Here is a 99,280-nt window from a genome sequence, read left to right on the forward strand (position 1 = left end):
TTCCGGATGCAAGAATATAATTTCCGGATGTAAGAATATAAGCTCCAGATGGAAGAATATGAAAGATTTGTATTAAAATAGGATTTTCTTTATTAAGAATCCTTCGAGAGCCTCAGGATGACAATGCGAGCCGTACATAATAACAAAAACATCCTGTCCAAATATCTTGACAGGATGTGGCATTATAAAAATAAGCTTGCCGAATAGACGATTGAAATGGCTGTCTATTATTTGGGTTCTGTGAACTTGATTGATGATACGTTGGCGTATTCCGGGGAGGTGCCGCCATAAATGCTTTTGACGTATTTTTTGACGTTTTGGGCGATGTCGTAGAGTCCGGTGCCTTCTGTGTAGAGAATCTGGTTTCTTTCTATGAGTTTGACTTTGAGTTCGGCTTCGGTTTGGTCTACGGGTTGGGTGGTGCTGACCAATGATCTGTGGTAGGTGGTGAGATTTTCTAGCATCAAATCTTCTTCGTTGGGTGTGTAGGCTGGAATGGTGGCGAGCAACTGCAAGAGTATGCCGAAATTTTCTGCCTGCTGGGTGTAGGATTGGCGGGAAGTGGAAATTGGGTTATTGGATGAAGACTGTCCGCTTTCGGGATTTTCTGTGGGTGGTTTTGGTTTGTTTTTGGTGCCTTGGATCGTGCGGTTTAAAGTTTTTGCCTGATTGAGCGTTCCCTCTGGCAGACCTAAAATGTCTAAGAGATTGATAATTCTTGTGGAGGTTGGTTTTAGGTTTTCGAAAGCTACCTGGCGCAGGGCGATGGCGTTTTTGTTGGCATTTCTTGCTTCTTCGACTTCGGAAAGTTTGGCTGCTGCTGTGGTGTAAAGAGCTTGAAGATTGGGGACTGATAGACTGGCTACCGGAGGGTTGTAAAGTGTGTAAACGGAAACTTGCTCTGTGAGTTTTTGTAGGTTGGCTACGTTTTTGGCGTGCCCTACTTCTGAGGTACTAGACATAATATTTGCGTTTTTAAAATTATTATTTCAAATTTAAAAATTATTTTGAATATGGCAATAGATTGGGGGGATTTTTGGGGATTGTTGAATGTTGTGTTAAATTGGAAGGAGAAAAGCTGGTGTATAAAAGGAAGTAGGAAAAAAAAATCCATCAACTTGTGATGGACTTTGTAACAAAAGTTCCTGCAACGTTATATTAGAGGCAATCCTAATTCCTTCAAAAACTCATTATGTCTATCTGTAGCAGCTTTTATATTTTTATTAATTTCTACAAGTTTCAAATTCACTTCTCTTAAATCAATTTTTTCTTCTTCAACAGAAGTATTGACATAGCGAGAAATGTTTAAGTTATATCCTTGCTTCTCGATTTCTTCCATTGATACTCTTTTGGAGTACCTTGGAACTTCATTTCTATATTTATAAGTTTCTATAATTTTATCGAAATGTTCTTCGCTGAGCGTGTTTTGGCGTTTGCCTTTTTCAAAATGGTCACTGGCATTGATGAAAAGGACATCTTCATACCTTTTGCATCTTTTTAAAATTAAAATAGAAACAGGAATTCCTGTGGAATAAAACAGATTGGAAGGCAAACCAATTACGGTATCAATATGATTATCTTTTAATAGTTTGGTTCTTATTTTTTCTTCTGCACCGCCACGGAATAATACACCGTGAGGTAAAATAATTGCCATCGTTCCGTTTTGGCTCAGGAAATGAAAGCCGTGTAATAGAAAAGCAAAGTCAGCCGCTGACTTTGGTGCTAAACCATAACTTTTGAAACGGAAATCTTCCGCCATCGCTTCATTGGGTTCCCAACGCAAACTAAATGGGGGATTGGCAACAATGGCGTCAAATTCTAACTTTTTAGAAGGATTCATTTCGTTTAACTCATCCCATTGGTTCAGTAGTGTATCGCCGTGAAATATTTCAAACTCGGTATCTTTCATACCGTGCAGAAGCATATTCATTCTGGCTAGGTTATAGGTGGTGATATTTTTCTCCTGACCGTATATCTTCCCTACATTTCCACCATTTTCCTTAATTCGCTTTCTCACATTTAAAAGTAAAGAACCCGAACCACTTGCGAAGTCCAGAACTTTCTCCAGTCTGATTTTCGGACCTTGTGTAGGGTCTTGACTGTCTAAGGTTACAATTTCTGAAAGAATGGAAGATATTTGCTGTGGCGTATAAAATTCTCCGGCTTTTTTACCGGAACCGGCTGCAAACTGACCAATTAAATATTCATAAGCATCGCCTAATGTATCTGAGTCAGTAGAGAAATCTTTGATACCCTCTGCAATTTTCTGAATAATCACACAGAGTTTAGCATTTCGGTCGGTGTGTGTTTTTCCTAATTTTTCGGAGTTTAAATTGATTTCTGAAAACAATCCCTGGAAAGCGTTTTCAAATGATTGATTTTCAATATAATCAAATCCTCTTACTAATGTTTCTAATAAATCATCATTCTGCGTACGGGCCATCTCTGCTATACTACTCCAAAGATGTTGTGGCTGTACAACATAATGCACTTTTCTACGCATTTGTTTTTCAAATTCAACAACATCACTTTCATTATTTGCATACCATACACTTAGAGGATTTCGCTTATCATCATCTTCTAATTGAGGGTAATCTTTTCCTAATTCCTTTTTTGCCGATTCTTCGTAGTTGGAAGATAAATATCTAAGAAAAAGAAACGAAAGCATATAATCCCGAAAATCATCGGCGTTCATTGCCCCACGTAAATTATCTGCTATATCCCAAAGGGTTTTACCTAATTGTTGTTGTTCTTTTTGTGTCATTTTCAATTATTCTTTCTTTCGTAGCTTGTAATTCTTGCGCTATTTCAGTTAATGTACTCTTATATTAATTATTCACCTTAGGAAACAACCCTTGCATTAATCCTTTTTTGTGTGATTTTAATTGCTCTATTTTGGTAGATTGTTCTTTGATTAAATTATCCAAAGAGGAAAGGGTGTTGGCTATTTTTTGTTGTTCTTTTGAATTTTCTGGATATGAAATTACCATTCCCTTTAAATTTGCATTATATAATCTCTGAATAATTCCTCCATCAGAAGTTTGCCAATTTAGTAGTGAGTATACATAATAAAGAAATTTGTTTTTTACTTTGCTTTCATCATTACTTATCCAAACAATATTTGAATCTTGGAAAAAAGCAGGTTCTCCATCATACACAACTAATCTTCCTATTGTACCAGATGCGGAAATAAGTATTTCTCCGTTCTTAGGGAATGAGTATTTACTTTTATATTCTTCATAAATTTCTTTGGATATGTATGAATCGGCTTGTTTTCCGAATGTACCTATTTTATAAAATGGTATTCCATTAATTGAATCAGAAGTTGTTTCTTCTTTAAATATGCGTTTACACATTGATGGATTTCCAATATTTCCTAATTTATCTTCCGACCACTCTCCATCTTTCTCAAACTCTTTAAACCTCAATTTCGGTACTTTTTCTCCTTCTTGTGGAAAAAGATTTTGCATCAATCCTTTTTTGTAGGTTTTTAAAGTTTCTAATTTATTGGTGTGAGCGGTTATTAATTCATCTAAAGAGGAAAGGCAAGAGGCTATTTTTTGTTGTTCATCTTGGTTGGGAACAAATACATTTTCATTCTTATAATCCGAATAGTAGATATGAGGTATTCCACTACCTTTAATATATGAGGAAAAATCAATCGAACTTAGAAGATAATATATCCAATTTAGATTGTACTTTTTATTGTCTTTTGCTTTTATAGCGACAAGCGTTCCTAAAATACTTGATTTACTCTTGCAAAGATTTAACCTACCAACTCCAGAACCATCTTTGACAATCGAAATATAATTATGCTCGTGCTGATAGCTTTCTATAAAGCCTACAATACTGTCTGCTCCATATACAGGATAACCTTCTTTCTTCAGCTCAAGTTTATTTAAAGCAATACTTGAACTTTCTGCTTTAGCTATATTTTCTATAATTTCTTCCTCCCAATTACCATCATTCGCAAACTCAGGAAAGCGTAATTCAGGAATTAATTTATTTGTTTCATTATTCATAAGCTGTCAATCCAGATATTTCTCGCCCTTGGGCTTGTTTTTTTAATAAAGGTATTAGGTCAGTCATTAAGGCTTGTTCTTTCACGCTACGTTCTTTCCAATTCAATTCTAAAGGTTCCAATAAATCGGTTAGTTTTTCACCATCAAAAATCAATCGGCTCATAATGCTGGCTACAAATACTTTTACGTCGGCAGTTTGTAAACCGTGAGCAGTGGCAATGTCGGCTAATACTTTATCGTTTTTTTCTTCTTTAAATTTTTGGTAACCGTTGCGTAATTTATCTACATCTTGCCCTTTGTTCCAATCAAGGCTATTGATATAATCGGCTAAATCTTCCTGCTCTTCCATCAAATTGGCAGTAGCACTCAATAAGCGGAGGATTTCGTCTTTGCTCATTTTTTGTTTAGACGGTTTCATCTGCAGGTTGTCTGCCACTAGATTCATTATATAATCATAATCTATCACCGCAGAGGCAAACAATACAAATTCAAAATCCAGTTGCTGGATATCTTCAGGAGCATTATTGCCTTCTTTGTCCTGTATGGCTTTAAACTGTTTGGCTGTCTCTAAATAGGAACTTCTAAACGAAAGCAAACGATCGGTCGGCAAAATACTTTCAATCACTTCTTTTTGAGATTCGTCTAAATCGGTATATTGGTCTAATTCTGTTTTCAAACGTTGTACTTCCTTGAAATTTTTAACGAAAGCAATTTTAGAAGCGTCTCCTCTCAGATTGTATACTTCTGAAGGTTCATTTACCAAATTGTTTTCCTGCATAAATACACCCAAAGCTTCTACCGCTTTTTTGTATTCTTCAATAACTATTGGCGCAGGATCAACCATCCAGATTTTAATGGCTTTGTCTTCAGATTTTTCACCTGAAAATAAAGATATAGCCTGATTCACCTGTTCCTGTTGCGAGCGGAAATCTAAAATATTTCCGTAAGGTTTTGTGTCATTCAGTACACGGTTTGTACGGGAAAAAGCCTGAATTAATCCGTGGTATTTCAGGTTTTTATCTACATACAAAGTGTTCAGGAATTTTGAATCAAAACCTGTTAATAGCATGTCTACTACAATGGTAATGTCTATTTTGTTTTTATGTGGATAGTCTTTGTTGCTGTACTTCTGTTCTTTTATACGTGCCTGTACATTTTGGTAATATCCATCAAACTCGTTGATGTTGTGATTTTGTCCAAATTGCTTGTTGTAATCATCAATAATTTCAATCAATGCATTTTTCTTTTCTTCAGGATTTGATTGGTTGTCAAATTTTTCCTGTTGTAGATCTTCCTGAAGTTGCTTGATGTCATCAGCATTTTTCTGTTCGCCGTCCTTTGCCATTAACTGTGCGGGTGGGGAGAAAACGCAAGCAATATTTAAAGGAATATAATCTTCGTCAGCTTCTACTTTTTTCTGTTGGGCGAGTTTAAACAGACGGTAATATTCAATAGCATTATTGATAGATGCCGTTGCAAAAACCGCATTGAATTTTCTGTGATTGGTTGCAGCATCGTGTTTTTCTAAAATAGCATCTACTACAGCCTGCTGAGAAATAGCTTCGCCAGGTTTAGGATTTGCGTCACCTTGTCCTTTATAATAATCAATATGAAAACGCAGTACATTTCTATCTTCAATCGCGTGCGTTATAGTGTAAGCGTGCAGTTCTTTTTCGAAAATTGATTCGGTTGTTTTGTAAGTAGCTTCTTCACCTTCACGAATCGTATAGCTGGAATTATCATCGAAGATTGGAGTTCCTGTGAAACCGAATAATTGCGATTTAGGAAAAAATTCTTTAATCGCTTTGTGATTTTCTCCAAACTGAGAACGATGGCATTCATCAAAAATAATAGCCATTCTGCTATCACTTAAATGCCTTAATCTTTCCTTGTAATTTTTCTTATCATCAAGAGCCAAACCTAATTTCTGAATTGTAGTAACAATCACTTTATCTGAATAATCAGAGGAAAGTAATCTTCTTACCAAGCTTTCTGTGTTTGTATTTTCTTCAACACTTCCTTCTTGAAATTTATTGAATTCTTCGCGCGTTTGTCGGTCTAAATCTTTTCTATCAACGACAAATAAACATTTATCAATTTCCGGATTTTCTTTTAACAATGTTGACGCTTTAAAAGAAGTCAATGTTTTTCCACTTCCGGTCGTATGCCAAATGTAACCGTTGCCACGATTTTGATTAATACAATCTACAATAGCTTTTACAGCATAGATTTGATATGGTCGCATTACCAAAAGCTTCTGCTCACTTTCAACTAAGACCATATATTTGGAAATCATTTCGCCTAAAGTACATTTGGCTAAAAACTTATCAGCAAACAAATCGAGATTCGTGATTTTCTTGTTGCTTTCATCTGCTAATTGATAGACAGGTAAAAACTGTTCATCTGCATTGAATTGAAAATGCTGGTTCCTATTATTGGCAAAATAGTAAGTATTTGATTGGTTGCTTACAATAAACAATTGCATAAAACACATTAATGAATTGGTATAACCATTTCCTGCGTCGTTTTTGTAATCAACAATTTGTTGCATTGCCTGTCTTGGCGATATACTGATGCCTTTCAATTCAATCTGAACAACAGGTAAACCATTAATCAGAATAATGACATCATAACGGTGATTGCTATTTTCAGTATTTATCCTAACCTGATTGATAACTTCAAAATCATTTTTACACCAATCTTTAATGTTTACCAAAGTATAATGCAAGGGAGTTCCATCTTCACGCTGAAAGTAATTCTTTGCACGAAGTATTTTTGAAGCTGCAAAAACATCTTGTGTAATAATTTCATCACGCAGTCTTGCAAACTCTGCATTACTTAAGCGTACCTTATTTAGGCTCTCAAACTTTTCACGAAAGTTTTGTTCAAGAGAAAACCGATCCCTAATATCGGGACGGTTGATATATTTTAAATCTGAAAGTTTATTTAATAAACTTAGTTCAATTTGATTTTCTTTAGTCATTTATTTTTATTCATCAAAGGTTAGAAACAATAAAAGGAAGTAAAATCTACACTAAAAAACGTAAAATCTGCTTTTTATTTTTGAGTTTCAAATATACCTAAATTTAAGTTTTCTTATTATTAGGTATATTAAAATGTTTGTATTAGATAAAGTGCTTAAAAAGTCTATAAGCAACAATTCCCTCTGAAAAAAAGGGAATTATTTAATTGTATTTAAGAAATAAAAAAGACTAAGCTTTCCTGAACTTCTTCTTCCTCTTCCAAGGCGCATTCTTCCCCACATCGCCTGCCATAATACAACCATAGGGCATCACTTCATCCAGAACCTCGCAAAGTCCGTATTCCTCAATTTGGGCTCTTACGTTTTTGGCACTTTTGTAGGCGCTTGGGAGTTCGGAGATGTCGATGTCGTTGGAGAAGAAACGGATGTCGAGACCTTGCGTTTCTTCGGCGAACACTTCGTCGATGGTTTTGTGGGCCAGGGATTTTTTGTGTTGCGTTCTGCTGAAATTTCTCCCCGCACCGTGTGGTGCAAAACCGAGATTTCTGCCGTTGGTAGTTCCGGAGACGATTAACACAGGTTCCGCCATATTCAGAGGAATCAACCTCGGGCCTGTGATGTCGGGCAAAAATTTGTCGTCCAGCGGTGTTGCGCCCTTCGCGTGGTAAAACAGATCACCATCTCTGAATACAAAATTATGTTCGTTCCAATATCGGTCTTGTTTTTCGATATTTAGTTTTTCTAACACCATGTTGTGGATGGCTTCGTGGTTTTCCTTCGTCCAATCTCTGATGAGTTGCAAGGCTTCCCAATATTGTTTTCCTTCCTCGGTCTCGTAGGGAATCCACGCATTTTCCCTCAAGGTTTCCGGCGAAAGTTCCATTCGGAAACGGTTGGCGACTGTCATCCCTTTGTCGTACAACATTGCGCCGGGCGCTCTGGAACCGTGGTGCGTGACCAACATTGTGTTTCCTGTATTTTTAGAAATCCCGACGAACAAAAAGTGGTTACCGTCGCCCTGCGTTCCCATATGCGAACGGGCGATGCTGATGAGTCTCTCGTCATTCAAAAAGAAATTCTCCCGGAAGGCGTCCATCAATTCCTGCGACATCGGCATTTGCGACCCTCGATCTCTACCGCCGTAACCGAAATGCGTGATGGAATGCGCGGTGTCCAAAACCGTCTTTGGGTCTGCCTTTCCAAAATCGGTCAACATCACGGAACAGCAGATGTCTGCAGAATGAAATCCCGGATGGATGGCATTTTTCGCTACCACCACACCGCCTACCGGGATGTGGCCTTCGGGACCTGTAGGGCAAGCGTCCGGCATAATGGCACCGCTGACCAAGGTTGGGGTTTTCATCAAGACCTTCATTGTGTTGATGACTTTTTCAACATTGTCATTTTCGCTATCGTTTTCCGCTTTGATGTTGATGATGAACTCCTGAGGCTCGGAATGGAGTGGGATCGGGTCTGGTGCGCGGAATGGTTCGAGATAGTCCAACATTTCGGTTTCGCTTAATTGATTTTCATTGATGTGTTCCAAGGCTTCTGCAAACCATTTCTTTGGTGTGAATCCTAAAGCGATCAATTCGTTTCCTGTGATTGTAGTCATTGTTTTATTTTTTATTTTGGGCAACTATTCCGCCTTCCGTTCCCAATCTTTTTGCCTTAGCTTTTCCAGCCACAAAAAAGGATTTCCACTCAAGTCGGGTTGCGGGTTTTTCAGCTTTTAAGTTGTTTTGTCGTTATTTGATGATGCAAAGTAAAAGTGTAAGTGCGCAATGTTTTTGCGTATCTGAAATTTTTTATACATTTAATGAAAATTTTTTAAAAAGCACAATGGAGAATTTGAATTCGGAGATCTTTCAGGCCTTTCAAAACAAGCTCAAAACCGGAAACAGGCGAGGCGTTCACCTGAATGCGATTCCCGGAAACTCGAGGTATAAATTTGACCTTGCGCGGTTGTCGGAGATCAGTAAAAGTTTGCCAGAGCATTTTATCATCGATCTGTTGACGCAGAAAAATGTGAATTTCAAATTTTCTGTCCATCAAAAAACGACCGAAACCCCTAAGAATGACAGTTATCTCCTGGAGGACGAGGGGAAAATCGATGAAGAGTTGTTTCCCAATTCTGCAATTGCGGAAGTTCCCCAAGAGAAAGATAAACTGAGCACGCTGGATAAGCTGACGACCAGCCTGGAAAATCTGATCTTCCAAAATGAGGTGATCCAGTCTGAGAAAGGCGTGAATTCTTTGGGTTTTGGTTTTCCGATCCTGATCCGGAAAGATATGGACGGACATATCTCTGCATCGCCCATCCTGATATGGTCTGTGACGATAAAAGCTGTCAAAGAGATGAATACCTGGGAGATCAGCAGGACGGAAGATGACCCGATCTATGTGAATGAGGTGCTCATCAACCATCTGCAAAGTGATTCTGGCATTACCATCAAACAAATATCGGAAGAAATGCTGGCCGATGGAAAGATCGATAAACCCGAATTACAGGAAATCTGTCAAAGCTTACTGGATCAACTGAAGATCACGCAGAATCTGGATTTTATTCTTAATAATTATGAAGAGATCCTATTTATAAAAGCCAAAGCTTCTTATGAAAATCGTGTTCCTAATAAAGGTGATTCGGTGATCATGAAATCTGGTGTTTTCTCCATCTTCGAAGTTCAGAAGCAGAATATCATCAATGATTATGAGACTTTGAAGAAGGACTTCAAACCGTCGGAGAATTTCACGAAAGGCAGTTTCCAATCTATTACTTCTGTAGAAACGGATCCTTCGCAACAGGGGATTTTGGAGTCGTTGAAATCTCAATCTAAAATATTGATCCAGGGTCCACCGGGAACGGGAAAAAGTCAAACATTGACCGCTGTTTTGCTGAATGCCCTGGAAAACAAACAAAAAACCATCGTGGTCTGCGAAAAGCAAACGGCGCTGGAAGTGCTTTACAATGCGTTGCAAAAGTTGGGTCTGGGGCGCTATAGCATTATGATCAAAGATGCATCAACTGATAGAAAGTTGGTGGTAGATTCGGTTCGGAATACGATCGACTCGGTAGATTTTAAAAAGCTAATCCAACCTTATTCTGAGCAATCACTGCAAAATCAACTGACGGAAATCTCTCAGCATAAAAATACGATCAACGCTGTCCACGAGCAGTTGAATTCTGAGTTGCTTCCAGGGAAAAACTGGACGGAGATTGTCGGGAATCTGTTGACCTTTCAGGATTCTAAAGACAATATCAATCTGCAAGATTTGAAGTTTTATTTTTCTGATGATGAGTTCAAAGTGATTGAGAATGTTCTGGAAAATGGGGAAGAACTCTATCAGGATTTTAAAGCATTTGAATCTTCGACGTTCATTGATCCTGAAAAATTGATCAAAGATAATTTCCATAGCAGTCAGCAGAATTTGGATTCGGCTTTTCAGAATTATGAGAATTCTTGGAAGGAAATTGAAGTTTTGATTGCTAATTTCAAACCAATCTATGAAGAAAAGCGGAAACAGGATTTTGGGAAGAATCTGCAGGAAGTTTCTAACTACATCAATGAAACCGAAGTTTTGACCTCGACTTTAAATCAAAATTCAGAAGAATTGAATCCTGAAATTACGAATGGCTTTTTCTACAAATTGACGGCGCTGTTTTCATCAAGCAAGAAAAATAAGATCAAGACTCAGAAACAATTGCTAGACTTGAGTTCATTGGTGAAACAAATTAGTTTGAAGGAATTTTTTCCGGTCATCAATTTGTCTGATGATCTTTGGAATAATAGAAATGAGATCATCCATTATCGGCAGAAAGTGCAGGAAATACAGTCAGAGTTTTTGTCGAAATTAGAAACAAGTTTTACAGAGATTGATTTTCTTAATGCCTTTGATCCCGTGATTTCAGGTCGTGAAACTGAAACGATCTCGCAAAAGATCCAGCAATTGAGGAAGACGATTTCCAATGATCATTGGGTGAACAATCTGGATTTTGGGAATACTTATCAAGGCTTCAAAACTTATATTGATCACACTTTAAATCTTTATAAAACTTACAGAAATAATCCAGAGAATCCTTTGTTTAAAGAGTTTAGTTGGTTTACTTTTTATTATTCGCTTTCCGATTTTCAAAAGTCGATTTTGGAAAAATTGTATCCGATCAAAAATTGGAAGCCGACATTTTATTCGGCTTATTATCCGTTGTTGCTCAATTATTATTCGGACCCGAAACTGAATTTCAGTGAGAAAAATTATGAGGAAATTGCTAAGAAGATCAAGCAATTAGGGATTTCTCAGAAGAGTTTTGTGCAGTATTTTTGGAACGTTTCTCAGCAGAATTCGGTGAAGCAATTTGAGCAAAATAACAAAGATGTGACCGTTGCCAATCTGTATAATAAACGAAGTAGTATCAATCACAAAAGACTGACTTTGAGACAAATTGTTCAGAAAGATATAGACCTTTTTACGCATTTCTTTCCCATTATTTTGACAACACCAGATGCGTGTAGTAATCTTTTTCAGGGTAAGAATTTCTATTTTGACAATGTCGTTTTCGATGAAGCCAGTCAGTTGAAACTCGAAGACAATCTGCCAGCGATCTTAAAAGGAAAAAACGTGATCATTGCGGGCGACGAACATCAAATGCCACCTTCCAATTATTTCAGTAAAGTGTTTGATGGAACCATTGAAGACGAGGATGATATCGAATCTGAAACCGAGGTCATCACGTACAAAAATGCCATGTTGAACATCGAATCGCTGTTGGATTATGCGATGGAAAATAATTATGAAAAGAACCATCTGGATTTCCATTACCGTTCCAAACATCCTTATTTGATCGATTTTTCCAACCACGCATTTTATAATTCGAGGCTAAAACCACTTCCTACAAAATCTGAAAATAAACCCATCGAGTTTTTCCAGATCGACGGCATTTTTGATGACCATACAAATAAAGAAGAAGCGGATAAAGTTTTGGAGATTTTGGAGAGCATTCAGCCTTTGAAAGATGGGAATTATCCATCGGTGGGAATTGCGACGTTCAATATCTCACAACGGAATTATATTAAAAGAAAGATCGTGCAAAAAGCAAGTCTGCCCGAAAATGAACATTTCAAAGAGAGAATTCAGGGATTGGAATCGGCGGGATTATTCATTAAAAATCTTGAAAATATCCAAGGTGACGAAAGAGATATCATTATTATTTCTACGACTTACGGGCGGAAAGCTAGTGGGAAATTCATTCAGAGTTTTGGGCCGGTGAATCACACGAAAGGTTACAAGTTGTTGAATGTGATCATCACCAGGGCCAAAGAAAAGATCTACATCTGCAACTCGATCCCGGAAGAGATTTTTTCTAATTATAAAGATGCTTTGCAGCAGGAAGGCTCCAACAATCGGAAAGCGGTTTTCTACGCTTATTTGGCTTATTGTAAAGCAGTGAGTGAGGAAAATGAGAATGGAAGAATTGAAATTCTGAATGTTTTGGATCAGTTTGGATATTCGAAACAATCTAATGATAGTAGCGAATCCAATCTATTTATTGACCATATCTTTGACCGATTGCAAAACGACTTTTCAAATCACAAATTGTCAAAAAATATTGAATTTGGTGGTTACCAATTTGATATTCTCATTGAAAAAGAAGGGAATATATCTGTGGTCGTGGAATGTATGAGCAAAGAGAAATACGCAGACCAATTAGGTTATCTGGAAGATCTTCACAAAGAAAAAGTGTTGAAGAATTCGGGTTTTGAGTATGTCAGAATTTGGAGTCAGAATGCTTGGCAGAATCTGGATAACGAAATTCAAAAAATAAATAAAAAATTACTATGATATTTGAACAATTAGAAAAATCAGCGGGCGAGATTCAGTTTAAAGATGCTATTGCATTCATCGATGAGCATTACGACTTTACGCCAACAAAATTTACGAATGGAAATACAGTCAATGAAGCTGACCAAAATAATGGTTCGTGTAAGGTTTTCAGTTTTGCAAAGTTGAATGCACTTTCGAAAGATGAGACTTTGGCTTTGTTCGGCGACTTTTACAGAACAGATGTTTTACAGAATCCTGAGGGAAATGACCATCAAAATATCAGAAACTTTATGGAGTTTGGTTGGGACGGGATTTCGTTCGAAGGTGAGGCTTTGAAGAGAAGAAGTTAGATTTTAGAACTTAGAACTTAGAATTTAAATGGTTGAAAAATATTAATCTAAAATCATTTATAATTCATCATTTATAATTGCTTTATGTCATCCAACAAAAATGCTCTTATCCGCTACAAAACCTTGGACAAATGTCTGAAAAGCAAGTACAAAAAATATACTTTGGAAGACCTTATGGAAGAATGTTCCGAGGCGTTGTTTGAATTTGAAGGCAAAGAATCTTTTGTAAGCAAACGAACCGTTCAACTCGATCTGCAGAATATGCGAAGTGAGAAGTTTGGTTATGAAGCGCCAATCGAGGTTTACGAAAGAAGATATTACAGATACAGTGATCCGGAGTACAGCATCCATCAGATCTCAGTCAATGAAAATGATCTGAAAGCGATGAACAATGCAGTTCAAATTTTGAAGCAATTCAAAGATTTTTCGATGTTCAAAGATATGAATGGTGTGATTCAAAAGCTGGAAGATTCAATACAATCGACGAATCAAAAATCCATCATCCATCTTGATAAAAATGAGCAGTTGAAAGGGTTGGAGTACATTGACATCTTGTACGAAAGTATTTTGAACAAAAAGGTTTTGAAAATCTGCTACAAGAGTTTCAAGGCGAGGGAAATGAATGTTCTGACCGTTCATCCGCAATTGTTGAAAGAGTATAACAACCGCTGGTTTCTCATCTGTTTTCATAAGAACAGCATTATGAATCTCGCTTTGGACAGGATAGAGGAAATTGAGATTGATGAGAAAGCGGAATATATTGACAAAGATTTCAATGCAGACCGTTATTTCGGAGAAGTAATTGGTGCGACCGTTTCGGAAACGCAAAGGCCTCAGAATGTCATTTTTTTTATCACCAAAAAACATGCACCTTATGTGAAAACAAAGCCTTTTCATCACAGTCAGGTGATTATGGAAGAAGATGAAAATGGAACCACTTTCAAGATCTGTGTCCAGCTGAATTTCGAATTGGAAAGAATGATTTTGGGCATGGGCGAATTCATAAAAGTTTTGGCGCCGAGAAAGTTGAAACAGAGGATCCATAAAAGTCTGAAGGAAGCATTTAATAATTATGAAAATGAAGATTGATCTTGGCGCACTATTTGCAATTTTGTTGAAAATTTAAAATTATGAACCCAAGATTGATCAAAACAGTATTGACGTGGGCAGCGCCCTTTATCATTGGTTATGTAGTGAAGAAATTCGAAGAGAGACAAGCCAGGAAATCACAGGAAAAAGCAGTTGTCAAAGCATAAGAAAGCCACCGGGTCAGGTGGCTTTTTTGTTGGTCGATTGCTCATTGTTGATTTGATAAAAATAAGCATTTATCGTTGTTTTTTAAGCTTTGGCTTGGTGTTTGAATTTAACTCACAAATTTTATTACTATGAAAAAATATATGAATTTCATTCCATTGTTTTTATTAGTAGGAATGTTGACGAGCTGCGAAGCAGTAGAGACCATTTTCAAAGCCGGTATGTGGTGGGGAATCATTGTCGTAGTCGGTATAGTCGCTTTGGTATTATGGTTATTATCAAGGGGTAAAAACTAAAAAAAGCGTCCTGAAAATTAGATTTCAGGACGCTTTACTTTTATAAAGATTCAGTTTTAGAGGTTATCTAGAACTTCTTTCAAATCTACATAACCGCCACCGTTGTAAACATCGGTCAATCCCTCTGATTTGAAATACTCTGTCGCTTTTCCCGATCTGTTTCCTGATCTGCAGAAGAAAATCTTGGTGCCGCTAAGGTTTGTAATTTCCTGTTTTCTGTCTTCCAATTCACCCAAAGGGATATTTTGAGCTTCCTCGATATGTCCGTCCATCTCCAGTTCCAATGGTTCACGCACATCGATCAAGTGGTAATTGCCTGCTCTTAATACATCTTCTAAAGCCATAATTTTTTATTTTTTACATTTTAATGCTAACAAAATTACAATATAAATTTTTAAAACATTACATAGATCTCTATAAAAAATATCAAATTTTAAAACATTAATTTTGCGCTGTAAAATGAACAGCAGAGAGAAATACAGCGACCTTATCAAATCCAAAGCTTTGGCTTTCGGGTTTCAGTCGTGCGGTATTTCCAAAGCGGACTTTTTGGAGGAGGAAGCGCCACGTTTGGAGCAATGGCTCAAGAACAATTTCCATGGTGAGATGCGTTATATGGAAAATCATTTTGATAAACGCCTTGACCCACGATTACTGCTTGAAGGTTCCAAGTCTGTGATCTCTCTCAGTTATAATTACTTTCCGGAAGAACTTCAAAATAATCCTGATTTCAAGCTTGCAAAATATGCTTATGGGGAAGATTATCATGACGTGATCAAAGACAAATTGAGAACTTTGGTTGCCGAACTTCAGGAAGAAATAGGGGAGTTTGCCTTCCGTGTTTTTGTAGATTCTGCGCCTGTTTTGGAAAAGGCTTGGGCCAAGAGATCGGGAATTGGTTGGGTCGGTAAAAATTCTAATCTGATCACTAAAAAGAATGGGTCGTTTTATTTCTTGGCAGAGATCATTTGCGATTTGGATCTAATTGAAGATTTTGAAGTCACCGATCATTGCGGAAGTTGCACAAAATGCATCGACGCTTGTCCAACTCAAGCCATCGTTTCCGATAAGATCATTGATGGTAGCAAATGTATTTCCTACGCTACCATAGAGTTGAAGGACCAGATCCCGGATTTCTTCAAAGATAAGATGGAAGACTGGATGTTTGGCTGCGACATTTGTCAGGACGTCTGTCCGTGGAACAGGTTTTCTGCGCCAACTTTGGAAGAGAAATTCCGACCAAATTCTGAGATCAAAAATTTCACAAAACAAGAGTGGAAAGACATTACCCAAGAAATATTTTCCTCGGTTTTCAAAAAGTCAGCGGTCAAGAGAACGAAATTTAATGGCTTGAAAAGGAATCTTGATTTCTTGTCAGAATAAAATTCCCTTCAACATCATTTTCTTTTCTGCACTCTTTTTGGGGCAACTTTTACTCTGATCTTTTGTCTTTTGTTGGATTGGCGATTTTTCGGCATAGGTTGATGTTTTTTCGCTATTAAATTTCATGATAAAATTCTACAAAACCAAGATTTATTAAAAAAAATTAACATTTTGATTTTGTTGAAATAATTTTATTATCTTTATGGTTCGCACGATTCGGGAAACCCAATAAGATGAAAAATACGTTAATTCTAACCTTGAAAATAATCGGCTTCATACTCGGAGCCGTTTTTTTATATATTATTTTGGGAGTTGTACTTCCTTTAATTCCTGTATCAGCAGAGAAAACCGATGATCCAAAAGTCATTGAAGCCTACATTTTGACCAATGGTGTTCATACGGATATTGTGGTGCCTGTGAAAACAGAATTCATAGATTGGAGCACAAAACTACCTTACAGCAATACGAAATCTAAGCAGGGAAATTATAAATTCATCTCGTTTGGTTGGGGCGATAAGGGATTTTATCTCAATACACCGACTTGGGCAGATCTCAAATTCTCAACAGCCTTCAAAGCTGCGTTTTGGTTGAGTGATTCTGCGATGCATTGCACATATTACAACGAAATGAAACTTGGCGACGACTGTAAAAGAATAATGCTGACCGAAAAGCAATATCAAAATTTAATAAAATTTATTGACGATAAGTTCTACAAAGATTCGGCCGGTAGTTATCAATTCATAAAAACCGATGCGGTCTACGGCAACAATGACGCATTTTACGATGCAAAAGGAAGCTATAACTTTACTTACACATGCAACACTTGGGCAAATGACGGTTTGAAAGTCGCTGGGCAAAAAGCCGCATTTTGGACGCCGACAGACTTTGGGATTTTCAGACATTACAAATAAAATCATATCAGTAAAGATTTGGGCAGCTTTTCCGCCTTCCGTTCCCAATCTTTTTACCTTGGCTTTTCCAGCCACAAAAAAGGATTTCCACTCAAGTCGGGCTGCGCTTCGCATAGTTCACATTTTTTCCATTTTATGAAATATATCCATTGTATTTTATTTTCCACAATAATGTTTGGCTGTCAAAAAGAAAATTTGAACAAGCCAATTTTGTTGATCCAAGATTCAATTGTAGTTATAAAACATAAAATCGATATTCCGAAAACAAATCAAAAAGCCGAAGAAGCGTTAGAATTCTGCAAAGCCCAAAATTTCAATACAGATTTTTGTCTCCTGATCGATATGAGTTTGCATTCTGGATTGAAACGTTTTTTTATTTATGATTTAAAAAAGAAAGAAATTTCTCAGCAATATTTAGTTGGTCACGGTTGCGGAGCTTCATCCTGGAGTAAAGATGACACAAAAGAAAATCCAAGTTTCAGCAATGAAGACAATAGCCACCTTTCTTCCTTGGGAAAATATAAAATCGGAGCCAGAGGTTACAGCAATTGGGGCGTTCATGTCAAATATCTAATGCACGGCTTAGAAGACACCAACAGCAATGCACTCAAAAGAATCATCGTTTTTCATTCTTGGAACATGATGAGCGATGATGAAGTTTACCCAAAAGGCTCACCAGAAGGTTGGGGTTGTCCCACAGTTTCCAATAATGCTTTCAAAGAAATTGATCCTTTACTGAAGAATTCTAAGAAACCGGTTTTGATGTGGATTTATAATTAAAAATAAATGAAACCATTAAAGAAAATATACTATGTTCCAGGTTTGATAAGCGCCATTATCATTCCGGTATTATTTTGGTTCTATGGAAATCGAGAAATGCAAAAGCCAATTCCAAATGTTATGGATATTGGTTTGCCTTCGAAAGTTCATTTAAAAAATTCTGCCGAAGAAAAAGATCGTATTTATCAAAACTCTTTTGAACCTTTAAGAAATTGGAATTACAAAGAGATTATTGTAAAACCGAATACTGCAAGACAAAATTCTGATTTGTATGTTTCCGAAATCAAAAAACTAAAACAAAGAAATGAGAAAGAAACAGAAATTGAATTCATTATAAATGATGACAATTCTTATGATGACCTTATTTCTTTACTCAATGATATGGCAATCTCTAAACATGAAATGTATGGATTAGATTTGGATAAAAGTGGGCATTTTTTCGCTCTTGTTGATTACAAAGATCCAAACTCAAAAGAAACTGAATGTTTGTGCAATGATGATGTTGTTTATATTAATTATCCTGAAGATTATTATTTAAAAGGTTTTGAAAAATTTTCCTATCAGATTTCTCAACTTCCAAGGCAAGCATTTTATGTAATTTTCGGATTTTTAATACTCTTAAATATTTCAATGTTAAGTATCAAAAAATCTCTCCAAAATCATTAAATTCGCAACCTATAAAAAGCAATTAGCAAAACGCTAAATGCCAAAAGCCCAAACTATGACTTCACAAGAAATAAGACAGCAATTTTTAGATTTTTTCAAAAGCAAAGAACATTTGATTGTTCCTTCTGCACCAATTGTTCTGAAAGATGACCCGACGCTGATGTTTTCCAACTCTGGAATGACACAGTTCAAGGATTATTTTTTAGGTTACAAAGAACCGAAATCTTCTAGAATTGCCGATACCCAAAAATGTCTGAGAGTCTCCGGAAAACACAATGATTTGGATGATGTTGGACGTGATACGTATCACCACACGATGTTCGAGATGTTGGGGAATTGGAGTTTTGGCGATTATTTCAAAAAAGAAGCGATTACTTGGGCTTGGGAACTGTTGACAGAAGTCTATGGAATTCCAAAGGAAAATCTTTACGTAACCATCTTTGAAGGTGATGAGAAAGAAAACCTTGAACGTGATACAGAAGCTTACGATCTGTGGAAACAATTCATTTCCGAAGATAGAATCATTAATGGAAATAAGAAGGACAATTTCTGGGAAATGGGAGCGAGCGGGCCTTGCGGACCTTGTTCCGAAATTCACGTGGATCTAAGAACGCCGGAAGAAAAAGCGAAAGTTTCAGGCCTTGATTTGGTGAATAATGACCATCCTCAAGTTGTGGAGATCTGGAATCTCGTTTTTATGCAATTCAACAGAAAAGCGGATGGAAGTTTGGAAAATCTGCCTGCAAAACACATTGATACAGGAATGGGCTTCGAGCGTCTTTGTATGGCCTTACAACAAAAGGAATCCAATTATGACACCGATGTTTTCACACCTTTGATCGCTAAGGTGGAAGAACTTTCGGGTAAAAAATATACAGGAATTTTAACCGACGAAAAAGATATTGCAATCCGTGTGGTTGTAGATCATATCCGTGCGGTTTCGTTTGCGATTGCTGATGGACAATTGCCTTCCAACGGTGGCGCAGGTTATGTGATCAGAAGAATTTTGAGAAGAGGGATTTCTTACGCTTATAGATTTTTGGACAGAAAAGAACCTTTCCTTTTCGAATTGGTGGCTGTCCTTCAAAATCAAATGGGAAAATTCTTCCCAGAATTGGAGAAGCAAGGAAATCTGGTTACAGAAGTGATCAAAAGTGAAGAGGAATCTTTCCTTAAAACAATTGAAAATGGTTTGATCCGAGTTGAGAAATTAATTCAACAAACGATTTCTGAAGGTAAAAAAGTTTTACCAAGCGAAGAGGTTTTCGAATTATACGACACTTACGGTTTCCCTGATGATCTAACGAGAATTATTGCGGAAGAAAAAGGATTGACCATTGATGAAGCTGGTTTCGAAGCAGAAATGGCGAAACAGAAACAACGTTCCAAAAAAGATTCAGCGGCGAAAGTTTATGACTGGGTCGTTTTGGAAGAGAAGCCTGAAACATTCGTTGGTTACGATGTTTTGGAATCCGAAACTTACATCACAAGATATAGAAAAATAGAAAATAAGGATGGCGAGTTTTATCAGATTGTTTTGAGTAATTCTCCTTTCTATCCAGAAGGTGGCGGACAAGTTGGTGACAAAGGTGTCATCGAAAATGCAACCGAAAGCTTAGAAGTTGTTGAAACCAAGAAAGAGAACGGATTGATTATTTCATTAATTAATGGACTTCCAAAAGATGCCGGCGCAATTTTCTACGCAAAAGTGAACGTTGCTGATAGAAAAAATTCTCAGGCCAATCACTCTGCGACGCACTTGTTGCACGAAGCTTTGAGAGAGGTTCTTGGAACACACGTGGAGCAGAAAGGTTCTTACGTTGGTCCGGATTATTTGCGTTTTGATTTTTCACATTTCAGTAAAATGACCGAGGAAGAATTGGCCTTGGTTGAGGAAAAGGTGAATGCGAAAATCAAAGAGAATTTGGCATTGCAAGAGTTCAGGAATATTCCGATCCAGGAAGCTTTGGACAAAGGCGCAATGGCACTTTTTGGAGAGAAATATGGCGACAATGTGAGAATGATCCAATTCGGAAGTTCGAAAGAATTATGTGGTGGAACGCACGTGAAAACTACGAGCGAAATTGGACATTTCAAATTATCTTCAGAAAGTTCAACAGCGGCTGGGATCAGAAGGATTGAAGCAATTTCTGGAGCGAAATCTGAGGAATATTTCAAGAATTTGGAAACTCAAGTTTCTGAGATCTCGCAATTATTAAAATCAAAGGATCTCATCAAATCAATTGAAAAATTGTTGGAAGAAAATTCAGCATTAAAATCTGAGATCGATTCATTCAAAAAAGAAAAAGCAAAAGGCGAAATTCAAAACTGGAAAAACGACTTCGAAGATAAAAACGGCAAAAAATTATTAGTTAAGAAAACATCTCTGGATGCAGGTTCTGTGAAAGACATTGTTTTCCAACTGAAAAAAGAAACGCCAAATTCTGTCATCATCATTATCTCCGATGCTGGTGAAAAACCAATGGTAACTGTTGGGGTTTCAACAGATTTGGAAGCTACTTATCACGCTGGAAATATCGTCAAAGAATTAGCGAAAGAGATCCAAGGCGGCGGAGGAGGAAATCCTGGCTTTGCTACAGCTGGCGGAAAGAATCTTGCAGGAATTGATAATGCTTATCAAAAAGCTTTGGAAATTTAATTTATCTCAAATAATAAAAAACAAAAACGTCCTGAAATTTCAGGACGTTTTTTATTGCTTTAAACTCTGTGATGATTATTTCATCAGATCTTTATTCAGATTTTTTCTCTGCATTTTCTTGTAGATGACGTTGGACATGATCACACTGATCTCATAAAGCAAAACCAGTGGCAATGCAGCTGCCATCATACTCAGAACATCTGCAGGAGTAATGATTGCTGCAACGACCATGATCAGAACAATCGCGTGACGTCTGTAAGTTCTTAGGAATTTCGGCGTTAAAATCCCAATCGATGTCAAGATGTACACTGCAATTGGAAAGAGGAAAACTACACCCATTCCCATCGTAACCTGTAGGAAAAGGGTTGTGTAATCCGAAAGGTCAAACAGCTGAACAATATTATCTGAAACTTTGAAGAGCAATCCGAAATTGATAGCGAATGGCAGGATCAAAAAATAACCTGTCATCACACCCAGCATAAAAAGGATCCAAACAGAATTGATGTAAAAAATAGAATTCTTTCGCTCCGCTGGCATTAGAGCAGGACTGATGAAACGCCAAATTTCCCAAACGATGTAAGGAAATGCCAATACAACTCCTGAAAAAATGGAAACTGCCATCATCACATTGAACTGCTGAAACAACTGCTTCTGCTGAACACTGAATTTTGCTGGCATAATGAAACTATCTACACCTGTAAGCTCTCTGGAAAAATGATTCACCACTTTGAAGGTAAAGAAATCGCTCCTTGTAGGCCCGAAAAAAATATGGTCCATGACCCAGTTGATATTAAAACCGACAACGATCGCAAGGATGACAATGGCTAAAATAGCTCTTACCAAATGTGATCGCAGTTCTCCAATATGTCCTAGAAAGGACATTTCTTTTTCTTCACTCATTATTTATTAATGATAATTGATTATTGATAAAAGATTTTCTTAGAACGAAATTAATCTTTTATGTTCATTATTCTGTAGTTTCTTAATTAATTCCTTCATCCAGCAATTTGTGAATATCAATGATGCCGTAATATTGCTCATCATTGGTAACCACCAATTGTCCGATATTGAATTCTTTCAAGATTTGCATTGCTTCCTTTGCAAGTTGGTTTTTATCTATGGTCTTAGGGTTTTTGCTAATGATGTCAGACGCTTTCACTTTGGAAATGTCATCTTGATCCAGGAGCATTCTTCGGATGTCGCCATCGGTGATCACGCCTATTATTTTTCCATTTTCGACAACTACTGTGATACCGTGCTTGGAGCCGCTGACAGAAATGATGACATCTCTGATAGAACTTTCTAGGCTGACTTCCGGCTTGTTGGTTGAGACAAATTGCTCGACCTTCGCAGTAAGGTTTTTCCCGAGACTTCCACCTGGGTGAAACTTCGCAAAATCGATTTCTCTAAAATCTTTAAGTTCCATAAGACAAACCGCAAGTGCATCACCCAAAGCCATTTGAACCGTTGTAGAACTTGTTGGCGCCAGTTTGTTTGGGCAAGCTTCTTTATCAACGTGTGTATTTAGGATGATGTCTGCAGCTTTTGCAAGTTTACTCTCGTTATTCCCTGTCATCGCGATGAGTGCAGAAGAATATTCTTTCAGGAAAGGCAAAAGATTGACGATTTCCGGCGAGTTTCCGGAATAAGAAATGCACAGGACAACATCTTGTTTTTGGATCACACCCAGGTCGCCGTGAATGGCTTCTGCAGCATGAAGGAATTGAGAAGGCGTTCCTGTAGAATTGAGTGTTGCAACGATCTTGTTGGCAACGTGAGCGGATTTTCCTATGCCTACCACAATTAATTTTCCTTTAACTTCATTGATGGTCAATACGCTTTTTATAAAGCTGTCATTCAGGCGGTTTCGAAGGTTGGTAAGTTCGCTTATTTCGATATCGAGCGCCTGGTGCGCATTGGAAAGAATTTCTTTTGGATCCAAAATTTTAAAATGTTTTATTATTTTTTTTAATAATATTAATTTTGTATCTTCACTTCAATAATTTGAAATTACGAAATGAAGTTTTTAGGCTTCATTTTTTTATCTAAAAAAACAAAAATTACTATCTATAATTTGCGTGACCTATAACTATGCAAATTTAGCAAACTATATCAAAGGATGGACACAAAAGACATCAACTTATCTACCGAACTGAAAAAATATTTTGGATTTTCTAAATTTAAAGGCCAACAGGAACAGATCATCACTGAACTCCTGGATGGTAAGGATATTTTCGTGCTGATGCCAACCGGTGGTGGAAAATCACTTTGTTACCAATTGCCAGCACTTATTTCGGAAGGAACTGCTATCGTCGTTTCACCACTTATCGCATTGATGAAAAATCAAGTGGATGCGGTGAACGGTCTGTCTTCTGACGAAGGTGTGGCGCATGTTCTTAATTCTTCATTGAATAAAACCCAGACAAAACAAGTGATGGACGACATCACGGCTGGAAAAACAAAATTGCTTTACGTAGCTCCGGAATCTCTGATAAAAGAAGAATATGTTGATTTTCTCAAAAATGTCAAGATCTCTTTTGTCGCAATCGACGAAGCGCACTGTATCTCGGAATGGGGACATGATTTCCGCCCAGAATACAGAAATTTGAAAGGCATCATTGATAAGATTGCCGATGTTCCTGTAATTGCATTGACAGCAACCGCAACACCGAAAGTTCAGGACGATATCCAGAAAACTTTGGGAATGAACAACGCTTTGGTCTACAAAGAAAGTTTCAACAGGGCCAATTTGTTTTATGAGATTCGTCCAAAAGTGAATGTTGATAAGGAAATTGTAAGATTCATCAACCAACATAAAGGAAAATCCGGAATTGTCTATTGCCTTAGCCGAAGAAAAGTGGAGGAGTTTGCTCAGCTTTTGCAGGTGAATGGCGTGAATGCCTTGCCTTACCACGCTGGTTTGGACCAAAAAACAAGAGTTCTGCATCAGGACAAATTCTTGATGGAAGAGGCAGACGTGATTGTTGCGACGATTGCTTTCGGGATGGGAATTGATAAGCCGGATGTACGATTCGTGATCCATTACGACATTCCGAAATCGCTAGAGAGTTATTACCAGGAAACTGGTCGCGCAGGTAGAGATGGAGGCGAAGGTTACTGTCTTGCCTTTTATGACCCAAAAGACATCGAAAAACTTGAGAAATTCCTTGCTCAAAAACCGGTTTCCGAAAGAGAGATTGGACTTCAGCTTTTGAATGAAGTTGTGGGTTACGCAGAAACATCCATGAGTAGAAGGCAGTATTTGCTTTACTACTTCGGAGAGATATTTGACCCGGTAAAAGGTGAAGGTGCTTTGATGTGTGATAATTCTCAAAATCCACCAACTTTAAAAGATGCGACCAAAGACCTTAAGAAAGTCCTTGAAATGATAAAGGTTCTGGGTGAAAAATTTAAAACTAAAGATCTGATCTCATTGATTACTGGAAAAGAATCTGCGGTTACCAAATCTTATAAACTGGAGCAGACAGAATATTTCGGTTTCGGAAAATCGGAAAGTGATAACTATTGGAAATCCATCATCAGACAAGCGACTGTTCAGGATTATCTCAAAAAAGATATTGAGACCTATGGCGTGTTGAAGGTATCTGAAAAAGGACAGGAAGTGATCAACGGAAAATCGAAAAATATTTTCCACATTGCGGAAGATAGAGAATATAATCTCGCTCAATCCAAAACAAAAGCGGATAATGAACAAGTTCAGATCCAAGCTGGCGGCGGACTAGATCAGGTATTATTTGGCCAACTCAAAGAACTTAGAAAAAATGTAGCTAAGAAGCACGGTATTCCTCCTTACACGGTTTTCATGGATCCAAGTCTGGAAGATATGACTGTTCAGTATCCGATATCTGTGGAAGAAGTAGCCAAGATATACGGTGTTGGTGAAGGGAAAGCAAAGAAATACGGTAAAGATTTCGCAGATTTTATCAAAAAATATGTGGAGGAAAATGATATCGAGAGAACTCAGGATACTGTTATAAAACAAGTGGCCAACAAATCCAGTCATAAGGTATTTATCATTCAAAATACAGATAAAAAAATCGACCTGGAGGATATTGCAAAAGCTAAGAATCTAAGTATGACCGAGCTTCTTTCCGAAATGGAAAGTATCATCTATCAAGGTACAAAACTGAACATCGATTATTACGTCAATGAGAATTTTGATGAGGATATTGTAGAAGAATTCATGGACTTTATGAAAAATTCGGAAAGTGATAGTATGAAAACGCTCTTGGCGGAATATGGCGATGATCTGACGGATGAAGAAGTTAGAATTCTTAGAATCAAGTTCATTAGTGATATTGCCAATTAAATTAATTAAAAGAATATTTTAATTTAAAATCCACTCCTATAATGGAGTGGATTTCTATATTATAGAATCATTAGAATATTTGCCAAGTTTTTTTCTTCACAAAGAAAAATAATTATTTCTTAATTAATTTCAAAGATTCAAATCCTTTATTCGTTTTAATTCTTGCTGTATATACGCCTGCTGGCAATGATGTAGCGCTCATCTGTACGCTTGATGAACTTTGTTTTTCTGAACTCAAAACTTTTTTCCCTGTCATGTCGTAAATCGAAACCTCAAGGATGGTATTCTTTGACTTGAAATTAACATTATCAATTATTGGATTGGGAAATACTTGTATTTGATTAGCTCCCGATAAATCTTCTGTCGACATTGCATTGGGATCATAAATTAAAAAATCTAGCACAGTACCAGTCGGTATGTCGCTTAAATCTTCCATTCCTATTCGCCAAAATGGATTAGAAAAGTAAGCCAGCATTGAGGATTTTAATTCAGTAGCGGAATTTTCACCTTGACGTCCTGTATTATGTGCCCAAACAAAACGGGCATTTGCATTAGCCATTAGTGGATGATAAACAGATGTCGAGTAACCTTCATTTTGATTAGTAACAATATGCCTGTGTTTCACAATACCTTGTTCGCCTTCAACAGCTACGAAAAATTTTGTACCTCCGGGAATTGCTCCATCACCGTCTTCATCATAAATATTCCATTTCCCATCAGTTGTAATATCATCATACCAGAATGCTACAGGTTGGTTGTTATATACACCACCTACCACATGGGTCATAACAGCAAAAGTATCTGGCTTTCCGTTTAGTAACGGGTGGTTTATCTCAGTCGTGTAGTAGTCATCTGCGGCTACTTGGGTTAATGAAAATTCAGGCGACGGGACATAGACGGTAAACTCGTGATCTACAGTCATCGGTAATAGATTTTCGTTATAAATTCCCCATTTTTTATTTGTTTCATTGTAAAAAACGCCTACTATCTGAGTTGAAAAAACGCCTGTATTCCCACCAAATTTAGAAACGATTGGCCGTGCATCGGGTTTGTTGTTGAGCAAAGGATGGTCGAGCATTGTATAAGTCTGTCCATTGCTTTTGACCTTATGTCGAAACATTTTGTCTTGTGCGTAACAGATTGTCGATAATACACATAAAATTAAAGTTGTAAAAATTGTTTTCATAATTGCTTGATTTAGAAGACAAAGGTCAGTTTTGACAATCTTATAAAAAACAGCAAATCGACGAACGACACTTTTAATAGACGAATAGATAATTATTAAGCTTTCAGATATTTATTAAAATTTCCATAATTTTGAATAATGAAAAGATCCATTATTTTCATATTGCCAGATCTGGAAACGGGTGGTGCAGAACGCATCATCACTACGATTGCGAATCATCTTCCAAGGGACAGATTCTCTCCATCAATTCTTTTATTGAGGAAAGAAGGTGCTTATCTTGATTTCTTAAATCCTGATGTTGAGGTCATCGATATCCAAACACCACGCATCCGACATTCTTTGAAACCGATCCTTTTGGAAATTAAAAGAAGAAAACCTGATATTGTCTTTTCTGGATTTGGAGAAGTGAATGCGTATTTGTCATTATTCATCAAACTTTTTCCTAAGACAAAATTCATTGCAAGAGAAACCAACGTGGTTTCGCAACATGTGACGAGGAAAGAGATTCGTTTTTTTTATAAATTCTATAACAATTACGACCGCATTATCGCACAAAGCAATGATATGGAGGTGGATCTGGTCAATAATTTCGGAATCAGAAAAAATAAATTGGTCAAGATCAATAATCCGGTGGATATAGATTTCATCGAAGAAAAACTGAAACAATCAGAAAGACCAATTGAATTTTCGCAACAATACAAACATGTCGTTGCGATCGGGAATCTCTCGGCCAGAAAAGGCTTTGATAATCTTCTGAAAGTTTTTTCACGACTCAAAAATCAGAATATTCTACTTCACATTCTTGGCGATGGAAGAGATAAAGAAATGCTTTTAAAGATGAAAGAGATGTTGGGCTTAGACCATGTTATTTTTCACGGAAGACAAAGCAATCCGTATCAATATTTGAAGTTTGCGGATCTTTTCGTTCTGTCTTCAAGGTATGAAGGTTTTCCGAATGTACTTTTGGAAGCCGGAACTTGCGGCGTATATTCTTTAGCTAATAATTGTCCTGGTGGAATTGATGAAATTATCATTGATCAGATCAACGGCGAAATTGCCAATATCGAGAGCTATGACGATTTTGCTGAAAAGATAAAACATGCAGTTCACAGGAATGATAATAAAGAAGATATTAAAACCTCTATCAAATCTCGTTTTTCGAAAGATATTATTATGAAGAAATACGAAGAGCTGCTTTGGAATATTTAATACTAAAGTTAATATTCAAACAATAAAAAATTCCTGAAATTTATTTCAGGAATTTTTCTTTTGCCATATCAAAAACGCGTTTGTCAATCGGTAATGGGAAGGGATTTTCGCCATCCAGAGGAAACCATTCTGTTTTTTCGATACAAGGATCTAATATCAATTGGTCTTGTTCATTAAGGATCTCTGCGAGGTAGTAAATCGTAATTAGCTGTTCATTATCTCTAAATCTGGAAACCAAGAAATCGTCCTGTGTGTAGAAATGTTCTGTGATATCAATGTCAAGATTCAACTCTTCCTGAAACTCTCGTTTCAAGCATTCAATCGTACTTTCTCCGAATTCTAATCCGCCACCAGGTAGTTTGATCAGAAAATCTCCTGCATATTCCTCGTGGAGGGCAAGGATCTTATTGTCTTTAATACAAAGGGCGTAAACCCGAATGTTAATCTTATCTATCATAACTATAATTTGGATTGCCTAAATTAAGTAAAATTATTTTTTCCAGGCTATCATCATTTCTCTTTTTCCCGGCGGCCCTTGCTTTTTTTCTACTTCGAAGCCTAATTCTATCAAGTTTCTTCTAACGCTTCCTTTCGAGGCGTATGTTGTTAGCAGGCCACCGGCTCTTATTTTCGATGCTACGATTTCCAGAAGTTCCATTTCCCAAAGATCAGGCTGCACTCTCGCTCCGAAACAATCAAAGTAGACCAGGTCTATAGGTGGGAGTTCTGTGTTTTTGAGGTCAAAAAAATCCTTTTTAATTTTTGTGAGGTGAAAATCCTTTGTCAGTTCATTGGAGGCTTCCCAATCTAACTCATGGATTTTCAATGACAAATCTTTCACAAAATCGTTAGAAAATAATTTAGAATAAGAGAGTTCTGATGCTTCTTCAAAAAAAATCGGATATTTTTCTATACTAAAATATTTGATCTTATGATTTTTGTCATTTTTCAAATATTCATCAATTGTTACCAAAACATTAAGACCTGTTCCAAAACCTAGTTCTAAAATATTAATTTCGTAACTATTTATTAAATTAAGTCCATTTTTGATAAATACGTGTATTGCTTCCTGTAGTGCACCGTGTTTGGAATGATAGGTTTCTTCTAATCCGTTGATTAGTAGTGTTTTGCTTCCGTCGCTGGTCGTTATTAGTTCTCTTTTCACAGTATTTTTTTTACAAAATTAACATTAATTTTTATTATTAAATATTTATTATATATTTGTAATACCTCAACAAAAAATTAAAAAATGATAATTCAAAAATCTACCAACCCAAGAATTTCTACATTTGATCCTAATAATTTCTCATTCGGGAATACTTTTATCGATCATATGATAATCTGTGAATATGAGAACGGAAAATGGGGGGATCTCCAACTAATTCCTTACGGTCCCATCGGTTTTACCCCGGCAATGATGGGGGTAAACTACGGACAAGCATGTTTTGAGGGAATGAAGGCATACAAGGATAATGACGGCCAAGTGTTCCTTTTCCGCCCGGAAAAGAACTTTCAACGTATTAACAAATCCGCAAAAAGATTGGCAATTCCTGAGATTTCCGAAGATATCTTCTTGGATGGGTTAAAGGCTTTGGTAGATATCGACAGGGATTGGATTCCGCAAGGTGAAGGCATGTCATTATACATTAGACCTCTTTTATTTGCAACAGAAGAAGCTTTGAAAGCAAGGATCTCTGAAAAATATATGTTTGCCATCGTAGCAACACCAGCGAAGAGTTATTATACAGCTCCAGTATCTGTGAAGATCTCCGATCACTATTCAAGAGCGGCAAGTGGTGGTGTGGGTGCAGCAAAAGCGGCAGGAAATTACGCTGCTTCTTTTTATCCAACACAATTGGCGATAGAAGAAGGTTATGACCAGATCATCTGGACAGATGATTGTAATCACGAATATTTTGAAGAAAGCGGAACCATGAATGTCTTTGTAAGGATCAATGATACGATCTACACACCAAAGACTTCTGATAAGATCTTGGACGGAATTACCAGAGACAGTTTCTTAAAACTTGCTGAAAGAAGAGGAATTGACGTTGTCGTTGGAAATGTGAAGGTGAAAGATGTTATCGATGCTCAGAAAAATGGAACTTTGAAAGAGGTTTGGGGTGTTGGAACTGCTGTGGTCACAAGTATCTTCGAAGCTTTAGGTTATCAGGGAGAACACCTTGAGTTGCCGAAACTTTCTGATGAGGAGAGCTTTGCAGCACAACTTAAAAATGATCTTGTGAATATCCAGACCAACAATGCAGAAGATCCTTTTGGATGGAGAGTATTGGTGGAAGAAAATGTATACAGTGTATAGTTTTAAATAAAAAGTAAATTGAAAAGCAAGAACCGGAAATTATCTTCCGGTTTTTGTTTTAATAACAATTAAGTCTTCAAAAATTCTTAATTTTGCGAAAGTTTTTTGACAACGATAGTGTTGGATTTCAGAAGGCGTTTCTCGATATGAAGAAAATAGTTTACATAGCATCTTTGATTTTTTTGGCCAGCTGTGCTAAGAAAAATCCTGCGCAGAATCCCGGAGAGCAGTATATGTCACAAAATGAAATGGAGGATTCTAAAAACAGGACCAAAGATCTGAACACGCTTGAAAGAACACAGATCCAAGACTGGATCAAGTCTCAGGAGGTCAAATATTATCCAATGGGAATGAACTATTGGGTAAACATCGAAGGTCTTGAGAAGCAACCCCGAAAAAATAACGGCGAAAAAGTTTCATACAAATATGACATCTACGACTTCGATAGGGTCAAATTGTATGATTCTTCCATTGGAAATACTAATGTAGAATTTGGACATTTTGGAGAGATGGATGCTGTGGAAGATGTCATCCGATATTTGAAAAAAGGTGAGGAGGCAGAGATCCTTGTGCCTTCTGTTTTGGCTTACGGCACTTATGGCGACGGCAAAAAAATCAGTAATGACATGCCGCTCATCATCAAAGTAAAAGTATTATAACTAACGACTAGATAAACAATGAAAAAAATTATAGCACTTTCTATAACATTATTAACATTATTAAATTGTAAAACATTGGAAATAGACAAAGAAATTTATAAAGGTCTGCCAGACGGACTTTATGGAAATTTTGTAACAAGCAAAGGAGAGATTTTGGTGAAATTCGAAGATGAAAAATCTCCGGTGACCGTTGCCAATTTCGTTGGACTTGCTGAAGGTAAGATCGAGAACAAAGCTAAGAAGAAAGGGGAGCCTTTCTATGATGGAACCATCTTCCACAGAGTGATCAAAGATTTTATGATCCAAGGTGGTGATCCACAAGGAACCGGAATGGGAGATCCTGGATACAAATTTGCTGACGAAAAAAATGACCTTCAACACACAGGAAAAGGAATCCTTTCTATGGCAAACTCAGGACCCAACACCAACGGTTCTCAGTTCTTCATTACGGAAATTGCAACGCCTTGGTTGGACGGGAAACATACGATCTTCGGGAAAGTTGTTGGCGGAGAAGCGACTATCGATTCTATCGCGAACGTAGAAAAAGGACCTCAGGACAAACCTAAAACTGATATTGTATTGACAAAGGTTGCTGTTTTCGGTAAAGGCGATGCTTACAAGCATTACGATGCTGCGAAGATCTTCTCTGAAGGTAAAGCTAAGATCGAAGAAAAGAACAAAGCATATTTGGCAAAAGCTGAGGAAGAAAAAGCTAAGAAATTGGCTGAGTTTGCTGCGAACCAAGAGAAATTGGTCAACGAAATGAAAGCTGGAATGCAGTCTACGCCTTCTGGTCTATATTATAAAATCACTAAAACTACCACTGGGGCAACGCCAACTCCTGGTCAAACCGTTGCTGTACATTACGCAGGTAAGTTGATCAACGGTGAGGAGTTTGATAATTCTTTCAAAAGAAATGCTCCAATTGATATTCCAATCGGTGTTGGTCAAGTGATCAAAGGTTGGGACGAAGGTATTCTTTTGTTGAAAGAAGGAGAAACGGCGACATTGTTGATCCCACCAGCTTTAGGTTACGGAGAAAGAGGAGCAGGCGGTGTGATCCCACCAAACTCTTGGTTGATTTTCGATGTAGAATTGGTTAAGATCGGAGGATAATTCCAAGTCTGATCAAACAAAATAAAAAAGGAGTGAAATTAATTTTTCACTCCTTTTTGTTTATACTTTAAAGCCTTTTATGAAAGTAATTGGTAAGCTTTCTTCGCGCCAGTTACACAAGCATCGTAATGTTCTTCAGTGATCTTCTCGTCGATGATCGATTTGAATTCCTGCCAATACGGTCCAGTATTCTCACCATAAACGCCGAAGTAATTGAACTCTACATTCTCAAATTCCGGATTCTTCTTCAATTGTTTTGCGATTACATTTCCGCCAAGTGTAGAGCCTTCCATCACATAAAGTGCGCCAAAAGCCTCAGCTTCGTTTTCCAAATTTTGAGTTGGAACTTCGCTTTTGGTTTTTATATTTAAGTTATTGAGGTCAGTTTTAACGGCGTCGATCTTGCTTCTTAATTCCAATTTAAGTTCTGGATAGTTTTTTAGATTTTCTTGGATCTGAGGTTCGTACCTGCTGATCAGTTTATAATTGTAGATCAAAAGTGTTTTGTAATCATCCAGTGTGTAGGATTTGTCAAAGATCTTTTGAGATTGTAATTTTGCCTCTGTATCGTCGTGTTGTTGTTTGGTCTGTTCTTTAAGAAATACTGAAATCATAGTCAGGTTTTTGAAATTTTAATATAAAGGTCGTCCCGATGCCGCTTTCGCTTTCGTAGCTGATCTCACCGCCCATTTTTTCCATCAAATGATGTACGATACTGAGACCAACACCATTGCCATGGAAAGCTTTTGCATTGCTCATCCTGCTGAATATCTTGAACATTTTGCCTGCATCTTCTTTATCGATCCCGATTCCGTTATCTGATATCTTGTAAGTTACACCATTTTCGTAGACTTCGCCTATGATCTTTACCTTTGGTTTTGAGGATCTGGAAGAGTACTTGATGGCATTTCCGATCACGTTCCCAAAGACTTGGTAGACCATTGTTGGATCGCCCATCACTTCCGGTGTGTTTTCTATAATGATCTCTGTATGAGGTGAGTCGAAGCTTATTTTGGAATCCTCTGCTAATTTATTGATCAAAGAATCTACCTCGATCTTTTTAAGTTCTATTTCTGATTTTTTTATTTTACTAAGTTCCAGAACATTCTTGATCATATCGCTCATAGAATCTACCTGTCCAATGATCGTGTCCAGAAACTTCTGAGACTTTTCGTCGGGCTGCTGCATCCTTTTCATCAATTGTGCATTGAGCTTGATGACGGTCAATGGCGTATTGAGGTCATGGGAAATCGTGTAGGAAAATGAATCCAACTCTTCGTTCAATTCTTTCAGCTGCTCATTGAGGTCAGAGATTTGAGAAGACTTTGTATGAGAAGCTTTTAGGATGACAGATGTGATCCATTTTGCTGATTCTATTTCTCTTGTTTTCCAAGGCAGAGCCGTATCCTTCACATATTCTTTCCAAACTTCGAAGGATTTTCTGGGCGAAAATTTGATGATCTCCACACCATCTTTTATCTCAGATATGGTTTCCTTTTCAGGATTTCCTGCCCATTTTATTTTTTGGCCTTGCTCTTTTCTCATCCAGATCAGCATATCAGACGTATTATTTCCCAAAACGCTGATGATGATACCGCAGCTTACTTCAGAATTATCTAATTCTAAACCGCTGGTTTTGCAAAAAGTATTGGAAATAAAGATGTTCTCTTCAAAATCTTGATTGTTGTCCTTGCTCCATTGGATGATCTTTTCGATGTCGGAGTTGTTTGGGACATTACCGTGGGTCAATATCTCATTGTTGATCTTGATGATCATTCCCTCGGCATCACAGGTATTCATGATATCCTCGATGTTGTTTTCCAGACTTTTTCCGAAATCCTCTTCATTCAAAAGATTTTTTCTAAGCGAAATATTATTGAGATTGATCCTTTGGTAATCTTCCAGAGTCTGCAGCGATAGGTAGGAGGCAAAAGCATTAGCTGAAGTTCTCGTAAGGGTCTCTACCAATAATCTGGATTGTAGGTCAAGATGTTTGGGTTCTGCGTTTTGACAGGCAACCAAACCCCATAGTTTTCCATTGACAATGATCGAAGCACTGAAACTGGATTCTACGCCGGCATTCTTAAGGTATTGTCTGTGAACTGGTGAAGATGATCTGGTCACGCTATAGGTCAGGTCAATATTTTCTTTCTGGACACCGTAGATAGGATAGGTCTCGCCTGAAACGTGGGACGTGATCCTAACGGTATTTTTTAGATAAAGCGCTCTTGCCTGTGCCGGAATATCAGATTCTGGATAGTGGAGGTGCAGATAGCTTTCCAAGCCAGGTTTTACAGATTCTTCTATCACCTCGCCGCTGCCATCATAAAGAAATTGATAGATCATGGCTCTGTCAAAATCAATGATCTTTTGAACTTCATCCAGCAATAGTTTCCAAACATTATCACCGTCTGACATTCTGAGGATATTTTGAATGGCTTTGTATTCCTTATTGATCTTGTGGTTTGGAATTACTTTTTCGATCTCGTAAAATGTGAAACCCTTATTCGTATGGATAGAGAGTGTGTATTCTTCTTCTTTGAATGTGATGTGCTGAATGGCGAGCTCGTGGTCATTAGAAAAATTATCCCAATTGATATCAAGCTGAAGCTCATCAAACAGAACCTTGATATCTTTTCCTAATACCAACCTGGAATCCTGCGAGAAGAGATCCAATATATTTTCACTGTAAAAAGTGATCTTAGAGTCTTTGGTGCCTAGTAGATAACCGTATTTCTGAACTTCTCCGCAAATGTGGATCGGTTCCTGGTCGCAATTAATATATTCCTTTGGATACATTTGTTTCTTACTTATTTGATGATATTCTTTGTGATTCCAAAGTAAAATATACAGATGTTAATGATGTAAAGATATAAAATAAAAATCTTTTTTTTACTTGAATTTTATGTTGTGCTGTAATTTTGTATTCCAAGGTATAACTATTTTAAAACAAATAAGTTATGATTTGTAGTCGATCAGTAAAATGAAAAAAAGACATCAATTTTCATCAATGTCTTTTATAAAGTATGGAAGATGTATCTACTTCATGTCGTACATCATCAATGCAGTGATCAGTTTTGGCTCGATCAAAGTACATTTTGGTGGCATTTTGATTTCCTTGTCAGAGATTTTCAGAAGATCGTTGAAGCTGATCGGATAGATCCCAAAACCAACTTTGAACTCTCCAGAATCTACTTTTTCTTTCATTTCAGAAATTCCTTGTGTGTCAGAAGTTCCTTTTAGATAGGTGATCTTGTCTGTATGTTTTGCATTGGTGATCCCGAAGATCTTCTCAAAAATATACTTGTCAACCAAGTGATGATCCAGGTCATTTTCATTTTTGAGCTCCTCACGGATGTTGTGTTTCACGTGCAGACTGTAAAATCTACCGCCAAGATACATACTGATGTGGAATTTTTGAGAAGGAAAGTAAGGTGCTTCCCCTTTGTCGTGGATCTGGAAATCTTCTTTTAATTTTTCAAGGATCTCGTCATGAGACAAGCCATTTAGGTCATTCAGAAGACGGTTGTAATCGTTAATTTTAATAGATTGATTGGAGACGATAAAGCTGTAAACAAAGTTGTAATGCTCTGTTCCGTGCGACCTTTTGTATTTGTCTCTCTGTTTTTTCGCATACTCTGCAACAGATCCAATCCTGTGGTGTCCATCCGCAATGTAAAAAGAATCGATTGGATCTAGAACTTCCTTGAACTGCTGAAGTTTCAATCGGTTATCGATTTTCCAGATCTTGTGTTTTACGCCTTTTTCGTCTTTGTAATTAATGATGGGAACATTTTTTTGCTCGTGTGTCATCAATAGTTCAACCTTGGAATTGGAATGATAGGTCAACAGAACTGGCTCAGCCTGGATATTGACCTTCTCAAGATAGTGCGCCATTTTCATTCTGCGTTCTGTGATCGTAGATTCGTGCTTTTTGATCTTTCCTTCCCAGAAATCGTCTACACTTACAAGTCCAAGAAGCCCTCGAAAAGTACTTTTGTCTGGCAATGTCTGTTCATACAAATAATAAGAAGAATCGTCCTGGGTCAGTTTTTTCTCTTCCAAAAGTTCCTCATAATTGGACCTGATCTTTCTGAAGTTTCTGTCAATATCTTTAGATTTGCTTACTACAGCAGGTTTGATCATTTGAATATAGGAATTCTCCTGCTGAGATTTTTTGTTGATCTCTTCCTGAGTGAAATTATCCAAAGAATAAGTCGGGAAAATATCTACAAAATCGTGGTTAGGTCTGATTCCTTTAAATGGTTTAAATACTGGCATTTATATTTGATCTTTCAGTTTAATAATTTGAATTGCTAGTTCTTCTCCAATTCTATTTTGTGCATCTATCGTATTTCCGCCCACATGTGGAGAAAGTGACATTGCTGGATTCATCAATATTTCAACTTCCGGTGTTGGCTCTTTTTCGAAAACGTCCAAAGCTGCTCCGGCTAATTTTCCTTCCTCTATCGCATCGATCATTGAGACTTCATTGATGACGCCTCCTCTTGCTGTATTGACTATGAATACGCCGTCTTTCATCATGGCGAACTCATTGGTGTCAATTAAATATTGATTAGTCGATCCTGTATTCAGGCTAATAAAATCGGAGTTTTTTAGAACTTCATCTAAAGTTACTGATTTTATTTCGAAATTCACCGTTTGTCCGTCGAAGAAACTGATTTCTGCATTTTTGGTTGTGGGTGTTCTGTTGTAAGCTAAGATTTTCATTCCCAAAGAAATACCGATCTTGATGACTTCCATCCCAATATTTCCCATCCCGACAACACCTAGTGTTTTTCCGGAAAGTTCTGAAGCATTGTTGAAGGATTTTTTAAGCGCATTGAAATGGGTTTCTCCTTCCAAAGGCATCAATCTATTGCTCTCATGAAGAAATCTCGCTAAGGAAAAAAAGTGTGCAAACACCAATTCTGCAACAGATCTGCAGGAAGCTTTTGGGGTGTTGATAATATAGAGGCCTTTATCAATGGCATATTCCACATCAATATTATCCATGCCAATGCCGCCGCGTCCAACTATTTTGAGATTTGGACATTCATCGATAAGGTTTTGTCTTACCTGTGTAGCACTTCGTACGAGAAGAACATCCACATTATTTTCATTAATGAACTTGCTGAGATGTTCCGGTGAAACGCGACTTTCCAAAACCGTAATGTCGGCTTCTTTCAAAAGTCGAATCCCCGATTCTGAGATCCCATCATTGGCTAATACAATCATGTTTAATTCAAAAATGCTTTTATTATTGATTTTCCCTGAATTGTATAACTTAGATTTCAAGGTGTGCTAAGATACGATATTTTCCCAAATTAACATTCATTTAACAAAAAACGTCTTCAAACAAATTGAAGACGTTCTATATATTTTTGCTTCAGATCTGCTATCTAAAGTTTATGGTCATATTTTAAATGCTTTTCATCACATCTACTAAAACCTGCACGCTTTCTATCGGCATTGCGTTGTAGATGCTTGCTCTGTAACCGCCAACACTTCTGTGTCCGTTCAAACCACTGATTCCTGCTGCTTTCCAAGCTGCATCAAAAGCTTCCTGCTTGGATTCGTCTGTCAAAGTGAAAGTCACATTCATAAAAGAGCGGTCTTCGATTGCAGCAACACCCTGGAAGTTTGGATTGTTGTCGATCTCGTCATAAAGCAATTTGGCTTTAGCATTGTTTCTTGCTTCAGCTGCTGCAATTCCACCGTTTTCTTCCAAATGTTTTAATGTCAGATAAGACGCATAAACTGCAAAAACTGGAGGCGTATTGGACATTGATTCTTTATCGATATGAACTGAATAATCAAGGTAAGTTGGAATCATTCTTCCTGTTTTTCCTAGAATTGATTTTTTCACCACAACCAAAGTTGCACCGGCTGGACCCATATTTTTCTGAGCACCTGCATAGATCAGGTCAAACTGAGAAAAATCCAATTCTCTGCTGAAAATATCAGACGACATGTCACAAACCAAAAGCGTGTCAACTTTCGGGAATTCTTTCATCTGCGTTCCAAAGATCGTATTGTTGGATGTGCAATGGAAATAATCATATTCTGAACCTACTTTAAATTCTTTCGGAATGTAAGAGTAGTTAGCTTCTTTGGAGGTGGCTACCACATCTACATTGCCAATCATCTTCGCTTCTTTGATTGCGCCTGCTGCCCAAGTTCCTGTATTAGTATATGCTGCTTTTCCGTCAACAGAAAGAAGGTTGAAAGGGACCATCAAAAACTGAAGACTTGCGCCACCCTGAAGATATAATACTTCATAATCATCGCCCAGATTCATCAATCTTTTTACGATAGCACGGGCTTCATCCATTACTGCTACAAAATCCTTGCTTCTGTGAGAGATCTCCAAAAGTGATAATCCTGAATCATTAAAATTAAGAATCGCTTCTGAAGCTTTCTGAAAAACTTCTTGTGGTAAAATACTTGGACCTGCGCTGAAATTATGTTTTTTCATTCTAAAGTTTATTTTGTTTTGGTAATAATTTGGTGTTGTGATTTAAAATTATTCGTTGTGAAGGAATGCTTTTTTCGCCAAAAGTTGTTCTTCTGTTTCCACGTTGTCTTCGTCTGGAACACAACAGTCAACTGGACATACAGCCGCACACTGAGGCTCCTCGTGAAAGCCTTTGCACTCAGTACATTTATCGGTCACGATGAAATAATAGTCATCTGCAACCGGTTGTTGCGCGGCATCTGCATTCACAGAAAGTCCAGATGATAGGACTACCATTCCTTTCAGATCGGTTCCTTCGGATGCTTTCCAATCTACAGCTCCTTCATAGATGGCGGTGTTCGGACATTCCGGTTCACAGGCGCCACAATTGATACATTCATCAGTTATCTTGATAGCCATTGCTATTTTATTTTTAATTTTGTGCAAAATTACAAAAAAAAAGCCAGCTATGCTGAACGAAAACAAAATTTTGGGACTCGAAAAATTAGGAAATTTCATTAATGAATTCATTCAAAAAGATGAAGATTCTTATCACGATAAAGAAGAACGATTGGCGTATCTGATGAAGCGTTCCGAGATAGAAAATCCTTGGTTTACAATAGAAAATCAAAAGTATAATTTGAAACAATGGGCAGGACTTTTCACCAAAGAAAATATTGAAAGTTGGCTGTCAAAATATGAACTTTCTACAACGCCAAAAAGGGTAGGGCTTATCTTGGCAGGAAACATTCCGATTGTTGGCTTTCACGATATTATTTCGGTGGTTTTGAGTAATCATGTTCCGATTATCAAGTTGTCTTCAAAAGACAAATTGATGTTGCCATTTCTATTAGAACTTTGGAAAGAATTTTCTAATAATGAAATTGAATATGAAATCGTAGAAAGATTGGAAAACTTCGATGCTGTGATTGCTACTGGAAGTAATAACACGGCGAGATATCTGGAATATTATTTTAAAAACCATTTGAGTATCATTAGAAAAAACAGAACATCTATCGCTGTTTTGAAAGGTGATGAAACGGTAGGAGAACTTCAGCTTTTGGCAGATGATATTTTCCGTTATTTTGGTTTAGGTTGCAGAAACGTGACCAAACTTTTACTTCCAAAAGATATGAAAGTGGATGGCTTGTTTGAGAACTTTGTTAAATACCAAGACGTCATCAATCATAACAAATACGCTAATAATTACGACTATAACCGCGCCGTTTATCTTTTAAATCAAGACTTGTTTTGGGATAATAATTTTGTGATGCTGAGAGAAGACGAGAAGTTGTTCAGTCCATTATCAGTCGTCAATTTTTCACGATATGAAACGTTGGATGAAGCAAAACAGTTTGTAGAAAATAACAGAGATGAGATCCAGGCTATTGTTGCGAAACCAGAACTGGGATTGGATTCTATCGGTTTTGGAGAAACACAAAATCCTTCATTAGATACTTATGCAGATGATGTGGATACGATGGCTTTTTTGAGCGTGATTTGATCCTTTAAACCAAATTAAATACCACTAATAGAAAAACGGATTCGAAAGTTTCCGTTTTTTCATTATATGTGACAGCTAAAATGAGAAATCAACCAAAAAAGAAATCAAAAAGACAAGTATTCATCTTGTCACCCTGCTTGATTGTGATTGATGTGATTTTTTATTAATTTAATGCTAAATTAGTTCCGATAAAAATTTGATGTTAATTTGAATCTTAATCTGAATTATGAAATTAAGAATACAGTTTTTATTGATTCTATTATTAGCTGCCTGCACAAGTAAAAGCGGATCCGGAAATTCTGATTCCTTGGAAGGTCAGCAATGGACCTGGGGAAGACGGGATTCAAACACAGGAATTGGTGGTGGGAACTCGTGGCGATTCCTGGCTGGTCAGCGTTTTACAGGAACCAGCTGGTACTCGGGAGGCGCTTACTGGACGCGCGATTTTAGCGGGTCTTATTTTTATGATCCAAAAAAACAATGTGTTTATCTAAAATACGATAAAAACAATGCGCCTACCGAAACCACCAGGCAGAAACTGCAAATGGTCATCACAGAAAATGATACCATTTTGATGGTCAAAAATGGTTGGGAGAAATCAGAAGGCGCATCGCGAGATCTTAATTTGGGCAAACTTCCTAACATTATAGAAGAAAACGCAAAATTCAAGATTGAATATCTACACAAGTAAGATGTCTCACTTCTGTACGGTTTCTTTTCTAAATTTTGTGATCACATTATACAATTCGGCAGCATCGATGTCAAGTTCCGCCGGGGAAGATGACCGTTTGGGTCTACCAATCCGTTTGTTATCATGGAAGATAATTTCTTTTTGATCAGCGGAAGATATTGCTCCGGATGATCAACGGTAAGTCTGACCAAGGTATCTGCACCTACCTTTTCTAGATTGACATCAATAATATCTGTCCAGCGGATAGATCCGGCTGCTTTGCTTACAGCGGTGGTTTTGGAGGTGATGCCCTCGTTGTTTAGGACTACCAAAGGCGATTTGTCCTGAAGCGTCATCAATTTTTTAACGATGATAATTGCTAAAATAACACTGAAAATTCCTGTCACGGCTGCTAATTTGGTACCGATTTGTCCATCGAACAAGCCGATGCTGTAAAGAAATGTGCCGATGAAAACGACTAACAATCCTGTACAGATCAGGATAAGATTCATTGATTTTTTTCGGTCTCTATAAAATTCCATTTTGATGAATGATTTGATAATATTAATGATCTAGTTCCAGTCTACATTTAGTTTGTTCTCGTCTGCAAAGGCTTTACCTGTATTCATAAGATCTGTGTACATCTTTTCAAACTGTGCCGCATATTTTTGCTCGATTGATTTTGCCAGTTCTTCTTTCTTTGTCTGATCTGCCTTGCTGTCGCAAAGTTTGGCGTAGTTGGTGTACTCGTTTTTGTAGACTGGGATGACGAATTCATACAGTGCGATGGACTTTTCCTTGATAGCTTTTCTGTCATCAGAATTGGCGTTCAGTGCTTTTATATCGTTGAGGGACTTTTCCATATACAGTATATTATTGCTGATGAGTTTTCCGGCTTCATCGCCATTTTTCTTGCTGGATGGGATATCCGGAAATTCTACCGTCTCATCATTGATGTGCTTTACCAATATCGGCGTGCCAAAATCACTGATCGTATTGGTGTTCAAAATAGCAGTGGCAAAAAACTTATCGGCCGGTTCTGCACAGGATTGGGCGAACAGTGATAAAACTAGAAGTAATGCGATGCTGTAATAATGGTTAAACGTTTTGCTGATGTTGTTCATTTTTTTTATTGATTTTAAAGTTTCTTATTGATATTTAATAGTGCTCTAATTAGGTTTGCTCGGTCTCAAAATACCGATGACCAAAGGTAAAAACCTGTAAGTGTTGAGGTCATCGTGGTAGCAAATTTTAGAGCTTTGGACCAATCTGGAAACATGATTTTTGTAAGCGCTTCATTCTCCGATGCTTTATTTATCGACTTTTTGGGATGTTTATACTATTGTCAATATCCATTGGTCAATAAAATGATGCAATAACTATATTTCTACCATCAACTTCATCTAAAAAATTTCAACAGGAATCCATTGCTGTATTGATATTTTAAATATATTTGTGAGACACATAAATGATTTTCTAATGATTGCAAAAGTCCAATTTTGCCTTTCTTTGGCAGTATTTTCACATCCGCAAAAGCGCCTTTCAAAAACGATTCGACTCACATGTCATCACTTGCTGATGTAATTGTGGTATGTATGTGAATCCCGATTGGACGATGGTTATTCTTATGATATTTCATTGGTGTGTACTCAAGATCATTTATTAATAACTTAAAAATCCTAGAACATGGCTTTAGAAAATTTAATCAGCGTCGAGTTCACCAATGCAGAACTTGCACAATTAGACACAGCGTTTGGTACCATAGAGACGGTGCTGCAAGGTAAAACCATCAATCTGACTCCCGAGCAGAGACAACAGTACGGCAGCATCGCCGAGCAGAACAAGCTCTTTGTCAACAAGGCCAAAAGCTACATGGAGCAATACCCGCAGTATGTGCCTCCATTTTTGGACAAACCCGAATATGACAAAGATTTCGCAGCAAGGCAGCAGCTGGAAAGCAGAATGCAAAAAATGAACTCGCTAACAGAGCAACTATCAGACACCAAGATTTTGCTGGATTTTGACAACTATCACAACTCGCTGACCTTTTACCGAAATGTAAAATACCTCTCCAGCGAAAACGTGCCAGGCACCAACGTCATCTACAATGATATGAAACAGTTTTTTATTGCGCCAACATCCACCATTCCTGGAGATTCTGAAAAATAGAGTTAATCCGAAGGGGGTGGTTCGGGAGGGGGGGTATCCCCGGTTCAGAACCACCCTCAACCCGGTTCTGAAATGGTTGCACCCGGTTCCGAAAGACCCTAGACTCCTTGCCTAAGTGGTCTCCACCACTTACCCAACCACCCGCAGCCGGTCAATAACCACCCGAGACCACCTGGCTAACCGCCTGCAACCGGTTAGGTAAATGGTTACAGGTGCTTCTGAACCACCCGCAACCACTTGATCAACCACCTTTGGCCACTTGCGAAGTGGGTGGAGGTGGTTTTTAAAAAAATAGAGAAGGCCTTTATGACATTTCTTTGGTTGCTTTGTGAAGATCATCTTGTCCTATTGATGCCTCGTAGAGGTAAATTGTTAATAGATTAAATATCATTTGTGGGCTAGCTCCGTAGGAGCGACCTGTTAATAAACAAAAGATGGCAAATACTTATACACAAATTTATATTCAAATTGTTTTCGCCGTAAGAGGAAAGCAAAACCTGATTCCAAGGGAACGTCGCGAGGAATTGCACAAATTGATCACGGGTATCATTTCCAATAGAGGACAAAAATTATTCGCCATTTTTGCAATGCCAGACCACATACATTTATTGGTCAGCATGAGTCCCAATATTTTAATTTCCGACCTGGTAAGAGATGTTAAAGCAGGTTCATCAAAATTTATAAATGAGAGCAATTGGGTAATAGGCAAATTTAATTGGCAGGAAGGTTATGGTGCATTTTCGTATTCCAAAAGCCATTTGGACAAAGTAGTGAATTATATTTTGAACCAAGAGGCACATCATCAAAAGAAAACCTTTAAAGAAGAATATTTGGATCTTCTGAGGAAATTTGATATCGATTATGATGAAAAATATGTTTTTGAATGGATTGAACAGGGCGGTGATTGACAGGTCGCTCCTACGGAGCTTTGGTTGATTGTATGATTCCATTCTATTAACAGGCCGCTCCTAACGGAACTCTGCATAGACTTTAGACTAATTGGTTATTAACAGGTCGCTCCTGACGGAGCTCTGTATAAGCTATAGACTAATTTGCAAATAGCTCCGTAGGAGCGACCTGTTAATAGGAAAAATTACATGATTACAAACAGCTCCGTAGGAGCGACCTGTTAATCACAAAAAATTAGAACATATGGAAAATCTCATTTTTTTTCTATTTCATCGAACCCATTGATTTTAATCATTTTTTTATACACATGATTAAACTACAAATTAGACCTTCGTGCTATGGGAAATAACAACCGCACAGATTCCCATCTGTGCTTTTTCATGTTTGAAAATCAACTCACTACAAACCGTGATTTTTGAAAATTACACTTTTATAATGGTTTTTCGTATGGAACGGCGTGATACCTTTGTTCCATTATTAACCAATAAAAATTTAGTATTATGAAAAAAATTATTTTTGGTGCTTTTGCACTAATGACCATGAGCTTCTCATTTGCACAATCCAACATCGACCTAAGTGCACAAATTGGAAATCTGAACACTGCTACAGTCGATCAGACAGGATACTCGAATTTCAACGCTTTACTACAGGATGGTAATCGCAACGATGCAGATATCGACCAAGTAGGTTGGGTGAATACCAATGTGGCTCTAAGTATGGGAAATCGTAACTCCATAGATGTGGAACAATGGGGAATTGGAAACGCCAATACGACCAGCCAATATGGAAACAGAAACTCTGCATCGACTTTGCAAGTAGGCTGGTACAACGAGGTAGATCAGCTTCAGATCGGTAACAGAAATGATGCGTCTGCAACACAATGGGGTTCTGATAACTACATCAGCCAATACCAAAATGGTAGAAGAAACACTGCAACAGCACTCCAAATTGGTTCTGACAATGACATCTATCAAGACCAAATGGGTAGAAGAAATGATGCCTATGCTCTACAGGTAGGATCTGACAACTACATCCACCAATTGCAAGATGGTGATGATAACAGCGCAACTCATCTACAGGCAGGTAATAACAATACCGCGGATTCTCATCAATATGGAGATGATAACACGACTATGGGATTACAGGTTGGTAACGGTAATCAATTGTACCAATATCAATATGGGGATGACAACATCGCTATGGATGCTCAGCTTGGTAACAACAACTATACTGATGTGACTCAAACTGGGGATTCTCATTTCCATGCAGGATTGCAAGTAGGTAATAGCAACTCATTAATCGTGAATCAATCCAACTGATCATTACAAAGCTTTTAACCTTGTAAGTAGATAGGAGAAACTTAGGTTTCTCCTATTTTTTTAGCTAAAAAAGTACTCACGGAAAACCGTGATTTTCTGCCAGTAACTATTAACGGTGTTTTTTCCATACCTGCATTCAATTACTTTTATAAAATAAATGATGAGAAAATTAGTTTACATATTGCCTTTTACAATCCTGATTTTTTTTTCTTCAAACATCAGGTCGCAACAGATCGAGTGGGGACAGATCAACAGTGCTAATGTCATAGATATCATAGCTGGTCAAAATCCCGACATCGGTACGTATACTTCCACGGTCCAGATTGGAGATCATAACAGTGCGGAACTTTTCATAAATGGAAGAACAAGTCTCTCGCTAAGCCAGATCGGAGATTATAACAAAGTTTTCTACATCAATTCTTTTACAGATGCAGAGGTGAAGAATACCATCACAACGCAGGGTCACAACAACATCATAGATATCACTGGGAGCAACAGTATCTCTGAGAATATGAAAATGAATATCAAAGGTGACAACACGACCATCTTTATGAGGAACTATTAAAATGTAAAAAAATGAAACAACTATATATTCTATTGATTTCAATGTTGGTTGGCTTCCCAGTTCTGAAGGTCAAAGGACAGGACGAGAAAAAGATCGTTGCGAAAATAGAAAGCAAAGACATAGAAGGTCAACTGAAGCTAAGTGCAATGGCGACCAACAATACTGCAACCTATCAGGAACTCAATTACCTTTTGGTCTCCATCAAAAAGGGAAATGGCGGTAACCTTTCCAACAACAAACAGAGCGGCAAGTTTTCCTTGAATCCAAATGAGACCAAAAAACTGTCGGAGATCAGCGTCAATATCGCTGATAAAGATGCGCTCAAGACCTTTCTGTATATCCGGGACGAGCAGACGCAAAAATTAGTTTCGAAAGACAGTCTGGAGATCAATCATAACTCTTTCCAAAAAAAACTAAGTAAAGTGGAAGAAGAGGAGTCATTCGAACTGAAAGGCCTGACGATAGATGAAACAAAAAGTAAGGTGGGGAAAGATTTTTATGACGCATTTTATCTTCAGTACAGCCAGTTGCCCGAGAAAAGCAACTTTACAATTACCATTTCTGAATTGCCTTCTAGAGGAACGAATGGACAGATCAACATCATGATAGATGACAAGCCGATCTATAGTTTTATGACCAATCCCAATGAGGATTATCAGAAAGAACAATTGACCATGACCTTTCGGTATATCAAAGATTACAACAACAAAAAGAATCTTATAAAAAACGAATTCTTGTACTAAAAAAGCACTGCTATGAAAACTCTATTTTTATTCATATTAATGACGTTGGGAACGTTTTCCGTAAAATCCCAACAATTGGTTTACAAACCGATCAATCCGGCATTTGGCGGCGACACATTCAATTACCAATGGCTTTTGAGCTCGGCTAATGCTCAAAATCAATTCGATGATGACAAGAACGGTTTCAATAACTTATTGGATGGACTCAATTCCATGGATAGCTTTACGGATAGTCTCAATAGGCAGATATTGAGTCAATTATCACAAAAGTTATTCGAAGATCAATTTGGTGACGGCAAACTGCAACCAGGAAATTATATGTTTGGATCACTCTATCTAGAAATTACACAGTCGTCACAAGGATTGCTGATCAGCATTTTGGATACAGGTACCGGGCAGCAATCGGAAATTGTGATCCCGAGATAAACAAAACTAAAAACCAACCTCATGAAAACTAAAATCGATCATAGAATTCTCTGTGTGCTCTTATTTTCATTCATTCAAAGCTGTAGTTCCTTATTTAATTTACCATCGAATAAAGAAAAGTCTACAATGGGCGAAATCACTTCCTCCACCAAAGAACTGGAAAATCTACCGCCGCCAAAAGAAAAGATCGTGATTGGCGTGTACAAATTTCGGGATCAGACCGGGCAGTACAAGCCATCAGAAAATGGCAGCAATTGGAGTACGGCTGTTCCGCAAGGGACGACAACGATTCTTATCAAAGCTTTGGAGGATAGCAAATGGTTTATTCCGATAGAAAGGGAAAACATTGCCAATCTCCTCAATGAAAGACAGATCATTCGCTCTACCAGACAAGAATATCTGAAAGACAATGATAAATCTTCGCCAGCTTTACCACCATTATTATATGCAGGAATTCTTCTGGAAGGTGGCGTTATCTCTTATGATAGTAATGTGATGACAGGTGGGATGGGTGCTAGATATTTTGGGATTGGAGCTTCAACTCAGTACAGACAAGATAGAATTACAATCTATCTAAGGGCTGTTTCAACTTTGAACGGAGAGATCCTGAAAACCGTTTACACATCAAAAACAATACTTTCTACCAGTGTCAATGGGAATTTCTTCAGATACGTTGATACAGAAAGACTGATGGAGGCGGAGATAGGATTTACCCAAAACGAACCTGTTCAACTGGCGGTTACCGAAGCCATCGAAAAAGCAGTAAAGTCTTTGATCGTAGAAGGGGTTCGAGATAATATTTGGGGGAAAACGTCTGCTGATCCTGCTGGTTATAAAAATCTGATAGACAATTATAACATCGAGGAAAAAGATAATGACAAAAGGATTCTCGGAAACAAATATCCAAATAATGACCGACAAAAATTCGCACTTTTCACAAATATCGAAGGTCAGCAGGTCAAAGGTGACTATGTGAATCCAAAAGCGAATTTCGGTATGAAGGCTGGCTTCAAATATTTTTTGAATGACCACGTCAATCTGGAGGTCAACGCTGGCGTCCTGACTATAGAAAATGAAAATATCATCAAAAGGACGTTTGTGGTCTCGGAGCTCAACCTGGAATATCTCATCCTTCCGAATTTTAAATTTTCACCTTTCATCTACGCTGGCGGTGGGACGATGTTCTTCAGCAGAGCCAATTACTACAAAGCCCAATTGGGTGGCGGTCTGGAGTATCTGATCGATAAGAATATCGCCGTCAGATTATCATCTCAATATGACATTGGTTTCAAGGACAGCTGGGATGGCTTCGTTCATGGTAATAATGATGACCAGGCGATCCGCGTAGGTTTAGGTGTCAATATTTACATTGGAAATTAAGAAAAACTACAATCATGAAAACAATTATAAAAATCGCAGTACTGTTTATCCTTTCCACCTTTCTGATTTCTTGTAATGAGGAATTGGTAGAACAGACCCAAACCGGAATATTGAAAGGAAAAGTTGTGAAACGCGGGACCAATGAGCCTCTGGCAAATGTAAAGATCTTTACCACGCCAACCACTCAAACGGTTTTCAGTGCGGCAGACGGCACATTCGAGATCTCGGAAATGCCTGTTGGTAATTACTCGGTGAAAGCTGAACTTTCGGGTTATCTTACCAATTTTCTGAGTGTCAATATGCAAGATCAAAGTCAGCTGGTGACCATTGTTTTTGAAATGGAAGATGATGAATCCCTCAATTCTCCACCAACGGTTCCAAATCTCATTAGTCCAATCGATAATTCAGAAAACCAACCGCTTTCGGTAGAGTTGACGTGGAGTGCTACCGATCCAGACAGCCTGGATGTGTTGAAATATCGCCTAATTGTAAAGAATAATCTTAACACTGACATTTTGGAGGTGAAAGACCTTTTGGTAAATCATTACACTTTAAAGGATCTTAAATTCGGTGTGAGCTATTTCTGGCAAGTGGCCGTTGCGGATGAGATCCATCCAGAGGTTTTCAGTGCGGTAAGTAAATTCACGACCAATAAAACTCCTGCAAACCGTTTTCATTACGTGAGAAAAGAATCTGGTAATCTATATATTGTTTCGAGTGATGATGTGGGCGCCAATTTCAAATTCACTGCGACTTCGCACAATAGTTGGCGACCACGGAAAAATAACAATGCCGGCGTGATCGCTTTTCTAAGGACAGAAGGTGGGAATACCCATATTTTCACCGCCAAGCCAGATGGTTCTGAAGTTTTAAAAGTGACTACAGTCCCGCTTTCGGGATTCAACAACTATGAACTGGACTTTGCTTGGAAAACCAACGGGAAAGAACTGATCTATGCCAATTTTGATAAACTTTATAGGATCAACAAAGACGGCAGTGGATTGGAGCTCATCTATACAACGCCCGACGGAAGCCTGATCTCTGAATGTGACTGGAGTTATGATAGCAGCAAGATTGCCTTCAAGACCAATGATTTCAATGGTTATAATACCAAGATCTATATTATCGATATGCTGGGTGCGACTTTGAAAACAATATTGACTGGAGCTGCAGGAGGAACAGGAGGTTTGGATTTTTCTGTCGATGGTAATTATCTGGTCTATGCCCATGATGTTTCCGGTTATCAGGATGGCAATTACAGACAGTTGGATTCCCATATCTTCATTTATAATTTACTGGATGATTCTGTAAGGGATATTTCTACCGAAAGCGAAAAAACAAATGGGACCAATGATCTGGATCCAAGATTCTCACCCAACAATGCTCAGGTAATCTTTATGAATACTTCCAATGATGGTATTTCGGAAAAGAATGTGATGGCAGTTGACCTTAGCAGCAATGGCTCCGATCTGGAAAGAACAACGATGTTCGTGAATGCAGAAATGCCGGATTACGAGTAAAAAATATATTGCAATTTTTTGTGATAGGAAAGAATTTCATGGCCGGCTCAAAGGTTTTTGAAATTCTTTTTTTTTTTTTTGTGGATAGATTTTATTCTATCATGTGGTTTTCCATAGCATATTTTACAACGCCAGCAGAATTTTTCACATTCAGCTTCATGAGGATCTTTTTGCGATGGGTTTCTACGGTATTGATGCTGATGAAGAGCTTTTCACAGATCTTCTTGCTACTCAGTCCGTCGCAGATCAGCTTCAGTACTTCCATTTCTCTTTTGGTAAGACATTCTATCTGATGTCTTTGGTGAACTTGCTTGTGGCTTAGAAAATCCATCATTCTTTCTTTGGCGGAATCACAGATGTAAACAAGGTTGGAACTAAGGGCTGCTATAGATTTTACAAACTCATTGCAGCCGCAATTGGTGTCCAAATAACTTTTGATTCCTTTTTCGAATAATTTCCGGATATCTGTAACGTCAAAAAAATTTCCGATCACAATGATCTTGATATTTTGATGCTGGTTTACCAGATCTTGAACCAATTTGTATATTTCTGTAAGAACCAAGGCTCGTGAACCTAACATTAGGAATTCCGGAGGCTGATAGCTAAGTTGTTCTGATAGGGTAGCTGTGGAATTACAGATACGTACATTGTCAAATATTTCTCCTTCTGTAAGGAGTTTCGAAAGACCCTCGGTATAAAATAGGGGCTCATCGAAAATAATTAAATTAGGTTTCATAGGCATTTGTTTTTATAAAATGGTTACACTCAAATATAATTAAAAAATCAATTAAAAAATAAAATAATTTGTAAAAATATTCGTTTTATGTTGATTTAATGATGATTATATATGATTAATGTAATAAATAGTGAAATTTATGTAATTATTAATCATTTTTATAATGTATTTTTTTTATATAGATTTCAAGTATTGTTAAATATGATTGTGTTATTTGTAATTATTGTTTGTTATTTTTTAATAATTTGTTTTTTAATCAAACGATTATTTACCATTTATTTTGAGGGTAAAATTATTTTTTTAAATTATAAATTATTGATTTTTAAAATATTGTCATAGAGGCGAGAGTGAGTTTAAGTCTTGAAAGTGTCTTGTGTATGGAATTCAATATTCTGTAAAAATAAAGTTAACATAAGATAATTTCTGAAATGATATGGATGGTGCATTTTGCAAAAGTAAAGTCTAAAAATATGTCAACTCATAGTGTTTTTTGCGTAACATTAGCCGGGAATTTGTGACTAATAAAATGTTGCGTAAATTACGCTCCAGAAAAAAATAAAAGTATAGTATGAAGAAACTATTTATTTCAATTTCACTCTTATTTATGATGAATGCAATGGCACAGAAATTTGAAACTCAAACCAAAACCGACGCTGCGGGTTATACCTACCAAACCGTAAAAAATGACCAATCTGGCGTACGAGTTTACACTTTAAAAAACGGACTCAAAGTCTATCTCGCAAAAAATGATGACGCTCCAAGGATCCAAACATATATTCCAGTACGGACTGGTTCCAACAACGATCCAAGTGACAATACAGGATTAGCGCACTATCTGGAACATATGGTTTTCAAAGGGACTTCTCACTTGGGAACTCAGGATTGGGGAAAGGAAAAAGCATTGTTGACACAGATCTCCGACCTTTACGAGCAGCACAAAGCGGAAAAAGATCCGGAAAAGAAAAAAGCACTTTATAAAAAGATCGATGAGGTTTCTCAGGAAGCTTCCAAATATGCGATTGCCAACGAGTATGACAAAGCGATCTCTTCTCTTGGCGCAACAGGAACCAACGCTCACACTTGGCTGGACGAGACGGTTTATAAAAACAACATCCCTTCCAACGAATTGGAGAAATGGCTGAAAGTAGAAAAAGAACGTTTCTCTGAATTGGTTTTAAGATTATTCCACACAGAATTGGAAGCCGTATATGAGGAATTCAACAGAGCGCAGGACAACGATGGAAGACTGGTAAATTACGCGATGATGGAAGCCCTTTTCCCGAAACATCCAAATGGACAGCAGACGACCATTGGAACTTCGGAGCATCTGAAAAGCCCCTCTATGGTAGCGATCCACAAATATTTCGATACTTATTACGTGCCTAATAATATGGCGGTCGTATTGGTTGGTGATCTGGATTTTGATAAAACCATCAAGATGGTGGATCAGTATTTTGGAACTTTCAAGTACAAAGAACTTCCGATGAAGAAAATGGTTTCGGAAGAACCAATGACAAGCGTGGTTTCCAGAACGGTAAAAAGTCCATCCACACCTAGAATGACTTTAGCTTGGAGAACAGATTCTTACGGAACTCAGGATGCAAGATTGGCAGATGTTGTTGCTGAGATTTTGAGTAATAATGGTGATGCAGGTCTTATCGATCTCAACATCAATCAAAAACAAAAGACATTGGGAGCCGGCGCTTACGAATCGGCTTTCAAAACTTATGGCGCATTTGTTTTAAGCGTGGTTCCAAAAGACGGACAAGGTTTTGATGATGCTAAAAAATTGTTATTAGACCAGATCGAATTGGTGAAAAAAGGACAGTTCCCAGATTGGATGCTGCACGCGATCGTGAATGATATGAAGGTTCAAAGGATGAAAGGTTGGGAAACGGCTGATGGACTTGCGACGACTCTATATTCCACTTACATCAACAACAGAACTTGGGAACAGGAACTAGATGAGATCAACCAATACGAAGGTATTTCAAAAGCCGATGTGGTGAAATTTGCCAACGATTTCTTCAAAGATAATTACGTGGTAGTTTACAAGGAAAAAGGTGTGAACGACAAATTGGTACGCGTTCAGAATCCTGGTATTACGCCGATCAAACTGAACAGAGAAGCACAATCACCATTCCTGAAAGAGATCATCAATGCGAAATCTTCTGATATCAAACCTCAGTTCATCGATTTCAATACTGCCATTGCAACTTCGACCATTAAAGATAAAAAAGTAAGCTTCGTTAAAAATAAATACAATGAAGTAGCTCAGGTCAATTATGTATTTCCTTTCGGAACAGATAACGACAAAGAGTTGGCTTTGGGTGTAACGGCTCTTCAATATCTTGGAACGGACAAATATACGCCGGAACAACTGAAGGAAGAGTTCTACAAATTGGGAATTACCAATCAGTTCAGAACAAGCAATGACCAGATGATCATCGCACTCAGCGGACTGGAAAGCAACATGAAAAAAGGGGTGGAGCTGATGAACCACTGGATCAACAATGTGAAAGCAGACCAAGCGATCTACGACCAAACTGTGAAAACCATCCTCGAGTCCAGAGAAGTGGCGAAGAAGGACAAGAACAGAATAATGGCCGCTCTCACCAATTATGCAAAATATGGTAAAGAATCCAGATTGACGGATATTATCTCCAAGGAACGGCTTCAAAGCATCAATGTGAATGAATTGATGTCCAAGATTAAAACTCTGAACGATTATCCTTATGAGGTTTTCCTTTATGGAGAAGATCAAAAAGGTTTGGAAAAGGCTGTGAAGCCATTTGTGGAAAATATCAAATTGCAACCTGCGAAAGCCAAAGAATACAAAGAATTGGCAACAGAAGGTAAGGTGTATTTCACAAGTTACGATATGGTGCAAATGGAAATGTCCAAAGTGGCAAAAGCTGGAAATGTGAATCTTGCCAACTTTGGAAAAGCAAGTGTTTTCAATGAGTATTTTGGGCGTGGATTATCTTCTATCGTTTTCCAGGAGATCAGAGAGAGCAAGTCTTTGGCTTATTCGGCGTACGTTTCTTATGCGAATGCAACGGAGATTAACAAACCAAATTACGTGACCAACTACATCGGAACTCAAGCCAACAAATTACCTTTGGCAGTTGCCGCAATGAACGAATTGATGGTAGAACTTCCGCAAATTCCAGCTCAGTTTGAGAATGCGAAAGGATCAGCACTTAAGCAAATTGCTTCCAACAGGATCAATAGAACAGTGATCTTCTACAACCAACTTTCGCTTAAGAAATTGGGTGTTGACCATGATATTAGAAAAGATGTTTACGCTGAGATCCAGAAATTGACATTGCCAGAACTGACCCGTTTCTACAATACCGAAGTGAAGCCATTGTCTTACAACACAGCGATCATCGGAAAAAAAGAAAACCTGAATATGGAATCCATCAACAAAATGGGAACTTTCACAGAAGTGAGTCTGGAAGAGATCTTCGGATATTAATTTTGATCGATTTCATCAATAAAAAAAGTGGAGCAGAAGTGCTTCACTTTTTTTGTTTTTAAAACCTAGATAGTTATGGATTGGTAGCACCTTTCACTGTATAATAATTATCGAAACTCGTGTAAACTCTTGTCTTATCCAAAATGCCATGATCATAGATCTCGATTTTGGTAGTGCTTTCTGATTTTTTATCGATGTATCTTATTTTGCTAAGTCTTTTCTTGCGGTCGTAATGTTCAGTTTTCAGATTTCTCCCATCTTCCATAAAATGAATGGTTTCCAGATCACCGTTCTTTTTGTAGCTGTAAGTTTTGGAATTATAAAAATTTCCTTGTTTGTTAATATGGCCTTCATAAGTGAATTCCGAATCGTATCGACCTTCCATTACCAACTGTCCAATGTTATTATGAATGAAATAATAAACGCCATTTTTTGGGTCTTTCAATTCATATCTTGTTTCAAATTTTGGTGTTTGATGGTAATTGCGGGTCAGAACTTCCTCACGTTTAAAAACTGTAGAATCATTCTGAGAAATCCAAAGCGTGTCTATGGTTTTTGAATTCGGCTTGTAATGGATTTTTGAAATAATGATATTCTGTGGCTCTTTAGAATGACAACTCATTGCAAACATCGAAAAAAAGAAAAGAATAAGAATTTTCATATCGAATTGTATTTAATTAAATAGATTCTCAACCCGGACATTATCATTGATCAAGTGGATGTTATCGTGGAAAAACTCTGCGGCTCTCGGATATGTTGTATAGTAAGTTATTCTGGATTTTGAACCATCGTTTTGATAAATATCAATAAGAGATCTTCTAAAACGTCCCATATTGATATTCTTGATTTTAACATATTTAATAGAGTTTGGCGGGAGAAATTCTGTTTTGAAGTTCCTGAAAATAAATAAGCCTTTCTGCGAAATCAAATACAATGGAACAGTAGAAAAAACTTTGTGAATAAAATCTGTATAGTGCTGATAATGAAAAGTGAAATCATCATTTAATTCTTCAATCTCTCTCAGTACGCTGGCAAATCTTCTAAAAATTATTAGAATTACTGGACCAAATGCAAGCGCTAAGACCAATTGAATGGAAGCTACAGTTGGAAAAACATAAGTGATAAAATTTTCTTTTAAATTCCGGAATTTATAAACCTCATAAAAACCATATAAGAAAAAGCCGATTATAATAAAATTGACCACCATAAGAAACCCGATTGATATGGCTCTCAGTTTTTTCAGGTTCTTTAATTCTTTTGTTTTGAAGTCTTTCATTCTTGGTTTTGATCAATTTTTATAAATGATTTGATTTGATGGTTTTCAGAGATCTCCATTCGTGTTCTATATTTTCCATTAGGATCGCATTATCGAAATTGATAGAACCTTCGGGAAATACAGTTTTATTTTCGAAGAAACTGGATCTCACATTGGTAACATTCAATGGTTTGACCTCCCATTTGTATGCGTCCAATTTCAATCCATCAAAATTATTTCCGTTTGGCGAATATCCAACCGAGCCTTTCTCAAAAAAATCCGAAACCTTGTCTAGGGATTTGAAGATAGAGTTGAAATCAAATGTTGTAGAAAGCTTCGCATCAATTTCAATCGTTGTATCATCAGAACTTTTAAAGTCCAAATGGTACTCGTTATTTTTTTCTTTCACATTGAATTTTGCATAATAATGTTTGCCTGGAAAAATTCTGCCACCCACAAGTGCATTCAGTTTCAAATCGGTATCTCTCCTCGGAATATAGACGCCTTCCTTCAGTTCTCCATTTTCTTCCCATTCTACGGCAATTCTGTGAGCGCCATTTTCTGAACCAACGCCCATAAAATCGGGAAAACCTTTTGGTTTTATTTTTTTCAGTCTAATTAGGCAAATTCCCACTATCGCTTTTCCGTCATAAAGTTTTGGACGGAATGGTTTTGGCAATATTTTTCCCACAAACTCTGGTTCTGCAACATAGTTAATCAGCATTCTTCTGTCTATAATGCCATGAATGGTTAGGATTTTCATTTTATAGTGGTCAATTAGTTTATTATCAAATTTAAGCATTAGATGACAATCAAGCATTAAATCAAATAAAAACAACTGCTCCCAATTATGAGAACAGTTGTTTTTTTGAATATATTTCGTAAGACTTACAATCTATTTTGCTAAGAAATCGATGAGGATCTTGTTCAGTTCGTCAGCGTGAGTCACATTCAAGCCGTGTGGTGCGCCTGGAATCACGTGATATTCATTATTTACAATTCCTTTTGCGGCTTGCTCGCCAGCAGTTTTAATTGGTACAATTTGGTCATCATCACCGTGAACAATTAAAGTAGGAACGGGCACATTTTGAAGTTCTAAACGGAAATCTGTGTTCGCCCAACTTTCAGCAGATTTTATGGTCGCGATAGGAGAGGCGTGCGAGGAGATGCTCCAGTCATAATTTAGTTGTGCCTGACTTACAGATTGTGATAAAAGCCCGTAGTTATAGAAATTTTTATGAAAACCTTCCAAGAATGTGACACGGTCTTTTTTCAAATTCTCAAGAATATCATTGAGGTCTTTCTCTGGAACGCCGTCAGGATTATCATCTTTCTGTTTTACCAATGGAATAATGGAAGCTATCAAAGCTACTTTGTCAACATTCTCCGAACCATGATTGGTCAAATAGCGAACGACCTCGCCGCCACCCATCGAGAATCCTACCAAAACCACATTCTGAAGGTCCAATTGTGTGATGAGCTCCAAAAGATCGTCTGACAGACTGTTGTAATTATAGCCATCCAACGTAGGTTGTGATTTCCCGAATCCTCTTCTGTCGTAAGTTATCACCCGGTAGCCAGCTTGCAATAAAGCGGGCACTTGTAATTCCCAGGATTTTCCGCTCAATGGCCAACCGTGTATCAGAATGACGGGCTGTCCTGTTCCGAGATCTTCGTAATAAACACTGTAATTTTTGTCGATGTCTTTTGTGATGTAAGGCATAATCTTGAATTTTTTATATTAATATTTGATTATTTTTAACCAAACATCACACCACAAAAAAAAGACTTCCCAGCTGGAAAGTCTTTTTTATATTTAATTAACATTACTTCACTATTTCACTATAATAAAGGAGCTTGTCATTTTTATCAAAACTGATGATGATGATCTGTCTGTTTTTTGCATTATCATTATTGAAGAATTTTGCTCTTGGAGCCAGACCTCCATCTTCGGACAACGAAGGATTCCAATAGAGTGTTTCTCTCGTATCATTGGTGATCTTCTTGTAAGCTTCGCCAGTAATATCAGGTAGTTCGAATTCTGTAGATCTGTCATAACCTTTCAGGACAAGCTTATTGACTTTCTCCTTATTCTTATCTTCTTCCGCGACCATATTCCCACGGCGTGTGTAGATCGCAACCGCATTTCCTACTAAGCCATCATTTTTCAGAACTTTCACCATTGCAATTGTACTGATGGGAAGCGAACTGATCATGCTTGCATCCACAGGCATTTCGTCTAAAAACAAACTTGCCTGTGAACCTCGGATGCTTGGAATATAATTGCCCGAATTATCCATGGTGAAGGTCAAACCAGCTGCTCTACCTTGTAGCCACTGCAAAATGTTTTGAGAAGATTGTGCGTCTTTATTTTCATTCACCATGTCAAAGATCGTCGCATTCATACTGCTGAATCTTCCAGATGATAATTCCTTGTCCAACTCCGCTTTTTTATCGACTTTCTTAGCGGTTACTTTTACTTCTTCGATTAGAGTTTCTTTGTTGAAATCATCTATTCCCTTGTTGTTCTTTCTGTTTTGAAGTCCTTTTGCGATGCCAGGGTCTTGTGAAACATTTTTGTCATTTACCAAACGATAATTGGTTGCTGGTAAAGCCGATTTGTAAGGAATGCTTGTCACCAAAGCTTGAAAACTGATATTCAAATTATCTGAATCTGTTGTCTGTTTTTTGTCTTTGTTAAAGTAATAGGAAACCGTCAGAGGCTCATCAAAATAGATGTTGTCCAAATAAATGAAACCATTGTCATCTGTAACTACCGGAACAAAGTTGTTTTCTGATTTCTCAGTTTTCAATAGAAGATTGATGCTTTTATTTGGAATAAATCGTCCATTGTTGGTTACTTTTCCTTTGAAAGAAAGATTTTTCTGAGGTTTATAATTGAATTCTGGCGTTTTTCCAGCTAACAGAAATTCCCAATCATAACGCTTCCATTTTTCTGATATCAATAAGGCATCAAGTGCATCCGGATTTGAAGTTTTTTCAAAATATTGAGAAGGATCAAAGATAGATGATGTAAAATCACCTGTCAACCATTTGGCGCTGAGCAACGTATTTTCATTTTTAATTTCAGAAGGGTTGTTTTCCTTTACCAAAACCGTATAGCTCGAATGTTCTCCGTCTGGCTCGATATCAAAACTGTTGAAAGCTCTCGCTTCATTGTTCATTGATAAAGCCAAAGTTGGCTCATCAAGATTGAGCTTTTTGGGATTGACGAAAAACAATCTTTGCGCCGCAACATTTTGTTTCTCATCAAAGATTGTGATGTTCAGAACTGCTGTCTCATCATTACTGACTTTATTTGGAATATTGCTGGAAGCTTCGTTTGATGTTGTTTTGATGTTGGCTCTGTAAACCAATTGGTTGTTGATCGTCCCAATGATGCTGTAACCTTGTAAGCCCTGAGCAAGTCCGGTTCCTGCCAGTTTATAATTAATGCCTTTCGCATCGCTTGTCAGCTGAAGATTGATTCCTGAACTTGAAACTGCTGGTAAATTGATAGTTTGTTTTACACCTTTATTATCTTCGATGATGGCTTTGTATGTTTTCCCAGCTTTTGGAGTGATGTTAAAAGTGGCAACATTTTCATCAAGATTTTTGAAGGCTGCCAATTTCTCATTTGGTTTTTCTGCATCGATGACATAGCCGCTCCAGGCTGTTGGTGGAATACCTTGGGAATAAAGTCTCACAGCAAATTTGGTCGGAATATTATCTATGAAAGTTCCGCTTTCGGGAAAAGCATTGGCAGTCCATTTTATGTTTTTGTCAAGAACTAATCTAGACTCAGAATTTGGATTGTAGATCGGAACCTGCTTCATAAAATTGAATTCCTCAGGGAAATTAGCCATCCAAGTCGTGTAGGCTCTTATGAAGTAGATATCTTCATTAAGGAAATCGTTGAGGACAAAAGTGCCGTCGCCTTCGCCATCTTTCAGAAAAACAGTTTTCTTATCGACCATATTTTTGTTGTGGTCGTACAGTTCCACAAGAAGTGTATTTGAAATGGTCGAACGGTTATAACCATTGAACACAAACGATTTGAAATAGATATGGTCACCAACAACATATTTGTCTTTGTCGAGGAGAAGATAGACCTTTTCCTGTGGATAATTCTGTTCCAGATTTTGGATGGCTTTATCTATTTTGTCCTGCGCATTCAGCTGTGACATCCCAACAACATATAGAAAAAATAGGAAGATTTTTTTCATATCAAAAAGCTTATAATTAATTATGAGTTTTAAATGATCAATGAATAATAATTTACAATATTTTATACCATTGAATGATAGCAGCCCGGCTTGAGCGGAAATCCTTTTTTTTGCACTGGCATTGGCGAGGGAAAAAAGATTGGGAGCGGAAGACGGATTAAGCTGCCCAAAAATAGGTTTTAAACACAAAACCCTCAACATTTGTCGAGGGTTTTATGTAATATTTAACACGGTTTAGATGCCGTTCACTATTGTATTGAGTGTTTCTGATGGTCTCATTGCCACATCTGTCTTTTGGAAATCTGGTTTGTAATAACCATCGATTTCCTGAGCTTTGCCTTGAGAACCGATCAATTCTTCATTGATCTTGATTTCGTTTTCTGTCAAAGCCTTTGCAACAGGTGCAAATTTGGCAGCGATATCAGCATCTTTGGTTTGGTTGGCCAAAGCTTCTGCCCAATAGGTTGCCAAGTAGAAATGCGAACCTCTGTTGTCAATAGTTCCTAATTTTCTTCCTGGAGATTTGTCTTCTGCCAAGAATTTTGCGTTAGCTTCATCCAAAGCATCAGCCAAGATCTGCGCTTTTGTATTGTTTTGAGTTTGTGCCAAATGTTCCAAAGAAGCCTGCAAAGCCAAGAACTCTCCAAGAGAATCCCAACGCAAATAACCTTCTTCGATGAATTGCTCGATGTGTTTAGGCGCAGAACCTCCAGCTCCGGTTTCGAACAATCCGCCACCGTTCATCAATGGAACGATAGACAACATTTTTGCAGAAGTTCCAAGCTCAAGGATAGGGAAAAGATCGGTCAGATAATCTCTCAAAACGTTTCCAGAAACGGAGATCGTGTCTTTGCCTTCTCTTGCTCTTTCCAGAGTTTCGGTCATCGCATCTTTCACATCTAGGATCTTGATGTCAAGTCCAGTGGTGTCGTGGTCAGCCAAATATTTCTCAACTTTTTTGATCATTTCTCTGTCGTGCGCTCTTGCTTTGTCTAGCCAGAAAATTGCAGGCGTATCAGATAATCTTGCTCTGTTAACAGCCAATTTTACCCAATCTTGGATCGGGGCATCTTTGGTTTGACACATTCTGAAGATGTCAAATTTCTCAACTTTTTGCTCAAGCAAAGTATTTGCATTTTCGTCAAGAACTTTGATAGTTCCGTCAGCCTCAGCTTGGAAAGTTTTGTCGTGAGATCCGTATTCTTCAGCTTTTTGAGCCATCAATCCTACGTTTGGAACAGAACCCATTGTTTTAGGGTCAAGCGCTCCATTTTTCTTCATATCATCAATCGCTGCTTGGTAGAATCCTGCGTAAGAACGGTCTGGAATAATTGCTACAGTATCTTCTTCAGCACCAGCTTTGTCCCACATTTTTCCGCCGTTTCTGATGAGTGCTGCCATAGAAGCATCAACGATGATGTCAGAAGGAACGTGGAAGTTGGTGATTCCTTTATCAGAATTTACCATCGCTACTTTTGGACCTTCTGCCAAAGTTTTGTCGATGTCTGCTTTGATCTCTGCTTCTTGTGGAATTCCGGCAATTTTATCGTATAGATTTTGCAATCCGTTGTTTGGATTGATGTCCAATTCTTTGAACGTCTCTTTATATTTATCAAAAACATTTTTGAAGAAAGTCTCAACGATCGCTCCGAAGATAATTGGGTCAGAAACCTTCATCATGGTCGCTTTCAAGTGAGCAGAAAGGATCACGCCTCTTTGTTTAGCTTCTTCAATCGCTTCCTGAACGAAAGCTTTCAATGAATTGATGTTCAAAACGGAAGAGTCAATTACTTCACCTGCTTTAAGGGGCGCAAGGTCTTTCAATACTTTTTCAGAACCGTCATTTCCGAAGAAAACGATTTTGAATTTGGAATCATTCTCCAAAGTTGTAGAAGTTTCTGTTCCGTAAAAATCACCTTGTTCCATATTGGCAACATCGGTTTTGCTGTCAGATGCCCAAGCGCCCATTTTGTGTGGATTTGCTTTAGCATAATTTTTAACCGCTTTTGGAGCACGTCTGTCAGAATTTCCTTCTCTAAGAACAGGATTTACTGCGGATCCAAGAACTTTAGCATATTTAGCCTTGATTGCTTTTTCCTCGTCATTTTTAGGTTCAGCAGGATAGTTTGGTAACGCAAAACCTTTAGCTTGTAGTTCTGCAATTGCTTCTTCCAATTGAGGAGCAGATGCAGAGATATTTGGTAATTTAATAATGTTTGCTTCCGGCGTTGTAGCCAATTGTCCTAATTCTGCCAATGCATCGCCAATCTTTTGATCGTCTGATAGATACTCTGGAAAATTGGCAAGAATTCTACCTGCAAGAGAAATGTCCTTGGCAACAATGTCAACATTTGCAACTGCTGTGAAAGCCTTTACGATAGGCAAAAAAGAATGTGTTGCAAGCATCGGTGCTTCGTCCGTAAGCGTGTAAATAATTTTTGATTTTTCTGACATTATTTAGTTGATTTTATTTCGTTTTGAATCACAAAAATACATATTTTATAATGATTTTCTAACAGTCACAATATGATTTTTGTTCAAATAATGATTAAATTTTTTGTAATTAATAGTAAAAGTTAAATTTTATTAAAGTAGAATGAATTGTTTGAGAATTCAGAAATCAACCATTAACTTTGAAGAAATAAATTATACGAACAATGTCACAAATTACATTCAAAGGAAATCCGATCAATACCGTTGGCGATCTGCCAGAAGTTGGAACTATCGCTCAGGAGTTTACATTAGTTGGAGCAGATTTATCAGAAAAACATTTGGCTGATTATACTGGTAAAAAAGTCTTGCTAAATATCTTCCCAAGTATCGACACTGGCGTTTGCGCGGCGTCTGCAAGAGAATTCAACAAAGAAGCTAGCTCATTGGAAAATAACGTTGTCATCAATGTTTCCAGAGATCTTCCTTTTGCATTGAACAGATTTTGTGCAGCAGAAGGTCTTGATAATGTAGAGATCCTTTCAGATTTCAGAGGAAACTTTGGTGAAGATTACGGTGTGACACTTAGCGATTCTCCATTGAGAGGTTTGTTGAGTAGAGCTGTAGTGGCTTTGGATGAAACTGGAAAAGTGCTTTACACTGAGCAAGTTCCAGAAATTGGACAAGAACCAAATTATGCAGAAGCGGTAAGTGCTTTGAAATAAGACAATCACTTTATAAAATAATATTAAGCTGTCTCGAAAGAGATGGCTTTTTTTATTGGTAAACTGAATATTGTTTGATTAATGATTCAAAATATCAAAACAAAAAAATGGCCGGAACTTTTCCGACCATTTCTGCTACCCGAAAGTAACTTTTAACAAAAAATAACTTAAACCTTATTTATTTCCATCCGCCTCCAAGCGCGCGATAAAGATCAACAATACTGCTGAGTCTTTGTCTCTTGATAGAGGCCAGATTCAATTCTGCTTGTAGTGAGTTTGCCTGAGCGGTGATCACTTCAAGGTAATTGGCCATTCCGCCTTTGTAAAGGAGTTCGGCACTTTTGATTCCGTCTTTCAACGTTGTCACTTGTTCAGAAGCTTTTACTTCCTGAGCTTTTAAACTTTCATTGGAAACCAAAGCATCAGACACTTCTCCCACAGCATTTAGAACAGATTGTCTGAAAGCTAAAACATTCTTTTCTCTCTGGATCTTAGCTACATTTAAATCGGTTTTCAATTGTCTTTTTTGGAAAATCGGCTGTGTGATGCCGCCCAAAACCGACCCGAACAATGAAGCCGGAATCTGAAACCAGTTATCAATTTTAAATGAATTGACACCGCCGTTTGCTGTGATCTTCAATGCTGGATACATATTGGCCTGCGCGATTCCCACAATCGAGTTGGACTCCAACAAAACCAATTCCTGCTGACGAACATCCGGACGACGACTCACCATCGCCGCTGGGATTCCTGCTGAGATATTTTGAGGTAAAGATGAATCGGACATTTCTATTGTTCTGCTGATCTTATCTGGATTTTCGCCGACCAAAATACTCAATGCATTTTCCTGAATCGCAATATTCTGTTCCAGTTGCGTGATCAGAAGTTCTGTAGATTCTGTTCTCGCTTTAGCTTGCTGAACACCCAAAGAAGTCGTTTCGCCACCTTTCCAAATTTTCTCCGTAACATCCAATGTATTTCTGCTGAGTTCCAGATTGGATTTTGCAACACTCATTTGTTTATCAAGCATTAGTAAATTGTAATAGCCTTGAGCAATTGCTGCGACAACTTGCGTTTGGATCGCTTTCGAAGCTTCGTAAGTTTGCAGATATTGAACTCTGGAAACTTCCTGCTGATTTTTAATTTTTCCCCAAATGTCAGCTTCCCAACCTAGATTAAAAGCAGCATTGTAATCTTCAACATGACTTTGTCCTAAAAATAAATTAAGACTTTGTCCATTCATACTATTTTTGGAAGGCTTCGAGATCTGTCCCGAAACGCCAAAACTAATGTCCGGATATTGCAGATATTTAGCCTGAAGTAATCGTTCCTGCGAGGAAGCCACTTGTTTCAAAGCAATCTGCAGATCGTAATTGTTTTTGATGCCTTTCTCGATCAAGTTTTGCAAAATTGGATCATTGAAAAATTGTCTCCATTCCAGATCGGCGACGCTTGCTGTATCGGCTGTTGCCGTGTACTTGAAAGTTTCCGGCAACTCTGGACTTACTTTATCTAAAGCTAATTTTGGCATACAGGAAACCGCACTAGCGACGACTGCTGTTGATACCAAAATCTCTTTTATTTTTGTGATGATGTTCATTTATTTTCTTTTATATAAATTATTTTAAAGCATTGTTTTGGAACATAGAATATTGTGCAGCCCGACTTGAGCGGAAATCCTTTTTTGCATGTTTGCTCGTACTATTTGAACTAAAAACGTGAGCAAAAAAGATTGGGAGCGGAAGGCGGAAATAGCTGCCCAAAACAATGCATCAAATATTGATTGACGTTTTAAATATAATTCAAAGCCGCTTTTTCTTTTTTGAGTTTGCGTTTCTTTCTGCTTGGCATTTTCTCATGCAAATATTGGAAGATCACATACATCACCGGAATGATGAAAATCCCGAATACAACACCTGTGAACATTCCACCAACCGTGCTGATTCCAATCGAATGGTTTCCTTTTGCCGCCGCACCTTGTGACCAGACCAATGGCAACATTCCAATGATAAAAGCAAATGACGTCATCAAAATTGGTCTCAAACGCAATCTTGAAGCTTGAAGAGCAGATTCAATCAAAGTCTTGCCTGCTTTTCTTCTCTGAACAGCAAATTCCACAATCAGAATCGCATTTTTGGCAAGCAATCCAACAAGCATGATCAATCCAACCTGAACATAAATATTGTTGTCAATCCCAGCCAAACCTGTAAAAGCATACACTCCGAAAATACCTGTAGGAATCGTCAAAATAATAGCAAATGGCAAAATGTAACTTTCATACTGCGCCGCCAATAAGAAGTACACAAACAAAATACTTAGAAGGAAAATGAATCCGGTTTGTCCACCAGTTTTGATCTCTTCACGCGTGATTCCTGTCCATTCGTAGCCGTAACCTCTTGGTAATGATTGTTTCGCAGTTTCTTCCACCGCTTTGATCGCATCTCCAGTACTGTAACCAGGTTTTGGCGTTCCATTAATTGTCACGGCGTTGAAAAGGTTATTTCTAGTCACCGTTTCTGGTCCGAAAGTTCTTTTCAAGGTTACCAAGGTTTTCACCGGAACCATTTCGCTTTGGTTGTTTTTCACATAGATCCCTTCCAATGAATTAGCATCAGTTCTGTAAGGAATATCTGCTTGAGCCATCACTCGGTAGTATTTTCCAAATCTGTTGAAATCCGAAACGAAACTACTTCCGTAATAGATCTGCATTGTCTGCATCAAGTCGGTTACTGAAACGCCCAATTGATTGGCTTTATCCGCATCCACCTGAATGGTGTATTGAGGATTTCCTGCTGCGTAAGTCGTAAACGCAAACGCAATCTCTGGACGTTTCATCAATTCTCCAATGAAGGCCTGAGTCGTAGTTCCCAATTGTTCAAAAGAACCGTTGGTCTTGTCCTGCAACATAAACTCAAATCCGGAAACGTTACCAAAACCTTGAACAGTAGGGAAGTTGAAGAAGAATGTGCTGGCATCTTTCACTTGCGAAACTTTCCCTGTCAATGCAGCTGCGATCTGATCTGGGTCACTCACAGCACCTCTTTTGTCGAGGTCTTTCAGCTTGATGAAACCTGCAGCGTAAGGCGATGCGTTGGCATTACTGATGAAATTTAGACCATCTGCGACCCAAAGGTGTTTAGTAGATTCTTCCTTATTGATAATGTTGTCAATTTGAGAAGTCGCTTTGTGTGTTCTTTCCAATGAACTTCCTGGAGGCGTGTTCACAGCGAACAATACAAAACCTTGATCTTCCGTTGGGATAAATCCTGTAGGTGCTTTATTAATTAAGAAAATTGTAAAAGCCGTTATTAGGACAAGTCCGCCAACGCCGACCCATTTGTTTTTAATTAAGAATTTGAGACTGTAAATATATTTTTTGGTCAGATTATTAAAACTTGTATTAAAAGCGTTGAAAAATCTCGCTCCAAATCCAGTTTTGTGACTGTGTTCACCATGTTCACCTTGAGGGTCACTTAGTAAAAGCGCACACAATGCCGGACTTAGTGTCAATGCATTAACCGCTGAAATTAAAATCGCAATTGCCAAAGTGAAAGCAAACTGTCTGTAGAAAACACCTGCTGGACCTTGCATAAATCCTACCGGAACGAAAACCGCTGACATCACCAATGTGATGGAAATAATGGCTCCCGAAATTTCACTCATCGATTCTCTTGTCGCTTGGTCAACTGGCAGACCTGTGTGTTCCATCTTGGAATGGACAGCTTCCACAACCACAATCGCATCATCGACGACAATTCCAATCGCCAGAACCAATGCAAACAATGTCAACATATTGATACTGAATCCGAACAAATTCAGGAAGAAAAATGTACCGATAATCGCTACTGGAACCGCAATCGCCGGAATCAATGTCGATCTGAAATCCTGAAGGAAAATATAAACCACAATAAAAACCAAGATAAATGCAATCACCAAAGTCTCAACAACCTGATGGATAGAGGCGTCCAAAAAGTCTTTGGAATTGTACATGATGATCGGTTCCACACCTTTAGGAAGTGTAGTCTTCATTTGCTCAACTTGCTTCTCAATTTCTGTGATGATCTCATTGGAGTTGGAGCCAGCCGTTTGTAAAATTGCGAAACCAGCAACTGGTTTTCCGTCAACTCTGTTAGATGCAGTGTAACTGTAAGAACCAAATTCGACTCTTGCCACATCTTTCAATCTCAAAAATGAACCATCATTGTTGGATTTGATTACGATATTTTCGTAATCTGTGTTTTGATTAAGTTTCCCTTTGTATTTTAAAATGTATTCATAAGTTTCCTTGCTTCCTTGTCCCAATCGTCCAGGCGCAGCTTCAAGATTGCTATTTTTGATCGCAGCCAGAACTTCTTGAGGAGACAAGCCATTATCAGCCAATCGGTCTGGCTTCAGCCAAACTCTCATCGAGTAATCTCTGGCGCCGAAAACCTGAGCCTGCGCAACGCCGGGAATACGCTGTATCTCTGGAATGACATTGATCTTCAAATAATTCTGCAAGAAAAGTTCGTCGTATTGTTTTGGGTCGTTACTGGAAAGTCCCATAAACATGATCATACTGTTCTGAACCTTCTGAGTCGAGATTCCTGCCTGAACAACCTCTTGCGGAAGTTGGCTCATCGCTTTGGATACTCTGTTTTGAACGTTTACCGCTGCATTGTCAGGATCTGAACCTTGTTTGAAAAAGATACTCAGTGTCATCGATCCATCGTTACTGGAATTCGAGGTCATATAAGTCATATTTTCTACACCATTCACTGCTTCCTCGATTGGATTGGCAACCGAACGGGCTACAACTTCGGCATTTGCGCCGGGATAAGATGCGGTGACCTGCACGCTTGGTGGCGCAATATCAGGGAATAACGTAATCGGCAATTGAAATACCGAAAGTAATCCCAATAGTAATAAGATGATCGAAATAACCGTTGAGAGTACCGGTCTTTCTATAAATTGTTTTAGCATAAGAAGTTTAGTTTTTTGTTGAGATGTTAAACTGTGAATTCGTAAAATCGCTTTGCAATTCAGCGATTCAACAGTTTTACAAATCGACGATTTAACGTACTATAAAGGCGTTGCTGTCAATAAGCTGTCAGAAGAGATCATTTTTGGTTTGATAGATGCGCCGTCTTTCAAGCTGCCCAAACCTGTGAATACGATCTGATCACCTTTTTTAAGTCCTTCGGAAATGAAATAGTAATTGTCAGTTTTTCCCGAGATTGTAATCGGTTTGCTGGTCACTTTTTTGTCTTTCCCAAGAATGTAAACGTAAGTTTTATCCTGAATTTCGAAAGTCGATTCTTGCGGAATAACGACTGCATCTGATAATAATTGAGGCATTCTTACTTTTCCAGTGTTACCGCTTCTCAAGGTTCCGTTCGGATTTGGGAAAGTAGCACGAACCGTGATTGCGCCAGTACTTTTATCAAATTGTCCATCGATCATTTTCATTTTTCCTTTTTCGGAATAGGTCGTGTTATCAGCAATCACCAGATCCACCAACGGCATGTTTCTCATTTTTTCTTCGAGTGTTGCTCCGACATATTTCTTTTGGAAAGCAATAAAATCGATCTCACTGATGGAGAAGTATGCATAGATCTCGCTGATGTCTGACACGAAAGCCAGGGGCGTAGCATCTGTTCTGGAGATCAGGCTTCCTTTTTTGTAAGGAATTCTTCCAAGATAACCGCTGACAGGTGCTGTGATTGTTGTAAAACCATTCGTTATTCTTGAACCGCTCAAAGATGCTTTTGCCTGAGCTGCTGTTGCAACTGCGACGGCGTAATTGGCCTTTGCTGTTTTCAACTGAACGTCGGAAACCACTTTCTCTGCAACCAAAGTGGTGAGTCGGTCAACTTCCACTTTCATTTTCTGAATGTTGGCATTGGCCGCTTGCAGATTGGCGCTTGCCATATTCACTTGCTCGCCATAAGACCTGGAATCTATTTTGAATAAAGGTTGTCCCGCTCTTACAAAAGCACCTTCTTCCACATAGATCTTGTCCAGATAACCATCAACCTGAGATCTAATCTCGACGTTGTTTTTTCCTTCTAAGGCGGTCGGGAATTCCTGGAAAGTTGAAGTGTTGGAAGTGATTACGGTATAAACTGGCAATTCGGGAGCTGGCGGTAATGCGCCTGCGCCTTCTGCCGCCTTTGTACAATTTTGTAAAAGTATGATACTCGATAGAAGTACGATAAATTTTAGTTGTGTAATAGTTTTCATTTGAAGTTTGAATTATAGATTAAGTTAGATATGTTCTGATTAATTTTAGGGTTATATTTCCTAACAGTGTTAATGATTTGTTCAAAAAAATATAACATTTGATTACATTAAGATCTTAGTTTTCATAATAGTTTATTTTGATATTGTTTTTTTAATTTAGTTTTAAGCGCTAATAAATCTAACAGTGTTAATGTTTTAAAGCAAATTTTGACTCTTCTAAGATCACTATCAAAATAGCCGCAAATTAATTAATTGTTAATTTTCCTAACAGTGTTAATTTCTTAGCACAAAAAAAATTATAATGATTTTATAAAAGCAGAAACCGTTTCGTCCAATGTCGTCTTGTTCATTGTAGACGGAATATCCGCATTTCTCATCATCATAATAGAGATCAATCCGTGAACGGCTGAAAACAAAGCGTGAGAAGAGTGGCAGGCATTATCGGGATTAGACCCTTTCTTATTAATGATTTCCAAAGTGGATTCGTACAACATATCTTGGAATGAGGAGAATTCTTCCTTCATCAAACCTTTTCCGCTGCATTGCATTCCCAAGCCAAACATCAATTGGTAATATTCTTTATTCTTGAAAGCAAATTTCCAATAAGCATCCACAATTGCAGTCAGCTGATCTTCTGGCGTTTCGTGTTTTTTCTGCGCTTTCAATAGTTCAATGTGAAGCTGATGAAAACCATTTAATGAAATCTCATACAAGATCGCTTCCTTTTTCTCAAAATGATCATAAACCACCGGTGCGCTATATTCAATAGCATCTGCGATCTTGCGGATAGAAAGGGAAGCCCAACCTTCTGTCTTGGCCAAGTTGAAAGCCTCCTGCAAGATATTTGCACGGATAGATTCCTTTTCTCGTTGACGACGTTCGTGTAAACCCATTATTATTATAATTATTCTAACAGCGTTAGCAAAACTACAACTAAAACTTCTTAAGTACCAAACAAATTTCTTTTTTTAACATTAATTAAAATAAGATCTTACTCAGAAAGGTGATTCGTGGTCAGCCATTTAGGGAATTCTTTGTCAATCAATTTATCTGCAAAGTCAATGTACCAGCTGTATCCGTTGCGTCGCTCTTCCGAAATATCCAAATAATTATATTTGACACTGCCATCTCTATCGCCAAAGATCGGTCTGTGGGTTTTGAGGTCATAAAATCTTGCCCACACCACAGAACCTTTTTCTTCCGATAATATGCGGACGGTTTTGTCATTTTGCTTCACCACTTTGTAGCTGTAGCCCTCGATCTTATTGTCTTTGAACCATTTTATGGCACTTTTTACCGATTTTTCAATGTCAGGAGTTACTGCTTGAAGCATCAGAAATCTAACAATTCCTACAGATTCGCCAGTGGCTAAAGAAATTGGTTCAAAGGCTCTGGCTTTCGCGGGTTGCAAAGTGATCTCATCATATTGGTCTGCCCAGATGGTGGGAACGCCATTTTGTAAAACCTGATTTTTAATGATCGATCCGATTCCTTTTTGAAGCGCGATCTTCGATTTTGATTTTAATTCCGCGTTGACAACATCAAAGTCATTTTTTCCTTCTGACACATTATAAAGAACCGTCAAAGCATTGATCATCGCATTGTCATTGTAGGTGATCTTCTTTCTGTAAATGGACTTGTTGGGATAATATTGCGGAAAACCACCATTTCCATATTGCATCATTAGTAGATATTGGATCCCTTTTTCCGCAGCAGAAAGATAGGCCGCATTTTTTGTGGCTTTATAGGCTTTTACCAATGTCGTGATCTCCCTGGTCGTCGCATTGTTATCAATTGTGGCATGCTCGTCACCTGTAGCCTTTATTTTTTCTGAGAGCGTTTTGTCCAGTGGCAAATTATAATTAACAGCTTTACCATCGTTTAGCTGTTTGCCCCAACCACCGATTGGTAATTGATAAATCAATAATTTTTCTGCTAGCGTGTCTTTTACCTGAGAATAGTAAGATCCAGAAATTAATAAAGTAAGTGCAAAAATGCCTGCTTTCATGTTGATGTGATATTCCTGTAAAATTATACAAAATAACCGATACATATATTATTTGTAAATTGTGATTCGATTAAAAATTGATTTATTTTTAATTATAACCTTTTATAGTACGGTATTTGATATAGCTAATTTTGTTAATATTTTAAGATTTGAAAAAACTCAATAAAGGGAAGCTGTTCAGACGTTTTATTAGAACCATCATTGCGATTTTGGTTTTTTTTGTGTTGCTGATTTTTAGCTTAAGGCTTCCATTCGTTCAGAATTTTATTAAGGATAAATTAATTGTCTACCTAGAAGGGAAGATCAAAACCAAAGTAAGTCTGGAAAAGGTTTACATCGGTTTTCCAAACAGTTTGGTCATCGAGAATCTTTATTTGAAAGGTCAGAAAGTCGATACACTTTTGGCCGTGAGAAAATTCGATGTCGGATTGGATATGTGGCAATTGATCAAGTCAAAAGCAGATCTGACGTCGATTGATCTGGAAGGTGTTCGTGCCAATGTGGTCCGTGACCCGCAAGGGAAATTCAATTTTGATTATATTATGGATGCGTTCGCAACTTCGGAAAAAGAAGAAAGTCCGTCCAAACCTTTTATTATTTCTCTGGATAAGATCAATCTGAAAGATATCGGTGTTACATTCAACGACCAACAGTCGAAAAATGACATCAAGGTTTACTTCAATTCATTCGATACAAGAGTAAAAACTTTTGACCTTCAAAATAACAAATACGCGGTCAACGACATCAATCTTGACGGTTTGAAGTTGAAATTGAAACAGGATCTGATCGAAGAAGTTTCCAAAAATGTGGAGGAAAAAGTAGATTCTCTCAATCAGAAAAAACCAATGCAATTAGGCTTGAGCGGAATCAAACTGACGAATTTCAACATCGATTACGGTGACGATAATTCAAAGACTTTTGCTAAAGTTTTATTTAAAGAATTAAGCACGAAAGTCAATAATCTCGATCTTCAAAATAACTCATATGATGTTGGAAACGTTTATTTGACAGGCGCAAAGATCAACGCCAACTTGTATCTTCCTGCTTCAAACGCAAATCCGAAAGAGGAAAAAACACCAGAAGTTTCGAAAAATACAACGCAGGAAAAAGCGATGAAAGTCCTTCTCGGAAAATTGATCTTCGAAGATGTAAAGGTCGCTTACAACAATACAGCAGTGGCGCCAACCAAGTCCGGAATGGATTTTAACCATCTTAATTTCGGAAAACTGAATGTCGATGTTCGTGATTTCAAAATGGAAAACAATGGTTTTGCAGGAAGTGTGAAATCGGCGGAGATCCAGGAAGCGCGAGGTTTGGATATTCAGAAATTCAATACGGATTTTGTTTATTCGGACAAAGAAGCGTATTTGAAAGACCTCTATCTCCAAACGCCGAAAACAATCTTGCGAGACGAGGTTGTCCTTAATTATAATTCCATCGAGCAATTATCTGCAAATCCTGGCGCAGTCAAGATCTCTGCAAATATCAAAGATTCCAAAATTGGTTTTTCTGATATTTTGAACTTGGTTCCTACGCTTAGAAATACCGCGCCATTCAACAAATATCCAAACGCGATTCTTTCCGTCAACGCCAATGTAAAAGGTTTGGTGAATGACCTTATGATTAATGAACTTAAAGTCTCTGGACTTGACCAACTTCGCGTGAATGCCTCAGGAAGAATCAGAAATGCGATGAATCCTGACAATTTGTATTACGATCTGAAGATTGGCGAGTTGGCTTCATCTGGAAGAACGATTTTTAATTTGGTTCCAAAAGGGACGATTCCGTCCAACATTTCCCTGCCTTCTCACTTCAGTATCAAAGGTTTTGCGAAAGGAACGACGAAAGTTGTAAACACCAATCTTAGTTTGTATTCTACGCTTGGAAATGCCGGAATAAAAGCGCAAGTTGACATGCGGAGAAAAAACCGTGAGTTGTATGATGTGAAAGCGAATCTTCAGAATCTACAGATCGGGAAGATCATTCAAAATAAAGATCTAGGCGCGATTACCGCTCAGATCTCTGCGAAAGGTGAAAGTTTTGATTTCAAAAATGCAAATGCGAACCTTGTAGGAAACGTTCAATCGGCGACTTACAAAGGTTATCGTTATCAAAATATGAATTTGGTAGGCAAGATCAACCGTGGTGCTTACAACATTGTTCTCAATTCAAAAGATCCGAATGCGAATCTTCAATTGACCGCTTCCGGTGTTTATGATGACAAGAATCCAACGGTGAAAGTCAATGGAAATATCAACAAATTAGATTTAAACAAACTTGGTTTTTATAGTTCGCCAATGATCTTGGCTGGCGCAATCGATGGTGATTTCAAAAGCCTTGATCCTGATAATCTGAATGGCTATTTGAATCTTAAGAATTTTGCCATCTCTGATACCAAAGAAGTGTATCCCATCCAGGAAGTGAATTTGTTGGCCGTTTCTACAGCGGATTCCACGCAAATTAAATTCAATTCTCAGATTGCAGATGTGGAACTGAATGGGAAATACAAACTAACTCAGATCTTCGGTGCTTTGTCGCAAACGATGAATCAATATTATCAATTCCAAAAGCCTGGAAAAGCGAATAAAATCGATGCCGGACAATTTTTCACAGTCAATGCAACGATTAAAAACGATGATCTAATCAGAAAGTTTGTTCCGGAATTGAAAAGCTTTGAAACCATCAATATCACTGGAAATTACAACGCAGATTCTCAGAAAATAGAACTTGATGCAAAGATTCCGCAAGTGTTGTATGGCACCAATTCACTTGAAAATACAAATTTGAAGATCACCAACGAAAATCAGGCTTTAAAATATAATCTGGATGTTGCAGCTTTGAAGAGCGAAAGTTTTGCTTTGAACAAAGTCAATATCAATGGTGATGTCGCGGATAATATCATTAATTATAACATCACAACGAAAGACGAAAAAGATGCTACACAATTCCTGATCGCAGGTAACGCCAAGTCGATGAATGACATTACAGAAATTTCCTTAAACCCAAATGGTTTGAAGTTAAATTATATGGATTGGGCGGTTGCTGACGGTAACAAGATCCAGATCGGAAGTCAGGGAATTTTTGCGGATAATTTCAGATTGTCTAATTCTGGAAGCGAGATCGTGGTTCAGTCAGAGAACACGTCGCCAAACAGTCCTTTGAATGTCACTTTGAAAGATTTCAAGATCGAAACCATTACGGAGATCATCAAGAAAGATTCGTTGTTGGCAAAAGGAACGATCAATGGAACAGCGCAGTTGAGAGACCTTAACAAGAAAATGAACTTCAATGCAGATATCAATGTTTCTGACCTTTTTGTTTACGGAAGTCCGGTTGGGAATCTTGCTTTGAAGGCCAATAATACTTCGGCCGATATCATCAATGCAGATATTGCGCTTTCCGGAAATGAAAATGATGTGAAGATCACAGGAAATTACAACACTTCAGCAAGTAGTTTTGATCTGAATCTGGCGATGGATCAACTTCAAATGAAAACGCTTCAAGGCCTTTCTATGAATGCGATCACCAACACAGAAGGTTATCTCTCAGGTGATTTGAAGATCACAGGAACGACCACGGAACCAAAAATTATCGGTGACGTGAAAATGAATAATGTAGGATTGATGATCGCGCAAACGGGAAGTGATTTCAGAAAGATCAATGATAAAATTGCTTTCACCAACCGAGGCATTGAGTTTGATGATTTTAAAATTAATGACAAGGACGGAAATTCACTTAAGATCGACGGTCAGGTTTTGACTCAGACTTACAGAGATTTTGCCTTTAATTTGGACATTAATGCAAAAGATTTCAAGGTCGTGAATTCAGAAAAATCGAATGATGCTTTGATGTACGGGATCTTGTCTATCGACGCTGCTTTGAAAGTGAGAGGAAACCTCGACCTTCCGAAGGTCGACGGCAGATTGGCGGTTTCGGATGATACAGATTTCACATTTGTTTTGCCTCAATCAAGTCCATCGTTGCAGGAAAGAGACGGCATTGTAGAATTCATTGACCAAGACCAAATTGCATTAAACAAAACGATTGTAGCAGATTCTTTGGCTGCCAAAAACAAGATCAAAGGAATGGATGTCAGCGTGAATATAGAAGTTAGCAAAGAAGCGAAGATGTCTGTGGTCATTGACAAGGCCAACGGTGATTTTGTAAAACTTCAAGGCGAGGCCGAATTGACCGGTGGAATCGATCCATCCGGAAAAACCACTTTGGTCGGCGTTTACGAAGTAGAAAAAGGAAGTTACGATATGACCGTCAGTTTACTGAAACGTAAATTCGAGATCCAAAAAGGAAGCACGATCACCTGGACGGGCGAACCAACTGCAGCAACACTGGATATTACAGCTGTATATAAAACCCAAACCGCGCCGCTAGATCTTGTAGAACAGCAGATCAGTGGAGACGGCGCAGCGACGCTAAATCAATACAAACAGAGGATGGAATTCAATACCTTGCTAAAAATGAAAGGCGAATTGCTGAAACCGATCATCTCGTTTGATATCACGACGGATGAAAAAAACAACTCTATTTCTTCTAACGTAAAAGATGTTGTGGATCAAAAATTAGCACAACTCAGAACGGAAGAGAACGAAATGAACAAGCAGGTTTTTGCATTGCTTTTATTAAATAGATTCATCGGTGAAAATCCTTTCGAAAATAGTGCGGGACTTTCCACAGAAACTTTGGCGAGACAAAGTGTGAGCAAGATCCTTTCTCAACAATTGAACAATTTGGCTTCAGATCTTATCAAAGGTGTTGACCTTAATTTCGATCTGGAATCCTCCGAAGATTATTCAACAGGAGCTCAAAACACAAGAACAGACCTGAATGTCGGATTAAGTAAAAAATTACTGAATGACCGATTGAAAGTGTCTGTTGGAAGTAATTTCGGATTGGAAGGCGATGCCCGACAAAATGAGAACACGACCAATATCGCCGGTGATGTCACGATAGATTACAGCCTTTCCAGAGATGGCAGATATATGCTGAGAGCTTACCGTAAGAACGAATATCAGGTCGCGTTGCAAGGTCAGATCGTGGAAACTGGAGTAGGATTCATCATCACTTTGGATTATGATAAATTCCGTGAGATCTTCCAAAGTTCGAAACGAGAGAAAAGAAAAAGAGAACGAGAAAAAAACAATAACCAAGTAGTAGATTTTAAATAATGAAGAGCCGATTTCCAATCCATTTTAGACCAGTGATTGCCTTGTCATCCATTGCGATCATCTCATCTTGCAGCAATACCAAATTTCTGAAAGACGGACAAATGCTTTACACAGGCGCCGAAGTTAAAATCGAAAACGACAGCCTTCCGAAAAAGCAAAAAAAAGCTTTGAAGGCTGAACTAGAAGAAAATCTGACGCCGAAACCCAACTCGAGTTTTCTTGGATTGAGGCCAAAATTGTACGCTTACAATATTGCCAAAGAACCAAAGAAAGAGAAAGGATTCAATTATTGGTTGAAGTATAAATTTGGAGAAAAACCAGTTTTGCTAGGTGATGTTGATAAAGAATTTAACAAAGATATTTTGGTCAATTATTCTGAGAACAAAGGTTATTTCAATGCGCAAGCGAAGTACGACACGGTTTCGAAGAATAAAAAAGCACAAGTCATTTATACAGTAAGACCTGGAAATCAATATTTGATCAGTCAGGTCAAGTTTCAGGAAGATTCGACTTTGGTCAATCAGGAAATTCAGAATTTGAAAGACAAATCTCTTTTGAAAGTCGGAAATCCATTTGATCTCGGCGTCATCAAAGCTGAAAGAGAAAGAATTGATAATGGATTGAAGGAGAAAGGTTTCTACTACTTCCATCCGGACAATATCATCGTGCAGGCAGACAGCACGGTAGCCAAAAATCACAAAGTCGAACTGAATGTCAAATTGAAAGAACAAACGCCAGATCTGGCAACGAAACAATTCTCCATTGATAAAGTCGTGGTTTTCCCAAATTACAATATTCGTGATGTGAAAGACGGAAAATACAGTGTTCCAATGAGCGAAGATTCCCTTTCCAAATATGCCTACGACGATATCTATGTGATCGATCCGGATCATAAATTCAAACCAAGGATCTTTGACCGCGCTTTGTACTTTAAAAAAGGCGATGTTTACAATCGTAAAGATCACAATTTGACTTTGAGCAGACTGATCAGTTTGGGCGTTTTCAAATTTGTGAAGAATGAATTTGTGGTTTCAGATTCTTTGAATCATAAATTCGATGCCTATTATTTACTGACACCAAGACAGATCCAATCATTGCGTTTGGAAACTTTGGGACGAACCAACTCGGCCAATTATGGTGGAGGCGAGGTGAACCTGAATTGGACGCACCGAAACTTCTTCCGAGGCGCTGAACAATTCAAAGCGGCTGTCTATGGCGCTTTCGATGTTCAATTGGGCGGCGCAAAAGATGCGAATAACATCATTAGAGTTGGTGCTAACACACAACTTTCTATTCCGAGAATTGTAGCGCCTTTCCGTTTTAATTCATCAAGTGCATTTGTTCCCAGGACGAATATCAGCCTTGGTTACGAATATCAAAGCCGTACAGAATTGTACACACTTAGTAATTTAAATGCTTCATTTGGTTATGTCTGGAAAGAGAACGTCAGAAAAGAACACGATTTGAAGGTCATTGATATTACAATGGTTTCCCCTCTGACTGTAACCGATAAATATCAGGAACAGATTGATGGAAATATTGAAAAAGGAATACCACCAAATCCAACTTTGGGACGAGTGGTGGAGAAACAGCTGATCTTCGGACCAACTTACACTTACACTTACACCGACACTACAACGCCAAAAACCAATAACATCTACTATCGTGGAATGTTGGACCTTGCAGGAAACATCACAGGTCTGGTGACGGGAGCTAACGCGAAAAACGGTGATCAGAAAAATATTTTCGGCGTTCCATTCAGTCAATATGCGAAGATGGAACACGATTTCAGATTCTACCACAAATTCAATGAGAAGACGAATTTTGCTTCCAGAATTATTGCCGGAATTGCCTATCCTTATGGAAACTCAGAATTTGTACCTTATTCCAAACAGTTTTTTGTCGGCGGAAGTAACAGTATCCGAGCTTTCCGAGCAAGAACATTAGGTCCCGGAAGTTATGATCCGAGAACTCAGAATGCCAGTTTCTATTTTGACCAGTCAGGCGACATCAAACTGGAAATGAATGCAGAATACAGAGCCAATATCTACAAATTCCTGAATGTTGCCGCTTTCGTAGATGCAGGCAATATCTGGTTGGTGAATGATGATATCAACGAACAAGGCGTCAATACAAGACCTGGTGGCAAATTTTCCAAAGATTTCTTGAGTGAAGTAGCGGTTGGCGCAGGGGTTGGACTTAGATTGGATTTCTCGATATTGGTTTTAAGATTAGATCTTGCGATGCCATTGAGAGTTCCTTATTATGAAAAAGGCGACCGTTGGGTTTTGGATAGGGTCAAATTTGGAGATAGCTCTTGGAGAAAAGATAATTTGATATTGAATATTGCTATCGGATATCCTTTCTAATATCGATCTAAGTCTTTAAGATGAATTTGATTAAAAAAAATCATAAGCTGAGTTCAATAAATTTTCGTTGTTTTGCAAATTGTTAATTTAAATAAAAGTATGTCTAAGTTTGATGATATAAGGCCTTATTATGATGATGAAGTGAATGAAGCGTTGCAAAGTGTTGCAAGGCATCCAATGATGAAGGCTTTGATGAGTTTTACATTTCCAGATCGGGATGAGGAATTTTGGACCAACAAATTCAAAAATGTTCATTCGATCAAAGATTTTCAAAGTCAGTTTATTTCTCAGACCGTTCTTCAGATCTTGGAAAGAAGTTCGGAAGGTTTGACGACTTCGGGATTTGATCAGTTGGACAAAGACCAATCTTATCTTTTCATTTCCAACCACAGGGATATTGTCTTGGATACTTCATTGTTGAATTTAGCATTGTTAAACGGCGGTTTTGTGATGACGTCTTCGGCTATCGGAGATAATCTGGTTCAGAAACCTTTTCTTCATGTGCTTGCAAAACTGAACCGGAATTTTCTGGTTCAAAGAAGTGTTTCGATCCGCGAGCAGCTCGATAGTTCCAAAACTTTATCCCAATATATCTATAATCTTTTGACAAAGGAAAACCGTTCGGTCTGGATGGCACAACGCGAAGGAAGGGCAAAAGACGGAAATGACATCACCCAACAAGGTGTTTTGAAAATGTTGGCCATGTCCGCAGAAGAGGTGTCACTAATTGATTTTTTCAAAAGCCTTAAAATAGTTCCGCTTTCCATTTCTTACGAATATGACCCAACAGATTCTTTGAAGATGCCACAACTGATGGCCAAATCAAGAAATGAGGTCTATGTGAAAGATGATAATGAGGATTTTAATACTATGTTGAGTGGCGTTTTGGGACAGAAAAAACGGATCCATCTCCACGCCGGAAAAGTCTTGGACAAAGAATTAGACAACATTGCCAACGCGTTTGATAACAAAAATAAACAACTTCAGGCAATCGCCCAGATCATAGATGATTCCATTATCCAGAACTATAAACTTTGGCCTACCAAATATATCGCTTACGATCTGCTCCATAAAACAGACAAATATGCAGAACAATACACAGAAGAAGAGAAGCAATTGTTCATCAGAAGACTGGAAATGCGAATCGACAGTTCCGATCCGGTTCTGAAAGAAAGTTTTCTGGCGATGTATGCAAACCCTGTGGTCAATAGGATGAAGCAAGATGAGAACTCATTAGTACGATAAACAAAAAAGGATGAACCAACAGATTCATCCTTTTTTTATCTCAATTTATTTTGAAATTAAGCCTCAATAAACTCCAAAAGGTCTTTGTTGATTGTTGCTGCTTCCGTAGTCGGCATTCCGTGAGGGAAACCAGGATACGTTTTTATCGTTCCGTTTTTCAATAATTTGATTGATTTCAAAGCCGCATTTTGGTAAGGCACAATTTGGTCATCTTCACCGTGAAGTACCAAAACCGGAATATCAACATTTTTCAAATCATCTGTGAAATCAGTTTCAGAAAACGCTTTGATTCCGTCATAATGAGCTACGATTCCGCCCATCATTCCTTGTCTCCACCAGTTTCTCTGTACGCCTTCTTTCACGTCTGCGCCTTCTCTGTTGTAACCGTAGAAAGGGAAAGTCAAATCGATATAAACTGTTGTCTGTTGTTCAAAGTCTGGTCTCTGATACCGTCAAAAACCGACATTGGAACACCATCAGGATTGCTGTCACTCGCTACCATAATTGGAGGAACTGCACTGATTAATCACCTGTGCATCCCAATCATCTGATGATAACGGCCATCCGTGGTGAAACATCAAAACTGGTCCTTCACCTTGGTCTTTGTAAAAAATCTCTGTTCCGTCTTTTAATTTTAGTGTGCTCATAATTTAATTTTTTAAATGTTGTGATTAATTTATTTTAATATTTTGTTGTCTTAATTCTTTAGCAAATGTAGGATGGTTCAATTCGTTTCTCGTTAATCTAGTTTAATATCGTACATTTTTGATGATTTGTTTTTATTTGGGCAGCTATTTCCGCCTTCCACTCCCGCTATTTTTTCCCAAGCTAAAATCCCTTGCAAAAAATGAGCTCCGTTCAAGTCGGGCTGCAGATTCGGTGTAAATAAATTTCAATATGAAAAAGAAAACTTTAGTGTTCTTATACGCGTCATAATAGAAACTTTTACTTACTTAAGGGTTTAAAATCTTTTGTCACTTTGTGGTTTAATTCTCAGTATTCTCCCTCAAAAGCTCAAACAAATCTTCCGCGCCACCATCGAATTTCTTTCCATTCATAAAGAAAGAAGGTGTACCGTTCACGCCACTCATAATTCCGCTTTCAAAATCTGAATCAACCTTTTCTGCCAACTCAGTACTTTCCAAATCCTTTTCAAATTGAGGAATGTTTAGTTTTAATTGTTCTGCCAATTTCATCAGTAAATTTTCATTCAAATCTCTCTGGTTTTCATAAATCGCATCATGCATTTCCCAGAATTTCCCCTGAAGATTAGCTGCTTCCGTTGCGATGGCCGCCGGTCTTGCATATTGATGCATTTCAGATAATGGGAAGTTTCTGAAAACGAATTTAATTTGACTTCCAAATTCTTTCATCAATTCTTTCAGAACCGGATAAGCGGCGCCACAATATGGACATTGATAATCGCCGTATTCTACGATGACGAGGTCGGCATCTAAGTTACCTTGTGCGTGGTCAGAGTTGCTGACCGCTGATTTTAGTGACATAATTATTTTGTTTTAAGTGTTTCTAAAGCGTCTAAAATTCCGTCTGCACCAGGATTGATGGCCGTTGGTGACAGATAACTCCATTCGATGATGCCATCTTTGTTGATGACGAAAAGTGCTCTTTTACATTCACCTTCTTCATCGTCATAAACACCATATTGTTTTGCGATTTCTCCTTTAGCTTCAAAGTCGGCTAACAAAGGAAAATGTAAATTTCTAGATTGTGAAAAAGCCAGATGACACCATTTGCTGTCCACGGAAATTCCGAAAATCTCTGCATCATATTTCTTGAAAAACTTCAAAGTTTCATTGTACAAGGCCATTTGGTCACTGCAAACCGGACTCCAGTCTGCGGGATAAAAGGCAAGGATGACGTTTTTTCCTTTGAATTCTGAGAGTGTAATTTTTTGGTCTGGCGTTGCGTACAAAGTGAAATCTGGGGCAACATCATTTTTCTGTAACATAATATTAGTTTTTAGCGTTAGTTTTTGAAATCAATATTCCGCAAATCATCAGTAATAATGCTGGAATCATTAAAGTCCATTTTCCAAAATAATCGAGTGGGAAAGGAGCTATAAACGCACCCGACAAAAACCCTATCCACAAAAGCAAAAGATGAATGGCGTTGGATTGATATTCCTTTTTTTCCACCTTATCTTTAGTCATACTCAACATTGCGGTGTTCTTTGCCAAGCTGTTCAAAGTTCCTGTCACGAAATCCGTATTTACTTTTTGGTTTCCTACTGAAGTCACAATCGTGTTCATTAATCCCATTGAAAATCCGACGATTGTAATGGATGACAAGTTATTGATATTATAAAAATAAGCAATTATTGTATAGAAAATAAGAATTCCTGAAACAAGATAAAATGTTAATATTTGGTTCTTAATTCTCTTCCATAATGAAAGGCAGGTTCCGGCGTAAATTCCTAATAAAAAACAACTTATGACTGTAACTGAGGTGATAATGATTCCAGATTTACCCGTTGAAATGGCCGCTCCCAGTGAAGTCGTATTTCCGCTCATAAAAGAGACGTACGTTTTCCATTGAATCAGTCCTGTTGCATCAATATATCCGGCAATCAAAGCTAAAAATATAGCCAATCTCTCTTGCATCTTAATCGAATCAGAAGAAACGGAAGGGTTTGTTTTGATGGCAGAATTATCCATTATTTCGAGAGATTTATATCCTGTTTAAATTTCATCTAAATTAATTTCCCCGACCCTAAAGGGAGTTAATTTTGATGAAATTTTCAAGGCATTTTTCCATCCTTTAGGATTGGGGAAAAGAAAAATGACTTGAAAATTTGTTTTTTAATCATTATTAAACAGGCTCTTAATTAGTCCTATTTCTTAGGCTGAATAAAAACTTTCTCAGTCGGGAATTTTTCAATTTCGCCATCTTTCAAGCCGAAGTTCGTTATTATAACATCTTTTGGGTTTCCAGCCAGCCATTCACTCAAATCAATTGATTCATAATGTCCGCTGTTGAAGCCAATCAGAATTCTGCAAACCGTATCGCCTGTATTTTTGATGTAATGTCCGGCTCCCATTGGAACATAACCCACATCTCCGGCATTAAACTGCTCTGTTACGCAAGTAGATTCTGCACGGAAAACCGACATTTCTGCCTGTCCTGAGATAAAATACTGCCATTCGTCCGCATTGGGATGCCAGTGCATTTCTCTCAGCGCGCCCGGCTGCAATTCCAAAACAGAACCCGACATCGTACTGCTGATAGGAAATTCTTTACTCGTAACCAATCTTTGTAAACCTCCACCCGGAACAATTCTCGGCTGTTGGGAATGCAAAGGATAACGGTGAAAACTTGTTAGTTCGATGTCAGATTCATTCGGACGAGCCTCTGCAACAAATGACATTTCATCCGGAACAATTCCTGCTGCGAAATACGCTTCTTTCTGAGGCAAAGCCGCCACTTCTTCTAAAGTTAAACCTAAATTTTGAGCAACAATTTCTGGTGGAACTGATGAAACAAAATCCGTCACGCTGAACGTGTGGTCTTCAGAAAAATTACCGTTATCAAAAATCAAAATAAAATGACATTCTTCCGTTTCCGTCGCCTGAATCGAGTGACCGTAACCCTTTGGAAAATACCAAACGTCGCCCGGCTCAAAATTATCTGTGTAGCTGTGTCCGTCAGGATGAATAATCGTGGTACGAACCGTTCCTGAAATGACGTAAGCCCATTCTGCAGCATTGGCGTGCCAGTGCAATTCTCTCATACTTCCCGGTTCTAGTCTCATAGAAACGCCGGCAATACCGATAGAAGCTGGGAAATCTTTTACGGAAGCACCTCTTGTCGTTCCACCGTCGTTAGTTCTTGGTTCTTTTTTCTCTAATTCGTATTTGAAACTTAATGATGCAGTATTCATAATGATAAGTTTTTATGATGAATGATAGTTTGTCTTTATTTCTACTGTAAAGCTACTGCGGAATCAAAGGGTTTTTAAATGTAATTCGGTGAATGGGCAAAATGAGTCGGTGGAGATTTGGAAGGAATGGTTGTTTTGGGTTAGATATTTTATTTCGAATAAAAATAAAATAAATTTTAATAATTTGTGGTGTTAAAAACTATTATTAAATTTCTCACAAATTCATTTGGATGTTAATAAAATTTATATAAATTTGTAACCATTGTGTAAGGTTAATAAACTTGGTTATGAGTGAGTATTTGTCATTGTCAGAAGCATCAGAATTAATAGGAAAAAGCAAAGAGACCCTTAGACGTTGGGATAGAGAAGGAAAATTGTCTGCGGTTAGAGAACCAATGAGCAACTATAGAGTTTATAAAAAGTCTGAAGTTTTAGAATTATTTACAGATTTTGTAAATGATGATGTTGACGAATCTAATTATGTTGAAGCTGAAAATGATTATACAGTTTTGGAATTATTTGCTGGCGCAGGAGGTTTGGCTGTCGGAATGGAAAAAGCAGGTTTGAAATGTATTGCTCTAAACGAAATCGATAAGTTCGCTTGTGCCACATTACGCAAAAATCGTCCAAACTGGAAAGTTTTGGAAGGGGATATAAAAGCTTTTGATTTTTCTGAATATCAAGATAAAGTAGATGTTGTGACGGGAGGTTTTCCTTGTCAAGCATTTAGTTATGCAGGTAAAAAATTAGGTTTGGCAGATGCTCGCGGAACTTTATTTTATGAATTTGCAAGAGTTGTAAAGGAAGTAAATCCTCCTATTTGTATTGGTGAAAATGTTCGTGGTTTATTGAGCCACGATAATGGAAAAACTTTACAGGGAATGATTTCTATTTTAGATGAAATTGGTTATAATGTAGTTCCTGTACAAGTTTTAAAAGCTATCAATTATAATGTTCCGCAAAAGCGAGAGAGATTAATATTGGTAGGGATTCGAAAAGATATTGGTTTGGAATATGAATATCCGAAACCATACAAGAAAATTTACAACTTGAAGGATGCATTGAAGAAAGGGGAATTATTTGAAACCAATGTTCCAAAATCTGACGGAGCAAAATATCCAAAAAGTAAAATTGAAGTTTTAGATTTAGTACCACCAAAAGGATATTGGCGAGATTTACCTTTGGCTATTCAGAAGTCATTTATGGGAGGGAGTTTTCACTTAGGTGGTGGAAAGACAGGGATTGCTAGAAGAATCGGTTGGGATGAACCTTGTTTAACTTTAACCTGTAGTCCGGCACAAAAACAGACAGAGCGTTGCCATCCCGATGAAACTCGTCCATTTACGGTTCGTGAATATGCCCGAATTCAAACTTTTCCCGATGATTGGCAATTCGAAGGCTCTATTGCACAGCAATATAAACAAATTGGTAATGCTGTCCCTGTAAATTTAGGTAAAGAAGTAGGCTATTCAATTATAAGGTTTTTGAATAAATATTACAGCTTGTCAAAACCTAAATAATAATTATAGTTATCAAAAGTGATTTGGTCTAAGATACTTTTATTAGAGGTTACTGTTTGCAATTTTATTTCGTCAATTGCGGAATTTTCAATTATAGTATGATTGTGTTCAATGGAATTTAGATAGTCATTTATTGCTACAGGCAAAGCTTTATACAATTGCAACAGTGCATCCTGTTCACCAGATAGAAGAGCATAAAATTGGTCACCTGAAATTTTATAAACTCTACTATGGCTGTACTCTTTTCCATTGATTTCGCCCTTCCAAAGTTCATTAAAACTGTTTTTAGCTAAAATTTGAACCCAATAACATTTTGCTTTTTTATAATCATCTGCATATCTTGCCAATTTTTGAAATAAGGCTTCAGAAGAACTACTGTTCATTGTATTATGTTTATTTTTGATGTCTGCAAATAATGTGTCATCATCAGCTTTAACATCAAAACCACTCAAATTCCCAACTTCAAAACCTTCTATTCCACCTAAAATTTGTTCGTGAAAAGTTCCAATTGAGTTGTTGATTGATTTATCAATTTGTCGAAGAATCTCAGATTGAATTAAATTCTCTTCGTTTATGTCGTTAAATTTTGAATCAAATGTAAGCTTGATTGTATCAACTTTGTTTGAGTAAAAGTTTTTCTTTGTAATATTGTTTTTAGCTCTTAAATATGCTTTATGCAAGTTTTCAATACAAAATAATAAATGTTCATCGGTGATAAAATTAACATATTTATTAGCCATTCTGATTATAATTAAAAGTTTGATTGCCAATTTACACTTTTTTATCATTCTATTTTACATTCTCTATTGAGATTGTTGTAGCAAATCATTTATACAGCCATTTCCTAATCAGCTTTGTGTAATTTGGCATCACCACGTAAATCACCAAAAAAACCAAACAGCCCGTACTCACCAATGTGTCAAAATACCGATTGGCAGGAATATCAATGAGTCGTAAAGATGGAAGTAACACCAATTGCATCAACAATGATAAAGGATAAATTGCGGATCAGGTTGCCAAATATTGTTTCCAACGAACTGGAACTTTGTTTTCTTTTTCGCCATAAAAGAGAAAATCCAGTCCGGATTTGATTTCGTAATTATCTTCTTTTGTGAATAATGGATGTGCTTTGTCAATCAGCTTTCTTCTGGCATCAGATTCCATCCAGTTTCTGAGATTATCAATGGTGTCGAAGCGGATAATGACGGTGTAAACAAAAGTCAGATTCGGAATCGGGCGAACGATTTGCCAATCGATAAAACCTTTGGCACTTTTGGAAACGGGCAGAGTTTCATCGAGCCATCTTTCATATTCAGCCTGTTTGCCGTCGAGAACGTGGTGCGTGATGACCACCGATGCGCCTTGAGTTTCCATAATGAAATTGGTTTTTAATTAATTTAATTATCGATGGATTGCATAAATAATTTAGTTTCGAAAAAAGATTTCAGCAAAACATCTTTTACTTCTTCCAAAGCCAGTTGCGATGCCGAATTTTCTTCGGTTGTTAATTCTAAAATATCTAATTTTTCCTCTAATAAAGTGAGTAATTCCATTATCGCCACACTCGATTTCAAATCGTGCGCTCTTAATTTTAGCAATTTAAAATCTTTGTTTTCATAAGCCAGTTTCAGTTCCTGCAAATGGGTTGGGACTTTATCCAGAAACTGCTGCGTCACGGTTCTTTCAAAATCTTTGTCGCCATTGCTGATAGACTTCAAATAAATTAGGTCGATGAATTCATAATTAGAATTGATTTCTTCGGGTTTCGTTACGTTTTTCTCGTTTTCTTTTAATCCGAAATTGGAGATTAGTTTGAATAATTCATCTTCTTTTATTGGTTTGGAAATGTATTCATTCATTCCACGGCTCATACATCTTTCGCGTTCGCCTGCCAAAGCGTGTGCAGTCATTGCGATGATTGGCGTGTTCAGTTTCAGTTCTTCACGGATGGTTTGCGTGGCAACGTAACCGTCCATTTGTGGCATTTGGATGTCCATCAAAACCAAATCGCAGTCGTTATTTCTTAGAAATTCTACTGCTTCCAGACCGTTGTTTGCGGTTTCAAAAGCGATGTTCCATTGTGACAGAAGATGCTTCATCAGACTTTGATTGATGGCATTGTCATCAACAATTAACACTTTCAAAGGCGCATTTGTTTTATCTTTAAAATAATCGGTGTCAACTTTCGGAATTACATTCAGCTGTTCTTTTGCAATCGCATAAGGAATATAAAAATGGAAAGTCGTGCCTTTTCCCTGTTCGCTGATGACTTCGATATCACCGTTCTGCAACTGAATCAGACTTTTTACAATCGACAGACCAAGTCCGGTTCCACCGTAATTCCGGGTCGTTGGATCTTCTCCCTGATTGAATCTTTCAAAGACTTCAAGAAGTTTTTCTTTATCAATTCCGATGCCTGTGTCAGAAACTTTAAAGCCTACAACGACTTCGTTTTCGTTCTGTTGTTTGTTGTAAATTTCGATATTAATAGTTCCCTGATGCGTAAATTTTATCGCATTTCCGATGAGGTTGACCAAAATTTGTGTGAGTCTTGTGGCATCACCATTCAAAGTGTCAGGAATAGACGAATCTATTTTGCTGGAAATCGTCAATCCTTTTTCTTTGGCTCGTTCTACAAAAAATGTTTCGACCGAATTTACCAATCCATTGATGCTGAATATGCCTTTGGTAATGCGCATCATTCCGGCTTCGATTTTTGATAAGTCTAAAATGTCATTAATAATCGCCATCAGATTTTCCCCAGAACGCTGAATTGACGAAACAAATTCTTTTGAAGTTTCGTCCAAAGGTCTTTTCTGTAAAAGGTTTGTAAAGCCCAAAATTCCGCTCAATGGCGTTCTGATTTCGTGGCTCATATTGGCGAGGAAGTTTTCTTTGGTTTGTGCGGCGACCGATGCTTTTTTCTCTGCAACATCCAATTCCTGAATCAACAATCGCTGACGATTGAACTGACGAAGAATGTGATAACCGACAATGGAACCGCTTAAAATCAAAAGAATCAATAGGGAAATATCATACAATCTCGCTTTTTGTCCCATCGCTTCGGTTTCTTTGCTGAGGTCGACCATATGAAGTTTTCTGCTTTCGTAGATTTTTGCAGTGATGGAAGTGATTTCGTTCGAAATTTTATCGCTCTTGGATTGGCGATGGAAGTCTGGTCATCCATATTTCCGAGGGTGTGATAACGGAACAGCAATTTATCCTTCGTCGTTTTCTTTTCCATTGCGAGAACGCTCAATCTGTGAATCCACTTTTCTTCAACGTCGTCTGAATTGTCTTTGGAAAGTGAGTCGAGAAAGTTTTCTATCTGATTTATTTTTTGGTCGATTCCCTCGAGATGTGTCGTGTCGTTGGTCGCAATAGAAGTTCGGATTCTGCTTTCAACGCCTAGAATATCACGGTCGATTTCACGCAAATGATTGCTGGAACGTAATTCTTGTTTTGGATGAGCTCTTTTGTATTTTTAGCCGAATTGATTTGAACCGCTATCAACAGGAGAGAACCCGCAATAAATGTGAGGATGATGAAATAACTGAACCGTCTGTTTCCCATTACTGAGGATATTTTTTTCATAAGTGTTTATACTTATTTTGAATTGTTGAAAACCACTTTAGAATTGTAAAACCACTCCGTCAAAAATTCTTTGAATTTTCGCCACCATTGCCTCAATATTTTTTATTTATTTAATTGATTCGGCGAATCTCGTTCCTCGATTTCCAGAGGAGGGGAATTTTTACAGTCGAATTTGAACGTTGAATCTCTCGCAGCCCGACTTGAGCGGAAATCCTTTTTTGCTTGTTCTTTAGTTCTATTTAAACTGAAATAATGTGCAAAAAAGATTGGGAGCGGAAGGCGGAAATAGCTGCCCAAATTATTAATAGTTAATTAGAAAACATTCATTCTTGTGTTGAGTGCTTTTCGGTACGCATCTGCAACGGGAATGAATTTTCCGTTTATCATAATTCCGCCGTCCTGAAGCGTGTCTATTTTGTTGACCGCAATGATGAAAGACCTATGAACACGGATAAAATCATCTTTTGGGAGACGTTCTTCGGCGGTTTTCATCTTGCCGTGGATGGCGAACATTTTTTCCCTCGTATAAAACTTGACATAATCGCCCAATGCCTCCGCATAAAAAATATCGTCGAGCTTCAAACGCCTTGTGATATTGGAATCTCTCACGAAAAGGAATTCGTCTTTGGTGACTTCCACATCTTCTTTTCGGCTTTCCAGAATTGATTGCGCTTTGCTCACGGCCTGTAAAAATCTCGCCGGCATCACAGGTTTCAGGATGTAATCTGCGATATTAAGTTCGAAAGCTTCGAGTGCGTAATCTTTGTTGGATGAGGTGAAAATGATGATAATGTCTTTTCCGGAAAGATTTTTGGTGAGTTCGATTCCGGTCATTTCCGGCATTTCGATATCCAAAAATATCAAATCTACCTGATTGTTCTGCAAATGATTATAAGCTTCAATCGCGTTGGAATATTCATTGACAATCGTAAGATTTGGAACCTGCTTTGCCAGGTGTGCGAGCGTAGTTCTTGCGATATCGTTGTCATCAACAATCAAGGTTTTCATAGGAGTAGTTTATTATGGTTGACACAAATATAATTATTCCTTTTCTTATTTTCTTTAATTTCTGAAGTAAGAACGTATCATCCAGGCCATTTCTTCGTGCGTTTCTATGAGACTTGTGATGAAGTCGCTGGAACCGTAATCTTTGTATTTTTCAGCAAAAGGCGTCACATTTCCTCTAAGAAAATCGATGATGCTTTCGTGGTCTTTTAGTAAATCCTTCATAAAACCAAGTCCGTCGTTGGTTCTTTCGCTGTACTCGGTAAGATGTGTCAATTCTAAATAAGCTTTCATAGTTGCAGGCGCGTAATGACCGATTTTTCGAAGACGTTCTGCAACGCTGTCAATCAGTTCGTCCAACTGTTTGTACTGTTCTTCGAAGAAAATGTGGTTGGCGTGGAAGTTATCGCCGGTCACGTTCCAGTGGGCGTTTCTTGTTTTGGTGTAAAGTACCGTTTCGTCAGCTAAAAGTTTTGCCAATTGTTCTGCAACAGCTTCTGTGTTTTGCTCTGTAAGTCCGATGTTTGTTTTCATAATTTTAAGATTTAAGTTGAGCGGTATTGCTCTTTTTCTGATGTAAAGTTCAGAACGAATCTTAAAAAAATGATGAATTTTTCGGTGAATGGGCAAAAAGGGTCGGTGAAATTGTCTTTTTAACGCTTTATAATTAATTGGCTGGCGGTAAAGGTGTTACGATGGTGGTCTGCTGTAATTCTTTAGGCTCACTTTTATCTTCATACTCGATAAAACCTTTGTATTTGTAAGACTTTTCCGAACCTTTGCCACAAGTTGTGAAGAATAAACTCTGTGTTGAAATGTTATTTTTGTTGAAGGTTTTGTCACTTATGGTTTCACCTTCCACTTTCATATATTTTCTCAGATAGCGGTTGTCATTGTACTGGTTGTCCCGAAAGTAGGCTTCATTGTCTTCGGCATTTTTGCTGATGAATTGGTTCGTCTTTTTGTCTAATTTATAAATTGAACTTTCAGGCGTTGGAAAATTTTGGTAATGTTTGTTGAAGAAAATTCCGTTTTTCCTGCCTTCTTTTGCCTGGTAATATTCCGACTTCATTTCAAGGATCTCTTTCCAGTTGTTGTCATTTTCGTCCTCGTCATTTTGTTTGAAAGCTTTATCGTACATAGAGATGGTTAGAACTTTAAACTTCCCTTCGGATTTTACCATTCCAGTGAAGTTTTCCTCATACCTGCTTGGTTCGTTATGAACGATGGCGAGGTCATTATATTCTTTCGGGATTTCAAATTTACTTTGCTGCCAGGTTCCATCTATAAAATCAGAAAGAATGATCTGTGAAGGTTTTGTCTTCGTTTCATAGACGTACGGCGAAGCGAAACAATTGGCGTCATCATTGAAAACCGGTTGTGGCTTTCCCTCGTCAAACTGAACCGCCGTTCCATCTCTTTCAAATCCGGAAAAGAATAGTCTTGCCGAATTTCCAATTGTCGGATTCTGACTTCCGAAGATCATGAATAATTCCTGCTTGTCGGGATTGAAATTGATATGGTCTTTCTCAAAAGTATACGTTCCAAAAATAGCGGTCGCGTAGCCATAGAGCATGTATTTTCCATCTTCGAAAAGGCAGATTCCGTCGTTACCACCATATCTTCCAGCGATTTCCTTATATCGTTTATCCGAGTTTTGTTGACCAAATAGAAAAGTGCTGGCGAACATCATTAGCATCAAATATTTTTTCATAGTTATTATTTTTTTTAATTAATCTGGGGAGTTGTTTGTAGTGACGATCACGTCGTCTTTTTCTGTTTTAAAGATTATAGTGGTAACGCCACCGGGAAATAAGATTTCAATCTCCAATATATTTTGTTTTGGATAGCTGTAAGTTACGGAAATAGGATAGTCGCTGAAACCTGCTATATGTTTACCAGTTGGCATTTTCTTTTCCAGATATTTGCCTTCGTCATTGGCTTTGTTTCGTTCTCGGAAAGCGTTGTAAGCTTCATCGAGATTTTGGTTTCTGTAAGTGCATTCTGTCACAAAACCATTTTCCATATCGCCGCCTTTGTCTTTGCACTCCACGATTTTTGGAGGAAAGCACGCGATGGGTTTGTCTTCAATTTTCTGAGGCACTTTTACAGGGATCGGAGCTGGAGTTTCCATTGCAGTTGTGGAATCTGATGAAGGCGTTTTTTGAGGAAGAATCGTAGCTGTGTCACGTTGGGCAACTGTGCTTTTTCCTTTCGTTTCTAGGTTTGTTGTCTGCTTATCTCCGCAAGAAAAAAGCAATAAAACAAAAACTGTGTTCAGAATTATCTTCATTTGTTTGGATCTTTTTATTGTTTTATGAAATTGCTATTCAACGCATCGCTGAATTCATAGCGCTTGTCATTGGAATCGAGAATCCGTTTCAAAGTCTCGTCCGTTTTCTGAAATTTGAGGCCTGTAAAATCTGCAAAACCCAAATAAACTCTTGTGAAAAAATGGAAAGTCGAGTAGGGGATTTTATTAAAATCAAAAAGGAAACTTTCGTCTCTAGAACCAGTGATGAGCAACTAATTGTTCTTTGGTTTTTCGATAATTAAATAATGAAACAAAAAGAAATTGTCATTCTTGGTTTTGATTAATTTCTCTTCTTCCATCTTACGGCGTTCAATTATTTTAAGCGGTTTTAATTGATTATTACTGATTGTAAAAGCTTTATAATCTTCAATCTCTGCAATGTTGTCAAAGTAGATCTTCACCTCGTTATCATTCACTTTTTCATTGATAGGGTAGATGTAGGAGAATTTGTTCTTCGATATTTCTTCTGGTGTCAACCTGTGTGTGTCGAAATCCAAATGTGAATTCTCCGGCATATCAGAATAGAAGATCAAAGTGTCTTTATTCATTTTGAATCTGCCCTTGGACTCTGCCTCATATCCGACATCGTCGCCAGGTTTCAAAATGTATTTTTCCTCATAGGTGTAGGTAGAATCTTTGTAATTAAGCTTCAGATGGGTGTTGATTCTTGTGTCTTCGCTTTTATAGGTTTCAGTTCCAGACATCACTTTGGTCATTTTGGCAATTTTATTTTTGGCTTCCGGCCTAGAAAGTAATGCGGTAAAAGATAGCGCGCCAACTAGGATCAGCACGAGAACTATCAATATAAAAAGGGTTATTTTCTTTCTCATTTTTTTTGTGTTGATTATTGGAATTCCTTTCCGTTGTATTTCAGATATCTTGTAGTGTTTTTTGTAGTTACTTTCTCCTCACATTCTCCATTTTTGATAAAGCTTTTGGTCTGTTGTATATCACTTTTGATGATGATATTTTTATAGCCATCCGTTTTATTTTTATCGAGGTCTATCACGCCGTTTATTTGGTTGAATTCTCCAGCGCACTTTGTATCCCATTCACCATTGTCAAGATCGATCTGATAGTTATTCAAGATCTTTTTCAACGTATGGTTCTGCACGATGTACAATGACAGATCGGTGGAAGAGTATGGATTGGGACCGCTGCTTCCGTGGTAACTCACGCGGGTCCCAAAGGCGCGGTCTGTTTCATTAAGCTGATAAAGCCCGGTATCGATCGTGATATCTGAGAGGACCATGGCGTCTGATGTCCAAGCGTTATCTTCAATGTATTGATAAAGGATCTTTCCGGTCGAGCTGTCTGCGATGATGATGTACGCATCCAATTCTAGAAATAGGTGACCTTCGTCATCGGTCTCATTGGTCTTGTATTTTGGGATCACCAGAACGGTTTGAGAAGGTTTGTTCGGTAATTTTTTCTCTCGGTATAGTTCCTTATGGATGTTGCTTGGTTTCAATTGTAGCTGTTTCAAAACCTGACTTAGGAGAAACCCATTTTGATTGCTCTGCGAATAGGTATTCACAAAGAGGAACATCAATAAAATAAAAACAATTGGTCTTTTCATAATTAAGATTTTAATGAGTTTTAAAGACTGTAGCCTTCGATATCCACTGTATTCAACTCGTATGTCTCGATGTTTGGTAAGCTTGATGGCTTCTTAACGCCTTCTTTTTTGGAGGACTTGGGTTGCTGCTTATCATCGTCCGTGTTTTCGTAAATATAGATGTATTTTCCCGTACTCAGATTATAATCGATGCTGGAAAAGTAGGAGGAGTCACCTGTCCTGCTTTCTGCGCCGATCAGGTAGAAACCGCCATTTTGATAGCGGTACTTGTGCACCGATCCGCCACGGATATAGTCGTGATTGATGATGAGAAGCCCTTTTTTGATCTCTGTGCCGGAGAAAAAGGTGTTGTTCACGTTTTCGCCTGAAACAGCGCCATTACTTTCTGCCGCGAGTTCATATTTGCCGTCATTTTGCATGAGTAGAATTCTCAAAGTTCGTACAGAGCTTTTTTCTTGCTTCAATAATTTTTCTGGCTGATAGACCATCACCAGATCATCGAATCCATCTTTGTTCAGATCTCCTGTAGTAATGCTGTCGGCCTGCTGTCCTTTGGGTAAGAAATCCCGCCATTTTGCAGAGCGCAATGTTCTGTAATTGGTCTTGTCGGCAGGTGTATTTTCCTTTTTTGTTTTGGCGACCTTGTAATTTTTCAATTGATTTTCAGCAATAGGTCTGTAGGCTTGCAATTCCTTTAGATATTGATTGTAGGTGTTCTCTGACAGTGAGTTCTTCAACTCAGATTCTCCGGGATTATAATAAGTAAAACTCCGTTTGATGGTACGTCCAGAACCATCTTTATAGACCGACGTTCGGCTGGTCCAGTTTTTATGGTCGTCGTAGGTGTACTTGTAATTGGTGATACTCGTTTTTTCGTCTTCAGCATCTTGGGTCTCTTTGATGCAGTCGTCATTTTCATTGTAGGTGTAAAGATGTCTCTGCATAAATTGGTCTGGCATCTTGCTGAAGTAGCCGTAATGGTCACTTTTCAACTTTCCAAAGGAAGTATAAACATAACGATGCCCAAAGTCAGATATCTCGGTAGCATTGTAGATGTAGCGTTCTTCTATCTTCTTGTCATCTTCGTAGCGGTGCCAATAACCTCTGCCCGGGTCATAGACATCCGAACCGTTGTACTGGAAAGTGATCCTGTTTTTCGGATGACCTTTTTCTACAAATTCGAATATAACATCGTGTTCGTACCTGTCAGCGGTGTATTCCTGGCTTTTAACGATTTTTCCACTGGATAGTTTCCTGTCCCAATTGAAAGGCACAAATCCTGCTGGTATCTGGAACTTGCCAAGGTCGATCATTTCTTCCGTTTTCTGAAGATAGATCTCACCATCGGTGAACCATTTTGTAGTATGAAGGGTCGGCGTGTGCTCGTGAATGTAGTAATAGCTCCAGTTTCCATTTTTCAGGTCGCCACTTAGGATTGGTTTTCCTGAGGCGTCTTGCTGTTCTACACGATAAGATTGTTCTTTTTCATCACTTGCTCTGTACCATTTTTCGAACAGGGGTTTTTTATCTTTTTTATTGGGGTAAAAGTATTCTGTATTGGAATTGTAAGCAGAGATCTCTTTTATCTTGCGTTGCGTTTGGTCGTATTCCCAGATTGTTTTTAGTTTCTTGGCTTCATCGCTGTAGTCGGGGGTTTCCATCGTCATGGTTTTCACAGGGCCATGAAATATCAACTCCTGTTCAAAGGCCTGAGCTCGCAAAGCACCAGAGAATATCATTAAGGTTAATGATCCTACTAATAAAAATGCTTGGTGTCTTTTCATAGTTTTAGTTTTTATGGTGCCTCCTTATCTTTGAAATAGTCTTCAGTGAAAACATTGTCCTGAACTTTTTCTGTATAGCGCTTCACCCATTCCGGATAGTAATAGTCAGCTTTCAGAACATTTTTGTTCAAAGTGAATTTTGCAAATGCTTTGCCGATCACAGGCACTTTTTTCAGTCCAAAGGTCTTTGTTGTCCCATTATCGAAATTGCAATCCATATCCTTCGACCAGATCATCTCAAATTCCGTAGCACTGATCTTTTTAATAGGATAGAAGTACATACATTGTCCGTGATACTCAAAGGCCAGACCGTCATCGCCAATGTGGAGTGTGACCATCGCATTTTTCCATTTCCCGGGCAGTGTTTTCTCTGCCACTTTCCCTTCTTCCCGATTGATGAATTGGATGTCGGTGATCTTCCAAATGTTATGCTCTTTCTCCAGAATGACCTTGGAAAGTGGTTCTTCCTTCCCGCCATAGTTGGTGTAGATGTCCACGGTTGCGTTGTTGCTGTCGATTTGCTTCACATTTTTTGCCATGTATTTATCTGGTACTTCCTGACTTTTGATCCAGTACATGTAATACATGTCAGGACAGTAATCATCATAGGTATAAGCGTCCGCCGCTTCGTAATCATCGTAATATTTTGTGGCAATATATTTCGCGCAGGTCGATGTTCTCTCTTTTTCTTTGTTGATGAATTTCTCGGAGATTGTTCCCAAGGCTCTTAATTTCTTGAAGTAAGTGGCCGTATCCAGGAGTGCTTTGTAGTTTTTATTTTTAACGATATCATAATCATTAAGGTCATTGCTAAAGTACCAATCATAAAACGAGATGCCACTTTTCTTGATGGTAGCAGGGTCGTCTTTGACTTCCGTTTTGATGGTGTCTTTTATTTCAGCCTTCGCAGTTGTAACCGGTTCCGGTTTGTCCTTACAACTGCAAATGGTCGTCAGGGTGACCAGTAATAAAGTCAAGATTTTCATATTAGTTTTATTTAAAGATTTAACCTGCAATGGCCAATCGGATGAATTCTAATTTGTTACCCTTCAGTTCAAACTGCCAATTGTACATGAACTCGGTCTCAGAATGGTAATCCGTAAATTCATCAAAGTCTTCGATGATCTTGGAATGAGCCATATAGTTGTAATACAGATTGATACTTTTACCGTCCAAAGAAACTTCATAGAGAATCTTCACGAAGCCATTGTCCACCGTGACAGAATTCAAACCTTGGTTTTTATAATAATTGATGTCATCCAGATCGATCTTACTCAAAACTTCCTTTAGCAACTTCGGGTTATCTTCTCCATATTGCGTATCATACGTAAGGTTGAACTTGGATTTCAATTCATTGGTCTTATTTTCAAGCACCAGGTATTTTAAAGACTTGAGTTGAGCGGTAATAAGGTCTCGTTCCGTTTTTAGTTGTTTGCTCTGATTTTGTAGAAGGGTAATGTTTTTCTTCTCAATGTCATTGAAGTTAACTTTTTTATTGTCTTTTTTGGAGCTGTACCAGGATTTGGATTCGAAGTGTTGCTGGAATCTCGGGTTCTCAAATTCATAGCCGTTTCTGGCATATATCTCATTGGTCAATAATCTTATTTCATCGAGACTTAGATCTTTGATTTGTTCTTGTTTAATGATTTGCGTCGCGCAATTAGAACAGTTCTTCAAGGTTTGAGAACTAAAAAATTGAACAAAGAAAATAAATAGGAAGCATGCTAAAATCTTATGTTTCATCACTGGTAATTTTGGTTATAGTTGTTTTTTCAAGCGGTAATAAAAAATATTAATTATAATGATGACTAACGAAATACCGCCCGTGATCAAAGAGAAAATCTGGAAAAAAGCTTCTGAGAAAGCCTGATTCTCACCACCACAATCAATTTCGCTACCATAGATGTCAATGCCTTTTTCACCTTCGAACTGCACTTGGCTGCAAGCGCAATATTCTGGGATGATCAGGAAAAGGTAGAAGAGCGCAATCGGTATCAGGATCACGATCAGTATGGTACCGAAGAATTTGAGCAGTTTAAGTTTTTCTTTGATGGTCATTTTCTGATATAGTTTGCGTCAACGTCACTTTTTAATGATCCTGTAGATCCCGAATTTCGGATGGCAGAGATAGGTCTGTCCGCTATATTCAATTTTGGTCGGATTGGTGGTTCCCGACTTTCCGTCAAAATATTTGAATTTAATTTTTCCAATGTTGTAGTAGTAATAATAATAAGAACTCGGAAAAGCACGGTTGTCATTACGATACTCCATAAGAATGCTCTCGTCAAATTCATCAAATGCCGTTTGTTTCTGTAGCGCATCCACGATGATATCTGTATTTCTGAACAGGATCATATTGTCATTTTGAATAATGTGATCCTCGCCTTTCTTTTGCTTGAACTGAAATTTATTTTCCATGATTGACAAGTGAATCTTACTCAAAGAGTCTGTATTGGTGGAGGTTTCTTTCTCAATTCTCGCCGACAGACTATCGGTGATATTGATGAGCTTGAGCTTCTTTGTCAGCTTGTAATCTGGTGATCCATAGAAGTTGCCATCCAGATAGAGGTTCGCATTTCTATCGACGATGATGGGACTATAATGATTGGTTTTTACGATTCCCCTAAAAAAAGACCTATTATTTAGATCATTGATCTGGACGGTACGGACGTTTAGATGTTCTGTGTCATTTTTCACGCCGTCCTCACCATTGCCAGGCACTTCTTCCATAGATTCCTTTACAGATAGATATTTACCGTTCTTTAGAAAAAAAAGTTGATGCGAATCACGTGCTGCAGGATCGATCATTGCAATCGGTTCAAAGATGCTCCTATCCTGAATGATGTCTTCAAAAAATGGCACCTCTGGATGTTTGTCATCCTTCGGAATGTAATCGCAGTTGGTCAACAAGAGTATCGATACTACAAAAAGAGATGAATGGCCTCTCATAGGTCGTGGTTATAGTTTGAGATTCTTATAGCAAGAATGATGCTGATCAGCCCTTATTTGATTTTCTTGATGGTCACCAGGCCGTAATGCAGCCAAACCCCGAAGATACCAGACTCGGTATAGAGGGGCTTATCGCCTTTCAGTTCCACCGATGTTTTTGCTTCGGTCTGACAGATGAAAAAGTGGCCGCCATCAATGCAATTCATCTTTCCAGACTTGTGCAGGGCTGTCCACCCAAATTCTTTGTATTCATCACTCTCGTCATTGGAAAGGAAACGTCTTACGGTCACTGCTTCTTTTTTGGAATCACGGGTCGACAAAATATCCCAGCGGGCAAGGTCGGCTTCAAGCTTGGAAGGGACTTGGTCTGCGGTGAGGTCGTTGACCCTTTTGATCACCAAGGTATCTGCTGCCACCTCATCATTATTGGGGTAGATGGCATAACTGCCGGACCAGAGATCGGCCTCTTGTTTGTTTTGCGCCTTGAGGCAAGTGCTGAACACCATTAGGACAATAAAGAAAGTGGTTTTCATGGTCTGGCTTGTTTATTTTCCTAAAGATAACAAATGTTTTTGAAAGGCCTGTACACCGTTCTGATGACATTGAATTGAACTTATAGGCTTATGGTGGACGCCTGGACCACGATGATACCAAAGACTGCCTCCGAAGAGAAATAAAGGACCCTACTCGAACTAACGGTATAGTTTTATTTCATATTACATCCTCAATAAAAACCCGGAAGCATCAACCCCCCCGTCACTTCGAGTGATCTGACATCAGTCAGATCGTATCGAGAAGTCGTTGTTAGAAGGGATTATTCTAAAGTTACCCATCATCCTTTAAAATTCTTCTTGGCCAAGTTTGGCAGATCATCAAAACGGCCTTCTATCAATGCTTGTTTTTTAGCTTTTGACCACTTTTTTATTTTCTTTTCGAAATCAATAGCTTGCTCGATATCCATAAACTGACAAAAATAGACAAGCTGCACAGGTCGTCTGCTATGCGTGTACGAGCCAAAATACTTCCCTTCCTGATGCTCATCAAAACGTTTATAAACATTTTCTGTAACACCTGTATAGAAAGTATTGTCTGCACATTCTAAAATATAGACAAATGACGTTTGCATGGTCCTTCATTTTATAATTAAAATT

84 protein-coding genes and 1 pseudogene are annotated in these 99,280 nt (G+C 37.9%); 30 read left to right on the forward strand and 55 right to left on the reverse strand.

All coding sequences use genetic code 11. The features are described from left to right. Positions 1-227: 227 nt before the first annotated feature. From AXA65_RS01800 to AXA65_RS01820, 5 genes are all read right to left on the reverse strand, one after another. Positions 228-962, reverse strand: a complete 735-nt coding sequence (locus tag AXA65_RS01800) for a hypothetical protein (protein ID WP_063968425.1) — start codon at positions 960-962, stop codon at positions 228-230. A gap of 191 nt (positions 963-1,153) precedes the next feature. Beyond that, a complete protein-coding gene (locus tag AXA65_RS01805) occupies positions 1,154-2,764 on the reverse strand; it encodes a type I restriction-modification system subunit M (RefSeq protein ID WP_063968426.1) in 1,611 nt (536 codons plus the stop codon). 64 nt (positions 2,765-2,828) lie between these two features. Beyond that, complete coding sequence (locus AXA65_RS01810) at positions 2,829-4,022, reverse strand: restriction endonuclease subunit S (protein ID WP_063968427.1); 1,194 nt, start codon at positions 4,020-4,022, stop codon at positions 2,829-2,831. Continuing rightward, entirely contained in the window at positions 4,015-7,005 is a 2,991-nt protein-coding gene (locus tag AXA65_RS01815) for a type I restriction endonuclease subunit R (protein WP_063968428.1), read from the reverse strand. The genes AXA65_RS01810 and AXA65_RS01815 overlap by 8 nt, the downstream gene beginning before the upstream one ends. 229 nt (positions 7,006-7,234) lie before the next feature. Continuing rightward, positions 7,235-8,620 (reverse strand): RtcB family protein, encoded by a 1,386-nt coding sequence (locus tag AXA65_RS01820; protein ID WP_063968429.1) that lies wholly within the window; start codon positions 8,618-8,620, stop codon positions 7,235-7,237. 227 nt (positions 8,621-8,847) lie between these two features. Here AXA65_RS01820 and AXA65_RS01825 point away from each other — a divergent pair, with 227 nt between their 5' ends. From AXA65_RS01825 to AXA65_RS20355, 4 genes are all read left to right on the forward strand, one after another. Next, on the forward strand, positions 8,848-12,843 hold the full coding sequence (locus AXA65_RS01825) for an AAA domain-containing protein (RefSeq protein ID WP_063968501.1): 3,996 nt from the start codon (positions 8,848-8,850) through the stop codon (positions 12,841-12,843). After that, entirely contained in the window at positions 12,840-13,175 is a 336-nt protein-coding gene (locus AXA65_RS01830) for a HopJ type III effector protein (protein WP_063968430.1), read from the forward strand. Before AXA65_RS01825 ends, AXA65_RS01830 begins: the two co-directional genes overlap by 4 nt. Before the next feature lie 84 nt (positions 13,176-13,259). Then, positions 13,260-14,264, forward strand: a complete 1,005-nt coding sequence (locus AXA65_RS01835; protein ID WP_063968431.1) for a helix-turn-helix transcriptional regulator — start codon at positions 13,260-13,262, stop codon at positions 14,262-14,264. A 41-nt stretch (positions 14,265-14,305) separates the two neighbouring features. Continuing rightward, the gene (locus tag AXA65_RS20355; RefSeq protein WP_256333741.1) at positions 14,306-14,431 is read left to right on the forward strand and encodes a hypothetical protein; all 126 of its coding nucleotides are present in this window, start codon (positions 14,306-14,308) and stop codon (positions 14,429-14,431) included. A gap of 350 nt (positions 14,432-14,781) precedes the next feature. On the opposite strand, the gene AXA65_RS01845 is transcribed toward AXA65_RS20355, so the two are convergent. Then, positions 14,782-15,069 (reverse strand): rhodanese-like domain-containing protein, encoded by a 288-nt coding sequence (locus tag AXA65_RS01845; protein WP_063968433.1) that lies wholly within the window; start codon positions 15,067-15,069, stop codon positions 14,782-14,784. A 115-nt stretch (positions 15,070-15,184) separates the two neighbouring features. Between AXA65_RS01845 and queG the strand changes: the two genes are divergently transcribed. The 5 genes from queG (at position 15,185) to alaS (ending at position 21,124) form a co-directional block, all read left to right on the forward strand. Next, on the forward strand, positions 15,185-16,108 hold the full coding sequence (gene queG / locus AXA65_RS01850) for a tRNA epoxyqueuosine(34) reductase QueG (protein WP_063968434.1): 924 nt from the start codon (positions 15,185-15,187) through the stop codon (positions 16,106-16,108). A gap of 233 nt (positions 16,109-16,341) precedes the next feature. Then, a complete protein-coding gene (locus AXA65_RS01855) occupies positions 16,342-17,019 on the forward strand; it encodes a TIGR02117 family protein (RefSeq protein WP_063968435.1) in 678 nt (225 codons plus the stop codon). Between the two features lie 195 nt (positions 17,020-17,214). Then, on the forward strand, positions 17,215-17,799 hold the full coding sequence (locus AXA65_RS01860; protein ID WP_228391599.1) for a murein L,D-transpeptidase catalytic domain-containing protein: 585 nt from the start codon (positions 17,215-17,217) through the stop codon (positions 17,797-17,799). A 6-nt stretch (positions 17,800-17,805) separates the two neighbouring features. Then, a complete protein-coding gene (locus AXA65_RS01865) occupies positions 17,806-18,465 on the forward strand; it encodes a hypothetical protein (RefSeq protein ID WP_063968437.1) in 660 nt (219 codons plus the stop codon). Between the two features lie 55 nt (positions 18,466-18,520). Further along, positions 18,521-21,124 (forward strand): alanine--tRNA ligase, encoded by a 2,604-nt coding sequence (gene alaS, locus AXA65_RS01870; RefSeq protein WP_063968502.1) that lies wholly within the window; start codon positions 18,521-18,523, stop codon positions 21,122-21,124. Positions 21,125-21,199: 75 nt separating this feature from the next. On the opposite strand, the gene tatC is transcribed toward alaS, so the two are convergent. Together tatC and AXA65_RS01880 are read right to left on the reverse strand one after the other, a co-directional pair. After that, the gene (gene tatC / locus AXA65_RS01875; protein WP_063968438.1) at positions 21,200-22,024 is read right to left on the reverse strand and encodes a twin-arginine translocase subunit TatC; all 825 of its coding nucleotides are present in this window, start codon (positions 22,022-22,024) and stop codon (positions 21,200-21,202) included. A gap of 82 nt (positions 22,025-22,106) precedes the next feature. Further along, complete coding sequence (locus AXA65_RS01880; RefSeq protein WP_063968439.1) at positions 22,107-23,066, reverse strand: SIS domain-containing protein; 960 nt, start codon at positions 23,064-23,066, stop codon at positions 22,107-22,109. 177 nt (positions 23,067-23,243) lie between these two features. Here AXA65_RS01880 and recQ point away from each other — a divergent pair, with 177 nt between their 5' ends. Continuing rightward, positions 23,244-25,454, forward strand: coding sequence for a DNA helicase RecQ (gene recQ, locus AXA65_RS01885; protein ID WP_063968440.1), 2,211 nt, complete (start codon positions 23,244-23,246; stop codon positions 25,452-25,454). A 112-nt stretch (positions 25,455-25,566) separates the two neighbouring features. On the opposite strand, the gene AXA65_RS01890 is transcribed toward recQ, so the two are convergent. Further along, positions 25,567-26,640 carry a T9SS type A sorting domain-containing protein gene (locus AXA65_RS01890; protein ID WP_063968441.1) on the reverse strand — a complete coding sequence of 358 codons (1,074 nt, stop codon included), beginning with the start codon at positions 26,638-26,640 and terminating at the stop codon, positions 25,567-25,569. Positions 26,641-26,775: 135 nt separating this feature from the next. Here AXA65_RS01890 and AXA65_RS01895 point away from each other — a divergent pair, with 135 nt between their 5' ends. After that, positions 26,776-27,849 (forward strand): glycosyltransferase, encoded by a 1,074-nt coding sequence (locus AXA65_RS01895; protein WP_063968442.1) that lies wholly within the window; start codon positions 26,776-26,778, stop codon positions 27,847-27,849. A 40-nt stretch (positions 27,850-27,889) separates the two neighbouring features. Here AXA65_RS01895 and AXA65_RS01900 read toward each other — a convergent pair whose 3' ends face one another. Continuing rightward, positions 27,890-28,306 (reverse strand): NUDIX domain-containing protein, encoded by a 417-nt coding sequence (locus AXA65_RS01900; protein WP_063968443.1) that lies wholly within the window; start codon positions 28,304-28,306, stop codon positions 27,890-27,892. A gap of 33 nt (positions 28,307-28,339) precedes the next feature. After that, positions 28,340-29,014, reverse strand: a complete 675-nt coding sequence (gene mnmD, locus AXA65_RS01905) for a tRNA (5-methylaminomethyl-2-thiouridine)(34)-methyltransferase MnmD (RefSeq protein WP_063968444.1) — start codon at positions 29,012-29,014, stop codon at positions 28,340-28,342. An 84-nt stretch (positions 29,015-29,098) separates the two neighbouring features. Here mnmD and AXA65_RS01910 point away from each other — a divergent pair, with 84 nt between their 5' ends. The 3 genes from AXA65_RS01910 (at position 29,099) to AXA65_RS01920 (ending at position 31,944) form a co-directional block, all read left to right on the forward strand. Next, positions 29,099-30,169 carry a branched-chain amino acid aminotransferase gene (locus AXA65_RS01910; protein ID WP_063968445.1) on the forward strand — a complete coding sequence of 357 codons (1,071 nt, stop codon included), beginning with the start codon at positions 29,099-29,101 and terminating at the stop codon, positions 30,167-30,169. A gap of 92 nt (positions 30,170-30,261) precedes the next feature. Then, positions 30,262-30,828 carry an FKBP-type peptidyl-prolyl cis-trans isomerase gene (locus tag AXA65_RS01915; RefSeq protein ID WP_228391600.1) on the forward strand — a complete coding sequence of 189 codons (567 nt, stop codon included), beginning with the start codon at positions 30,262-30,264 and terminating at the stop codon, positions 30,826-30,828. An 18-nt stretch (positions 30,829-30,846) separates the two neighbouring features. Continuing rightward, entirely contained in the window at positions 30,847-31,944 is a 1,098-nt protein-coding gene (locus AXA65_RS01920; RefSeq protein WP_063968446.1) for a peptidylprolyl isomerase, read from the forward strand. Positions 31,945-32,021: 77 nt separating this feature from the next. On the opposite strand, the gene AXA65_RS01925 is transcribed toward AXA65_RS01920, so the two are convergent. The 6 genes from AXA65_RS01925 to AXA65_RS01950 form a co-directional block, all read right to left on the reverse strand. Further along, a complete protein-coding gene (locus AXA65_RS01925; protein WP_063968447.1) occupies positions 32,022-32,558 on the reverse strand; it encodes a biliverdin-producing heme oxygenase in 537 nt (178 codons plus the stop codon). Further along, positions 32,539-34,743: an ATP-binding protein gene (locus AXA65_RS01930; protein WP_063968448.1), complete on the reverse strand. Its 2,205-nt coding sequence runs from the start codon at positions 34,741-34,743 to the stop codon at positions 32,539-32,541. The genes AXA65_RS01925 and AXA65_RS01930 overlap by 20 nt, the downstream gene beginning before the upstream one ends. A 240-nt stretch (positions 34,744-34,983) precedes the next feature. Beyond that, complete coding sequence (locus AXA65_RS01935; protein WP_063968449.1) at positions 34,984-36,225, reverse strand: DUF1015 domain-containing protein; 1,242 nt, start codon at positions 36,223-36,225, stop codon at positions 34,984-34,986. Further along, positions 36,226-37,182 carry a D-2-hydroxyacid dehydrogenase gene (locus AXA65_RS01940; RefSeq protein WP_063968450.1) on the reverse strand — a complete coding sequence of 319 codons (957 nt, stop codon included), beginning with the start codon at positions 37,180-37,182 and terminating at the stop codon, positions 36,226-36,228. Between the two features lie 184 nt (positions 37,183-37,366). Beyond that, on the reverse strand, positions 37,367-38,422 hold the full coding sequence (gene serC / locus AXA65_RS01945) for a 3-phosphoserine/phosphohydroxythreonine transaminase (protein ID WP_063968451.1): 1,056 nt from the start codon (positions 38,420-38,422) through the stop codon (positions 37,367-37,369). Between the two features lie 48 nt (positions 38,423-38,470). Continuing rightward, complete coding sequence (locus AXA65_RS01950; protein WP_028121422.1) at positions 38,471-38,821, reverse strand: 4Fe-4S dicluster domain-containing protein; 351 nt, start codon at positions 38,819-38,821, stop codon at positions 38,471-38,473. 49 nt (positions 38,822-38,870) lie between these two features. Between AXA65_RS01950 and AXA65_RS01955 the strand changes: the two genes are divergently transcribed. Together AXA65_RS01955 and AXA65_RS01960 are read left to right on the forward strand one after the other, a co-directional pair. Then, a complete protein-coding gene (locus AXA65_RS01955; protein ID WP_063968452.1) occupies positions 38,871-39,905 on the forward strand; it encodes an acyl-CoA reductase in 1,035 nt (344 codons plus the stop codon). Positions 39,906-40,131: 226 nt separating this feature from the next. Beyond that, complete coding sequence (locus AXA65_RS01960) at positions 40,132-40,596, forward strand: hypothetical protein (protein WP_063968453.1); 465 nt, start codon at positions 40,132-40,134, stop codon at positions 40,594-40,596. A gap of 41 nt (positions 40,597-40,637) precedes the next feature. Here the strand turns inward: AXA65_RS01960 and AXA65_RS01965 are convergent, their stop codons facing one another. Further along, positions 40,638-41,117, reverse strand: a complete 480-nt coding sequence (locus tag AXA65_RS01965) for an STM3941 family protein (RefSeq protein WP_131797736.1) — start codon at positions 41,115-41,117, stop codon at positions 40,638-40,640. Positions 41,118-41,147: 30 nt separating this feature from the next. After that, positions 41,148-41,699, reverse strand: a complete 552-nt coding sequence (locus tag AXA65_RS01970) for a hypothetical protein (RefSeq protein ID WP_063968455.1) — start codon at positions 41,697-41,699, stop codon at positions 41,148-41,150. 562 nt (positions 41,700-42,261) lie between these two features. On the opposite strand from AXA65_RS01970, the gene AXA65_RS01975 reads away from it, so the two are divergent. From AXA65_RS01975 to AXA65_RS02010, 8 genes are all read left to right on the forward strand, one after another. Then, positions 42,262-42,744, forward strand: a complete 483-nt coding sequence (locus tag AXA65_RS01975; RefSeq protein WP_063968456.1) for a hypothetical protein — start codon at positions 42,262-42,264, stop codon at positions 42,742-42,744. 434 nt (positions 42,745-43,178) lie between these two features. Next, positions 43,179-43,652 carry an IS200/IS605 family transposase gene (tnpA, locus tag AXA65_RS01980; protein WP_063968457.1) on the forward strand — a complete coding sequence of 158 codons (474 nt, stop codon included), beginning with the start codon at positions 43,179-43,181 and terminating at the stop codon, positions 43,650-43,652. 501 nt (positions 43,653-44,153) lie between these two features. Then, positions 44,154-44,972: a hypothetical protein gene (locus tag AXA65_RS01985; protein WP_063968458.1), complete on the forward strand. Its 819-nt coding sequence runs from the start codon at positions 44,154-44,156 to the stop codon at positions 44,970-44,972. Positions 44,973-45,129: 157 nt separating this feature from the next. Beyond that, entirely contained in the window at positions 45,130-45,537 is a 408-nt protein-coding gene (locus AXA65_RS01990; protein ID WP_063968459.1) for a hypothetical protein, read from the forward strand. Positions 45,538-45,548: 11 nt separating this feature from the next. Beyond that, positions 45,549-46,280: a curli-like amyloid fiber formation chaperone CsgH gene (gene csgH, locus AXA65_RS01995; RefSeq protein ID WP_063968460.1), complete on the forward strand. Its 732-nt coding sequence runs from the start codon at positions 45,549-45,551 to the stop codon at positions 46,278-46,280. A gap of 12 nt (positions 46,281-46,292) precedes the next feature. Then, positions 46,293-46,706 carry a curli production assembly/transport component CsgF gene (locus AXA65_RS02000; RefSeq protein WP_063968461.1) on the forward strand — a complete coding sequence of 138 codons (414 nt, stop codon included), beginning with the start codon at positions 46,293-46,295 and terminating at the stop codon, positions 46,704-46,706. Between the two features lie 21 nt (positions 46,707-46,727). Continuing rightward, the gene (locus tag AXA65_RS02005; RefSeq protein ID WP_063968462.1) at positions 46,728-48,086 is read left to right on the forward strand and encodes a CsgG/HfaB family protein; all 1,359 of its coding nucleotides are present in this window, start codon (positions 46,728-46,730) and stop codon (positions 48,084-48,086) included. Between the two features lie 14 nt (positions 48,087-48,100). Next, a complete protein-coding gene (locus AXA65_RS02010; protein WP_063968463.1) occupies positions 48,101-49,606 on the forward strand; it encodes a carboxypeptidase-like regulatory domain-containing protein in 1,506 nt (501 codons plus the stop codon). 91 nt (positions 49,607-49,697) lie between these two features. Here AXA65_RS02010 and AXA65_RS02015 read toward each other — a convergent pair whose 3' ends face one another. After that, entirely contained in the window at positions 49,698-50,342 is a 645-nt protein-coding gene (locus AXA65_RS02015; RefSeq protein WP_063968464.1) for a response regulator transcription factor, read from the reverse strand. Positions 50,343-50,910: 568 nt separating this feature from the next. On the opposite strand from AXA65_RS02015, the gene AXA65_RS02020 reads away from it, so the two are divergent. After that, positions 50,911-53,823, forward strand: a complete 2,913-nt coding sequence (locus AXA65_RS02020) for a M16 family metallopeptidase (protein WP_063968465.1) — start codon at positions 50,911-50,913, stop codon at positions 53,821-53,823. A 73-nt stretch (positions 53,824-53,896) separates the two neighbouring features. Here the strand turns inward: AXA65_RS02020 and AXA65_RS02025 are convergent, their stop codons facing one another. From AXA65_RS02025 to AXA65_RS02050, 6 genes are all read right to left on the reverse strand, one after another. After that, entirely contained in the window at positions 53,897-54,484 is a 588-nt protein-coding gene (locus AXA65_RS02025; RefSeq protein WP_063968466.1) for a hypothetical protein, read from the reverse strand. Positions 54,485-54,496: 12 nt separating this feature from the next. Beyond that, the gene (locus AXA65_RS02030; protein WP_063968467.1) at positions 54,497-55,099 is read right to left on the reverse strand and encodes a hypothetical protein; all 603 of its coding nucleotides are present in this window, start codon (positions 55,097-55,099) and stop codon (positions 54,497-54,499) included. Between the two features lie 19 nt (positions 55,100-55,118). Further along, positions 55,119-55,841 carry a DUF2071 domain-containing protein gene (locus AXA65_RS02035; RefSeq protein WP_063968504.1) on the reverse strand — a complete coding sequence of 241 codons (723 nt, stop codon included), beginning with the start codon at positions 55,839-55,841 and terminating at the stop codon, positions 55,119-55,121. Between the two features lie 132 nt (positions 55,842-55,973). Continuing rightward, positions 55,974-56,801: an alpha/beta fold hydrolase gene (locus AXA65_RS02040; RefSeq protein WP_063968468.1), complete on the reverse strand. Its 828-nt coding sequence runs from the start codon at positions 56,799-56,801 to the stop codon at positions 55,974-55,976. Positions 56,802-56,904: 103 nt separating this feature from the next. Beyond that, positions 56,905-59,304 (reverse strand): hypothetical protein, encoded by a 2,400-nt coding sequence (locus AXA65_RS02045; protein ID WP_063968469.1) that lies wholly within the window; start codon positions 59,302-59,304, stop codon positions 56,905-56,907. 234 nt (positions 59,305-59,538) lie between these two features. Continuing rightward, a complete protein-coding gene (locus tag AXA65_RS02050; RefSeq protein WP_063968470.1) occupies positions 59,539-61,758 on the reverse strand; it encodes an NADP-dependent isocitrate dehydrogenase in 2,220 nt (739 codons plus the stop codon). Positions 61,759-61,961: 203 nt separating this feature from the next. Here AXA65_RS02050 and tpx point away from each other — a divergent pair, with 203 nt between their 5' ends. Then, positions 61,962-62,459, forward strand: coding sequence for a thiol peroxidase (gene tpx, locus AXA65_RS02055; RefSeq protein ID WP_063968471.1), 498 nt, complete (start codon positions 61,962-61,964; stop codon positions 62,457-62,459). A 178-nt stretch (positions 62,460-62,637) separates the two neighbouring features. On the opposite strand, the gene AXA65_RS02060 is transcribed toward tpx, so the two are convergent. The 5 genes from AXA65_RS02060 to pelA all read right to left on the reverse strand — a co-directional run bounded on the left by AXA65_RS02060 (position 62,638) and on the right by pelA (position 70,689). Then, positions 62,638-64,059, reverse strand: a complete 1,422-nt coding sequence (locus AXA65_RS02060) for an efflux transporter outer membrane subunit (RefSeq protein WP_086048034.1) — start codon at positions 64,057-64,059, stop codon at positions 62,638-62,640. A 191-nt stretch (positions 64,060-64,250) separates the two neighbouring features. Then, positions 64,251-67,421, reverse strand: a complete 3,171-nt coding sequence (locus AXA65_RS02065) for an efflux RND transporter permease subunit (RefSeq protein ID WP_063968472.1) — start codon at positions 67,419-67,421, stop codon at positions 64,251-64,253. Between the two features lie 99 nt (positions 67,422-67,520). Then, on the reverse strand, positions 67,521-68,681 hold the full coding sequence (locus AXA65_RS02070) for an efflux RND transporter periplasmic adaptor subunit (RefSeq protein WP_063968473.1): 1,161 nt from the start codon (positions 68,679-68,681) through the stop codon (positions 67,521-67,523). A 296-nt stretch (positions 68,682-68,977) separates the two neighbouring features. After that, complete coding sequence (locus AXA65_RS02075; RefSeq protein WP_063968474.1) at positions 68,978-69,574, reverse strand: TetR/AcrR family transcriptional regulator; 597 nt, start codon at positions 69,572-69,574, stop codon at positions 68,978-68,980. A gap of 98 nt (positions 69,575-69,672) precedes the next feature. Further along, positions 69,673-70,689, reverse strand: coding sequence for a pectate lyase (gene pelA / locus AXA65_RS02080; protein ID WP_063968475.1), 1,017 nt, complete (start codon positions 70,687-70,689; stop codon positions 69,673-69,675). Between the two features lie 149 nt (positions 70,690-70,838). Between pelA and AXA65_RS02085 the strand changes: the two genes are divergently transcribed. From AXA65_RS02085 to AXA65_RS02095, 3 genes are all read left to right on the forward strand, one after another. After that, a complete protein-coding gene (locus AXA65_RS02085) occupies positions 70,839-75,872 on the forward strand; it encodes a translocation/assembly module TamB domain-containing protein (protein WP_063968476.1) in 5,034 nt (1,677 codons plus the stop codon). Continuing rightward, the gene (locus AXA65_RS02090; RefSeq protein ID WP_063968477.1) at positions 75,872-78,241 is read left to right on the forward strand and encodes a BamA/TamA family outer membrane protein; all 2,370 of its coding nucleotides are present in this window, start codon (positions 75,872-75,874) and stop codon (positions 78,239-78,241) included. Before AXA65_RS02085 ends, AXA65_RS02090 begins: the two co-directional genes overlap by 1 nt. 99 nt (positions 78,242-78,340) lie before the next feature. Further along, complete coding sequence (locus AXA65_RS02095) at positions 78,341-79,486, forward strand: 1-acyl-sn-glycerol-3-phosphate acyltransferase (protein WP_063968478.1); 1,146 nt, start codon at positions 78,341-78,343, stop codon at positions 79,484-79,486. Positions 79,487-79,542: 56 nt separating this feature from the next. On the opposite strand, the pseudogene AXA65_RS20515 reads toward AXA65_RS02095, so the two are convergent. The 5 genes and pseudogenes from AXA65_RS20515 to AXA65_RS02120 all read right to left on the reverse strand — a co-directional run bounded on the left by AXA65_RS20515 (position 79,543) and on the right by AXA65_RS02120 (position 83,384). Further along, positions 79,543-80,133: pseudogene (locus tag AXA65_RS20515) on the reverse strand (alpha/beta fold hydrolase). 339 nt (positions 80,134-80,472) lie between these two features. After that, a complete protein-coding gene (locus AXA65_RS02105) occupies positions 80,473-80,991 on the reverse strand; it encodes a DsbA family protein (protein WP_063968479.1) in 519 nt (172 codons plus the stop codon). A 2-nt stretch (positions 80,992-80,993) separates the two neighbouring features. Then, positions 80,994-81,455, reverse strand: coding sequence for a redoxin domain-containing protein (locus AXA65_RS02110; protein WP_063968480.1), 462 nt, complete (start codon positions 81,453-81,455; stop codon positions 80,994-80,996). A gap of 4 nt (positions 81,456-81,459) precedes the next feature. Continuing rightward, complete coding sequence (locus AXA65_RS02115; RefSeq protein WP_063968481.1) at positions 81,460-82,161, reverse strand: YoaK family protein; 702 nt, start codon at positions 82,159-82,161, stop codon at positions 81,460-81,462. Positions 82,162-82,337: 176 nt separating this feature from the next. Next, complete coding sequence (locus AXA65_RS02120) at positions 82,338-83,384, reverse strand: cupin domain-containing protein (RefSeq protein ID WP_063968482.1); 1,047 nt, start codon at positions 83,382-83,384, stop codon at positions 82,338-82,340. 287 nt (positions 83,385-83,671) lie between these two features. Between AXA65_RS02120 and dcm the strand changes: the two genes are divergently transcribed. Next, positions 83,672-84,904 carry a DNA (cytosine-5-)-methyltransferase gene (gene dcm, locus AXA65_RS02125; RefSeq protein WP_063968483.1) on the forward strand — a complete coding sequence of 411 codons (1,233 nt, stop codon included), beginning with the start codon at positions 83,672-83,674 and terminating at the stop codon, positions 84,902-84,904. Here dcm and AXA65_RS02130 read toward each other — a convergent pair. The 19 genes from AXA65_RS02130 to AXA65_RS02220 all read right to left on the reverse strand — a co-directional run bounded on the left by AXA65_RS02130 (position 84,880) and on the right by AXA65_RS02220 (position 99,255). After that, positions 84,880-85,674, reverse strand: coding sequence for an Eco47II family restriction endonuclease (locus AXA65_RS02130; RefSeq protein ID WP_228391603.1), 795 nt, complete (start codon positions 85,672-85,674; stop codon positions 84,880-84,882). The genes dcm and AXA65_RS02130 overlap by 25 nt on opposite strands. Positions 85,675-85,912: 238 nt before the next feature. Then, complete coding sequence (locus AXA65_RS02135; RefSeq protein WP_218281603.1) at positions 85,913-86,278, reverse strand: hypothetical protein; 366 nt, start codon at positions 86,276-86,278, stop codon at positions 85,913-85,915. Between the two features lie 23 nt (positions 86,279-86,301). Then, complete coding sequence (locus AXA65_RS02140) at positions 86,302-87,993, reverse strand: hybrid sensor histidine kinase/response regulator (protein ID WP_228391604.1); 1,692 nt, start codon at positions 87,991-87,993, stop codon at positions 86,302-86,304. Further along, positions 87,924-88,340: a hypothetical protein gene (locus AXA65_RS20070; RefSeq protein ID WP_063968485.1), complete on the reverse strand. Its 417-nt coding sequence runs from the start codon at positions 88,338-88,340 to the stop codon at positions 87,924-87,926. Before AXA65_RS20070 ends, AXA65_RS02140 begins: the two co-directional genes overlap by 70 nt. Then, complete coding sequence (locus AXA65_RS20075) at positions 88,313-88,498, reverse strand: hypothetical protein (protein ID WP_063968486.1); 186 nt, start codon at positions 88,496-88,498, stop codon at positions 88,313-88,315. The genes AXA65_RS20070 and AXA65_RS20075 overlap by 28 nt, the downstream gene beginning before the upstream one ends. Positions 88,499-88,810: 312 nt before the next feature. Beyond that, on the reverse strand, positions 88,811-89,506 hold the full coding sequence (locus tag AXA65_RS02155) for a LytR/AlgR family response regulator transcription factor (RefSeq protein ID WP_063968487.1): 696 nt from the start codon (positions 89,504-89,506) through the stop codon (positions 88,811-88,813). Between the two features lie 54 nt (positions 89,507-89,560). After that, positions 89,561-90,037: a Dps family protein gene (locus AXA65_RS02160; RefSeq protein ID WP_063968488.1), complete on the reverse strand. Its 477-nt coding sequence runs from the start codon at positions 90,035-90,037 to the stop codon at positions 89,561-89,563. Between the two features lie 133 nt (positions 90,038-90,170). Then, a complete protein-coding gene (locus tag AXA65_RS02165) occupies positions 90,171-91,217 on the reverse strand; it encodes a hypothetical protein (protein ID WP_063968489.1) in 1,047 nt (348 codons plus the stop codon). Positions 91,218-91,235: 18 nt separating this feature from the next. Then, a complete protein-coding gene (locus tag AXA65_RS02170; RefSeq protein ID WP_063968490.1) occupies positions 91,236-91,796 on the reverse strand; it encodes a hypothetical protein in 561 nt (186 codons plus the stop codon). A gap of 14 nt (positions 91,797-91,810) precedes the next feature. Continuing rightward, the gene (locus tag AXA65_RS02175; protein WP_063968491.1) at positions 91,811-92,029 is read right to left on the reverse strand and encodes a hypothetical protein; all 219 of its coding nucleotides are present in this window, start codon (positions 92,027-92,029) and stop codon (positions 91,811-91,813) included. Beyond that, the gene (locus AXA65_RS02180) at positions 92,030-92,647 is read right to left on the reverse strand and encodes a hypothetical protein (protein ID WP_131797737.1); all 618 of its coding nucleotides are present in this window, start codon (positions 92,645-92,647) and stop codon (positions 92,030-92,032) included. Positions 92,648-92,661: 14 nt separating this feature from the next. Continuing rightward, positions 92,662-93,396, reverse strand: coding sequence for a hypothetical protein (locus AXA65_RS02185; RefSeq protein WP_063968493.1), 735 nt, complete (start codon positions 93,394-93,396; stop codon positions 92,662-92,664). A 20-nt stretch (positions 93,397-93,416) separates the two neighbouring features. Further along, on the reverse strand, positions 93,417-95,180 hold the full coding sequence (locus AXA65_RS02190) for a hypothetical protein (RefSeq protein ID WP_131797738.1): 1,764 nt from the start codon (positions 95,178-95,180) through the stop codon (positions 93,417-93,419). A gap of 11 nt (positions 95,181-95,191) precedes the next feature. Continuing rightward, positions 95,192-96,166, reverse strand: coding sequence for a hypothetical protein (locus AXA65_RS02195; RefSeq protein WP_063968495.1), 975 nt, complete (start codon positions 96,164-96,166; stop codon positions 95,192-95,194). A 19-nt stretch (positions 96,167-96,185) separates the two neighbouring features. After that, on the reverse strand, positions 96,186-96,923 hold the full coding sequence (locus tag AXA65_RS02200) for a YARHG domain-containing protein (RefSeq protein WP_086048036.1): 738 nt from the start codon (positions 96,921-96,923) through the stop codon (positions 96,186-96,188). 15 nt (positions 96,924-96,938) lie between these two features. Then, a complete protein-coding gene (locus AXA65_RS02205) occupies positions 96,939-97,238 on the reverse strand; it encodes a hypothetical protein (RefSeq protein WP_063968497.1) in 300 nt (99 codons plus the stop codon). Positions 97,239-97,262: 24 nt separating this feature from the next. Beyond that, the gene (locus tag AXA65_RS02210; protein ID WP_131797739.1) at positions 97,263-98,129 is read right to left on the reverse strand and encodes a hypothetical protein; all 867 of its coding nucleotides are present in this window, start codon (positions 98,127-98,129) and stop codon (positions 97,263-97,265) included. A 53-nt stretch (positions 98,130-98,182) separates the two neighbouring features. Beyond that, a complete protein-coding gene (locus AXA65_RS02215) occupies positions 98,183-98,662 on the reverse strand; it encodes a hypothetical protein (protein WP_063968499.1) in 480 nt (159 codons plus the stop codon). 299 nt (positions 98,663-98,961) lie between these two features. Continuing rightward, the gene (locus AXA65_RS02220) at positions 98,962-99,255 is read right to left on the reverse strand and encodes a GIY-YIG nuclease family protein (RefSeq protein WP_063968500.1); all 294 of its coding nucleotides are present in this window, start codon (positions 99,253-99,255) and stop codon (positions 98,962-98,964) included. Positions 99,256-99,280: the final 25 nt, after the last annotated feature.

It is taken from the genome of Chryseobacterium sp. FP211-J200, assembly GCF_001643375.1.
GTDB lineage: Bacteria > Bacteroidota > Bacteroidia > Flavobacteriales > Weeksellaceae > Epilithonimonas > Epilithonimonas ginsengisoli.

Excerpts from the sequence above, each read along its gene's own strand:
- AXA65_RS01810 (WP_063968427.1), bottom strand. The coding sequence starts at position 4,022 with ATGAATAATGAAACAAATAAATTAATTCCTGAATTACGCTTTCCTGAG.
- AXA65_RS02185 (WP_063968493.1), bottom strand. The coding sequence starts at position 93,396 with ATGAAAAGACCAATTGTTTTTATTTTATTGATGTTCCTCTTTGTGAAT.
- AXA65_RS02120 (WP_063968482.1), bottom strand. The coding sequence starts at position 83,384 with ATGAATACTGCATCATTAAGTTTCAAATACGAATTAGAGAAAAAAGAA.
- AXA65_RS01975 (WP_063968456.1), top strand. The coding sequence starts at position 42,262 with ATGGCTTTAGAAAATTTAATCAGCGTCGAGTTCACCAATGCAGAACTT.
- AXA65_RS02215 (WP_063968499.1), bottom strand. The coding sequence starts at position 98,662 with ATGAAAACCACTTTCTTTATTGTCCTAATGGTGTTCAGCACTTGCCTC.
- AXA65_RS02140 (WP_228391604.1), bottom strand. The coding sequence starts at position 87,993 with ATGGTCGACCTCAGCAAAGAAACCGAAGCGATGGGACAAAAAGCGAGA.
- AXA65_RS02000 (WP_063968461.1), top strand. The coding sequence starts at position 46,293 with ATGAAAACTCTATTTTTATTCATATTAATGACGTTGGGAACGTTTTCC.
- AXA65_RS02160 (WP_063968488.1), bottom strand. The coding sequence starts at position 90,037 with ATGAAAACAAACATCGGACTTACAGAGCAAAACACAGAAGCTGTTGCA.
- AXA65_RS01910 (WP_063968445.1), top strand. The coding sequence starts at position 29,099 with ATGATAATTCAAAAATCTACCAACCCAAGAATTTCTACATTTGATCCT.
- tpx (WP_063968471.1), top strand. The coding sequence starts at position 61,962 with ATGTCACAAATTACATTCAAAGGAAATCCGATCAATACCGTTGGCGAT.
- AXA65_RS01950 (WP_028121422.1), bottom strand. The coding sequence starts at position 38,821 with ATGGCTATCAAGATAACTGATGAATGTATCAATTGTGGCGCCTGTGAA.
- AXA65_RS02015 (WP_063968464.1), bottom strand. The coding sequence starts at position 50,342 with ATGAAACCTAATTTAATTATTTTCGATGAGCCCCTATTTTATACCGAG.
- AXA65_RS01890 (WP_063968441.1), bottom strand. The coding sequence starts at position 26,640 with ATGAAAACAATTTTTACAACTTTAATTTTATGTGTATTATCGACAATC.
- AXA65_RS01985 (WP_063968458.1), top strand. The coding sequence starts at position 44,154 with ATGAAAAAAATTATTTTTGGTGCTTTTGCACTAATGACCATGAGCTTC.
- AXA65_RS01935 (WP_063968449.1), bottom strand. The coding sequence starts at position 36,225 with ATGCCAGTATTTAAACCATTTAAAGGAATCAGACCTAACCACGATTTT.
- AXA65_RS02200 (WP_086048036.1), bottom strand. The coding sequence starts at position 96,923 with ATGAAACATAAGATTTTAGCATGCTTCCTATTTATTTTCTTTGTTCAA.
- AXA65_RS02110 (WP_063968480.1), bottom strand. The coding sequence starts at position 81,455 with ATGTTACAGAAAAATGATGTTGCCCCAGATTTCACTTTGTACGCAACG.
- AXA65_RS02180 (WP_131797737.1), bottom strand. The coding sequence starts at position 92,647 with ATGAGAAAGAAAATAACCCTTTTTATATTGATAGTTCTCGTGCTGATC.
- AXA65_RS02105 (WP_063968479.1), bottom strand. The coding sequence starts at position 80,991 with ATGTCACTAAAATCAGCGGTCAGCAACTCTGACCACGCACAAGGTAAC.
- tnpA (WP_063968457.1), top strand. The coding sequence starts at position 43,179 with ATGGCAAATACTTATACACAAATTTATATTCAAATTGTTTTCGCCGTA.
- AXA65_RS02020 (WP_063968465.1), top strand. The coding sequence starts at position 50,911 with ATGAAGAAACTATTTATTTCAATTTCACTCTTATTTATGATGAATGCA.
- AXA65_RS02090 (WP_063968477.1), top strand. The coding sequence starts at position 75,872 with ATGAAGAGCCGATTTCCAATCCATTTTAGACCAGTGATTGCCTTGTCA.
- AXA65_RS02190 (WP_131797738.1), bottom strand. The coding sequence starts at position 95,180 with ATGAAAAGACACCAAGCATTTTTATTAGTAGGATCATTAACCTTAATG.
- AXA65_RS02060 (WP_086048034.1), bottom strand. The coding sequence starts at position 64,059 with ATGAACATCATCACAAAAATAAAAGAGATTTTGGTATCAACAGCAGTC.
- AXA65_RS01835 (WP_063968431.1), top strand. The coding sequence starts at position 13,260 with ATGTCATCCAACAAAAATGCTCTTATCCGCTACAAAACCTTGGACAAA.
- AXA65_RS01825 (WP_063968501.1), top strand. The coding sequence starts at position 8,848 with ATGGAGAATTTGAATTCGGAGATCTTTCAGGCCTTTCAAAACAAGCTC.
- AXA65_RS01940 (WP_063968450.1), bottom strand. The coding sequence starts at position 37,182 with ATGATTGTATTAGCCAATGATGGGATCTCAGAATCGGGGATTCGACTT.
- AXA65_RS02210 (WP_131797739.1), bottom strand. The coding sequence starts at position 98,129 with ATGAGAGGCCATTCATCTCTTTTTGTAGTATCGATACTCTTGTTGACC.
- AXA65_RS01960 (WP_063968453.1), top strand. The coding sequence starts at position 40,132 with ATGAAATTAAGAATACAGTTTTTATTGATTCTATTATTAGCTGCCTGC.
- AXA65_RS02030 (WP_063968467.1), bottom strand. The coding sequence starts at position 55,099 with ATGAAAGACTTCAAAACAAAAGAATTAAAGAACCTGAAAAAACTGAGA.
- tatC (WP_063968438.1), bottom strand. The coding sequence starts at position 22,024 with ATGAGTGAAGAAAAAGAAATGTCCTTTCTAGGACATATTGGAGAACTG.
- AXA65_RS02035 (WP_063968504.1), bottom strand. The coding sequence starts at position 55,841 with ATGAAAATCCTAACCATTCATGGCATTATAGACAGAAGAATGCTGATT.
- AXA65_RS02040 (WP_063968468.1), bottom strand. The coding sequence starts at position 56,801 with ATGCCTTACATCACAAAAGACATCGACAAAAATTACAGTGTTTATTAC.
- AXA65_RS20075 (WP_063968486.1), bottom strand. The coding sequence starts at position 88,498 with ATGAAAAAAATATCCTCAGTAATGGGAAACAGACGGTTCAGTTATTTC.
- AXA65_RS02005 (WP_063968462.1), top strand. The coding sequence starts at position 46,728 with ATGAAAACTAAAATCGATCATAGAATTCTCTGTGTGCTCTTATTTTCA.
- dcm (WP_063968483.1), top strand. The coding sequence starts at position 83,672 with ATGAGTGAGTATTTGTCATTGTCAGAAGCATCAGAATTAATAGGAAAA.
- AXA65_RS01830 (WP_063968430.1), top strand. The coding sequence starts at position 12,840 with ATGATATTTGAACAATTAGAAAAATCAGCGGGCGAGATTCAGTTTAAA.
- AXA65_RS02070 (WP_063968473.1), bottom strand. The coding sequence starts at position 68,681 with ATGAAAACTATTACACAACTAAAATTTATCGTACTTCTATCGAGTATC.
- AXA65_RS02050 (WP_063968470.1), bottom strand. The coding sequence starts at position 61,758 with ATGTCAGAAAAATCAAAAATTATTTACACGCTTACGGACGAAGCACCG.
- csgH (WP_063968460.1), top strand. The coding sequence starts at position 45,549 with ATGAAACAACTATATATTCTATTGATTTCAATGTTGGTTGGCTTCCCA.
- AXA65_RS01920 (WP_063968446.1), top strand. The coding sequence starts at position 30,847 with ATGAAAAAAATTATAGCACTTTCTATAACATTATTAACATTATTAAAT.
- AXA65_RS01925 (WP_063968447.1), bottom strand. The coding sequence starts at position 32,558 with ATGATTTCAGTATTTCTTAAAGAACAGACCAAACAACAACACGACGAT.
- AXA65_RS02220 (WP_063968500.1), bottom strand. The coding sequence starts at position 99,255 with ATGCAAACGTCATTTGTCTATATTTTAGAATGTGCAGACAATACTTTC.
- AXA65_RS01955 (WP_063968452.1), top strand. The coding sequence starts at position 38,871 with ATGCTGAACGAAAACAAAATTTTGGGACTCGAAAAATTAGGAAATTTC.
- AXA65_RS02065 (WP_063968472.1), bottom strand. The coding sequence starts at position 67,421 with ATGCTAAAACAATTTATAGAAAGACCGGTACTCTCAACGGTTATTTCG.
- AXA65_RS02170 (WP_063968490.1), bottom strand. The coding sequence starts at position 91,796 with ATGAAGATAATTCTGAACACAGTTTTTGTTTTATTGCTTTTTTCTTGC.
- AXA65_RS02095 (WP_063968478.1), top strand. The coding sequence starts at position 78,341 with ATGTCTAAGTTTGATGATATAAGGCCTTATTATGATGATGAAGTGAAT.
- AXA65_RS01855 (WP_063968435.1), top strand. The coding sequence starts at position 16,342 with ATGAAAAATACGTTAATTCTAACCTTGAAAATAATCGGCTTCATACTC.
- queG (WP_063968434.1), top strand. The coding sequence starts at position 15,185 with ATGAACAGCAGAGAGAAATACAGCGACCTTATCAAATCCAAAGCTTTG.
- AXA65_RS01900 (WP_063968443.1), bottom strand. The coding sequence starts at position 28,306 with ATGATAGATAAGATTAACATTCGGGTTTACGCCCTTTGTATTAAAGAC.
- AXA65_RS02075 (WP_063968474.1), bottom strand. The coding sequence starts at position 69,574 with ATGGGTTTACACGAACGTCGTCAACGAGAAAAGGAATCTATCCGTGCA.
- AXA65_RS02045 (WP_063968469.1), bottom strand. The coding sequence starts at position 59,304 with ATGAAAAAAATCTTCCTATTTTTTCTATATGTTGTTGGGATGTCACAG.
- AXA65_RS01800 (WP_063968425.1), bottom strand. The coding sequence starts at position 962 with ATGTCTAGTACCTCAGAAGTAGGGCACGCCAAAAACGTAGCCAACCTA.
- AXA65_RS01815 (WP_063968428.1), bottom strand. The coding sequence starts at position 7,005 with ATGACTAAAGAAAATCAAATTGAACTAAGTTTATTAAATAAACTTTCA.
- alaS (WP_063968502.1), top strand. The coding sequence starts at position 18,521 with ATGACTTCACAAGAAATAAGACAGCAATTTTTAGATTTTTTCAAAAGC.
- AXA65_RS01970 (WP_063968455.1), bottom strand. The coding sequence starts at position 41,699 with ATGAACAACATCAGCAAAACGTTTAACCATTATTACAGCATCGCATTA.
- pelA (WP_063968475.1), bottom strand. The coding sequence starts at position 70,689 with ATGAAAGCAGGCATTTTTGCACTTACTTTATTAATTTCTGGATCTTAC.
- AXA65_RS01930 (WP_063968448.1), bottom strand. The coding sequence starts at position 34,743 with ATGTATCCAAAGGAATATATTAATTGCGACCAGGAACCGATCCACATT.
- AXA65_RS02205 (WP_063968497.1), bottom strand. The coding sequence starts at position 97,238 with ATGACCATCAAAGAAAAACTTAAACTGCTCAAATTCTTCGGTACCATA.
- AXA65_RS01965 (WP_131797736.1), bottom strand. The coding sequence starts at position 41,117 with ATGGAATTTTATAGAGACCGAAAAAAATCAATGAATCTTATCCTGATC.
- AXA65_RS01820 (WP_063968429.1), bottom strand. The coding sequence starts at position 8,620 with ATGACTACAATCACAGGAAACGAATTGATCGCTTTAGGATTCACACCA.
- AXA65_RS01845 (WP_063968433.1), bottom strand. The coding sequence starts at position 15,069 with ATGGCTTTAGAAGATGTATTAAGAGCAGGCAATTACCACTTGATCGAT.
- recQ (WP_063968440.1), top strand. The coding sequence starts at position 23,244 with ATGGACACAAAAGACATCAACTTATCTACCGAACTGAAAAAATATTTT.
- AXA65_RS02155 (WP_063968487.1), bottom strand. The coding sequence starts at position 89,506 with ATGAAAACCTTGATTGTTGATGACAACGATATCGCAAGAACTACGCTC.
- AXA65_RS01865 (WP_063968437.1), top strand. The coding sequence starts at position 17,806 with ATGAAACCATTAAAGAAAATATACTATGTTCCAGGTTTGATAAGCGCC.
- serC (WP_063968451.1), bottom strand. The coding sequence starts at position 38,422 with ATGAAAAAACATAATTTCAGCGCAGGTCCAAGTATTTTACCACAAGAA.
- AXA65_RS02195 (WP_063968495.1), bottom strand. The coding sequence starts at position 96,166 with ATGAAAATCTTGACTTTATTACTGGTCACCCTGACGACCATTTGCAGT.
- AXA65_RS20355 (WP_256333741.1), top strand. The coding sequence starts at position 14,306 with ATGAACCCAAGATTGATCAAAACAGTATTGACGTGGGCAGCGCCCTTT.
- AXA65_RS02165 (WP_063968489.1), bottom strand. The coding sequence starts at position 91,217 with ATGAAAAAATATTTGATGCTAATGATGTTCGCCAGCACTTTTCTATTT.
- AXA65_RS01990 (WP_063968459.1), top strand. The coding sequence starts at position 45,130 with ATGATGAGAAAATTAGTTTACATATTGCCTTTTACAATCCTGATTTTT.
- AXA65_RS01805 (WP_063968426.1), bottom strand. The coding sequence starts at position 2,764 with ATGACACAAAAAGAACAACAACAATTAGGTAAAACCCTTTGGGATATA.
- AXA65_RS02115 (WP_063968481.1), bottom strand. The coding sequence starts at position 82,161 with ATGGATAATTCTGCCATCAAAACAAACCCTTCCGTTTCTTCTGATTCG.
- AXA65_RS02025 (WP_063968466.1), bottom strand. The coding sequence starts at position 54,484 with ATGAAAATTCTTATTCTTTTCTTTTTTTCGATGTTTGCAATGAGTTGT.
- AXA65_RS02010 (WP_063968463.1), top strand. The coding sequence starts at position 48,101 with ATGAAAACAATTATAAAAATCGCAGTACTGTTTATCCTTTCCACCTTT.
- AXA65_RS02135 (WP_218281603.1), bottom strand. The coding sequence starts at position 86,278 with ATGGAAACTCAAGGCGCATCGGTGGTCATCACGCACCACGTTCTCGAC.